The sequence below is a fragment of the Streptomyces sp. NPDC051136 genome, from assembly GCF_044455745.1.
Lineage (GTDB): Bacteria > Actinomycetota > Actinomycetes > Streptomycetales > Streptomycetaceae > Streptomyces.
On sequence record NZ_JBITFE010000003.1, the window covers coordinates 41,308 to 155,565 of the forward strand.

General features: G+C 71.8%; 97 protein-coding genes, 1 tRNA gene and 3 pseudogenes (1 of these 101 only partly in view). 40 read left to right on the plus strand and 61 right to left on the minus strand.

Annotated features, from left to right (window positions below; translation table 11 throughout):
* Positions 1-446 precede the first annotated feature (446 nt).
* From ACIBCJ_RS09380 to ACIBCJ_RS09400, 5 genes are read right to left on the minus strand one after another with little or no spacing between them, the layout of a single operon-like run.
* Positions 447-1,244, minus strand: a complete 798-nt coding sequence (locus tag ACIBCJ_RS09380; RefSeq protein WP_133890834.1) for a type III pantothenate kinase — start codon at positions 1,242-1,244, stop codon at positions 447-449.
* 4 nt (positions 1,245-1,248) lie between these two features.
* Entirely contained in the window at positions 1,249-2,238 is a 990-nt protein-coding gene (nadC, locus tag ACIBCJ_RS09385) for a carboxylating nicotinate-nucleotide diphosphorylase (protein WP_365979633.1), read from the minus strand.
* A gap of 5 nt (positions 2,239-2,243) precedes the next feature.
* Positions 2,244-3,977, minus strand: coding sequence for an L-aspartate oxidase (locus tag ACIBCJ_RS09390; protein ID WP_362103893.1), 1,734 nt, complete (start codon positions 3,975-3,977; stop codon positions 2,244-2,246).
* Positions 3,974-4,984 (minus strand): pantoate--beta-alanine ligase, encoded by a 1,011-nt coding sequence (panC, locus tag ACIBCJ_RS09395; protein WP_365979286.1) that lies wholly within the window; start codon positions 4,982-4,984, stop codon positions 3,974-3,976. The genes ACIBCJ_RS09390 and panC overlap by 4 nt, the downstream gene beginning before the upstream one ends.
* Entirely contained in the window at positions 4,981-6,030 is a 1,050-nt protein-coding gene (locus ACIBCJ_RS09400) for a DUF2520 domain-containing protein (RefSeq protein ID WP_365979287.1), read from the minus strand. Before ACIBCJ_RS09400 ends, panC begins: the two co-directional genes overlap by 4 nt.
* Before the next feature lie 201 nt (positions 6,031-6,231).
* On the opposite strand from ACIBCJ_RS09400, the gene ACIBCJ_RS09405 reads away from it, so the two are divergent.
* Complete coding sequence (locus ACIBCJ_RS09405) at positions 6,232-7,506, plus strand: beta-eliminating lyase-related protein (RefSeq protein WP_365979288.1); 1,275 nt, start codon at positions 6,232-6,234, stop codon at positions 7,504-7,506.
* A 274-nt stretch (positions 7,507-7,780) separates the two neighbouring features.
* On the opposite strand, the gene ACIBCJ_RS09410 is transcribed toward ACIBCJ_RS09405, so the two are convergent.
* Entirely contained in the window at positions 7,781-8,026 is a 246-nt protein-coding gene (locus tag ACIBCJ_RS09410; RefSeq protein ID WP_362509833.1) for a hypothetical protein, read from the minus strand.
* A gap of 182 nt (positions 8,027-8,208) precedes the next feature.
* On the opposite strand from ACIBCJ_RS09410, the gene ACIBCJ_RS09415 reads away from it, so the two are divergent.
* Positions 8,209-9,315 carry a DUF5937 family protein gene (locus ACIBCJ_RS09415; protein WP_365979289.1) on the plus strand — a complete coding sequence of 369 codons (1,107 nt, stop codon included), beginning with the start codon at positions 8,209-8,211 and terminating at the stop codon, positions 9,313-9,315.
* Between the two features lie 154 nt (positions 9,316-9,469).
* On the opposite strand, the gene ACIBCJ_RS09420 is transcribed toward ACIBCJ_RS09415, so the two are convergent.
* Together ACIBCJ_RS09420 and ACIBCJ_RS09425 are read right to left on the minus strand one after the other, a co-directional pair.
* A complete protein-coding gene (locus ACIBCJ_RS09420; RefSeq protein WP_133890841.1) occupies positions 9,470-10,144 on the minus strand; it encodes a response regulator transcription factor in 675 nt (224 codons plus the stop codon).
* 61 nt (positions 10,145-10,205) lie between these two features.
* Positions 10,206-11,411, minus strand: coding sequence for a sensor histidine kinase (locus ACIBCJ_RS09425; RefSeq protein ID WP_362103906.1), 1,206 nt, complete (start codon positions 11,409-11,411; stop codon positions 10,206-10,208).
* 128 nt (positions 11,412-11,539) lie between these two features.
* Between ACIBCJ_RS09425 and ACIBCJ_RS09430 the strand changes: the two genes are divergently transcribed.
* The gene (locus ACIBCJ_RS09430; RefSeq protein WP_365979290.1) at positions 11,540-12,646 is read left to right on the plus strand and encodes an SAM-dependent methyltransferase; all 1,107 of its coding nucleotides are present in this window, start codon (positions 11,540-11,542) and stop codon (positions 12,644-12,646) included.
* Here the strand turns inward: ACIBCJ_RS09430 and ACIBCJ_RS09435 are convergent.
* Positions 12,611-13,762, minus strand: a complete 1,152-nt coding sequence (locus tag ACIBCJ_RS09435) for an NADH-quinone oxidoreductase subunit D (RefSeq protein ID WP_365979291.1) — start codon at positions 13,760-13,762, stop codon at positions 12,611-12,613. The two genes, ACIBCJ_RS09430 and ACIBCJ_RS09435, sit on opposite strands and share 36 nt — an antisense overlap.
* Before the next feature lie 31 nt (positions 13,763-13,793).
* Here ACIBCJ_RS09435 and ACIBCJ_RS09440 point away from each other — a divergent pair, with 31 nt between their 5' ends.
* Complete coding sequence (locus ACIBCJ_RS09440; RefSeq protein WP_365979292.1) at positions 13,794-14,396, plus strand: PH domain-containing protein; 603 nt, start codon at positions 13,794-13,796, stop codon at positions 14,394-14,396.
* A 530-nt stretch (positions 14,397-14,926) separates the two neighbouring features.
* Positions 14,927-16,213, plus strand: coding sequence for a PH domain-containing protein (locus tag ACIBCJ_RS09445; RefSeq protein ID WP_365979634.1), 1,287 nt, complete (start codon positions 14,927-14,929; stop codon positions 16,211-16,213).
* A gap of 45 nt (positions 16,214-16,258) precedes the next feature.
* Here ACIBCJ_RS09445 and ACIBCJ_RS09450 read toward each other — a convergent pair whose 3' ends face one another.
* A complete protein-coding gene (locus tag ACIBCJ_RS09450) occupies positions 16,259-17,509 on the minus strand; it encodes a hypothetical protein (RefSeq protein ID WP_362509842.1) in 1,251 nt (416 codons plus the stop codon).
* 132 nt (positions 17,510-17,641) lie between these two features.
* On the minus strand, positions 17,642-18,772 hold the full coding sequence (locus ACIBCJ_RS09455; protein ID WP_365979293.1) for an alpha/beta hydrolase-fold protein: 1,131 nt from the start codon (positions 18,770-18,772) through the stop codon (positions 17,642-17,644).
* Between the two features lie 184 nt (positions 18,773-18,956).
* Here ACIBCJ_RS09455 and ACIBCJ_RS09460 point away from each other — a divergent pair, with 184 nt between their 5' ends.
* The 6 genes from ACIBCJ_RS09460 to ACIBCJ_RS09485 all read left to right on the plus strand — a co-directional run bounded on the left by ACIBCJ_RS09460 (position 18,957) and on the right by ACIBCJ_RS09485 (position 24,590).
* On the plus strand, positions 18,957-20,753 hold the full coding sequence (locus ACIBCJ_RS09460) for a phosphatidylglycerol lysyltransferase domain-containing protein (protein WP_365979294.1): 1,797 nt from the start codon (positions 18,957-18,959) through the stop codon (positions 20,751-20,753).
* 638 nt (positions 20,754-21,391) lie between these two features.
* Positions 21,392-22,255, plus strand: coding sequence for a dihydropteroate synthase (gene folP, locus ACIBCJ_RS09465; RefSeq protein WP_365979295.1), 864 nt, complete (start codon positions 21,392-21,394; stop codon positions 22,253-22,255).
* The gene (locus ACIBCJ_RS09470) at positions 22,252-22,755 is read left to right on the plus strand and encodes a nuclear transport factor 2 family protein (protein ID WP_362103921.1); all 504 of its coding nucleotides are present in this window, start codon (positions 22,252-22,254) and stop codon (positions 22,753-22,755) included. The genes folP and ACIBCJ_RS09470 overlap by 4 nt, the downstream gene beginning before the upstream one ends.
* 308 nt (positions 22,756-23,063) lie before the next feature.
* A complete protein-coding gene (gene folB, locus ACIBCJ_RS09475; RefSeq protein WP_362509851.1) occupies positions 23,064-23,423 on the plus strand; it encodes a dihydroneopterin aldolase in 360 nt (119 codons plus the stop codon).
* Entirely contained in the window at positions 23,420-24,031 is a 612-nt protein-coding gene (gene folK / locus ACIBCJ_RS09480) for a 2-amino-4-hydroxy-6-hydroxymethyldihydropteridine diphosphokinase (protein ID WP_365979296.1), read from the plus strand. The genes folB and folK overlap by 4 nt, the downstream gene beginning before the upstream one ends.
* A gap of 70 nt (positions 24,032-24,101) precedes the next feature.
* Positions 24,102-24,590 carry a DUF3180 domain-containing protein gene (locus ACIBCJ_RS09485; protein ID WP_365979297.1) on the plus strand — a complete coding sequence of 163 codons (489 nt, stop codon included), beginning with the start codon at positions 24,102-24,104 and terminating at the stop codon, positions 24,588-24,590.
* 127 nt (positions 24,591-24,717) lie between these two features.
* Here the strand turns inward: ACIBCJ_RS09485 and folE are convergent, their stop codons facing one another.
* The 6 genes from folE to dacB form a co-directional block, all read right to left on the minus strand.
* Entirely contained in the window at positions 24,718-25,323 is a 606-nt protein-coding gene (gene folE, locus ACIBCJ_RS09490; protein WP_362103929.1) for a GTP cyclohydrolase I FolE, read from the minus strand.
* 139 nt (positions 25,324-25,462) lie between these two features.
* Positions 25,463-27,502 carry an ATP-dependent zinc metalloprotease FtsH gene (ftsH, locus tag ACIBCJ_RS09495; RefSeq protein WP_362103931.1) on the minus strand — a complete coding sequence of 680 codons (2,040 nt, stop codon included), beginning with the start codon at positions 27,500-27,502 and terminating at the stop codon, positions 25,463-25,465.
* 194 nt (positions 27,503-27,696) lie between these two features.
* Positions 27,697-28,236, minus strand: a complete 540-nt coding sequence (hpt, locus tag ACIBCJ_RS09500; RefSeq protein ID WP_243860136.1) for a hypoxanthine phosphoribosyltransferase — start codon at positions 28,234-28,236, stop codon at positions 27,697-27,699.
* A 93-nt stretch (positions 28,237-28,329) separates the two neighbouring features.
* Complete coding sequence (tilS, locus tag ACIBCJ_RS09505) at positions 28,330-29,388, minus strand: tRNA lysidine(34) synthetase TilS (protein ID WP_362103933.1); 1,059 nt, start codon at positions 29,386-29,388, stop codon at positions 28,330-28,332.
* A 191-nt stretch (positions 29,389-29,579) separates the two neighbouring features.
* On the minus strand, positions 29,580-30,707 hold the full coding sequence (locus tag ACIBCJ_RS09510; RefSeq protein WP_365979298.1) for a zinc-dependent metalloprotease: 1,128 nt from the start codon (positions 30,705-30,707) through the stop codon (positions 29,580-29,582).
* A 175-nt stretch (positions 30,708-30,882) separates the two neighbouring features.
* The gene (gene dacB, locus ACIBCJ_RS09515; RefSeq protein ID WP_365979299.1) at positions 30,883-32,439 is read right to left on the minus strand and encodes a D-alanyl-D-alanine carboxypeptidase/D-alanyl-D-alanine-endopeptidase; all 1,557 of its coding nucleotides are present in this window, start codon (positions 32,437-32,439) and stop codon (positions 30,883-30,885) included.
* A gap of 124 nt (positions 32,440-32,563) precedes the next feature.
* On the opposite strand from dacB, the gene ACIBCJ_RS09520 reads away from it, so the two are divergent.
* Positions 32,564-33,055, plus strand: coding sequence for an inorganic diphosphatase (locus ACIBCJ_RS09520; protein ID WP_003975424.1), 492 nt, complete (start codon positions 32,564-32,566; stop codon positions 33,053-33,055).
* 113 nt (positions 33,056-33,168) lie between these two features.
* Complete coding sequence (locus ACIBCJ_RS09525) at positions 33,169-34,878, plus strand: threonine/serine exporter family protein (protein ID WP_362103940.1); 1,710 nt, start codon at positions 33,169-33,171, stop codon at positions 34,876-34,878.
* On the opposite strand, the gene ACIBCJ_RS09530 is transcribed toward ACIBCJ_RS09525, so the two are convergent.
* Positions 34,875-35,792 (minus strand): VTT domain-containing protein, encoded by a 918-nt coding sequence (locus ACIBCJ_RS09530; RefSeq protein ID WP_365979300.1) that lies wholly within the window; start codon positions 35,790-35,792, stop codon positions 34,875-34,877. The genes ACIBCJ_RS09525 and ACIBCJ_RS09530 overlap by 4 nt on opposite strands.
* Positions 35,793-35,926: 134 nt before the next feature.
* On the opposite strand from ACIBCJ_RS09530, the gene ACIBCJ_RS09535 reads away from it, so the two are divergent.
* Positions 35,927-36,292 (plus strand): YbjQ family protein, encoded by a 366-nt coding sequence (locus ACIBCJ_RS09535; protein ID WP_133888580.1) that lies wholly within the window; start codon positions 35,927-35,929, stop codon positions 36,290-36,292.
* A 21-nt stretch (positions 36,293-36,313) separates the two neighbouring features.
* Here the strand turns inward: ACIBCJ_RS09535 and ACIBCJ_RS09540 are convergent, their stop codons facing one another.
* Positions 36,314-37,075, minus strand: coding sequence for a MerR family transcriptional regulator (locus ACIBCJ_RS09540; protein WP_365979301.1), 762 nt, complete (start codon positions 37,073-37,075; stop codon positions 36,314-36,316).
* Between the two features lie 134 nt (positions 37,076-37,209).
* Between ACIBCJ_RS09540 and ACIBCJ_RS09545 the strand changes: the two genes are divergently transcribed.
* Positions 37,210-38,637, plus strand: a complete 1,428-nt coding sequence (locus ACIBCJ_RS09545) for a glutamate decarboxylase (RefSeq protein WP_362511802.1) — start codon at positions 37,210-37,212, stop codon at positions 38,635-38,637.
* 149 nt (positions 38,638-38,786) lie between these two features.
* Here the strand turns inward: ACIBCJ_RS09545 and ACIBCJ_RS09550 are convergent, their stop codons facing one another.
* The 5 genes from ACIBCJ_RS09550 to ACIBCJ_RS09570 form a co-directional block, all read right to left on the minus strand.
* Complete coding sequence (locus ACIBCJ_RS09550; protein ID WP_365979635.1) at positions 38,787-39,566, minus strand: ABC transporter permease; 780 nt, start codon at positions 39,564-39,566, stop codon at positions 38,787-38,789.
* Positions 39,567-39,577: 11 nt separating this feature from the next.
* Positions 39,578-40,519, minus strand: a complete 942-nt coding sequence (locus tag ACIBCJ_RS09555; RefSeq protein ID WP_365979636.1) for an ATP-binding cassette domain-containing protein — start codon at positions 40,517-40,519, stop codon at positions 39,578-39,580.
* 81 nt (positions 40,520-40,600) lie between these two features.
* Positions 40,601-41,242: a PadR family transcriptional regulator gene (locus tag ACIBCJ_RS09560; RefSeq protein WP_362103949.1), complete on the minus strand. Its 642-nt coding sequence runs from the start codon at positions 41,240-41,242 to the stop codon at positions 40,601-40,603.
* Positions 41,243-41,273: 31 nt separating this feature from the next.
* Positions 41,274-42,734, minus strand: a complete 1,461-nt coding sequence (locus tag ACIBCJ_RS09565; protein WP_365979302.1) for an aldehyde dehydrogenase family protein — start codon at positions 42,732-42,734, stop codon at positions 41,274-41,276.
* Positions 42,735-42,809: 75 nt separating this feature from the next.
* Complete coding sequence (locus ACIBCJ_RS09570; RefSeq protein ID WP_362104021.1) at positions 42,810-43,634, minus strand: helix-turn-helix transcriptional regulator; 825 nt, start codon at positions 43,632-43,634, stop codon at positions 42,810-42,812.
* A gap of 358 nt (positions 43,635-43,992) precedes the next feature.
* On the opposite strand from ACIBCJ_RS09570, the gene ACIBCJ_RS09575 reads away from it, so the two are divergent.
* Positions 43,993-44,475 carry an ATP-binding protein gene (locus tag ACIBCJ_RS09575; RefSeq protein ID WP_393525878.1) on the plus strand — a complete coding sequence of 161 codons (483 nt, stop codon included), beginning with the start codon at positions 43,993-43,995 and terminating at the stop codon, positions 44,473-44,475.
* 166 nt (positions 44,476-44,641) lie between these two features.
* Here ACIBCJ_RS09575 and ACIBCJ_RS09580 read toward each other — a convergent pair whose 3' ends face one another.
* Complete coding sequence (locus tag ACIBCJ_RS09580; protein ID WP_059301673.1) at positions 44,642-44,893, minus strand: DUF397 domain-containing protein; 252 nt, start codon at positions 44,891-44,893, stop codon at positions 44,642-44,644.
* Positions 44,894-45,403: 510 nt separating this feature from the next.
* Here ACIBCJ_RS09580 and ACIBCJ_RS09585 point away from each other — a divergent pair.
* Positions 45,404-46,027 carry a hypothetical protein gene (locus tag ACIBCJ_RS09585; protein WP_365979303.1) on the plus strand — a complete coding sequence of 208 codons (624 nt, stop codon included), beginning with the start codon at positions 45,404-45,406 and terminating at the stop codon, positions 46,025-46,027.
* A gap of 28 nt (positions 46,028-46,055) precedes the next feature.
* On the opposite strand, the pseudogene ACIBCJ_RS09590 reads toward ACIBCJ_RS09585, so the two are convergent.
* Positions 46,056-47,195: pseudogene (locus ACIBCJ_RS09590) on the minus strand (DUF2786 domain-containing protein).
* Between the two features lie 85 nt (positions 47,196-47,280).
* Here ACIBCJ_RS09590 and ACIBCJ_RS09595 point away from each other — a divergent pair.
* The 5 genes from ACIBCJ_RS09595 (at position 47,281) to ACIBCJ_RS09615 (ending at position 53,195) form a co-directional block, all read left to right on the plus strand.
* Positions 47,281-47,913, plus strand: a complete 633-nt coding sequence (locus ACIBCJ_RS09595; protein WP_362511814.1) for a LysE family translocator — start codon at positions 47,281-47,283, stop codon at positions 47,911-47,913.
* A gap of 68 nt (positions 47,914-47,981) precedes the next feature.
* Positions 47,982-48,770 (plus strand): Clp protease N-terminal domain-containing protein, encoded by a 789-nt coding sequence (locus ACIBCJ_RS09600; protein WP_362511816.1) that lies wholly within the window; start codon positions 47,982-47,984, stop codon positions 48,768-48,770.
* Positions 48,771-48,818: 48 nt separating this feature from the next.
* The gene (locus ACIBCJ_RS09605) at positions 48,819-50,510 is read left to right on the plus strand and encodes a bifunctional 3'-5' exonuclease/DNA polymerase (protein ID WP_365979304.1); all 1,692 of its coding nucleotides are present in this window, start codon (positions 48,819-48,821) and stop codon (positions 50,508-50,510) included.
* A 159-nt stretch (positions 50,511-50,669) separates the two neighbouring features.
* Complete coding sequence (locus ACIBCJ_RS09610; protein WP_365979305.1) at positions 50,670-51,557, plus strand: LysR family transcriptional regulator; 888 nt, start codon at positions 50,670-50,672, stop codon at positions 51,555-51,557.
* A gap of 93 nt (positions 51,558-51,650) precedes the next feature.
* The gene (locus ACIBCJ_RS09615) at positions 51,651-53,195 is read left to right on the plus strand and encodes an AMP-binding protein (protein WP_365979306.1); all 1,545 of its coding nucleotides are present in this window, start codon (positions 51,651-51,653) and stop codon (positions 53,193-53,195) included.
* Between the two features lie 136 nt (positions 53,196-53,331).
* Here ACIBCJ_RS09615 and ACIBCJ_RS09620 read toward each other — a convergent pair whose 3' ends face one another.
* Genes ACIBCJ_RS09620 through ACIBCJ_RS09630 form a run of 3 tightly spaced genes read right to left on the minus strand, consistent with a single transcriptional unit; the run spans position 53,332 to position 55,560 of the window.
* Positions 53,332-54,276 (minus strand): NAD-dependent epimerase/dehydratase family protein, encoded by a 945-nt coding sequence (locus tag ACIBCJ_RS09620; RefSeq protein ID WP_365979307.1) that lies wholly within the window; start codon positions 54,274-54,276, stop codon positions 53,332-53,334.
* Position 54,277: 1 nt separating this feature from the next.
* Complete coding sequence (locus tag ACIBCJ_RS09625) at positions 54,278-54,910, minus strand: ScbR family autoregulator-binding transcription factor (protein WP_362103972.1); 633 nt, start codon at positions 54,908-54,910, stop codon at positions 54,278-54,280.
* Between the two features lie 59 nt (positions 54,911-54,969).
* Positions 54,970-55,560: a TetR/AcrR family transcriptional regulator gene (locus ACIBCJ_RS09630; RefSeq protein ID WP_365979308.1), complete on the minus strand. Its 591-nt coding sequence runs from the start codon at positions 55,558-55,560 to the stop codon at positions 54,970-54,972.
* A gap of 500 nt (positions 55,561-56,060) precedes the next feature.
* Between ACIBCJ_RS09630 and ACIBCJ_RS09635 the strand changes: the two genes are divergently transcribed.
* Both ACIBCJ_RS09635 and ACIBCJ_RS09640 read left to right on the plus strand, forming a co-directional pair.
* Entirely contained in the window at positions 56,061-57,011 is a 951-nt protein-coding gene (locus tag ACIBCJ_RS09635) for a ScbA/BarX family gamma-butyrolactone biosynthesis protein (RefSeq protein WP_365979309.1), read from the plus strand.
* 179 nt (positions 57,012-57,190) lie between these two features.
* Positions 57,191-57,922, plus strand: coding sequence for a LuxR C-terminal-related transcriptional regulator (locus ACIBCJ_RS09640; RefSeq protein WP_365979310.1), 732 nt, complete (start codon positions 57,191-57,193; stop codon positions 57,920-57,922).
* Between the two features lie 78 nt (positions 57,923-58,000).
* On the opposite strand, the gene ACIBCJ_RS09645 is transcribed toward ACIBCJ_RS09640, so the two are convergent.
* The 4 genes from ACIBCJ_RS09645 to ACIBCJ_RS09660 form a co-directional block, all read right to left on the minus strand.
* Positions 58,001-59,347 (minus strand): cytochrome P450, encoded by a 1,347-nt coding sequence (locus ACIBCJ_RS09645; protein WP_365979311.1) that lies wholly within the window; start codon positions 59,345-59,347, stop codon positions 58,001-58,003.
* On the minus strand, positions 59,344-60,252 hold the full coding sequence (locus ACIBCJ_RS09650) for a menaquinone biosynthesis protein (RefSeq protein WP_362511839.1): 909 nt from the start codon (positions 60,250-60,252) through the stop codon (positions 59,344-59,346). Before ACIBCJ_RS09650 ends, ACIBCJ_RS09645 begins: the two co-directional genes overlap by 4 nt.
* Positions 60,253-60,292: 40 nt before the next feature.
* Entirely contained in the window at positions 60,293-61,066 is a 774-nt protein-coding gene (locus tag ACIBCJ_RS09655; protein WP_362511842.1) for a methyltransferase domain-containing protein, read from the minus strand.
* Between the two features lie 135 nt (positions 61,067-61,201).
* Complete coding sequence (locus ACIBCJ_RS09660; RefSeq protein WP_362511845.1) at positions 61,202-62,179, minus strand: aldo/keto reductase; 978 nt, start codon at positions 62,177-62,179, stop codon at positions 61,202-61,204.
* Positions 62,180-62,330: 151 nt separating this feature from the next.
* On the opposite strand from ACIBCJ_RS09660, the gene ACIBCJ_RS09665 reads away from it, so the two are divergent.
* The 10 genes from ACIBCJ_RS09665 to ACIBCJ_RS09710 all read left to right on the plus strand — a co-directional run bounded on the left by ACIBCJ_RS09665 (position 62,331) and on the right by ACIBCJ_RS09710 (position 70,498).
* The gene (locus ACIBCJ_RS09665; RefSeq protein ID WP_365979312.1) at positions 62,331-62,888 is read left to right on the plus strand and encodes a hotdog fold thioesterase; all 558 of its coding nucleotides are present in this window, start codon (positions 62,331-62,333) and stop codon (positions 62,886-62,888) included.
* On the plus strand, positions 62,885-63,889 hold the full coding sequence (locus ACIBCJ_RS09670) for an AvrD family protein (RefSeq protein WP_365979313.1): 1,005 nt from the start codon (positions 62,885-62,887) through the stop codon (positions 63,887-63,889). The genes ACIBCJ_RS09665 and ACIBCJ_RS09670 overlap by 4 nt, the downstream gene beginning before the upstream one ends.
* On the plus strand, positions 63,886-64,887 hold the full coding sequence (locus ACIBCJ_RS09675; RefSeq protein WP_365979314.1) for a beta-ketoacyl-ACP synthase III: 1,002 nt from the start codon (positions 63,886-63,888) through the stop codon (positions 64,885-64,887). Before ACIBCJ_RS09670 ends, ACIBCJ_RS09675 begins: the two co-directional genes overlap by 4 nt.
* A 74-nt stretch (positions 64,888-64,961) precedes the next feature.
* Positions 64,962-65,216: a phosphopantetheine-binding protein gene (locus tag ACIBCJ_RS09680; RefSeq protein WP_362103993.1), complete on the plus strand. Its 255-nt coding sequence runs from the start codon at positions 64,962-64,964 to the stop codon at positions 65,214-65,216.
* Between the two features lie 13 nt (positions 65,217-65,229).
* Positions 65,230-65,994, plus strand: a complete 765-nt coding sequence (locus tag ACIBCJ_RS09685) for a histidine phosphatase family protein (protein ID WP_365979315.1) — start codon at positions 65,230-65,232, stop codon at positions 65,992-65,994.
* Positions 65,991-66,284 carry a putative quinol monooxygenase gene (locus ACIBCJ_RS09690; RefSeq protein WP_365979316.1) on the plus strand — a complete coding sequence of 98 codons (294 nt, stop codon included), beginning with the start codon at positions 65,991-65,993 and terminating at the stop codon, positions 66,282-66,284. Before ACIBCJ_RS09685 ends, ACIBCJ_RS09690 begins: the two co-directional genes overlap by 4 nt.
* A gap of 3 nt (positions 66,285-66,287) precedes the next feature.
* Complete coding sequence (locus ACIBCJ_RS09695; RefSeq protein WP_365979317.1) at positions 66,288-67,868, plus strand: FAD-dependent monooxygenase; 1,581 nt, start codon at positions 66,288-66,290, stop codon at positions 67,866-67,868.
* Between the two features lie 79 nt (positions 67,869-67,947).
* Positions 67,948-68,523, plus strand: coding sequence for a carboxymuconolactone decarboxylase family protein (locus tag ACIBCJ_RS09700; protein WP_362104002.1), 576 nt, complete (start codon positions 67,948-67,950; stop codon positions 68,521-68,523).
* A 10-nt stretch (positions 68,524-68,533) separates the two neighbouring features.
* Positions 68,534-69,514 carry an aldo/keto reductase gene (locus ACIBCJ_RS09705; protein WP_365979318.1) on the plus strand — a complete coding sequence of 327 codons (981 nt, stop codon included), beginning with the start codon at positions 68,534-68,536 and terminating at the stop codon, positions 69,512-69,514.
* Between the two features lie 33 nt (positions 69,515-69,547).
* Positions 69,548-70,498, plus strand: coding sequence for a ketoacyl-ACP synthase III family protein (locus ACIBCJ_RS09710; protein WP_365979319.1), 951 nt, complete (start codon positions 69,548-69,550; stop codon positions 70,496-70,498).
* A 334-nt stretch (positions 70,499-70,832) separates the two neighbouring features.
* Here ACIBCJ_RS09710 and ACIBCJ_RS09715 read toward each other — a convergent pair whose 3' ends face one another.
* From ACIBCJ_RS09715 to ACIBCJ_RS09725, 3 genes and pseudogenes are all read right to left on the minus strand, one after another.
* On the minus strand, positions 70,833-71,663 hold the full coding sequence (locus ACIBCJ_RS09715; RefSeq protein WP_365979320.1) for a helix-turn-helix transcriptional regulator: 831 nt from the start codon (positions 71,661-71,663) through the stop codon (positions 70,833-70,835).
* Between the two features lie 128 nt (positions 71,664-71,791).
* Positions 71,792-73,237: an MFS transporter gene (locus ACIBCJ_RS09720; protein ID WP_365979321.1), complete on the minus strand. Its 1,446-nt coding sequence runs from the start codon at positions 73,235-73,237 to the stop codon at positions 71,792-71,794.
* Positions 73,238-73,338: 101 nt separating this feature from the next.
* Positions 73,339-73,428 (minus strand): annotated as a pseudogene (locus tag ACIBCJ_RS09725) (site-specific DNA-methyltransferase); the annotation flags it as partial.
* A gap of 871 nt (positions 73,429-74,299) precedes the next feature.
* Between ACIBCJ_RS09725 and ACIBCJ_RS09730 the strand changes: the two are divergent.
* On the plus strand, positions 74,300-75,397 hold the full coding sequence (locus ACIBCJ_RS09730; protein WP_365979322.1) for a helix-turn-helix transcriptional regulator: 1,098 nt from the start codon (positions 74,300-74,302) through the stop codon (positions 75,395-75,397).
* 383 nt (positions 75,398-75,780) lie between these two features.
* Here ACIBCJ_RS09730 and ACIBCJ_RS09735 read toward each other — a convergent pair whose 3' ends face one another.
* Positions 75,781-76,503 (minus strand): type ISP restriction/modification enzyme, encoded by a 723-nt coding sequence (locus ACIBCJ_RS09735; protein WP_365979323.1) that lies wholly within the window; start codon positions 76,501-76,503, stop codon positions 75,781-75,783.
* On the opposite strand from ACIBCJ_RS09735, the gene ACIBCJ_RS09740 reads away from it, so the two are divergent.
* Both ACIBCJ_RS09740 and ACIBCJ_RS09745 read left to right on the plus strand, forming a co-directional pair.
* Positions 76,497-77,942: a carph-isopro domain-containing protein gene (locus ACIBCJ_RS09740; RefSeq protein WP_365979324.1), complete on the plus strand. Its 1,446-nt coding sequence runs from the start codon at positions 76,497-76,499 to the stop codon at positions 77,940-77,942. The genes ACIBCJ_RS09735 and ACIBCJ_RS09740 overlap by 7 nt on opposite strands.
* Before the next feature lie 10 nt (positions 77,943-77,952).
* A complete protein-coding gene (locus ACIBCJ_RS09745) occupies positions 77,953-78,906 on the plus strand; it encodes an FAD-dependent oxidoreductase (protein WP_365979325.1) in 954 nt (317 codons plus the stop codon).
* A gap of 1,056 nt (positions 78,907-79,962) precedes the next feature.
* On the opposite strand, the gene ACIBCJ_RS09750 is transcribed toward ACIBCJ_RS09745, so the two are convergent.
* The 6 genes from ACIBCJ_RS09750 to ACIBCJ_RS09775 all read right to left on the minus strand — a co-directional run bounded on the left by ACIBCJ_RS09750 (position 79,963) and on the right by ACIBCJ_RS09775 (position 86,733).
* Entirely contained in the window at positions 79,963-80,424 is a 462-nt protein-coding gene (locus tag ACIBCJ_RS09750; protein WP_365979326.1) for a lactococcin 972 family bacteriocin, read from the minus strand.
* 654 nt (positions 80,425-81,078) lie between these two features.
* Entirely contained in the window at positions 81,079-82,791 is a 1,713-nt protein-coding gene (locus ACIBCJ_RS09755) for a relaxase/mobilization nuclease domain-containing protein (RefSeq protein WP_365979327.1), read from the minus strand.
* Positions 82,788-83,138, minus strand: coding sequence for a MobC family plasmid mobilization relaxosome protein (locus ACIBCJ_RS09760; protein ID WP_365979328.1), 351 nt, complete (start codon positions 83,136-83,138; stop codon positions 82,788-82,790). Before ACIBCJ_RS09760 ends, ACIBCJ_RS09755 begins: the two co-directional genes overlap by 4 nt.
* Positions 83,139-83,671: 533 nt before the next feature.
* Positions 83,672-84,523, minus strand: a complete 852-nt coding sequence (locus ACIBCJ_RS09765) for a DUF2637 domain-containing protein (protein WP_365979329.1) — start codon at positions 84,521-84,523, stop codon at positions 83,672-83,674.
* A gap of 444 nt (positions 84,524-84,967) precedes the next feature.
* Positions 84,968-86,269, minus strand: coding sequence for a DUF3631 domain-containing protein (locus ACIBCJ_RS09770; protein WP_365979330.1), 1,302 nt, complete (start codon positions 86,267-86,269; stop codon positions 84,968-84,970).
* Positions 86,270-86,502: 233 nt separating this feature from the next.
* Positions 86,503-86,733: a hypothetical protein gene (locus tag ACIBCJ_RS09775; RefSeq protein ID WP_215207164.1), complete on the minus strand. Its 231-nt coding sequence runs from the start codon at positions 86,731-86,733 to the stop codon at positions 86,503-86,505.
* Between the two features lie 94 nt (positions 86,734-86,827).
* On the opposite strand from ACIBCJ_RS09775, the gene ACIBCJ_RS09780 reads away from it, so the two are divergent.
* Both ACIBCJ_RS09780 and ACIBCJ_RS09785 read left to right on the plus strand, forming a co-directional pair.
* A complete protein-coding gene (locus ACIBCJ_RS09780) occupies positions 86,828-87,529 on the plus strand; it encodes a helix-turn-helix transcriptional regulator (RefSeq protein WP_365979331.1) in 702 nt (233 codons plus the stop codon).
* On the plus strand, positions 87,526-89,199 hold the full coding sequence (locus ACIBCJ_RS09785; protein ID WP_365979332.1) for a tyrosine-type recombinase/integrase: 1,674 nt from the start codon (positions 87,526-87,528) through the stop codon (positions 89,197-89,199). The genes ACIBCJ_RS09780 and ACIBCJ_RS09785 overlap by 4 nt, the downstream gene beginning before the upstream one ends.
* Before the next feature lie 125 nt (positions 89,200-89,324).
* On the opposite strand, the gene ACIBCJ_RS09790 is transcribed toward ACIBCJ_RS09785, so the two are convergent.
* From ACIBCJ_RS09790 to bldG, 11 genes are all read right to left on the minus strand, one after another.
* Positions 89,325-89,401: transfer RNA gene (locus ACIBCJ_RS09790), tRNA-Thr, on the minus strand.
* Positions 89,402-89,518: 117 nt separating this feature from the next.
* Entirely contained in the window at positions 89,519-91,138 is a 1,620-nt protein-coding gene (locus ACIBCJ_RS09795; RefSeq protein WP_362507880.1) for an alpha/beta hydrolase, read from the minus strand.
* A gap of 136 nt (positions 91,139-91,274) precedes the next feature.
* Positions 91,275-92,480: a DNA polymerase III subunit delta' gene (locus tag ACIBCJ_RS09800; protein ID WP_362507878.1), complete on the minus strand. Its 1,206-nt coding sequence runs from the start codon at positions 92,478-92,480 to the stop codon at positions 91,275-91,277.
* A gap of 215 nt (positions 92,481-92,695) precedes the next feature.
* Positions 92,696-96,007 carry a dTMP kinase gene (tmk, locus tag ACIBCJ_RS09805; protein ID WP_365979333.1) on the minus strand — a complete coding sequence of 1,104 codons (3,312 nt, stop codon included), beginning with the start codon at positions 96,005-96,007 and terminating at the stop codon, positions 92,696-92,698.
* Between the two features lie 158 nt (positions 96,008-96,165).
* The gene (gene topA, locus ACIBCJ_RS09810) at positions 96,166-99,012 is read right to left on the minus strand and encodes a type I DNA topoisomerase (protein WP_365979335.1); all 2,847 of its coding nucleotides are present in this window, start codon (positions 99,010-99,012) and stop codon (positions 96,166-96,168) included.
* Positions 99,013-99,281: 269 nt separating this feature from the next.
* The gene (locus ACIBCJ_RS09815; RefSeq protein ID WP_362105739.1) at positions 99,282-99,479 is read right to left on the minus strand and encodes a hypothetical protein; all 198 of its coding nucleotides are present in this window, start codon (positions 99,477-99,479) and stop codon (positions 99,282-99,284) included.
* A gap of 270 nt (positions 99,480-99,749) precedes the next feature.
* Positions 99,750-101,267, minus strand: a complete 1,518-nt coding sequence (locus ACIBCJ_RS09820; protein ID WP_365979336.1) for a methyltransferase — start codon at positions 101,265-101,267, stop codon at positions 99,750-99,752.
* Positions 101,268-101,351: 84 nt separating this feature from the next.
* Positions 101,352-101,942: a small secreted protein gene (locus ACIBCJ_RS09825; RefSeq protein ID WP_362105733.1), complete on the minus strand. Its 591-nt coding sequence runs from the start codon at positions 101,940-101,942 to the stop codon at positions 101,352-101,354.
* A 228-nt stretch (positions 101,943-102,170) separates the two neighbouring features.
* Positions 102,171-104,591 (minus strand): sodium-translocating pyrophosphatase, encoded by a 2,421-nt coding sequence (locus ACIBCJ_RS09830; protein ID WP_362507869.1) that lies wholly within the window; start codon positions 104,589-104,591, stop codon positions 102,171-102,173.
* Positions 104,592-104,960: 369 nt separating this feature from the next.
* The gene (locus ACIBCJ_RS09835) at positions 104,961-105,392 is read right to left on the minus strand and encodes an ATP-binding protein (protein WP_133888604.1); all 432 of its coding nucleotides are present in this window, start codon (positions 105,390-105,392) and stop codon (positions 104,961-104,963) included.
* A 109-nt stretch (positions 105,393-105,501) separates the two neighbouring features.
* Positions 105,502-105,843: an anti-sigma factor antagonist BldG gene (gene bldG, locus ACIBCJ_RS09840; protein WP_003975386.1), complete on the minus strand. Its 342-nt coding sequence runs from the start codon at positions 105,841-105,843 to the stop codon at positions 105,502-105,504.
* 82 nt (positions 105,844-105,925) lie between these two features.
* Between bldG and ACIBCJ_RS09845 the strand changes: the two genes are divergently transcribed.
* Positions 105,926-108,382 carry a DEAD/DEAH box helicase gene (locus ACIBCJ_RS09845; RefSeq protein WP_365979337.1) on the plus strand — a complete coding sequence of 819 codons (2,457 nt, stop codon included), beginning with the start codon at positions 105,926-105,928 and terminating at the stop codon, positions 108,380-108,382.
* 81 nt (positions 108,383-108,463) lie between these two features.
* Here the strand turns inward: ACIBCJ_RS09845 and ACIBCJ_RS09850 are convergent, their stop codons facing one another.
* The 7 genes and pseudogenes from ACIBCJ_RS09850 to ACIBCJ_RS09880 form a co-directional block, all read right to left on the minus strand.
* Positions 108,464-109,006, minus strand: coding sequence for an Rv3654c family TadE-like protein (locus tag ACIBCJ_RS09850; protein WP_399282172.1), 543 nt, complete (start codon positions 109,004-109,006; stop codon positions 108,464-108,466).
* On the minus strand, positions 109,003-109,359 hold the full coding sequence (locus ACIBCJ_RS09855; RefSeq protein ID WP_399282174.1) for a TadE family type IV pilus minor pilin: 357 nt from the start codon (positions 109,357-109,359) through the stop codon (positions 109,003-109,005). The genes ACIBCJ_RS09850 and ACIBCJ_RS09855 overlap by 4 nt, the downstream gene beginning before the upstream one ends.
* Before the next feature lie 88 nt (positions 109,360-109,447).
* A complete protein-coding gene (locus tag ACIBCJ_RS09860; RefSeq protein WP_362105720.1) occupies positions 109,448-109,687 on the minus strand; it encodes a DUF4244 domain-containing protein in 240 nt (79 codons plus the stop codon).
* Between the two features lie 201 nt (positions 109,688-109,888).
* Positions 109,889-110,683, minus strand: a complete 795-nt coding sequence (locus ACIBCJ_RS09865) for a type II secretion system F family protein (protein ID WP_362105717.1) — start codon at positions 110,681-110,683, stop codon at positions 109,889-109,891.
* On the minus strand, positions 110,680-111,645 hold the full coding sequence (locus tag ACIBCJ_RS09870; protein ID WP_365979637.1) for a type II secretion system F family protein: 966 nt from the start codon (positions 111,643-111,645) through the stop codon (positions 110,680-110,682). The genes ACIBCJ_RS09865 and ACIBCJ_RS09870 overlap by 4 nt, the downstream gene beginning before the upstream one ends.
* 32 nt (positions 111,646-111,677) lie before the next feature.
* Positions 111,678-112,013: pseudogene (locus tag ACIBCJ_RS09875) on the minus strand (secretion protein); the annotation flags it as partial.
* 59 nt (positions 112,014-112,072) lie between these two features.
* Positions 112,073-114,258, minus strand: the 3' portion of a protein-coding gene (locus ACIBCJ_RS09880; protein ID WP_365979339.1) for a site-specific integrase. Its footprint extends 268 nt past the window's final position; the window shows 2,186 of its 2,454 coding nt (coding positions 269-2,454); its start codon lies beyond the right edge, outside the window — the gene reads right to left on this strand; its stop codon occupies positions 112,073-112,075.

Sequence of the window (114,258 nt, forward strand, 5' to 3'; positions counted from 1 at the left end):
TGAGGCGGGGGGGGCGTGGGGGGGGTGGGGTGGGGGGGGGGCCGGGGGGGCGTGGGGGGGTGGGGGGGGGGGGGGTTTCGGGTTTGGGGTGGGGGGGGGGGGGGGGGGCGGGGGGGGGGGGTGTCCGTCCTCGGAACGGCGCGGAATTGGTCGGCCACAGAAGTGAACTCCGTTGACGCGCCAACCGCTGCGGGCGAACACCCCCCACCCCGTCCCCTCCCCGCCGTACGCGAGTGCGGGCAGTCGGCCCCCGCCGCGCCCAGCTGCGGGCAGTCGTGCCGCTGGGGCGGCACGGGTGGGCGCAGCGGCACCCCGGCAGCGCCGGGCCACACGTCTCCTCGCACCCGCACCCGCCCCGGGCCACCGGCCCACGCCGGGACGCGGATCGCCCCGCCCCACCCCGGGCCACCGGGAAACGCCGGGGCACGTGGCCCACCGCGGGGCACCTACAGGCGGGACACGTTTCGTTCGTACACCAGCCGCAGTCCCATCAGCGTCAGCCACGGCTCGTGCTCGTCGATGACCGACGCCTCGCCCAGCACCATCGGCGCCAGCCCGCCCGTCGCGATGACGGTGACGTCGTCCGGGTCGTCGGCAAGCTCCCGCGCCATGCGGTTGACCACCCCGTCGACCTGACCGGCGAAGCCGTACACGATGCCCGACTGCATCGCCTCGACCGTGTTCTTGCCGATCACGCTCCGCGGCCGGGCCACCTCGATCTTGCGGAGCTGGGCGCCCTTGACGCCGAGCGCCTCGACCGAGATCTCGATGCCGGGCGCGATGACCCCGCCGATGTACTCCCCGCGCGCGCTGACCGCGTCGAACGTCGTCGCCGTGCCGAAGTCCACGACGATCGCCGGGCCGCCGTACAGCTCGACCGCGGCGACCGCGTTGATGATGCGGTCGGCGCCGACCTCCTTGGGGTGGTCGGTGAGGATCGGGACGCCGGTCTTGACGCCCGGTTCGACGAGGACCGCGGGGACGTCGCCGTAGTAGCGGCGGGTGACCTCGCGCAGTTCGTGGAGTACCGAGGGGACGGTCGCGCAGATGGCGATGCCGTCGATGCCGTCGCCCAGTTCGTCGCCGAGGAGGGGGTGCATGCCCATCAGGCCCTGGAGGAGGACCGCCAGTTCGTCGGCCGTACGGCGCGAGTCCGTGGAGATGCGCCAGTGCTCGACGATGTCCTCGCCGTCGAACAGGCCGAGGACGGTGTGCGTGTTGCCTACGTCGATCGTCAGCAGCATGGCCCTACTCCGCCGCTCGCAGGTCCAGGCCGATGTCCAGGATCGGGGAGCTGTGGGTGAGGGCGCCCACGGCGAGGTAGTCGACGCCCGTGTCGGCGTACGCCTTGGCATTGCCGAGGGTGAGGCGGCCCGAGGCCTCCAGTGCCGCGCGGCCGGCCACCAGGGCCACCGCCTCCTCGCACTCGTCGGGCGTGAAGTTGTCCAGCAGGATCAGGTCGGCGCCGGCGTCGACGACCTCGCGCAGCTGGTGCAGGGTGTCGACCTCGACCTCGATGGGCAGGTCGGGGAAGCGCTCGCGCACGGCCGTGAAGGCCTCCGCGACGCCGCCCGCGGCGACCACGTGGTTGTCCTTGACGAGGGCCGCGTCCGAGAGGGACATGCGGTGGTTGACGCCGCCGCCGCAGCGGACCGCGAACTTCTCCAGGGCGCGCAGGCCGGGCGTGGTCTTGCGGGTGTCGCGGACCTTGGCCTTCGTGCCGTCCAGGGCGTCCGCCCACGCGCGCGTGGCCGACGCGATGCCCGACATGCGGCACAGCAGGTTCAGGGCGCTGCGCTCGGCGGTGAGGATGTCGCGGGTGCGGGTGGTGACGGACAGGAGCTTCTGGCCCGCCTCCACGCGGTCGCCGTCCTCGACGTGGCGCTCCACCTCGAACTCGTCCGTGCAGACGAGGGAGAGCACCGCCTCGGCGACCCTGAGGCCGGCCACGACGCCCGCCTCGCGCGCGGTGAAGTCGGCCGTGGCCACGGCGTCCTCGGGGATGGTGGCGACGGTCGTCACGTCCACGCCGCCCGCCAGGTCCTCCTGGACGGCGACGTTCGCGATGTCCTCGACCTCCACGGGGTCGAGGCCGGAGTCCAGCAGGAGTGCCGCGAGCGCGGGGTCGAGGCCGCACTCCAGGTAGGAGTCTTCCTCGGTGTCCGCGCCGCAGGCGCAGCCGTCGCCGCAGCCTCCGCCGGAGGCGAGGGGGAGTTCGGTGGGGTCGGAGGGGTTCACTGCTGTCACTGCTCCTGGGGACGGTGCGTCGGCTGGGCGCCGTGGACGGTCGGGGGGAATTCTGGCGTGTCCGTGGTGTGCACGGCGAGGGTGCGGTCCGGGTTCAGCCGTACGACGACGTGGCGGCGCCACGCCGTGTCGTCGCGGTCGGCTCGGTCCTCGCGCCAGTGGCAGCCGCGGGTCTCCTCGCGCCGTGCCGCCGCGGCGACCAGGACGCGGGCCACGCACAGGAGGTTGGTCGCCTCCCAGGTGTCGACGCCCGGCTCGGAGGTCTTGCCGTTCTCTTGCAGCGCCTCGCGCGCCTCGGTGTGCAGGCCGTGCAGCAGGTCGGCCGCGCGCGTGAGGGAGTCGGCCGAGCGCAGGATGCCGGCGCCCTCCGTCATGATCCGCTGGACGGTGAGGCGGGCCTCGGGCGGGAGGAGCGGGTGCTCCGGGTGGTACGGGTGCGGGAGGGGGGCGGGTACGCGCGCGTGCAGGGTGCCGGCGGAGTGGCCGGCCGCCACGTCGGCGGCGATGCGCTCGGCGTAGACGAGGCCTTCCAGCAGGGAGTTGGAGGCCAGGCGGTTGGCGCCGTGCACGCCGGTGCAGGCGACCTCGCCGCACGCGTACAGGCCGGGGACCGTCGTGCGGCCGTGGTCGTCGGTGCGGACGCCGCCCGAGGCGTGGTGGGCGGCCGGGGCGACGGGGATCGGCTCGGTGACCGGGTCGATGCCGTGGGCGCGGCAGGCGGCGAGGATCGTCGGGAAGCGGTGCTCCCACATGTCGGCGCCGAAGTGGCGCGCGTCCAGGTACACGTGTTCGGTGCCCTGCTCCTGCATGCGGCGCGTGATGCCCTTGGCGACGACGTCGCGGGGGGCGAGTTCGGCGAGCTCGTGCTGCCCCAGCATGAAGCGCTCGCCGTCCGCGTCCACCAGGTGGGCGCCCTCGCCGCGTACCGCCTCGGAGACCAGGGGCTGCTGGCCCTCGGCGTCCGCGCCCAGGAACAGGACCGTCGGGTGGAACTGCACGAATTCGAGGTCGCTCACCTCGGCGCCCGCGCGCAGCGCGAGGGCCACGCCGTCGCCCGTGGAGACGGACGGGTTCGTGGTCGCCGAGAAGACCTGGCCCATGCCGCCGGTGGCCAGGACGACCGCGGGGGCGTGGACCGCGCCGACGCCGTCGTGCTGGCCCTCGCCCATGACGTGCAGGGTGACGCCCGCGGTGCGGCCCTCGGCGTCCGTGAGGAGGTCGAGGACCAGGGCGTTCTCGACGGTGCGCAGTCCACGCGCGCGTACCGCCTCGACCAGGGCGCGGGAGATCTCGGCGCCCGTGGCGTCACCGCCCGCGTGGGCGATGCGGCGGCGGTGGTGGCCGCCCTCGCGGGTGAGGGCCAGGCCGCCCTCGGCCGACTCGTCGAAGTGCGCGCCGGTCGCGATGAGGCGGCGTACGGCGTCGGGGCCCTCGGTGACCAGGATGCGGACCGCTTCCTCGTCGCACAGGCCGGCGCCGGCGACCAGGGTGTCGTCCAGGTGCTGTTCGGGAGTGTCGCCGTCGCCGAGGGCCGCGGCGACGCCGCCCTGCGCCCAGCGGGTGGAGCCGTCGTCCAGGCGGGCCTTGGTGACGACGACGGTGCTCAGGCCGGCCGCCTCGCAGCGCAGGGCCGCGGTGAGGCCCGCGATGCCGGAGCCGACGACCACCACGTCGGCGGTGACGGCCCAGCCGGGCGCGGGGGCGTGCAGTCGTATGCCTGTGCTGGTCACGAGGCGGCTCCGAGGGTTCCGAAGGTGAGGTGGACGTTGTCGATCAGGCGGGTCGCGCCGACCCGCGCGGCGACGGCCAGGACGGCCTCGCCGGTGTGCTCGTCGCCGATCTCGGTGAAGTCGGAGGGGTCGACCAGGGCGAGGTAGTCCAGCTCCAGCGGCGGGGTGGCCCGGGCGGCGTCGTCCAGCACCAGGCGGGCGGACTCCCGGACGGCGGCCGCGATGCCGGGGGCGGAGGTGGCCACGGCGTGGGCGTCGGCCGCCGCGCGGGACTCGCCCAGGGCGCCCAGCGCCTCGGCGCGTGCCCGGGTGGCGGGCACTTCGCGGGCCCGCGCGCGCAGCGCCTCCTGGGCGGCGTGCCGGTCCTGGCCGGCGAAGAGCGCCTGCGAGAGCGCGAGGGCGGTGCGGCGCTCCGCCGTCGAGAGGTAGCGGTTGCGGCTGGACAGGGCCAGGCCGTCCTCCTCGCGCACGGTGGGGACGCCGACGATCTCCACGCCGAAGTTCAGGTCGCGGACCATCCGGCGGATCAGCGCGAGCTGCTGCGCGTCCTTCTGGCCGTAGAGCGCGAGGTCGGGGCGGGTGAGGTGGAGCAGCTTGGCGACGACGGTGAGCATGCCGTCGAAGTGGCCGGGGCGGGAGGCGCCTTCCAGGCGTTCACCCATGGGGCCCGCGGTGACGCGTACCTGCGGTTCGCCGCCCGGGTAGACCTCGTCGACGGAGGGGGCGAAGACGGCGTCGGCGCCGGCCCGTCCGGCGATCTCCAGGTCGGCGTCCAGGGTGCGCGGGTAGCGGTCGAGGTCCTCGCCGGCGCCGAACTGGAGCGGGTTCACGAAGACCGTGACGACGACTTCGCCGTCCGCGCCGGCGATGTCGCGCGCCGTGCGGATCAGGGTGGCGTGGCCCTCGTGCAGGGCGCCCATGGTCATCACGACGGCCCGGCGGCCGCTGCGCACACGCGCGTGCAGTTCGTCAGCGGTGCGCAGCAGGACGGGCGGGGTGCTGGTCATCGGGCGCCTCCGTCGGTGCCTTCGGGGCCTTCGGGGCCGGGGTCTTCGTCGGTGGCGGGCCGTGCGTCCCTGCCCTTGCCGGTGCCCGTGTCTCCCGAGGCGCCCGTGGCTCCCGAGGCGCCGGTGGCTCCGGAGGCGCCGGTGGCTCCGTCGGCGAGCACCCCGAGCAGGTCCTCGGCGAGTTCGGCCTTCAGCAGTCCGTGGTCCAGGGCGCGGTCGGCGGTGGCGCGGGCCATCGCGAGGTAGCCCGAGACGGCCTGCGGGGCGTGGGCGCGCAGCTCCACGATGTGCGCGGCGACGGTGCCGGCGTCCCCGCGCGCGACGGGACCGGTGAGGGCCGCGTCGCCGGAGCGCAGGGCGTTGTCGAGGGACGCACCGAGCAGCGGGCCGAGCATCCGGTCGGGGGCCGCGACGCCGGCGGTGCGCAGCAGCTCCATGGACTGGGCGACCAGGGTGATCAGGTGATTGGAGCCCAGGGCGAGCGCCGCGTGGTACAGCGGGCGCCGGTCCTCGGCGATCCACTCCGGCTCGCCGCCCATCTCGATGACCAGGGCCTCGGCGGCCAGCCGCAGTTCCTCGGGCGCGGTGACGCCGAAGGAGCAGCCGGCCAGCCGCTGGACGTCCACGGGGGTGCCGGTGAAGGTCATCGCGGGATGCAGGGCCAGCGGCAGGGCCCCGGCGCGCAGCGCGGGGTCCAGGACCCGGGCGCCGTACCGCCCGGAGGTGTGCACCAGCAGCTGACCCGGACGCACCGCCCCGGTCTCGGCGAGCCCGGCCACCAGGCCGGGCAGGGCGTCGTCCGGAACGGTCAGCAGGACCAGCTCGGCGCGCCCGAGGACCTCGGCCGGCGTCATGAGCGGCACGTCGGGCAGGAGGGCGGCGGCGCGCCTGCGGGAGGCGTCGGAGACCCCGGAGACGGCCACCGGGCGGTGCCCGGCGAGCTGCAGGGAGGCGGCCAGCGCGGGACCCACCCGCCCGGCGCCGACAACGCCTACGGTGAGCCGCGCGGGGCGGTCCTTGGGGTCTGGCTGTGGGGCTGTGTTCACGCGACGGCGGCCTTCCCGTTCCAGTCCGCTCGGGGTACCGGACGATTTCTCGTCATGTTAACGCGATCGGTCCGGGCGGCGTCCGGTTGTCCACAGGCTGTGGGTTTCCGTGCGGCGGCGGAGCATCCGCCCCGCGCGCGTGTCGGAACGTGTGCGCAGGCCCGGGTGCCCGGCGCGCGGTCCGCGCGACATGATCCCTGCATGAACGACACGGCAGACCAGGAAGAGACGGCAGGACGGGCCGGAACGGCGTACCAGGCCGAAACGGCAGAACGGGCCGGAACGGCAGAACGGGCCGGAACGGCAGAACGGGCCGGAACGGCAGAACGGGCCGGAACGGAGGAGGAGCGGAACGCGCGCCGCCGGGAGCGGCGCACGGCCGCCCTGCGCGGCGCGCGGCGCGTGCTCGCCCGCCCGGGTTTCACCACGACCCTGCGGGAGCGGATCGCCCTGCTCGACGGGGCCGAGGAGCTGTACGACCTCGACGAGCCCGCCGACCTGTACGGCAACGGCATCGTGGCGGACCTGGAGGACAGGACCGCCGCGCTGCTCGGCCAGGAGGCGGCCGCCTTCTTCCCGACCGGCACCATGGCCCAGCAGGTGGCCCTGCGCTGCTGGGCGGGGCGCACCGGCAACCCGGTCGTCGCCCTGCACGGGCTCGGCCACCCCGAGGTGCACGAGCGGAACGCCTTCAGCCGGGTCAGCGGCCTGCGTCCGGTGCGGCTGACCGACGCGCCCCGGCAGCCGACCGCCGACGAAGTGCGCGGCTTCGAGGAGCCGTTCGGGACGCTGATGCTGGAACTGCCGCTCAGGGAGGCCGGATACCTGCTGCCCACCTGGGAGGAGCTCACCGAGGTCGTCGAGGCCGCTCGCGAGCGCGACGCGGTGGTGCACTTCGACGGGGCCCGCCTGTGGGAGAGCACCGTCCACTTCGGCCGCTCGCCGGCCGAGATCGCGGGCCTGGCGGACAGCGTGTACGTCTCGTTCTACAAGTCCCTCAAGGGCTACGGCGGCGCCGCCCTCGCCGGGCCCCGGACCCTGATCGAGGAGGCGAAGGCCTGGCGGCACCGGTACGGCGGCCAGGTCTTCCAGCAGTTCCCCACGGTGCTGTCCGCCCTGGCCGGACTGGAGCGCGAGCTGCCCCGGCTGCCGCAGTACGTGGCTCACGCGCGCGTGGTGGCCGACGCGCTGCGCGAGGGCCTCGCGGCGGCCGGCCTGCCGTGGGCGCGGGTGCACCCCGAGGTGCCGCACACCCACGAGTTCCAGGTCTGGCTGCCCTGCGACGCCGACACCGCGAGCGAGGCGGCGCTCCGGCAGGCCGAGGAGACCGGGACGATGCTGTTCTCCCGCCCCTGGGGCGGGGCCGGCCCCGGGATCGCCAGGACCGAGGTCGGAGTGGACGAGTCGGGACTGGACTGGACGGCCGACGAGGTGCGGGCGGCGGTCGTCGACTTCGCGGCCCGGCTGAAGGGCTGACGGCGGGCATCGGACCGCCCGGGGCACCTTTCGCGGGCCGCTGAGGGCCTGACGTGCCGGTCCCGCGCCGCCCGGACCAGCCTTGGCGGCACGGCCGAGGCCCGACCTGCCGGTCCCGCACCACCCGGTTCCGCACACCATCCGGTCCCGTACCACCCGGTCTTGCTCCGCGCGGTCCCGCTCCGCACGCTCGGCATTCGCCCGGTCGGCGTTCGCCCGGCCCGGTGAGGCCCGGCCGGTGAAACCTGACCGGTGAACCTGAGCCGGTGAGGTCTCACCGGCCGGTCCCGGCCCCCGCCCGGTCAGCTCGGGACGTGCGGCCCCACAGGGTCCGCCGGAGGCGCAGGGCCCGCCGTACGGGGCCGTGCGCGGGGCGGCCGGCGAGCACGGCCCGGAACCGGCGGCGGTCGTGCCACGCGCGCACGAGCCGCAGGTCGTGTGCGCCCGGTGCGGGCGGCAGGGGCTCGCCGAGCTGCCGGGCTCGGTAGGCGTCGAGGAGGTACTGCTGCGTGATGCTCACGACGGATCACCTTCGTCGGGGGAAGAAGCGCGCACGTCGGGACGTGACGTGGGAGGAGGAAGGGGCTCCGCGGCTGCCCCGGTGACCCCAGCCTGCGTCGGCCCCCGCCCTTCGGTCGCGCCGATTGACCGGCGCCGTCAATCGGCGGCGGCGTTGTCGGTGGCGCCGTGCACCATGGGGTCATGAGCGTGCGCATCGACATCACGGGGCTGCGGCCGGAGAGAATCGCCGTCGTGCCCTCTCCCCTGGCCGAGCTGGGCATGGCGCTGCACGCGCTGTCCGAGCCGGGACACCACCCGGGCCTTCAGGGCTGGGCGACGGGCGTCACCGCCCGGCTCGACTCGCATCTGGCCGACCGGATGTGCGAGGCCGACTTCCTGTGGCGGACGACCTTCTCGGACCTGTTCATGCCGTTCGCCGGGGTGCCGGGCCGCAGCACCATGCCCGGCGCCACCCTCGCCGACGACCTCGACCTGCTCGACAAGCTGTCCGACGAGCAGTTCGTCGACGCGGCCCTGGAGTTCACCTGCGCGCTGCCGTACAGCACCGGTGGGGTTTCGGCGCTCGACGATCCCGAGGTGCGCCGGCGCGCGCTGGACCTGGCCGCCGCGCGGGGACCGCAGCAGCTGCGGTTCAGCGAGCGGCTGCTGGCCGACCCGCCGCGGATCCGGGACTGGCTGCGGCAGTTCGCGCGGGACTGCGACGAGGCCTTCTTCGCCGAGGCCTGGTCCCGGTTGCAGCACCAGCTCGCGGCGGACGCCCGGCGCAAGACGGACCTGCTGCGCCACAAGGGCCTCGCCGAGGCGCTGGCCGCCGTGTCCCCCGCGGTGACCCTGGACGAGGACGCCGCCCGGATCACCGTCGACAAGCTGGGTGACGGCCGTTCGGCGACGGCGGACGGCGGTCTGCTGCTGGTTCCGACCAGTCTCGGCTGGCCGCACCTGATGGTCCTGCACCGGCACGGCTGGCAGCCGGTGCTGCACTACCCGGTCGGCTCTCCCGAGCTGGCCTCACCGCCTTCGGTCGAGCAGCTCACGATGCGGATGTCCGCGCTGTCCCATCCCGTGCGGATGAGGATCTGCCGGTATCTGGCCCGCAGCGCGTACACCACGGGCGAGCTGGCGCAGGTGCACGGCATGACGGCGCCCGAGATATCGCGCCACCTGGGCGTGCTGAAGAAGGCCGGGTTGATCACCACCCGGCGCCGCGGCCGCTACGTCCTGCACCAGCTGGACGTCACGGTGGTGGCCCGCCTGGGCAGCGACTTCCTGGAGGGCATCCTGCGCTAGGCGATGAGCGGGACGGACGCCCGCTCGTACGTGCCGGACGCCGGCCCCGTCCGCCCGCCTCAGCCGTTGCACGGCTCGCGTTTCCCGGGGGACGCCGGGCCGGTGCCCGTGCCCGGCGTACCCGGCTCGGGCCCTCCCGCGGCCGCGCCCGGCGTCAGCCCTGACCGCCGCCCGCCCGTACCAGCCCGGTCTCGTAGGCCAGGACCACCACCTGCACGCGGTCGCGCAGGTTCAGCTTGGTCAGGATGCGGCCCACGTGGGTCTTCACGGTCGCCTCCGACAGCACGAGCCGCGCCGCGATCTCGCCGTTGGACATGCCCTGCGCCACCAGCACCATCACCTCGCGCTCCCGCTCGGTGAGCCGCTGCAGTTCCTTCTGCCGGGGCTCCTGGCCGGTGGCCGGCAGCATCGGCGCGAAGCGGTCCAGGAGGCGCCGGGTGGTGGACGGGGCGACCACCGCGTCGCCGCTGTGCACGGAGCGGATCGCGGCGAGCAGTTCGCCGGGCGGCACGTCCTTGAGCATGAAGCCGGAGGCACCCGCCTTCAGCGCCGAGAACGCGTACTCGTCGAGGTCGAAGGTGGTCAGGATCAGCACCTTCGGCGCGTTCGGATCCACGCAGATCCGGGCGGTGGTCTCCACGCCGTCGAGCTTGGGCATGCGGACGTCCATCAGGACGACGTCCACGGCGGTCGAGCGCAGCACCTGGAGCGCCTCGACGCCGTCGCCCGCCTCCGCGACGACCTCCATGTCCGGCTGGGCCGCCAGCACCATCCGGAACCCGGTGCGCAGCAGCACCTGGTCGTCGACGAGCATCACGCGGATCGCCATCGGGCCTCTTCTTCCTCTGCCTTACAGGTGTCAGTGCCGTACGTGCGTACGGGCGCTTCGGTCAGTGCGCGGGCTTCAGCGGCAGCAGCGCACTGATGCGGAATCCTCCGCCCGGACGCGGACCGGCGTCCAGGGTCCCGCCGACCATGCCGATGCGCTCGCGCATGCCGATCAGACCGTGGCCCTGGCCGTCGAAGCCGCCCTCCTCGTACAGCTCGTGGGGAGCGCCCTTGCCGTCGTCCTCGATGAGCAGTCCGAGACCGTCGTCGAAGTAGACCAGGCGCACGCTCGCGCCCGCGTTCTCCCCGCCGTGCTTGCGGGTGTTGGTCAGCGCCTCCTGCACGATGCGGTACGCGGTCAGCTCCACGCCGCTCGGGAGCTGCCGCGGGGTGCCCTCGACCTTGAAGTCGACGGGCAGCCCGGAGGTCCGGCACTGCTCGACGAGGTCCTCGATCTGCTGGACGTCGGGCTGCGGAACGTACTCCCCGGCCTCCTTGTGCTCGCCGGTGCGCAGCACGCCGAGCAGGCGGCGCATCTCCGCGAGCGCCTGGCGACCGGTGGAGGAGATGGTCTCCAGGGCCTTCTTCGCCTGGTCGGGTGCCGCGTCCAGGACGTAGGCGGCGCCGTCGGCCTGCACCACCATGACGGACACGTTGTGGGCGACGACGTCGTGCAGCTCGCGCGCGATACGGGCGCGCTCCGCGGCGACCGCGACCTTGGCCTGCGCCTCGCGCTCCTTCTCCAGCCGGGTGGCGCGCTCCTCCAGCTGCGCGAAGTAGGCGCGGCGGGTGCGGACGGAGTCGCCGAGCACCCAGGCCAGGGCGAAGGGCACCGCCTGGAAGACCGTGACGGCGATGGTGGCCCCCATGCTCAGCTCGCTGTCGGACCAGCGCAGCTGGGCGAGGGGCGCCGCACACAGACCGGTGACCAGCGCGGTGCGGGAGGCCCAGCGGGCACCGGTCGCCGCCACGGTGTAGACGATCACCAGGAAGGCGAAGTCGGCCGGCATCGTCGAGACGTCGAGCACCAGCTGCCCCACGCCGAGGGCGATGACGAGCAGCAGCATCCGCTCCGGCGTCCGCTGCCGCAGGGCGATCACGACACTGAGCAGCACCACGAACGGAAGGATCAGCGCCAGGTTGTCCGTCCCGTCCACCCGCGTCCCCGGGGTGGCCGCGGACACGACGGAGATCCCGAGCACGACGAGGGCCCAGAAGGTGTCGACCCCGGTCGGGTGTCTGCGGAGGAAGTCATAGAGGCGCTGCACGTAACCCAGCGTAGGGAAGCGGAATAGGTGCAGGGGTCAACCGGAGGACCGATCCGCATCGCCCGCGCGTACTCCGCAAGGTGGAGGCTCCGATCTTCTGTGCACTTCCGCGCCCCTAGCCTGGTGCTGTGACACCAGGGACGGCAGGGACCACAGGGTCCGAAGGGACTCCGGAGACGCACGGGGAATGGCGGGGCTGGCGCGAGGCCACGCGGCACGCCCTCTACGGACCGGAGGGTTTCTACCGCGTGGGGGCGGAGGGCCCCGCCGGGCACTTCCGCACGTCCGTGCACGCGTCGCCGCTGTTCGCGGGGGCCGTGGCGCGGCTGCTGTGCCGGGTCGACGAGGCGCTGGGGCGGCCCGCCGCGCTGGACTTCGTGGACATGGCGGCCGGACGGGGCGAGCTGGTCACCGGGGTGCTGGCGGCCCTGCCCGCCGGCGTGGCGGCGCGCACGCGGGCGTACGCCGTCGAGGTCGCCGCCCGCCCCGCGGGCCTCGACCGGCGGGTCCGGTGGCTCGCGGAGCCGCCGCCCGGCGTCACCGGGCTGCTGTTCGCCAACGAATGGCTGGACAACGTGCCGGTGGAGGTGGCCGAGGTGGACGCCGGGGGTGTGGCGCGCCGCGTGCTCGTCCGCGGCGACGGGGCCGAGCGGCTCGGGGAGCCGGTGACCGGGGCGGAGGCCGAGTGGCTGGCCCGCTGGTGGCCGCTGACCGGCGAGGAAGGGCTGCGGGCGGAGATCGGCCTCCCCCGTGACGAGGCCTGGGCGTCCGCCGTGGCGGCGCTCGACGGCGGGGACGGCGGACTCGCGGTGGCCGTCGACTACGCGCACACCGCGGCCGGCCGCCCGCCGTTCGGGACGCTCACGGGCTTCCGGGAGGGGCGGGAGACGAAGCCGGTGCCCGACGGGTCGTGCGACATCACCGCACACGTCGCACTGGACGCGTGCGCGGCGGCCCACACCGCGAGGTGCGCTCCGGGACGGGCGCCCCGGGATGCGCTCGTGCGCCCCCAGCGCGAGGTCCTGCGGGCGCTCGGTGTCACCGGCGCACGCCCCCCGCTCGCGCTGGCCTCCACGGACCCGGCGGCGTACGTCCGGGGTCTCGCGAGCGCCTCCCAGGCCGCCGAGCTGACCGCGCCGGGCGGACTGGGCGACTTCGCCTGGCTGCTCCAGCCGGTGGGCGCGGTGGACGCCGCCGCGCTACTTGTCGATGTCGCCGACCACGAAGAACAGTGACCCCAGGATCGCGACCATGTCCGCGACCAGCGTCCCGGGCAGCAGATCGGCCAGCGCCTGGATGTTGTTGTACGACGCCGAGCGCAGCTTCAGCCGGTACGGGGTCTTCTCGCCCTTGCTGACCAGGTAGTAGCCGTTGATGCCGAGCGGGTTCTCGGTCCAGGCGTAGGTGTGGCCCTCGGGCGCCTTCAGCACCTTGGGGAGACGCTGGTTGACCGGTCCGGGCGCCAGTTCGGCCAGGCGGTCCAGGCAGGCGTCCGCGAGGTCGAGGGCGTTGTGCGTCTGGGCCAGGAGGCACTCGAAGCGGGCCAGGCAGTCGCCGTCGGTGCGGGTGACGACGTCGAGGGTGTCCTGGAGTTCGCCGTAGGCGAGGTACGGCTCGTCGCGGCGCAGGTCGAAGTCGACGCCGGAGGCGCGCGCGATGGGACCGCTGACGCCGTAGGCGTGCACGGCCTCGGCGGAGAGGGCGCCCACGCCCCGCGTGCGCCCGCGGAAGATCTCGTTGCCGAGCACCAGGTCGTCGAAGACGTCCATGCGCGAGCGCACGGCGGCGACGGCGGCACGCGCGCGCGTGCTCCAGCCCGCCGGGAGATCCTCCTTGAGGCCGCCGACCCGGTTGAACATGTAGTGCATGCGCCCGCCGGAGACCTCCTCCATCACGTTCTGGAGGACCTCCCGTTCCCGGAACGCGTAGAACACCGGGGTGATACCGCCCAGCTCCAGCGGGTACGACCCCAGGAACATCAGGTGGTTGAGCACCCGGTTCAGCTCGGCCAGCAGCGTCCGCGTCCACACCGCGCGCGGGGGGACCTCCATGCCGAGCATCCGCTCGACGGCGAGGACGACGCCCAGCTCGTTGGAGAACGCCGACAGCCAGTCGTGGCGGTTGGCGAGCATGATGATCTGACGGTAGTCACGGGCCTCGAACAGCTTCTCCGCGCCGCGGTGCATGTAGCCGATCACCGGCTCCGCGCTGGTGATGCGCTCGCCGTCCAGCACCAGCTTGAGCCGCAGCACGCCGTGGGTGGACGGGTGCTGGGGCCCGATGTTGAGCACCATGTCGGTGCTCTCCGCGGCGCCGCCGATTCCGACCATGGTCTCCGTCGTAGGAGTCATGGACCCAGTCTCCCCTACGTACGCTGGCCCCATGGAGACGGGGAGCCCGGACGACACGGGCACGGCGGGGGCGACCGGGTCGACGGGCCCGGAGCGGTCGGAGGGACCGGTGGGTCCGGCGGGTCCGGCGGAATCGGCAGGTCCGGCGCGTCCGGCGGACCCGGCGCGGGAGGTCCCGGTGTGGACGGGCCTGCCACCGGGGCTGCTGCACATGCGGCGGTTGCTGCTCGTCGTGTGGCTGGGACTGCTGACGCTCGCCGCCGGCGTGCTGCCCGCGCTCTTCCTCGCCCCCTCCTGGGCCGCCCTGGCGCTCCTGCCGCTTGCCCTGCTGGCCTGGGGCTGGGTGATGCTGGCGCGCAACTGGCGCTCCTGGCGGTACGCCGAGCGCGCCGACGACCTGCTGATCAGCCGCGGCGTGCTGTGGCGGGAGGAGACCGTGGTCCCGTACGGGCGCATGCAACTGGTCGAGGTGACCTCCGGGCCGGTCGAACGGCACTTCGGCCTGGCCAGCGTCCAGCTGCACACGGCCGCCGCCGCGACCGACGCGACCATCCCCGGCCTCGACCCGGCCGAGGCGGAACGCCTCCGCGACCGCCTCACCGAGCTGGGCGAGGCCCGATCGGCGGGCCTGTGAACGGGCCGGGCGCCGAGGGAAGCGCACCCGAGGACGTGGCGACGGGGCACGAGACCACGGGCGCGAACGGCCCCGCGCACGGTACGGGGAAGCCCGGACCGGCAGCCGGGACGGGCACGGCGGGCGAGCCCGCTCCGGCCGACCGCAGCGAACCGACCGGCACACCCCGCCGGGCAGCTCGCACCGGCCCGGCCGGGGACCCGGACGCCGCACCGCGGGAACCGGGACGCGGCCCCGCCCGGGCCCGGGTCGGCACCGCGGGCCCCACCGCCCGTACCGCGCCCTCCCCGCCCGAGGCCGCGGGGACTGACCGCGCCGACACCGACACCGACACCGCCACGGGCTCACACTCGGGCAGCGAAGACACGGCGGCGGAGAACGACGCTGCCGGACCCCCGGCCGGCTCCCCCGGCACCGGACCCGCCCCCGACCTGTCGAAAGCCGCCGAGGATGCCACCCGCACCGGCACCGGCACCGGCACCGGCACCGGAGCAACCGGACCATCCGCCGGCACCACCGCCCCCGGCGTCGTGGAGAGCCGCCTGCACCCCGTCACGCCCCTGCGGCGGGCGTGGGCGCCGGTTGCCGTGCTCGTCGGGTGGGCCGTGCACGATCCCGATCAGGCGCAGCGCCAACTGACCCGGCTGACCACGACCCACCTCCTGATCGGCCTCGCCGTACTGATCCCGGCCGCCGCCCTGTACGGCTTCCTCACCTGGTGGTTCACCCACTACGCGGTGACCGACACCGAGCTGCGGATCCGTACCGGACTGCTGTTCCGCCGCACCGCGCACATCCGCCTGGAACGCATCCAGGCGATCGACGTGACCCAGCCCCTGCTGGCCCGGGTCGCGGGAGTCGCCAAGCTCAAGCTCGACGTCATAGGCACCGGCAAGAAGGACGAGCTGGCCTTTCTCGGCGCCGACGAGGCGCGGGGGCTGCGGGCCGAGCTGCTCGCACGCGCGGCGGGGTTCGCACCGGAGACGGCGCACGAGGTCGGCGAGGCTCCCGCACGGCAGCTGCTGCGGGTGCCGCCCGGCGTCCTCGCCGTCTCCCTCCTGCTGACCGGCGCGACCTGGGGCACCCTGCTCGCCGCCGCCGTCGTACCGACGCTGCTGTGGCTGGCCACCCACAACCTGTGGACGGTGCTGGCGACCGCCCTGCCGCTGGTGGGCGCCGCGGGCGCGAGCAGCGCGGGCCGGTTCGTCGGGGAGTACGACTGGACGGTGGCCGAGTCCCCCGACGGTCTCCGCCTCGACCACGGCCTGCTGGACCGCGCCCACGAGACGGTGCCGCCCGGCCGGGTGCAGACCGTGCGCATCGTGGAGCCGCTGCTGTGGCGGCACCGCCACTGGGTGCGGGTCGAACTCGACGTGGCCGGGTCGTCGAACTCCGTCCTGCTGCCGGTCGCCCCGCGCGAGATCGCCGAGTCGGTCGTCGCACGGGTGCTGCCCGGGGTGACCGTGCCGGCGGATCCGGAGCTGTCCCGCCCGCCGCGGCGTGCGGCCCGGTGCCGGCCGCTGTGGTGGCGCGGCCACGGCCTCGCCGTCACCGACGCGGTCTTCGCCGCCCGCTACGGCCTGCTGCGTCGCAGCCTGGCGCTGGTGCCCCACGCCAAGGTGCAGAGCGTGCGCCTGACGCAGGGGCCGTGGCGGCGCGCCCTGCGGCTGGCCGACGTCCACGTGGACACGGGGGCGAACAAGACCGTGGCGGCGCGGCTGCGCGACGCCGACGAGGCGGCACGGCTGCTGCACAGCCAGGCCGAGCGCTCCCGGACCGGCCGCCGGGACGCGCTGCCCGACCGCTGGATGGCCTGAGCCGGCCCCGACGGACCGGCCTGCGGGCGGGTGGGGCGCGGCGGGTCAGGAGACCGCGCTGCGCAGCCCCTGTACGTCGATCTGCTCGGTCTCGTCGTGGGCCGTCAGGTCGATCACCTGGCCCACGCCCCGGGACTCCTCACCGGCCTGCTTGAAGGAGACCTCGGCCTCGGCCTTGTGCAGGGCGAGCGCCTCCTGGCCGACCACGTCGGCGAGGTCCTCGTTCTGGACGGTCTCCAGGGCGGCGTCGGACACTCCGGCCCCGTCCGCCGTCCGCGCCGCGTCCTCGGGGTGCTTGGTGCCGAAGAAGTCGAAGTCGCCCTCGACCACCGGACGCCGCGCCGGGGCCGCCGGTACGACGGCCACCGCGGTCGGCACGGTGAAGTGCCCCTCGGTCCGCCGGGTGGACTGCGTGGGCTTCGGGGACTGGGTGGACTGCGCGGGCCGCTCGTCGGAGGAAGGGGCCGGGGAGGCGGCGGCGCTGCGCTCGTGGCCGTCGGCCGCCTCGGACTGCCCCTTTGCCCCGTCCTCCTCCTGCCCCGCCTCCGCCGCCGCGGCCCTCTCGCCACCGCCATCACCACCGCCGTCACCGTCGGAGCCGTCGGCGGCTTCGGCCCGGTCGCCACCGTCCGGACCGGAGGACGCGCCGTCGTCGAGACGGGACAGTGCGGCGTTCGCGCGCAGGAACAGCCGGGAGCCTTCGGGCGAGAAGACCGCGGGAACGGCGGCCTCTTCGACACCCCCGCTCTCCTCGGCCGACGTTTCGGTACCGGCCGCCTCCGCGACCGGTTCCTCCTGGGCCGGCGCGGTGCGGGCCGCCGGCAGCGCGGGCGTCTGCGGTGCGGCCTCTATCTCGAGCAGGCGGCGGCCCTCCAGCGCGCTGGCCCGCTCGGTCTCCGCCGTGGCGTAGCGCCGCAGCAGCGAGGCGTGCTCGTTGCGCAGCCCCGCCAGCTCGGTGCGCTTGGCCCGCAGCCGGTGCTCCAGCTTCTGCCGCAGCTCGCGCGACTCCTCCAGGTCGGACTCCAGTTCGGCGACCCGCTCCTCGAACCGCCACTCGTCACTGGCCCGCGCGCGCGTCAGGTCGGCGACCTGCCGGCCGGCCTGCGTGTCCCAGTGGCGCATGACGACCGCGCCGACCACGGCCGTCACCGCGGCGGCAGCGGCCAGTACGCGCAGGATCAGAGCGTCGCTGAACAACCAGGGCGCGAGGGCGCAGACGACCGAGACACCTGCGATCGCCGAGGGAGGAAGCAGCCTGTGCAGAGGCGGGGAATGGCGGTGACGTCCACGTGGCATGGCCAGAAACTTACCGCGCGTAGGCGAATCTTGGCGCCCCGCCCCGTAAAAACACGACCATCTCCGACGTGTTCACAGGGTGCAGGGAATCCACATCCCCGGCAGCGGCCGAATTACACCGGCATTTCAAGATCATTTATGCGTTCGGCCGCCGCTCAACCGCTCGTCCAGCCAGCGCAGCGTCGCGGGAATCTCCCGCCGCCAGGTATTGAAGTTGTGCCCGCCGCTTTCCAGGATGATCGACGAGATCCGCGTCGGCCTCTTCTCCTTCACCAGCCCGATGAACTTCAGCGTGTCCTTGTAGTTCGTCTCGCCGGTCCTGCTGCTGGTGACGAGCAGTGAAGTGTCCGGCGCGGGCTTGTTCTTGAGGTACCACCACAGGCTGGCCCGGTTCCGGCGGTCCTTGTCGCCCTGGAAGAGGTCGCCCGTGGTGGGGTCGTTCGGCGCGTCGTAGTACGGAGAGAGCCCGGCCCCGGCGGCGTACACCTCGGGGTGGTGCGCCGCGAGCTTGAGGGCGCAGTAACCGCCGGTCGAGTTGCCTACGACACCCCAGCCGCGCGGCCCCTTGTCCACCCGGTAGTGAGTGCTCACCGCTTCGGGAAGGTCCTTCACGAAGAACGACTCCGTCTGCGGGCCGCCCGGTACGTCCACGCACTCCGTGTCGCGCGGCGGTGCCACGGTGGGCCGCAGCATCACCAGGATGGTCGGCCGCATCCGGCCGGCCTTCGCCAGCTCAAGTGCCGTGCGCGGGTAATGGAGTTTGTCCACCAGCGCCTCGGCGGTGCCCGGATAACCGGTCAGGACGACGGCCGCGGGAAAGGTCCGGTGCCGGTCCTGGAAGTACTCCGGCGGCAGATACACGAACGCGGGCGACGCGATACGCGTCGTGCGCCCGACGACGCGTATCTCCTCGACCCGCCCCGAGACCTGGGGCAGCACCCCGCCCCCGTGCGTCACTCCTCGCTCGCCGACGACACGCAACGGCGCGTCGCTCGCGCCTGCGGAGTGGTCCACGACCACGCCCTGCCCGTCCTCCCGTCCGAAGAGGTCGGCCCAACTGCCGTAGAACCCGAAGGACTGATTGGCGACCAGGCCCACCGCCGCGAACAGCGCCACCTGCGTGGCCAGCAGCAGGCCCACCCTCCCCAGGACGGCCCGCACACTCCGCCCGGCCAGCCGCGGCCACAGCCACACCGTCCCGGCGAACAGCAGCACGCCCGCCACCACCGCCAGCGCCAACACCTTGTCGCTCGTCAGACCCATGCCTCGCCACCCGCCCGAACTTCCCGTGCGCCCGTCCGTACGGGCTTTCCGATCAAGGGAGTGAACCTCTCCCTCCGAGACACCGTCCTAGAGGGCGCAATGTTGCCGGATGCCCGAAACGGGCCCGGATCCACGGTCTCTCGCAGAACTAACAGGTGCGATGTCTGTCAGGACAGATGAGGAAATGTCGGGCGCGGTTCCGGCGAGGTCCACCCGCGTGCGTCACATACCGCGGGGCCCCCGCCCGGAGAACGTCCCCCTCTTCGTCGGCCGCGCCTGCGCGCTCGTCGGGCTGCTGGACATCGCCGCCGGTGTCTTCCCCCGTTTCCGGCACAGCCGTATGCACGCCCTCGCCGAAGTCCTGCCGGGCGCCTTCGGCCCCTTCGCCGCGGCCCTCTCCCTCAGTGCCGGCGTGCTGCTCCTCCTGCTCGCCCACGGTCTCAAGCGCCGCAAGCGCCGGGCCTGGCGGGCGGCCGTGGCCCTGCTCCCGCTCGGCGCGGTGGCCCAGTTCACCTACCGCCATTCCGTCCTCGGCGCGGTGATCTCGCTGGCCCTGCTGGTCCCCCTCCTGCGCCACCGCGCCGAGTTCGCCGCCCTCCCCGACCCGCGCAGCCGCTGGCGGGCCCTGGCCAACTTCGTCCTGATGGCCGCCGGTTCCCTCACCCTGGGCCTGTTCGTGGTCAACGCCCACCCGCACCGCATGCTCGGCGACCCGAGCCTGGCCGACCGCATCACCCACGTCCTGTACGGCCTGTTCGGCGTCGAGGGCCCGGTCGCCTACCGGGGCAACACCACCTGGACGGTCGCCTTCTCCCTCGGCGCCCTCGGCCTGCTGACCGCCGTCACCACCATCTACCTCGCGTTCCGCCCCGAACACCCCGCGGCTTCCCTCACCGAGGACGACGAGGTACGTCTGCGCGCCCTCCTCGCCCGGCACGGCGGCCGCGACTCCCTCGGCCACTTCGCGCTGCGCCGCGACAAGGCCGTGGTCTTCTCCCCCAGCGGCAAGGCCGCCGTCACCTACCGCGTCGTCTCCGGCGTGATGCTGGCCAGCGGCGATCCGATCGGCGACGTCGAGGCGTGGCCGGGTGCCATCGAACGCTTCATGGACGAGGCCCGCGCCCACTCCTGGACGCCCGCCGTGATGGGCTGCTCCGAGACCGGCGGCGAGGTCTGGACCCGCGAGACCGGCCTCGACGCCCTCGAACTGGGCGACGAGGCGGTGGTGGACGTGGCGGATTTCTCCCTCGCCGGCCGCGCGATGCGCAACGTGCGCCAGATGGTCAAGCGCATCGAGCGCGCCGGTTACGAGACGCGGGTGCGGCGCGTGGCTGACCTCTCCGACGCCGAGCTCGACCGCGTACGCCGCGCCGCCGACGCATGGCGCGGCACGGACACCGAGCGCGGCTTCTCCATGGCCCTGGGCCGCGTCGGCGACCCGTCCGACGGCGACTGCCTGATCGCGACGGCGCACAAGCAGGACGCCGAGCCGGGCGAGTACGGCGACCTGAAGGCGGTCCTGCACTTCGTGCCGTGGGGCACGGACGGGGCGTCCCTGGACCTCATGCGCCGCGACCGCGCGGCCGACCCCGGCATGAACGAACTCCTGATCGTGGCCGCGCTCCAGGCCGCCCCCAAGCTGGGCGTCGCGCGGGTGTCGCTGAACTTCGCGATGTTCCGCGCGGCGCTCGCGCGGGGCGAGAAGATCGGCGCGGGCCCGGTCCTGCGCGCCTGGCGCGGGCTGCTGGTCTTCCTCTCCCGCTGGTTCCAGATCGAGTCGCTGTACAAGTTCAACGCGAAGTTCCGGCCCCGGTGGGAGCCGCGCTTCGTGGTCTACCGCCGCTCCGCCGACCTGCCCCGCATCGGCTTCGCCGCGATGCAGGCGGAGGGGTTCGTGACGGTACCGCTGCCGCGTTTCCTCCGGCACCGGAGGCCGGCGCGGCGCCCCTGCGCCCACCAGGTCCCGGCGCGGGCGGCGTGAGCCGGCCGGTGTCCTGACGCTGCCCCTTGCGGCGGGGCCGGGGCCCCGGGGTGGGTCGCGTGCCCCGGCGTTTCCCGGTGGCCCGGCGCGGGGCGGGGCGATCCGCGTCCCGGCGTTGCGCGGTGGCCCGGGGTGGGTGCGGGTGCGAGGAGACGCGTGGCCCGGCGCTGCCGGGGTGCCGCTGCGCCCACCCGTGCCGCCCCAGCGGCACGACTGCCCGCAGCTAGGGCGGGAGCGCCGCGTACGGCGGGAAAGGGTCACCGGGGGGTGGCGACCCGCAGCCGCGTACGGCGGAGAGGGGACGGGGTGGGGGGTGTTCGCCCGCAGCGGTTGGCGCGTCAACGCCCCGAGCCTCTTCAAGTGACCGATTCCGCGCCGTTCCGAGGACGGACACCCCCCCCCCCCCCCCCCCCCCCCCCCCCCCCCCCCCCCCCCCCCCCCGGCCCCGCACCACCCACCGAACCCAAGGCGCAACACGCACCCCCACCGAACCCGCACAGGCGCCGCAGGCATCACAGGAACCGAACCCCGCACAGCCGCCGCAGGCACCACACCCACCCACCCCCACATGCCGCCGCAGGCGCCGCCACCCGCCCCACCGCCGGAGGCACCCGCGATGCACCACCTACGCTGAACACATGAGCAAGCAGACCGGCCGCCGCCGCCATCTCGCGGGACTGACCGCATGGGACCGCTGCGCGGTCATGGGAGTCGTCAACGTGACCCCCGACTCCTTCTCGGACGGCGGCCGCTTCTTCGACACCACCGCCGCCATCAAGCACGGCCTCGACCTGGTCGCCGAGGGCGCCGACCTGGTGGACGTCGGCGGCGAGTCCACCCGTCCCGGCGCGACCCGCGTCGACGAGGACGAGGAACTCAGGCGAGTGGTCCCCGTCGCACGCGGCCTCGCCTCCGAGGGCGTCACGGTCTCCGTCGACACCATGCGCGCCTCCGTCGCCGAGCAGGCCCTCGCCGCCGGCGCAGCCCTGGTCAACGACGTCAGCGGCGGTCTCGCCGACCCCCGCATGATCCCCGTCGTCGCCGACACCGGCGCCCCCTTCGTCGTCATGCACTGGCGCGGCCTCCTGGAGGGCGGCAACGTCAGGGGCACGTACACCGACGTCGTCACCGAGGTCGTCGACGAGCTGCACGCACGCGTGGAGGCCGTCCTAGAGGGCGGCATCGCCCCCGACCGCATCGTCGTCGACCCGGGCCTCGGCTTCTCCAAGAACGCCGAGCACGACCTCGTCCTCCTCGCCCACCTCGACCGCCTCCTCGCCCTCGGCCACCCCCTCCTCGTCGCCGCCTCCCGCAAGCGCTTCCTCGGCCGCGTCCTGGCCGGCCCGGAGGCCACCCCGCCCCCCGCGCGCGAGCGCGACGCGGCCACCGCCGCGGTCTCGGCGCTCGCGGCGCACGCCGGCGCCTGGGCCGTACGCGTCCACGAGGTCCGCGCCACCGCCGACGCCGTACGGGTCGCCCGCGCCGTCGAGGGCGCCCGGTGAACGCGCCGCACGTCGATGTCGAGCAGGTCGAGGCCGCCAACACCGCCTTCTACGAGGCACTGGAGGCAGGCGACTTCGAGAAGGTCTCCGAGTTCTGGCTCACCCCCTCCGACCTGGGAATCGACGAGTCGTACCACGACCCCGCCGACGCCGGCGTGGTCTCCTGCGTGCACCCGGGCTGGCCGGTGCTCACCGGCCGCGGCGAGGTGCTCCGCTCCTACGCCCTGATCATGGCGAACACGGACTACATCCAGTTCTTCCTCACCGACGTGCACGTCTCCGTCACCGGCGACACCGCCCTGGTCACCTGCACCGAGAACATCCTCAGCGGCGGCCCCGCCCCCGACGGCGGTGAGGAGCTCGGCCCGCTCGTCGGACAGCTGGTGGTCGCCACCAACACCTTCCGCCGCACTCCGGCCGGCTGGAAGCTCTGGTCGCACCACGCCTCCCCCGTACTGACGGAGACCGAGGACGAGGACGGCGAGGACACCCCTCCCTGACCGGACCGGAATCAGACCGGACCTGGCCGGACCCGACCTGGCCCGACCTGGCCCGACCTGGCCCGACCCGACCCGGCCTGCCCGAGAGAAGTGGTGGGAATCACGACCCCGCGCACAGACCCGGCCACCGCCCCGTGATCCGCCGGGACCGCCCGGGAAAACGCACGGTGAAGACCCGCCGACGCCCCACCCCGCCCCGCCCCCGTGTCCCGGCACTGTCGGTGCACGCGGGTAGATTCGACTGGGGCCGCCGCACCGCCCGCACGTGGTGCGACCGGCCGAGACCGACGACTGCAGGAGTGATTCGCGTGGATCGTGTCGCGCTGCGCGGCCTGAGGGCCCGCGGGCACCACGGTGTGTTCCCCAAGGAACGCGAGGACGGCCAGACCTTCCTCGTGGACATCGTCCTTGGCCTGGACACCCGCCCGGCCGCGGCCGACGACGACCTGGCGAAGACCGTGCACTACGGCATCGTGGCCGAGGAGGTCGTGGCCGTCGTCGAGGGCGAGCCGGTCAACCTCGTCGAGACGCTCGCCGAGCGCATCGCCCAGGCCTGTCTGAAGCACGAGGGGGTCGAGGAGGTCGAGGTCTGCGTCCACAAGCCGGACGCGCCGATCACCGTGCCCTTCGACGACGTGACCGTCACCATCATCCGGAGCCGTGCATGAGCGCCCCCTTCGCCAAGGGTCCGAGCGACCCGACCGTCCAGCCCGTGCCCGCCTCCGTCATCGAGCAGGTCGACGCCGCGGACACCACCCTGTCCAACCCGAAGCGCGCGGTGATCGCCCTGGGCGCCAACCTGGGCAACCGCCTGGAGACCCTCCAGGGCGCCATCGACGCCCTGGAGGACACCCCCGGTGTGCGCGTGAAGGGGGTCTCCCCCGTCTACGAGACGGAGCCGTGGGGCGTCGCGCCCGACAGCCAGCCCTCGTACTTCAACGCGGTCGTGATCGTGAAGACGACGCTGCCCCCGTCCTCGCTCCTGGAGCGGGCGCACGCCGTCGAGGAGGCGTTCCACCGGGTCCGCGACGAGCGCTGGGGCCCGCGCACCCTGGACGTCGACATCGTCGCGTACGCCGAGGTCGTCTCGGACGACCCGCAGCTCACCCTCCCCCACCCGCGCGCCCACGAACGCGCCTTCGTGCTGGCCCCCTGGCTGGACGTCGATCCCGAGGCGGCGCTGCCCGGGCAGGGCAGGGTCGCCGACCTCCTGGCCGCCGTCACCCGTGACGGCGTAGCGCCCCGCGCCGACCTGGAACTCCGGCTGCCCGAGTAATCGTTAAGGTCGACGAGGACGACGAGGTCACGACGACCCGCGCCGGGGAGCGAAGGGACACCGGAACACCGTGAAAGAGTTGCGCATCAGGGTGCTGGCCGCCGTGTTCGTCGTCGCGGGGGTGCTGTCCTGGGCCGGCGCCCGCCTGTGGAACTCGGTGGGGACCCTCCCGAGCGTCCCCCTGGCCGCCCCCGTCGTCCTCGCCCTGATCGCGGTGATCCTCCTGGCCACGGCCCTGTCGATCCGCGCCCGGCTCAAGGCCCAGCGGGAGCGGGTCCCCGGCGCCAAGGGCGTCGACCCGATGATGGCGGCCCGCGCCGTCGTCTTCGGCCAGGCCAGTGCCCTGGTGGCCGCCCTCGTCGCCGGCATGTACGGCGGCACGGGCGCGTTCCTGCTGGAGTACCTCGACATCCCGGCCCGCCGCGACCAGGCCATCTACGCGGGCGCCTCGGTCGTGGCAGGCATCGGCGTGATAGCGGCCGCCCTCTTCATGGAGCGAGTCTGCCGACTCCCCGAGGACGAGGACGACGACCACCCCGGCGCGGCATCGGCGGCGTGACCGGCGCCCCACAACGCACCCGCACTCAACCGGCCCCAGCCACACTCAACCGGTCTCAGCCGCACCTGGCCCCGCACACAGCCCCACTCAGCGCCATTCAGCGCCAGTCAGCCCCACTGAGCCCCACTCAGCGGGCCATGATCAAGCTCATCGCCTCGTTCCGCGTGGCGACATCCCGCAGCTGTCCGCGCACGGCGGAGGTGAGGGTCTTGGCGCCGGGCTTGCGGATGCCCCGCATGGACATGCACATGTGCTCGCACTCGACGACGACGATCACCCCGCGCGGCTCCAGGATCTCCATCAGGGAGTCCGCGATCTGCGTCGTGAGACGTTCCTGCACCTGCGGGCGGCGCGCGTAGACGTCCACGAGCCGGGCCAGCTTGGACAGTCCGGTGATCTTCCCGTTGACGGACGGGATGTAGCCGACGTGCGCCACCCCGCGGAACGGCACCAGATGATGTTCACAGGTCGAGAAGACCTCGATGTCCTTCACGAGGACCATTTCGTCGTGGCCCAGGTCGAACGTCGTCGTCAGCACGTCCTCAGGCTGCTGCCACAGACCGGCGAATATCTCCCGGTACGCCCGCGCCACGCGCGCCGGAGTCTCCTTGAGGCCCTCGCGGTCCGGGTCCTCGCCGACCGCGATGAGCAGCTCCCGCACGGCGTTCTCGGCCCGCTTCTCGTCGAACTCGCCGATCTGGCCCTCGCCGTCCAGCGTCACGGGGTCGGTCATCTGATGCCTCGTTCCTGATCCGTCCTGCGGTCGGCATAACGGAAATGCCGCACCCCCCAAGGCTAGAACCTGGGGGGTGCGGCATACATTCCGGGCCTGGTGGGGGCGCCGGCGGCGTCCCCACGAGCCGGACCGGGGATCAGCTCTCCGGGCGGTCCTCCGGTGCACGTTCCGGTGCCGGGGCGGGCTCCGCCGTGGTGGTCTTGGCGGTGGAGATCGCCGCCGTGGCGCCGTTGGCCCCGTTCGTCAGGGCGAGCTCCTTGGGGGAGAGCACCGGCGGACGGGTCGACGGCGTACGACGGGAGGAGCCGGTCCAGGCGGGCCGGGACGGGCGCTTGACGATCTGGGCGAAGACCTCGGCGATCTCCTCCTTGCCCAGCGTCTCCTTCTCCAGCAGCGCGAGGACGAGGTTGTCGAGGACGTCGCGGTTCTCGACCAGGATCTCCCAGGCCTCGTTGTGCGCCGTCTCGATGAGCTTCTTGACCTCCTCGTCGACCAGCGCGGCGACCTCTTCCGAGTAGTCGCGCTGGTGCGCCATCTCACGCCCGAGGAACGGCTCGCTGTTGTCCCCGCCGAACTTGATCGCACCGAGACGCTCGGTCATGCCGTACTGCGTGACCATGGCGCGAGCCAGACCGGTGGCCTTCTCGATGTCGTTGGCCGCGCCCGTCGTCGGGTCGTGGAAGACGAGCTCCTCGGCCGCGCGGCCGCCCAGCATGTAGGCGAGCTGGTCGAGCATCTCGTTGCGCGTGGTCGAGTACTTGTCCTCGTCCGGGAGCACCATCGTGTAGCCGAGGGCACGGCCGCGGGAGAGGATCGTGATCTTGTGGACCGGGTCGGAGTTCGGTGAGGCCGCCGCGACCAGGGCGTGACCGCCCTCGTGGTACGCGGTGATCTTCTTCTCCTTGTCCGACATGATCCGGGTCCGCTTCTGCGGGCCCGCGACCACACGGTCGATCGCCTCGTCCAGCATGTGGTTGTCGATCAGCTTCTGGTCGCTGCGGGCCGTCAGCAGCGCGGCCTCGTTCAGCACGTTGGCCAGATCGGCACCGGTCATGCCGGGGGTGCGGCGGGCGACGGCCGACAGGTCGACGTCGGGCGCGACCGGCTTGCCCTTCTGGTGGACCTTGAGGATCTCCAGTCGGCCCTGCATGTCCGGGCGGTCGACGGCGATCTGCCGGTCGAAGCGGCCGGGGCGCAGCAGCGCCGGGTCGAGGATGTCGGGCCGGTTCGTCGCGGCGATGAGGATCACGCCGCCCTTGACGTCGAAGCCGTCCATCTCGACGAGCAGCTGGTTCAGCGTCTGCTCGCGCTCGTCGTGACCGCCGCCGAGGCCGGCGCCGCGGTGGCGGCCGACCGCGTCGATCTCGTCGACGAAGACGATGGCCGGGGCGTTCGCCTTGGCCTGCTCGAACAGGTCGCGCACCCGGGAGGCACCGACACCGACGAACATCTCGACGAAGTCGGAACCGGAGATCGAGTAGAACGGCACGCCCGCCTCGCCCGCGACGGCACGCGCGAGCAGGGTCTTGCCGGTGCCGGGCGGGCCGTACAGCAGCACGCCCTTGGGGATCTTGGCGCCGACGGCCTGGAACTTGGCCGGCTCCTGGAGGAACTCCTTGATCTCGTGGAGCTCCTCGACGGCCTCGTCGCTGCCGGCGACGTCGGAGAACGTCGTCTTGGGGGTGTCCTTGGTGATGAGCTTGGCCTTGGACTTGCCGAAGTTCATGACCCGGGAGCCGCCGCCCTGCATCTGATTCATCAGGAACAGGAACACGACGACGATCAGGACGAAGGGGAGCAGGGAGAGCAGGATCCCGACGAACGGGTTCTGCTTCGACGGCGACACCGTGTAGCCGTCGGGGATCTGCTTGTCCTGGTACTTGTTCTGAAGTGTGTTGGCGAGGGTCACGCCCTGGTCGCCGATGTAGCTCGCCTGGATCTTCGAGCTGTCTTCGACCTTCTGGCCGTCCTTGAGCTGGACCTTGATGGTCTGCTCGTCACCGGTGGTCAGCTTGGCCGACTCGACCTTGTTGTCGTTGATCGCCTGGACGACCTGGCCCGTGTCCACCGTCTTGTAGCCACCGGACGAGCCCACGACCTGCATCAACACGACCACGGCAAGGACGGCCAGCACGATCCACATGATTGGCCCACGGAAGTATCGCTTCACGTCCATCCACACGGAGCGGTGTCGCCCCGTCCCTCCTGCCATAGTGAGTTTGATAAGACAGTTCTTCTGACGGTACCCCAGCGTGGCGGCCGTCAGCCGCACGGGCGGGCCGACGTCCCGTCTGCATGCTCCAACGGCGCGGGGGCCTCAGGGGTTCCCGGTGGCCCGCCGCAACGCGGTGGAACGCGCCACGGTTCGTGTCAGCCGCCGTACACGTGGGGCGCGAGCGTACCGACGAACGGGAGGTTGCGGTACTTCTCGGCGTAGTCGAGGCCGTAGCCGACGACGAACTCGTTGGGGATGTCGAAGCCGACCCACTCCACGTCGATGGCGACCTTCGCGGCGTCGGGCTTGCGCAGCAGCGTGCACACCTTGAGGGAGGCGGGCTCGCGCGAGCCGAGGTTGGAGATCAGCCAGGACAGGGTCAGGCCGGAGTCGATGATGTCCTCGACGATCAGGACGTGCTTGCCCTTGATGTCGGTGTCGAGGTCCTTGAGGATCCGCACCACCCCGGAGGACTGGGTGCCGGCGCCGTACGAGGACACCGCCATCCAGTCCATCGTGGCGGGGGTGGACAGCGTGCGCGCCAGGTCGGCCATGACCATCACGGCGCCCTTGAGGACGCCGACGAGGAGCAGGTCCTTGCCCGCGTACTCCGCGTCGATCTTCGCGGCCAGCTCGGCCAGCTTCGCGTCGATCTCTTCCTTGGTGATGAGCACCTTCTCGAGGTCGGCACCCATGTCGTTCGCGTCCACCCGCATCACTTTCGGTCGTCCCACCGGCCACTCCGGACCGTCCCGGTGATCCGTGCGGATCGGTGGGAGGGTCCGGATTCAGCCTTGCCGAATCACCAGTCTGCCACCCTGCCGCCGGGCGACGACTTTGCCCGGGAGGTTGATGGCCCCCTGACCGCGCCAGCCGGTGATCAGCCGGTCGACTTCCTCGATGTGGCGGGCGAACAGGGCACCGCCCGGCGCACCCGCGTCGAGGGCGGCGCGGCGCAGGATCCGGCGGCGCACGGCGGGCGGCAGCGCGTACAGCTTGGCGCACTCCAGGACACCGGTGGCGTCGCGGACGCCGGCCTCGGCCTGGCGGGCCCAGGTGTCCAGGGCGTCGGCGTCGTCCCGGGAGAGTTGCGCCGTACGGGCGAGGGCTTCGACGACGCCCTTGCCGAGGGCCTTCTCCAGGGCGGGCAGGCCCTCGTGCCGCAGCCGGGAGCGGGTGTAGGCGGGGTCGGCGTTGTGCGGGTCGTCCCAGACGGGCAGGGACTGGGCCATGCAGGCCTTGCGGGCGGTCTGGCGGTCGACCTGGAGGAAGGGGCGCCGGTAACGGCCGCCGGCCCCCGAGACCGCGGCCATGCCCGACAGGGAGCGGATGCCGGAGCCGCGGGCGAGGCCCAGCAGGACGGTCTCGGCCTGGTCGTCGCGGGTGTGACCGAGCAGGACCGCGGCGGCGCCGTGCCGGGCGGCGGCGGCGTCCAGCGCGGCGTAGCGTGCGTCGCGGGCGGCGGCTTCCGGGCCTCCCTCGCGGCCGACGGTCACGGCGGTGGCCTCCACGGGGTCGAGGCCCAGTTCGCGCAGGCGCAGGACGACCTCCTCGGCGCGCAGGTCGGAACCGTGCTGCAGGCCGTGGTCGACGGTGATGCCGCCGGCGCGGATGCCGAGCCGGGGGGCCTCGAAGGCGAGAGCGGAGGCGAGCGCCATGGAGTCGGCGCCGCCGGAGCACGCCACGAGGACGAGCGGGGAGTCGGGGAGTCCGGACGCGCCCTCGGGCGTGCGTCCGGCGGCCGTCGTGGCGGGGACGCCGGCCGGAGTGTTCAGTTCGGTGAGGATGTCGTGGAGGACGCGGCGGACCGCCAGGCGTATCGCCGCGACCGCAGGATGGGGACCCATGTCCGGTGCCCTTCATGAAGTTGTCGGGGGTGAGCCCGAGGTTCGGTCACGCAGAGTGTGTAGATGGTGACAGAAACGGGCCGCTCCCCGAGCATCGCACGCCTGCCGGGGGCTCACGGTCCCTCGGACGGGTGATTGAAGGGTCGTTCGTCTGCCGTCGGCCGGAATCGTTCACGCCCCTCCCGTGCGGCTCACGCCTCCGGCTTGCGGTGCACCCGCGCGATCCAGTCCGCCGGTTTGGCGATCTCCGACTTGGTGGGGAGCGTGTTGGGCGAGGTCCAGACGCGGTTGAAGCCGTCCATGCCGCACTCGTCGACGACGGCCCGCACGAAGCGTTCGCCGTCGCGGTACTGGCGGAGCTTGGCGTCGAGGCCGAGCAGCCTGCGCAGGGCCAGGTCGAGGCGGGAGGCGCCCTTGGCGCGACGCTGCTGGAACTTCTCGCGGATCTCGCCGACGGTCGGCACGACCGCCGGTCCGACGCCGTCCATCACGAAGTCGGCGTGCCCCTCCAGGAGGGACATGACGGCGGTGAGGCGGCTGAGGACCTCCCGCTGGGCGGGGGTCTGCACCAGCTCCACGAGCGAGCGGCCGCCGTCGTCCTCCTCCCCCTCCGGACGGCCCCCGGCCAGCGTCTGGGCCGCCTCGCGGATCCGTTCGAGGACGGTCATGGGGTCCACGTCGGTCTCGGCCAGGAACGACTGGATTTCGCCCTGCAGGTGGTCGCGCAGCCAGGGCACGGCGGTGAACTGCGTGCGGTGCGTCTCCTCGTGCAGGGTCACCCACAGGCGGAAGTCATGGGGTTCGACGTCGAGTTCGCGCTCCACGTGCACGATGTTCGGGGCGACGAGGAGCAGCCGGCCGCCGCCGTTCGCGCCTGCGGGCAGCTCGCGGGTGGCGGGGGCGAAGGTCTCGTACTGGCCGAGGACGCGGGAGGACAGGAACGACAGCAGCATGCCCAGCTCCACGCCGGTGACCTTGCCGCCGACGGCGCCGAGGACCGCGTTGCCCGTGCCGCCGCCGCGCCGCTCCTGCATCTTCTCCAGCAGGGGCTTGAGCAGCTCACGGAACCCGGCGACGTTCGCCCGGACCCAGCCGGGCCGGTCGACCACCAGGAGGGGGGTGTCGTGCGTCTCCTCGGTGCCCATCCGGGTGAAGCCGCGGACGTGCTCCTCCGAGGACTTGGCATGGCGGCGGAGCTCCCCGACGACCGCCCTGGCCTCGTCGCGGCTCACCTCGGGGCCCGGTCGTACGAGCCGGGTCGCGGTCGCCACCGCGAGGTTCCAGTCGACCATGCCGGAATTTGCGCCGATGCTCGTCATGCGTCAACGGTACGGGAGCGCTGCCGCTGGGGGGCAGTTGTGCGGGGGTACCAGGTCGGCAGGGGCGGGGTCCGTTGCCCGGCACCCGGCGTTGCGGCGCCGCTATCGCCCGTCCGCGCCGCCCGGGGGTACCGCCCGGGCCGTTCCGGCACCGGGGAGGCACGACCGCCCGCGGCTACGGGGTCCCGGAGGCCAGCGCCGTCGCCGCCCGGTCCAGGGTCGACTGCGCCGCCCACGGGTCCGTCGTGGCGTTGGCCAGGAAGGCGAAGGCCAGGAGGCGGCCGTCGGGGGTGGCCACCGTGCCGGCGAGGGTGTTCACGCCGGTCAGGGTGCCGGTCTTGGCCCGGACGAGCCCCGCTGCGCCGTCCGAGTAGCGGCCGGCCAGGGTGCCGGTGAAGTGGGCGACGGGCAGACCGGTGAGCACCGGGCGGAGCTGGGGGCGGCCCGGGTCGGCCGCCTCGGTCAGCAGGCCGGTGAGCAGGTCGGCGGTGAGCAGGTCGGTGCGGTCCAGGCCGCTGCCGTCGTGGAACCGCGCACCGCGCACCGGCAGGCCGAGCTGCTTCAGGCGGGCCGTGACGGCGGCGCCCGCACCCTCGAAGTCGGCGCTCTTGCCGGTCGCCACGGCGGTGTGGCGGGCCAGGGCCTCGGCGAGGTCGTTGTCGCTGTTGGTCAGCATCCGCTCGACCAGGGCCGACAGCGGGGGCGAGGAGACGGTGGCGAGGGTGTCGGCGCGGCCGGTGGCCTTGGAGGGGCCGGGGGGCGAGGCGGTGACGCCGTGCTCCTTCAGGAAACCGGCGAAGGCGCGGGCGGCGTCGGCGGCCGGGTCGGGCACCCGGGGGGCGGGGCCGCTGGTGGAGTCGTCGGTGCGGCCCTCGTCGGCCATCAGCGCGGTGACGCGGGCGAGGTTCTCGTTGACCCCGATCGGGTGCGTCTCCGTCCCGGCGTACAGCGTCGTGTCGTACGACAGCGTCACCTTGCGCAGGTCGCGCTTCTTGAGGGCGGCGGCGGTCTTCTCGGCGAGGGTGCGCAGGCTCGCCGGGCCCCTGGGGCCCTTGCGTGCGGTGAGGGTGGGATCGCCGCCGCCCACCAGGACGACCTCGCCGGTGTCGGCCTCCAGGGCCGTGCGGGTGGTGAGGCGGTGGTCGGGGCCCATGGCGGTGAGGGCGGCGACCGCCGTGGCGATCTTGGTGGTGGAGGCGGGGGTGAGGGGGAGGCCGGTGTCCAGGCCGTACAGGCGCCTGCCGGTGGTGAGGTCGACGACGGTGGCCGCGCGGCGCTCGCCGAGCGCGAGGTCGTCCTTCAGCAGCGGGCCGAGGATCTCCGCGACGTCCTCCTGGCCCGGGCCCGCCTTGACGCCGCCGGGGGCGGTGGTGCCGCCCAGCCCGATCAGGACGGCGCCGGCGCTGGGCGCCGGCCGGGGCGAGCCGGACGCCGTACCGGAGGCCCCGGATCCGCGGCCGTGATCTGTGCCACCCGTGTGCTCCAGGGCGACTGCGCGGTCCCGCTCGGCCGTACGCTGACCCGTGGAGTCCCAGGGGCCGGCGGCGGTCACCACACCGGCGGCGAGTGCCAGTCCGGCGGTGGCGGCACCGGCGGTGTACTGCCAGGTCTTCGGCCTCGTGATCCGGGTGGGTCGCGGCGCCGCGGCCCGCACGGACCGCGCGACCCGCGGTGCGGCGGCCCGGGCGAAGCGGGCCAGACGGGGACGTACGGCACCCGCGGCGCGCGCCACGCGCGGTCGCACGGTCCGCCAAGGCCTCAGCTCCGGCACTGTCACCAGCCCCTTTCGCGATCACACACCTGCGTGAGGGACACTTAACCACCAGAACTATGTGCTGATCATGGAGGAGCGTCCGGTGGAGTTCGACGTCACGATCGAGATCCCGAAGGGTTCGCGGAACAAGTACGAGGTGGACCACGAGACCGGTCGTATCCGCCTGGACCGCCGCCTGTTCACCTCGACCGCCTACCCGACCGACTACGGCTTCGTCGAGAACACCCTCGGCGAGGACGGCGACCCGCTGGACGCGCTGGTCATCCTGGACGAGCCGACCTTCCCGGGCTGCCTCATCCGCTGCCGCGCGATCGGCATGTTCCGGATGACGGACGAGGCCGGCGGCGACGACAAGCTGCTGTGCGTGCCGTCGACCGACCCGCGTGTGGAGCACCTGCGTGACATCCACCACGTGTCGGAGTTCGACCGCCTGGAGATCCAGCACTTCTTCGAGGTCTACAAGGACCTGGAGCCCGGCAAGTCCGTCGAGGGCGCCGACTGGGTGGGCCGCACCGAGGCCGAGGCCGAGATCGAGCGGTCGTACAAGCGTTTCAAGGACCAGGGCGGCCACTGACCAGGCACCCTTCCCGCAACGGGCCGCACGCACCCGCGTGCGGCCCGTTCGCGTTTGAGTGGCCATACTGAGGTCAGCAGGAGGGTGTGGTCGTACCAGGGAGCGTTGCGCAGGTGACGGAGGCGGAGGACCCCAAGCCGCAGTCGGACGAGGCCCGCAGTGCCTTCCGGCAGCCCGGCGGGACCGTGGCGTCCATCGACGGCGAGTCGTCGACGACGTCCGAGTTCGAGATCCCGCAAGGGCTCGCCGTCCCGCGACACGCCGGTGGCGAGTCCGAGACGACCTCGGAGTTCGCGCTCCCCGACGGTCTGGAGGCGCCGCAGGCCACGCCCGCGGACGCCGAGGGTTCGGCGTTCAGCATGCCGAGCACGCACAGCGCGTGGACCGCTCCGGCCGCCTTCACCCCGGCGAGCGGCTTCCCCGCGGTGAGCCTCACCGACGTGCCGTGGCAGGACCGGATGCGCGCCATGCTGCGCATGCCGGTGGCGGAGCGGCCCGCGCCCGAGCCGTCGCAGCGGCACGACGACGAGACCGGCCCCGCCGTGCCGCGCGTGCTGGACCTGACGCTGCGTATCGGGGAGCTGCTGCTGGCGGGCGGTGAGGGCGCCGAGGACGTGGAGGCGGCCATGTTCGCCGTCTGCCGGTCCTACGGCCTGGACCGCTGCGAGCCGAACGTCACCTTCACCCTGCTGTCGATCTCCCACCAGCCGTCCCTGGTCGAGGACCCGGTGACGGCGTCGCGGACGGTACGCCGCCGCGGCACCGACTACACCCGGCTCGCGGCCGTCTTCCACCTGGTGGACGACCTCAGCGACCCGGACACGAGCATCTCCCTGGAGGAGGCCTACCGGCGCCTCGCGGAGATCCGCCGAAACAGGCACCCGTACCCCACCTGGGTGCTCACCATGGCGAGCGGTCTGCTCGCGGGCGGGGCCTCGCTGCTCGTCGGTGGTGGGCTCACCGTCTTCTTCGCGGCGATGTTCGGCTCGATGCTCGGCGACCGGCTGGCGTGGCTGTGCGCCGGGCGCGGGCTGCCGGAGTTCTACCAGTTCGCGGTCGCGGCGATGCCGCCCGCCGCGATGGGCGTCGTGCTGACCGTGACCCACGTCGACGTGAAGGCGTCCGCGGTCATCACCGGTGGGCTGTTCGCGCTGCTGCCCGGGCGGGCGCTGGTCGCGGGGGTGCAGGACGGCCTGACCGGCTTCTACATCACCGCCGCCGCACGTCTGCTGGAGGTCATGTACTTCTTCGTCAGCATCGTCGCCGGGGTGCTGGTGGTGCTGTACTTCGGGGTCCAGCTGGGCGCCGAGCTCAACCCGGACGCCAAGCTGGGCACCGGTGACGACCCGTTCGTGCAGATCTTCGCCTCGATGCTGCTGTCGCTGGCCTTCGCCATCCTGCTCCAGCAGGAGCGGGCCACCGTGCTGGCGGTCACCCTGAACGGTGGCGTCGCCTGGTGCGTGTACGGCGCCATGCACTACGCCGGCGACATCTCACCGGTGGCCTCCACGGCCGCCGCGGCGGGGCTGGTGGGCCTGTTCGGGCAGCTGATGTCCCGGTACCGGTTCGCGTCGGCGCTGCCGTACACCACTGCTGCGATCGGGCCGCTGCTGCCCGGTTCGGCGACGTACTTCGGTCTGCTGGGCATTGCGCAGGGCAAGGTCGACGCGGGGCTGCTGTCGCTGTCCAACGCGGTGGCGCTGGCGATGGCCATCGCGATCGGGGTGAACCTGGGCGGGGAGATCTCCCGGCTGTTCCTGAAGGTGCCCGGCGCCGCGAGTGCGGCGGGACGCCGGGCGGCCAAGCGGACCCGGGGCTTCTAGCGCCCCTGGTTGTACGGGTACTGGTCGCCGTACTGCTGGTGCTGGTCGCCGTACTGCTGGTGCTGGTCGCCGTATCCCTGCGGGTACTGCGGGGCGTACGGCTGCTGCGGGGGCTGCTGGGCGTACGGCTGCTGCGGGGGCTGCCGGTACTGCTGCGGCTGCTGGTACTGCTGGGGCTGCTGCGGCTGGTCGTAGGGGTCCACCCGGCGCAGCTGCGTCGTGGCGTCGTCCATGACCGGGTACGCGGGCTGGTGCTGCTGCGGTGCCTGAGGGGCCGGCCCGGCCGCCGCGGCGCGCTGCTTCTTCTTGCGCTCGCGCAGGTACTCGACGGCGATCGGGACGACCGAGACGAGGACGATCAGGACGAGGATCGCCTCGACGTTGGTCCGGATGACCTCGATCTGGCCGAGCCAGTAGCCCGCGAGGGTGACACCGGTGCCCCAGGCGACGCCGCCGATGAGGTTGTACGTGAGGAAGGTGCGGTACTTCATGCGCCCGGCGCCCGCCACGATGGGGGCGAAGGTGCGCACGATGGGCACGAAGCGGGCCAGGACGATCGCCTTGGGGCCGTACTTCTCCATGAACTCGTGCGCTTTCTCCAGGTTCTCCTGTTTGAAGAGCTTGGAGTTGGGGCGGCTGAAGAGTTTCGGGCCGAAGAACTTGCCGATCATGTAACCGACTTGGTCGCCGAGGACGGCGGCGGCCACGATCAGGGCGCACACCAGCCACAGCGGCTGGCTGATGTACTGGCCCTGGGCGACGAACAGGCCCGCGGTGAACAGCAGCGAGTCACCGGGCAGGAACGCGAAGAGTCCCGACTCGGCGAAGACGATGAGCAGGATGCCGGGCAGGCTGAACGTCTCGATCAGATAGTCCGGACTGATCCACTCGGGACCGAGCGCAAGGGTGGTCACGGGTTGTGGCTCCTGCTGCTGGGGGGAGGCGGGCTGGACCTGGCTGCCCAAACGTACAACGCGGCCGCGGTGCCCCGGGTTCCACGGGGCGTCCTGGGGTGCGCCGACACGTTCCCGGGGGAAACCTGAGAACCATGGGTATTGAAGAATACGGCGGCGGCCAGGACCCGCAGCCCGACGTGCTCGTGGTGACCACGAACGACCTGCCGGGCCACCGGGTGCAGGAGGTGCTCGGTGAGGTCTTCGGGCTGACCGTGCGTTCCCGGCACCTGGGGAGCCAGATCGGCGCCGGGCTGAAGTCGCTGGTCGGCGGTGAGCTGCGCGGCCTCACCAAGACGCTGGTCGAGACCCGCAACCAGGCGATGGAGCGGCTCGTCGAGCAGGCCCGCGCGCGGGGCGCCAACGCGGTGCTGTCCTTCCGCTTCGACGTGACGGAGGCGGCGGACGTGGGCACGGAGGTGTGCGCGTACGGGACGGCGGTGGTCGTGGCCCGGGAGTGAGACCCGTGCCACGACCACCGTTCAGGAGGTGTGCCGGACGGCGTTGGCGAGGATCGCGTCGCGCATGTAGGCGGCGAGGCCCGGCTTGGCGGCGTCGATGTTTCGCGTGAAACGTTCGTCCGAGACGTACATCTCCCCCAGGCAGGTGTGCATCTCGTACCCGCAGTCGTAGTGGTTGCGGGCGATGCCCCGCCGGTGGTCCTCGGCGGCGTCCATGGCCCCCTCGGAGTCCGCGGGCTCACCGGCGTCCATCAGGGCGACGAAGCGCCGGGTGAGCGCGTCGGCCTCGTCCTGGACGCGCTGCCAGTCCTCCTTGGTGTACGAGGCGGTCTTCTCCTTCGACTGGCGGTAGGCGTCGGTGTTCCCCCAGCGTTCCCGGACCTCCTCCTCGTACTGGTCGGGGTCGAAGTCGCCGAAGACCTCGAACTTCTCCTCGGGCGTGAGGTTGATGCCCATGCTGTGTGCCTCCATGGCGTGCTCCACGGCCGCCGCCATCCTCTCCAGCTTCTCGATCCGGGCGGTCAGCAGGTCGTGCTGGCGGCGCAGGTGCGCGCGCGGGTCCGCGGCCGGGTCGTCGAGCAGGGCGGCGACCTCGTCGAGCGGGAAGCCCAGCTCCCGGTAGAACAGGATCTGCTGCAGCCGGTCGAGGTCGGCGTCGCTGTAGCGCCGGTGGCCCGCGTGGCTGCGCTCGCCGGGTACGAGCAGGCCGATGTCGTCGTAGTGGTGCAGCGTGCGCACCGTCACTCCGGCGAAGCCGGCCACCTGTCCCACGGAGTAGCTCACTCCCGCTCCTTTCCCTGACGCCCTTCACGGTGCCGCCTCACGTGACGTCAGGTGCAAGCCCCTTCCGCCCACGCCGCGGCTGTCCGGTTCGTCCCCGGGTGCGGGCTGTGGGGCGCCCGCCTACCGTCGGTCGTATGCCACTGCATCACGGGCCCCACCCGCCGCAGGACGACGACCGGGACCGGCGCCGGCTCGCCGTGAACCCGTTCCACGCCGCTGCGGACCCCCTCGGCGGCATGACCGAGGCCCCGCCCACGCACCGCATCCCCGACACTCCCCTGCCGCCCGAGACGGCGTACCGCCTCGTCCACGACGAGCTGATGCTGGACGGCAACGCGCGGCTGAACCTGGCCACCTTCGTCACCACCTGGATGGAGCCGCAGGCCGGGGTGCTGATGAGCGAGTGCCGGGACAAGAACATGATCGACAAGGACGAGTACCCGCGCACCGCCGAGCTGGAGCGGCGCTGCGTGGCGATGCTCGCCGGCCTGTGGCACGCGCCCGACCCGGAGGCGGTCGTGGGCTGCTCGACGACCGGGTCGAGCGAGGCGTGCATGCTGGCCGGGATGGCGCTGAAGCGGCGCTGGGCGACGCGCAACGGCGACCGGTACCCGGCGAAGGACGTGCGGCCCAATCTCGTGATGGGCGTGAACGTCCAGGTCTGCTGGGAGAAGTTCTGCACCTTCTGGGAGGTGGAGGCCCGGCAGGTCCCGATGGAGGGCGACCGCTTCCACCTGGACCCGCAGGCCGCCGCCGAGCTGTGCGACGAGAACACCATCGGGGTCGTCGGCATCCTGGGTTCCACCTTCGACGGTTCCTACGAGCCGGTCGCCGACCTGTGCGCGGCGCTGGACGCCCTCCAGGAGCGGACCGGCCTCGACATCCCGGTGCACGTCGACGGGGCCTCCGGCGCCATGGTCGCGCCGTTCCTCGACGAGGACCTCGTCTGGGACTTCCGGCTGCCGAGGGTCGCCTCGATCAACACCTCGGGGCACAAGTACGGGCTGGTCTACCCCGGGGTCGGCTGGGCGCTGTGGCGGGACGCGCAGGCCCTTCCCGAGGAGCTGGTGTTCCGGGTCAACTACCTGGGCGGCGACATGCCCACGTTCGCGCTGAACTTCTCCCGGCCCGGGGCGCAGGTGGTCGCGCAGTACTACACGTTCCTGCGGCTGGGTCGCGAGGGCTACCGGGCCGTGCAGCAGAACGCGCGGGACATCGCGGGCTCCCTCGCGCGGCGGGTGGCGGCGCTGGACGACTTCCGGCTGCTGACGCACGGCGAGGAGCTGCCGGTGTTCGCCTTCACGACGGCCGACGACGTGACGGCGTACGACGTCTTCGACGTGTCCCGGCGGCTGCGGGAGGAGGGCTGGCTGGTGCCGGCGTACACCTTCCCGCCGCACCGCGAGGACCTGTCGGTGCTGCGGGTGGTGTGCCGCAACGGCTTCTCGGCGGACATGGCGGACCTGCTCGTCGAGGACCTGGAGCGACTGCTGCCCGAGCTGCGGCGGCAGCCGCACCCGCTGACCCGGGACAAGGGCGCGGCCACCGGGTTCCATCACTAGGCACCGGCAGGCGTCGTACGGCACCGGCAGGCGTCGTACGGCTCCTGCCGCCGGTCCCGGTGTCCGGCCGGCAACCGGGTACGTCGCCCGGAGCCGGCCCGGTCCGGTCCCGGCGGCATCCCCCTGACTCCGCGCCCCGGCCCGGCGCGTCAGCGGCTGAGCCGGCCGAACCTCGCCACCGCCAGCGGGAAGAACACCGCGAGCAGCGCCAGCGGCCAGGCGAGGGCCGCCCAGACGTGGCCGGACTCGCCGCCGGGGCTGCCGAAGAGGTCGCGGACGGCCGTGGCGGTCTGGGACATCGGGTTCCACTGGACGACCGTGCCGAGCCAGCCCGGCATGGAGCCGGGGGTGGCGAAGGCGTTGGAGAGGAAGCCGACCGGCCAGACCAGGATCTGCACCGCCTGCACCAGCTCGGGCTTCCCCGCCACCAGGGCCAGGAAGATGCCGATCCAGAGCATCGCGAAACGGAACAGGAGGAGCAGGCCGATCGCGCCCAGGAAGGCGCCGGGGCCGCCGTGGGCCCGCCAGCCGAGGGCGTACCCGACGCCGGTGAGCACGATGAGACCGAGCGCCGACTGGAGCATGTCGGCGGCGGAGCGGCCCACCAGAACCGCGCCGTTCGTCATCGGCAGCGAGCGGAAGCGGTCGACGACGCCCTTGTTGAGGTCCTGGGTGACGGCGATCATGGTGCCCTCCAGTCCGAAGGCCATGGTGAGCGCCAGCATGCCGGGGACCAGGTAGTCGACGTAGTCCCCGCTCACGCCCCGGCCGCCGCCGACCAGGTAGCCGAACATCAGCAGCAGCATCACCGGGAAGGCCAGGCTGACGACGACCGTCACGGGCTGCCGTCCCCAGCGGGCCAGCTCGCGGCGGGTCATGGTCCAGGAGTCGGACAGGGCGTGGGCCACGGGGGTGGCGCCGGGGATCATGGTGCCGGTACTCACACGGCCTCCTTCGTGCGGTCGGTGAGGTGCAGGAACACCTCGTCCAGGGTGGGGCGGCGCAGTGCCACGTCCTCGGCCTCGATGCCGGCCTCCTCCAGCGCGCGCAGGACGCCGGAGAGGGCCGCCATCCGGTCGGTGACCGGGGCGCTGAGCAGCCGGCGGTCGGTGTCGACGCGGACGCCGGTCAGCGGCAGCAGGGCGACCGCGGCGCCCAGCTGACCGGCGTCGCGCAGGACGACGTCGACGCGGTCGCCGCCCGTGGCCGTCTTGAGCTCGTCCGCCGTCCCGTCGGCGACGACCCGGCCCGCGTCGACGACCGAGATGCGGTCGGCGAGCTGGTCGGCCTCCTCCAGGTACTGGGTGGTGAGCAGGACCGTCGTACCGGCGCCGGCCAGCGAGCGGACGGAGTCCCACACCTCGGCCCGGCCGCGCGGGTCGAGGCCGGTGGTGGGTTCGTCCAGGAAGAGGACCTCCGGTTCGGTGATGAGCGAGGCGGCCAGGTCCAGGCGGCGCCGCATGCCTCCGCTGTAGGCGCCGACCGGCTTGCGTCCGGTGTCGGCGAGGTCGAAGCGGGCGAGCAGTTCGTCGGCACGCGCGCGTGCCCGCCGGGCGCCCAGATGGTGGAGGCGGCCGAACATCTCCAGGTTCTGCCGCCCGCCCAGTTCCTCGTCGAGCGCCGCGTGCTGGCCGAGCAGGCCGATGCGCAGCCGTACCGCGTACGCCTCGGCGACGACGTCGTGCCCCGCCACCTCGACGCGGCCCGCGTCGGGCCGCAGCAGGGTCGAGAGGATCCGGACCAGGGTGGTCTTGCCCGCTCCGTTCGGGCCCAGCACGCCGTGCACCGTGCCCCGTGCGACGGTCAGGTCCAGTCCGTCCAGCGCGTTCTTGCTGCCGTATCTCTTGCGTGCACCTTCGACGGTGATCGCCGCGTCGGCCACTGCCACTCCCCCTCGCTCCTGCTAGCCAAATTTGACTACTCGCACGAAGGTAATGCCCCGTTCGCGATTGGTCAAACTTGATTAGTAGGCGTCTCCGTCATGCGGGCGTCCCGCCGCGAAGGGGTTCTCCTCGCCCTCGGCGAGCACGCCGACGAACGGCTCGCCCTCACCGGCGAAGGTGTACGCGCCGCCCCGGACGCGCTCGATGAGGCCGCGGGTCCACTCGGCGCCCGAGTCGGCCGAGTGGACCCAGTAGTTCATGACCTCGCCGATGTGTCCGTACTGGCCGGGCCCCTCGGCCGGCATGTAGTACTCGGTGACGGCGGCCCGCCATTCCTCGATCTTCCGCACCCGCTCCTCCAGGAGCGCCAGGGCCTCCTCGCGCGGCAGGTCGACCATGAAGCCGAGCGCCGCGGTGAGCACGTCGGGCCGCTGGTCGTAGGCGGTGAGGTAGGAGCGGAGCAGGGTGAGGTACTCCTCGGTGCCCTGCTCGGTGATCTCGTACTCCACGCGCGGCGGCCCGCCCGCCGTGGACGGCGCGATCTCGTGCGCGAGGAGCAGGCCCTGCTTCGCCATCTGCTTCAGCGCGTGGTAGATCGACCCGGGCTTGGCGTTGGACCACTCGTGCGCGCCCCAGTACTCCAGGTCGTTGCGCACCTGGTAACCGTGGGCCCGCCCGTGCTGGCGGACCGCGCCGAGCACGAGAAGACGGATCGCTGACATGGGTCCAGACTAGGCCGGGCCCGGCCCGGGACTAGAACGGGAACCCGCTGCGCCCGTGCTGCACCGAGATCCACTTCTGGGTGGTGAAGGCGTCCAGCATGGTGTCGCCGTTGAGGCGGCCGAGGCCGGAGTGCTTCTCCCCGCCGAAGGGCACGATGGGCTCGTCGTGCACGGTGCCGTCGTTCACGTGGAACATGCCGGTGTCGATCTGCTTGGCGAAGTTGACGCCCCGCTCGACGTCCCCCGTGTGCACGGCGCCGCTCAGACCGTACGGAGTGTCGTTGACCAGGCGCACGGCCTCCTCCTCGCCGTCGAAGGGGACGAGGAAGGCGACCGGGCCGAAGACCTCCTGCTGGAGCAGCGCGGAGCCGGCGGGCAGGCCGGTGAGGACCGACGGCTCGACCAGGTTGTCCGTGACCGAGCCGCGCACCAGGGCGGTCGCGCCCTCGGCGAGGGCCTGCTCGACGACGCCGGAGAGCGCGTCCGCCTGCGAGGAGTTGATCACCGGGCCGATGACGGTCGACGGGTCGCGCGGGTCACCGGCCTTGAGGGTCTTCACCTTGGCGACGAACTTCTCGGTGAACTCGTCGGCCACCGAGCGGTCGACCAGCACCCGGTTGGCGGCCATGCAGACCTGGCCCTGGTGGACGAAGCGGCTGAAGACGGCGGCGTCGACCGCGTAGTCGACGTCGGCGTCGTCGAGGACGACGAGGGCGCTGTTGCCGCCCAGTTCGAGGACCGCGCGCTTGAAGTGGGCGGCGCACACCGTGGCCACGTGGCGGCCGACCTTGTCGGAGCCGGTGAAGGAGATCACCTTCGGCACCGGGTGCTCGATGAAGGCGTCGCCGATCTCCGCGATGTCGGTCACCACGACGTTGAGCAGACCGCCCGGCAGTCCCGCGTCCTCCAGGATCTTCGCGACCAGGGTGCCGCCGACGATCGGCGTGTTCTGGTGCGGCTTGAGGACGACGCCGTTGCCCAGCGCGAGGGCCGGGGCGACCGACTTCAGGGAGAGCAGGAAGGGGAAGTTGAAGGGGCTGATGACGCCCACGACGCCGACCGGCACCCGGTAGACGCGGTTCTCCTTGCCGTCGGCCGGGGACGGGATGATCCGGCCCTCGGGGGCCAGCGCCAGGTGGACCGCCTCGCGCAGGAACTCCTTGGCGAGGTGCAGCTCGAAGGCGGCCTTCAGCCGGGTGCCGCCCAGCTCGGCGACGATCGCCTCGCCGATCTCCTCCTCGCGCTCCTCCACCAGGCGCAGCGCCTTCTCGAACACCGCGCGGCGCGCGTACGGGTTCGTCGCGGCCCACTGCTTCTGCGCACGCTCGGCGGCCCGGTAGGCGGCGTCGACCTCGTCGGCCGTGGCGATCGTGATCGAGGCGAGCTTCTCGCTGTCGTACGGGTTGAAGTCGATGATGTCCCAGGACCCGGTGCCCGGACGCCACTCGCCGCCTATGTACTGCTGGGCGAGGTCGGTGAAGTACGACGACATGAGATCCCTCAATCCCCTCAACTGCCGCAGCCGCCGCGAGCGAGCCGCCTGATTGGGCGTCATCGTACTTACGTTTCAGGAGAGTTGAAGGAGACCTCGGAGAAGGTCCCGGCTCTCGTCCGGCCCCGGGCTGTCCTGCTGGAGCTCCTTCAGCGCCGTCTCGTACTGGGTGACGTCCTCCCGCTTGTCCAGGTACAGCGCGCTGGTGAGCTGCTCCAGGTAGACGACGTCCGAGAGGTCGGACTCGGGGAAGCTGAGGAGCGTGAACGCGCCACTCTCGCCGGAGTGCCCGCCGAAGCCGAACGGCATGATCTGGAGCCGCACATTGGGGCGTTCGGACATGTCGATCAGGTGCTGGAGCTGCCCGCGCATCACCCCGCGGTCGCCGTACGGCCGGCGCAGCGCGGCCTCGTCGAGCACGATGTGGAACTCGGGGGCGTTCTCCGCGACCAGGTACTTCTGCCGCTCCAGACGCAGCGCCACCCGGCGCTCGACGTCCGCCTCGCCGGCGCCCTTCATGCCGCGCCGGACGACCGCGCGGGCGTACTCCTCGGTCTGGAGCAGGCCGTGCACGAACTGCACCTCGTAGACCCGGATCAGCGAGGCCGCGCCCTCCAGGCCCACGTAGGTGGGGAACCAGCTGGGCAGTACGTCCGAGTAACTGTGCCACCAGCCCGCGACGTTGGCCTCCTTGGCGAGGGAGAGCAACGAGTTGCGCTCCTGCTCGTCCGTGATGCCGTACAGCGTCAGCAGGTCCTCGACGTCCCTCGTCTTGAAGCTCACCCGGCCCAGCTCCATCCGGCTGATCTTCGATTCCGAGGCGCGGATCGAGTAGCCCGCCGCCTCTCGCGTGATCCCCCGCGTCTCACGCAGTCGCCTGAGTTGTGATCCGAGCAGCATGCGCCGCACCACCGATCCGGGCTCTCCCGCGCTCACGTTCGCCAGCCTCCCCAACCGTGTTTCAGGGGCCGAAGTCTGCCACTAAAACACTCCGAGCAGTACTCGTCCGGTTACGGAAACGGAATCGAGCCAAAGGAACCGTGCAGGATCATGCACGCGGTGGACCGGAACCGGCCGTCGAAGGAGATGAAGAGGAGGCGAAGATGACGGAAAAATTGACCAACAAGCGGTACGGGCAGGTCCATTTCGGTCACGTGCACGTGCATCTGCCCTTGCATCTGCGGTACGCATCCGAAACCATGGTCCCCGCACCACCGCGCCGCATCGCTATGACCGCGAATTCCCGGGAGTGCCTCGCATGGGGACGAATGGATCGACCATGCTCGAGCCGTTACGGCAGGGCCTTCCGCCACTCGACCCCGCGGCCGTGTCGAACGCCGCCTCCTGCGCCCTCCCGCCCCGGTACGAAGCGGTGCGCGAGGCCCGCGGATTCACCCGCAGGACGCTCGACGGCTGGGACGCGGGGGACCGCTTCGACGACGTCTGCCTGGTGGTCTCGGAGCTGGTCACCAACGCCCTGCGGCACGCGCTGCCCGCGGACATCCCGCGCCACGAGGAGCACGGTCCCGTACGGCTGCACCTGATGCGCTGGACCGAGCGGCTGGTGTGCGCGGTACGCGACCCCAGTCACGACAGCCCGGTGGCCCGCGAGACGGACGACTTCTCGGCGGAGTCGGGGCGCGGCCTCTTCCTCGTCGACTCCTTCAGCGACAGCTGGGGCTGGCACCCGCTCGCCGGGACGCTCAACGGCAAGGTGGTCTGGGCGCTGTTCCGCATCTAGCCCGGCCCGGGCCGCCGCACGGCCCGCGCAGCGCCGGTCCGCAGCACGGCCGGTCCGTCGGCACGCCTGGCACCCGGGCCCCGGTTCCCGACGCGCGTCGGCGCCCGTCGTCGGACCGCGAACGCCGGACCGCGGGCGGCGGACCGCGAACGCCGGAGCGCGAACGTCAGCTCGCGATCAGGTGGTCGAACTCGCCGTCCTTGATGCCCAGCAGCATGGCCTCGATCTCCGCGCGCGTGTAGACGAGCGCGGGACCGTCGGGGAAGCGGGAGTTGCGGACCGCCACCGCACCGTCGGGCAGCCGCGCGAACTCCACGCACGACCCCTGCGAGTTGCTGCGCCGGCTCTTCTGCCAGGCCGCGTCGTGCAACTGCGTGGCGGCCATGCCGTTGTACACGTCGTACACGTCGTGGTCCACAGGTCGCTCCCCGGTGGCTGGTGCACTGGCTGATGTGGCCATTGATGCAGTGGTCAACTGATCCGGATCATAACCCTGTTCACGTGCGGATGCATGAGCAAATGCACGTGCACGCGCGGTGTTCCCGCGATTACAGCTTTGACGACCGCTTTACCGAGTCCTGCTCTCTACGACGCGAGCCCTCGGGAAGACGTTCCCGCATGTGCCCCCGAATTCGAAGAATATGCAACAACATGCGACAACACCGGAGCGGCCCGTTACAGGCGGACCCCGGTGTTGTCCCCGGTGCGCGAGGTGCGCCCGGGCTGGTCAGCGGGCGCCGTACGGCCACCGCGCCATCTGGTGCGCGTATCTGATCGCCCCCGTCGGCCGAGGTGCCGCAGGGGTCTGCCGACTGGACCCGCGTGAGCAAACGCACGCCGGGCATCCGCCCGGGGCCCGCACGTCCTGCTGGTAGCTTGCCGCTGTTCGTGGCCGAACCGGCCGTCCGGCTACAGCTTGGAGCTTCCGGTGACGCGGGTGACTGCGCAGAGCGTGGCGAGCACGGAGAACACGCGGGGTACCGCGCTGCCCACGGGCACGGACGTCCCGCCCGGCGGGATCGCGCGCCGTCGGGCACGGCGTTCCGCGCGGGGCGCGGCGCTGGCGCTCGCACTGGCGGGGGCGCTGGCCCTGACCGCGTGCACCGACGGCGGGTCCGACGGCGGCCCGGGCGACGACGGCTCGGACGGCGGCGACTCGTCCTCGGCGGCTCCCGGCGCGTCCGCGAGCGCGGATCCGGGCGGCGACGCGGGCGGATCGCCGTCCGCGGGCGGCGCCGGCGACCTGGAGGGCAGCTGGCTGGCGACCACCGACGGGCAGGCCGTCGCGCTGATGGTCACCGGCGACAAGGCGGCCCTGTTCACCACCGGCGGCGCCGTGTGCAGCGGTACGGCGGCAAAGAGCGCCGGCACCCGGACGATCCGCCTCGAGTGCACCGACGGCAGCGACGACCGCGCGACCGGCAAGGTCGGCCGGGTCGACGCCACCTCGCTCACGGTGACCTGGGAGGGCGGGCTCGGCGAGGAGACGTACGCCAGGTCCGAGGGCGGGTCGATGCCGCCCGGCCTGCCGACGGCCGGCCTCGGTTCCTGAGCCGCGCCCGCCCCGGCCCCGACCGGCCCTACGGCAGCGGTCTGCGGTGCCCGACCCGGGCGGCGTCGGCCGCGCGGGTGCCCTCGGTCCAGCCCGCCGCGTCGCCGGCCCCGCGCAGCCGGGTCGTGGTCGTCTGCGGGAACATGCGCTCCGTGCGGTCGGTGACCGCGGCCTCGCGGGAGGCGAGCACCGGCAGGAGGTCCACGTCCGCCGCCGCGCCGGTGGCGGCGGACTCGGCGGTGGCCGCCTGCGCCGCCGCCCGCAGCCGGGTGCCCGCGCGGTGGGCGTAGGCGGCGAGGAACGACTGGCGGAAGGTCTTGGTGCGTTATCGCCCCCCGGCCCGCTGGCCTGCCTCCGCCTTCGTCATCGCGGCCTCGGCCTGCACCAGCAGCGAGGTGTAGAGGAGTTCGACCGCCTCGAGGTCGGCCTCGAAGCCGACGACGGTGGAGAAGCCGAAGGCCTCGTTCCACACGGCCCGGCAGTGGTTGGCGTCGGCCACCGCGTCCAGCAGCACCGCCTTGGCCTGCTCGTAGGGCGGCTCCACCCCGATCCGGCAGGCGCCCGGGGCGTCGGGCGCGGGGGCGTCGGCCGCCAGCAGCGCCTCGTCGACACTGTGCCGGGCCATCAGCTCCTGCGCCTTGGCGCTCAGCGCCTCCGCCTCCTCGGGGTACCCGGTCGCCTCCGCCTTGGCGAGCAGCGCCCGGATGCGGGCCAGGGCACGTGACTCGGGCCGGGCCTCCCGGCGCGGTGCGCCCGGCGGCTCCAGGGGCTCCAGCGCGGGCAGCCGCAACAGCAGCCGGTACAGCTCCAGTACGGCGCCGGCCTGCGAGAAGCGGTCGGTGCGCGGCGGCGCCTGGTCCGGTACGGCGCCCAGCTGGGCCGCCCAGCGGGGCCCGCGCGGGCGGTCCTGCGGAGCCTGGGCGCGGATCAGCGCCGCCACCAGGCGTACGTGCACGTCGTCCAGCTCGCGCCGCACGATCCGTACGAGGTCGGCGGGCTGCCAGCCGCGCCGCCAGGCGGTGGCGACGAACTCCTCGCCGCGCCGGGCCAGTTCCGCGTCCGCCCCCGGGTCGGCCGCGAGCAGGGAGGCGGCGGTGTCGAGGGCGTCGTCGGCGGTGTCGTACAGGGCGGTCTCGAAGGCACGGTCGACGGTGCTGGGCGTACTCACCCGGCGATGGTGCCACGGCCCCGCGCTCCGTCTCACTGCGCGGAATGCGGTGGTACCGCGCACGCGGAGGTCCATCATGGCAGGCATGGTGGACACAACTCTGTACGCAGCGTTCCTGGTTGCCGCCCTGGCCCTGTGCGTCACCCCCGGCCCCGATCTGATGTTCATCGTGGCGATGGGCGGGCGGGGCGGGCCCACGGCGGGAGTGATGGCCGCGCTCGGCGTGGCCTGCGCCATGACGGTGCACGCGGTCGCCGCGGCGCTCGGTCTGTCGGCCCTCTTCACGACCCTCCCCACCCTGTATCACGTGCTGCGCTGGGCGGGCGCGGCGTATCTGCTCTACCTGGCGGTGAAGGCCTTCCGGGACCGTTCGGAGCCGGGTGAGGACGGGGCGGCGCCTCGAGGCCCGGGCATGCGACGGGCGTTCTGGCAGGGCGCGATCACCAACCTGCTCAATCCCAAGGTGATCCTCTTCAACGTGGCGTTCCTGCCGCAGTTCGTCGACCCGTCGCTGGGGCACGTGTCCGGGCAGCTCCTGCTGCTCGGCGGCACCCTCGTGGTGATGGGCCTCCTGTGGGACGGCTTCGTCGGACTGCTCTCCGGGCGGCTGGCGAGTCTGCTCAGGCGCAGCGCCCGGGTGAACCGCTGGCTCAACATCGTCTCCGGGACGGTGTTCACGGGGCTGGCTGCGCGGTTGGTGGTGGCGTCGCCGAAGTAGACCGAGGAGAGCGAAAGGGTGTCAACTCAAGGTTGACACCCTGAAGGGGCGCAACCTACGGTTGACGCATGACGACGAATCCGAGCATCACGTCATCCGTACGCCTCGACGAGCTCATCACCGCGATCAAGAAGGTGCACGCGGAGCCGCTGGAGCAGCTCCAGGACGCCGTCATCGCCGGTGAGCACCTCGGCGAGGTGGCCGACCATCTCATCGGACACTTCGTGGACCAGGCACGGCGGTCGGGCGCGTCCTGGACGGACATCGGCAGGAGCATGGGCGTCACCCGGCAGGCGGCGCAGAAGCGCTTCGTGCCCAAGGAGTCGGCCGACCTGGACGCGAGCCAGGGCTTCAGCCGCTACACGACCCGTGCCCGCGAGGCCGTGATGGCCGCCCACCACGCGGCCAAGACCGCCGGCGGCACCGAGGGCCTGCCCGAACACCTCGTCCTCGGCCTGCTCACGCAGCACGAGAGCCTCTCCGCCAAGGCGATCGCCGCGCAGGGCGTGACCCTGGACGCGGTCCGCGAGGCGGCGACCGCGGCGCTCCCGCCGGCCTCCGCGCAGGTCCCTGAGCTGGTCCCCTACGGGCCGGCCGCCAAGAAGGTCCTCGAACTCACCTTCCGCGAGGCCCTGCGCCTCGGTCACAACTACATCGGCACCGAGCACATCCTGCTCGCCCTCCTGGAGCACGAGCACGGCGAGGGCGTCCTCAGCGGACTCGGCCTCACCAAGGAGGCCACCGAGAGCTACGTCACCGAGGCACTGGCGCAGTTCATCGAGGTGACCCGGAAGAGCGGGGAGGCCGGGAAGGGCGAAAGCGGCGAGGAGGGCGGACCGAAGACCGAGGAGGCCTGAGGGCCCGGCCGCCGGGCCGTTGTCAGACCCGCCTGCGACACTCGCGGCATGGCCGAAAGGTGGGCGTTCGCGGAGACCGAGGACGGTGGCGTGGAGGTCGCGCCCCTCGGCCCCGACGGGCTGCCCGCCGGACCGGTGCGGCGCGAGCCCGACGTCGCGGAGGCCGTGCGCACCAGGCCTGACGTCGCGCGATGGGTGTGGCGGTCCACCGCCGAGACGGCCCCGCGGCTGCTCGCCGCCGGGGTGCGGGTCGAGCGGTGCTACGACGTGGAGGCCGCCGAGACCCTCCTGCTCGGTCACGAGGGGCGGTACGGGGAGCCGCATTCGGCCGCGGCCGCCCTGGCCCGGCTGCGCGGCGGCCCGGTTCCGCCCGACCCGCCGCAGCGCGCCGCCGAGCCGGGCGCGCAGTCCCCGCTGTTCGAGCCGCGCGCCGTCCACCTCCCGCTCACCGACCTGCTCGCCGTCTACGCCGAGCAGCAGCGCCGCCACGACCGCTCGGCGCACCCCGACCGACTGCGGCTGCTGACGGCCGCCGAGTCGGCGGGGATGCTGGTGGCCGCCGAGATGAACCACGCGGGGCTGCCCTGGCGGGCCGACGTGCACCGCGAGGTCCTGCACGGCCTGCTGGGCGAGCGGTACGCGGGCGGGGGCGAGCCGCGCCGCCTGGCCGAGCTGGCGGAGGAGGTGTCCGCCGCCTTCGGCCGCCGGGTGCGGCCCGACCTGCCCGCGGACGTGGTCAAGGCGTTCGGGCAGGCGGGCGTGAAGGTCGGCTCGACCCGCCGGTGGGAGCTGGAGTCACTGGACCATCCGGCCGTGAAGCCGCTGATCGAGTACAAGAAGCTGTACCGCATCTGGGTCGCCCACGGCTGGTCCTGGCTGCAGGACTGGGTGCGCGACGGACGGTTCCGTCCCGAGTTCCTGGCCGGCGGCACCGTCACCGGACGCTGGGTGACCAACGGCGGGGGCGGGCTGCAGATCCCCAAGGTGATCCGACGGGCCGTCGTCGCCGACCCCGGCTGGCGGCTGGTCGTCGCCGACGCCGACCAGATGGAGCCGCGCGTGCTGGCCGCGATCTCCCGCGACCCCGGCCTGATGGAGGTGGCCGGCCGGGAGACCGACCTCTACCAGTCCGTCTCCGACCGTGCCTTCTCCGGCGACCGCGCCCAGGCCAAGCTCGCCGTGCTCGGCGCGGTCTACGGCCAGACCTCCGGGGACGGCCTGAAGAACCTGGCCGCGCTCAGACGCCGCTTCCCCCGCGCCGTGGCGTACGTCGACGACGCGGCCCGCGCGGGCGAGGAGGGCCGGCTGGTGCGCACCTGGCTGGGCCGCACCTGCCCGCCGGCGGCCGGCGCGGCCGACGGCGCCGAGGAGGCGGGGCTGCCGCAGGACGATCCCACCGGCGCCGGGGACCGCCCCCAGGAGTGGGTACCGGGCTACGCCTCCACCGACGCCCGCGCGCGGGGCCGCTTCGCCCGCAACTTCGTCGTCCAGGGCAGCGCCGCCGACTGGGCCCTGCTGCTGCTCGCCGCGCTGCGCCAGACCTGCGCGGACATGGCGGCCGAGCTGGTCTTCTTCCAGCACGACGAGGTGATCGTGCACTGTCCCGAGGAGGAGGCCGGCACAGTCGTCGCGGCGATCCGGGACGCGGCGGAGCTGGCGGGGCGGCTGACGTTCGGGGTGACGCCGGTGCGGTTCCCGTTCACGACGGCGGTGGTGGAGTGCTACGCGGACGCGAAGTGACGGGATCCGGGCCGCCGGGCCGCCGGCATCGACCGCCCCGGCCGCGGCGACGACGCCCGCTGTGGCCCGGGCGGACCCACGGGGGGCCGCTGGGGCCCGCTCGGACCCGGTCGGTCCGCCTCGGTCCCGCTCGGACCCGCGGCGGACGAGACTACCGGCATGGATCTGCTGTCACTTCGCTACTTCCGGTCCGTCGCACGTCACCAGCACATCAGCCGGGCCGCGGAGGAACTCCGGGTGGCTCAGCCGTCGGTGAGCCGGACCATCATCCGGCTGGAATCGGAACTCGGGGCCCCGCTCTTCGACCGCACGGGCCGCCGGATACGTCTCAACGAGCACGGCGCCGCCTTCCTGGTCCGGGTCGAACGGGCGCTGGCCGAGCTGGAGGACGGTCGGCGGGAGGTCGCCGACGCCGGTCGCGGCGGCCCCGGACGGGTCGCCGTCGCCGCCGAGACGCTGCTGCAACTGGCCGGGGTCCTGTCCGCGTTCCGGGAGCTGCGCCCCGGGGTGCGGGTGCACCTCTTCCAGGTCCCGCTGGGTTCCATGCGCCGCCATCTGCGCTCGGGCGAGGTGGACTTCGCCCTCGCCTCCCAGCCGCTGGCCGGCCCCGAGGTGTGCTCGACGGAACTGGCCCGCGAGGAGGTGCTGCTGGCCGTGCCGCCCTGGCACCCGCTGGCCGGCCGCGAGCAGGTCACGGTGGCCGAGCTGGCCGACGAGGACTTCGTCAGCACACGCGCCGGTCACTGGCAACGGGCGCTGCTGGAGCGGCTCTTCGCCCGGGAAGGGCTGACCCCGCGGGTGGTCTGCGAGGGCGACGAGGCGGCCGCCACTCCCGAACTCGTCGGTGCCGGGGTGGGCATCGGCCTGATGCCGGCCGTCGCCCGCCGGGCCCTCGGTGACGGCGGCCCGGTCCGCTGGCTGCGACTGGACGCCCCGGACTGCCACCGGGCCCTGTCGCTGGTGTGGCGCCGGGACGCCTATCTCTCCCCCGCCGCCCGGGACTTCCGCCGACTGGCCGGGGAACGGCTCATGCCCGGGGCGTCATGAGTACATGCCGGAACCGGTCGTGGACGTCATGAAAGGCCCGCCCCTAGCGTCGAGGTCATCCACGGACACGGACTCGACCGACGGAGACAGCCGATGAGCCGGCAGCACGACACCACGGGGACGGACTTCACCACCTACGCGGAGGCCGTCCTCGACGTCCTGGCAGCCGCACCGTCCAGGGCGGTCCTGACGACCGCGGAGGGAGCCGTGATCAGCGCGGGGAGCCTGCGCGACCAGGTCTGCCGGCTCGGCGCGGAACTGGAGCGGCGCGGGGTGGGCCGGGGTACCACGGTCGGCCTGCTCACCGGCAACAGCGCCGAGGGCCTCGCCGCCCGCTACGCCGCCAACCTGACCGGCGCACGGGTCGTCGTCCTCTACGAGGGCATGAGCGCTCCGGTCATGGCCGGCATCCTGGCGAGCGTGGACGGCGTCCTGCTGCTGGTGGACGGCGGGCGGCACGCCCTGGCACGGGAGCTGCTGCCGCTGCCCGGTGTCCCTCCGGTGGTGTCCCTGGGCCCGAGCGACTTCGCCGAGGACGTCCTGGCCGCGGCCGCCGGGCACCCGACGCGTGTCCTGCACCCTCCGGTGGGGCCGGACGACGACTGGCGCATCGGCTACACGGGCGGGACCACCGGGATCCCCAAGGGCATCCGCATGAGCCACGGCTCCTACCGGCGCAGCCTGGAACGCCGGCTCACCGGCGCGGGCGACCCGCCGCGCTTCCTGGCCTGCACCTCGCTCGCCCACCTTGCCGGGATCTTCGCCGACACGGCCCTCCTGGAGGGCGGTTCGGTGGTCCTGCGGCACGACTTCGACCCCGGGGACGTGCTGGCCACCGTCGAGCGCGAGCGCATCACCCACACCTGGCTGCTGCCGCCGCTGCTGTACCGGCTGCTGGACCACCCGGACGTGTCCGGCACCGACCTGTCCAGCCTGACCCGCGTCAGCTACGGCGGCACCGCCGCGGCACCGACCAGGCTGCGGCAGGCGGCCGAGCTGCTGGGACCGGTGCTGTACGGCTTGTACGGCCAGGCCGAGGCGCAGCTCATCACGGAGACCGGCCCCGACGAGCAGGAGCTGACCGGCCGCGAGGGGCACCCGACGGTCGGCCGGGCCGTGCCCGGCGTCGAGATCGTCGTCCAGGACAGCGACGGCACCGTCCTGGCCCCCGGGACACCGGGCGAAGTGCTGGTGCGCTCGCCCTACGCGATGCACGGTTACTGGAAGCAGCGCGAACTGACCCGGGAGGTGCTGCGCGACGGCTGGGTGCACACGGGCGACGTCGGCTACCTCGACGAGGACGGCTACCTCTACATCGTGGACCGGATCAAGGAGATGATCGTGGTCGTCGGAGGCCACGTCTATCCGGCGGAGCTGGAGGCCCTGCTCCTGCACCACCCCTCGGTCGCCCAGTGCACCGTCTTCGGCAGCCGGGACGCGGAGTCGCTGGAGCACGTCCACGCCGCCGTGGTGCCCGCCCCCGGACACGAGCCGTCCCTGGAGGAGATCCGCGCCTTCGTCACCGCCCGCAAGGGCCGCCTCTACGCCCCCGAGACCGTGCACCTGCTCCCCGCCATCCCCCTGACCACGGTCGGCAAGCCGGACAGGCGCAGGCTGCGGTCCCTGCTGACGGTCTGACCCGCCCTCGCCGCGACGCACAAGGAGGACCAGGCCGGATCACACCCGGCCCGGTCCTCGCCCGAGCCGCCTTCTCGTCGCCGCCCGACGGGTCCGGACGAACCTTCGGCCGAGGAGGTACGGGAGGCAGCGCCGCTCACCCGCTCGCACGGGCCAGTCCGAGGTGGGGGGCCGCGCCGGGGGACAGTCCCGTACGCTCCCAGATGTCGTCGCTCGCATAGGTGTGTTCGAGGGCGAGCAGGGAGAACTGCCGCTCGGACACGGCTCCGTGCGACGCGTGGAACTCCTCCAGGCAGTCCTGCCAGGGCAGTCGCCGCGTCAGGCGAGGCAGCACCCCGAGACCCGCGAGGCTGTCGAGGATCTCCTCGGTGGTGGAGGGCTCGGGGTGGTGCGCGTGGTAGACGCCGCCCGGGATCGCCTTCTCACCCAGGGCAACGCCGACGGCCAGCCGCGCGAGGGCGTCCACCGTGACGAGCGAGTGCCGGTGGCCACCGCCGTCCCACAGGGCCGGGACGCGCCGGGCGAGTTCGACCAGCGCGGGTACCACCCAGCGATCGCCGGGCCCGAGGACCAGCCCGGGCCTGAGCACGGCCGCCCCGGCGTCCAGGGCGTGGCGTTCGGCGGTCCACCGGCTCGCGCTCGCGACGGACACCGGGGCAGGGGCCACCTCGTCGACGTACCGCAGGCGATGGGGGCCGCGCCCGTAGACCGCTGCGGTCGACAGGTGGACGATCCGGCCGGTGCCGGCCCGGGCCGCCTCGCGCATCAGCGCGGCCGTGCCCTCGACGTTCACCGTCCGGCAGACGTCGGCGTCCGCGCTCAGGATCCCGCCGAAGTGCAGCAGCGCGGACGCGTCGGCGCAGATGCCGGCGAGGGAGGCGGGCCGGGCGAGGTCCGCGGGCACCCAGGTGTCCCGGGCGGGATCGAGCCCGGCGGGCCGACGACGGCCGACGGCGAGCACGCTGATGTCCCGTCGCCCGGCCCGCCCCCCGCCGTCCTCCCGCAGGCGCAGGAGGGCGCGCAGCACGGCGGAGCCGATGAATCCGGTGCCCCCGGTCAGGACGACCTTCGCGGTCCGCACGTCAGACGGCGAGGTCGGCCCGGACGAGCGCCGGGGGAGTCACGCGCAGGCGCGTGATGATCTCCTCGCGGGCGACCGCGGGCAGCAGATAGCGCCACAGGACGGCGACCTGCTGCATGAGGTCGCGGCGGCCGGTGGAGACGTGGGAGTAGAGCTGCACCCCCGAGTACGACGCCATCAGGAAGGTCGCGAACTCGCGCTCGTCGACGCCGAAGCGCAGTTCGTTGCGCGCGCGGGCGGCCATCAGCTGGCGGTGGAACTGCTCCGCCCACTCGTCGTAGGCGGTGGCGTCCCGGCCGCCGAACTCCTGCTGCTCGACGGCGAGACGGACGCTCGCCCGGAAAAGGACGTTCTCCTGGAGTTCGTGCGCGAGGTGGTAGCTGGTGTCGATGAGGCGCTGGAGCCCGTCCGGCCCGCTCGGCAGCTCGACGAAGCTCTGCTGGGCCGCGACGACGGCCTCGGCGATGTCCCGCTTCGACTTGAAGTGGAAGTACATGCCTCCCTGCGTGACCTGGGCCCGCTCCATGATCAGCCGGATGCTGGCGGCATGGTAGCCGTGCTCGTCGAAGATCTCGGCCGCCGCCCGCAGGACGGTTTCCCGTGTGCGCAGGGCACGCTCTTGTCTTTTGGGCATCGGAAGACCGTCCCTTCGAAAAAAACGATCACTCTCTATTTTAGGGCCGTACGCGGTGATCACGGCGCCCCCGGTCCATCGGGGCCCTGGATGCCCTCCCACACCGTGGTCCACAGTCCGGAGCACTCGGCCCACGGGACCGCCCGGTCGCGGCTCCGGTGACCGGCCCCGAACACGAAGAGCGTCACGAGCATCTCGATCTGCTCGGGGCGCAGGTGCCCGGGGAGGCCGCCACTCCCCTGCGCCTGGGCGGCCAGCTCCCGGACCGCCTCGAACCATCGCCCGGACCACGTCGCCTGTGCGTCGGGCCGGTCGAGTTCGAGCCGTACGGAGCCCCGCACCTCGGCGTGCTCGTGCACGCAGCGCAGCAGTTCGGTCACCAGGGCCCCGAGCCTGACCAGGGGGCTTCGTTCCGGATCAGGGCGCAGGGCCCGCTCCGGAGCGCCGTCGCTGAGTCGGCACGCCTGGTCGACGACGGCATTGGCGAGGTCGTCCTTGCTGGCGAAGTGGAAGGTGAGCGCGCCCGTCGAGAGCCCCGCGGACTTCGCGATCCTGTTCATGGAGGTGGTCGCGTAGCCGTAGCGGTCGAACTCGACGGCGGCGGCCCGGATGAGGGCCGCGCGTGTCCGTGCGGCCCGATCCTGTGTCATGGTCCCGCCCTTGTCTGCTTGCCGGTGCCCCGTCCCCGCGCAGGTGGTCGTCACGACCCGCACCATCAAAAGTAAAGAACAATCAAAAACTAGCAGCCGCCGGGCAGGTGTTCATCCGGCGCTCAGCTCCCTGTGGCCCACAACTTACAGAACGACCGCACTGTTTAGCCCCTAGGCGTCTGACGCGAGCAAGTGTGACACCCCTCACGCGGACGGCGTGCCGTTGCTCCGGTCAGGGCCTGTCACCGCCTCCGCACCGACACGCAAAAGTCCATTCTAACCAGGGACTTCAGGTCTCCACTACGGCCCCGCGGAGTGCGCCCGAAGGGCCGGTGGTTCGGCGTCCCTGTCATACGACGCACACCTCGAGCCGGTTGGGAAGTGTCTCGACAAAAAAAACAATCGTCCTTTATCTTTCATCCTGAACCTCCCCACGGACAACGACGTTCGTACCTCTCTTCACATTGCAGGCGTTGGCTCGTGACCTTCGGAGTGCTGCCATGTCCTCGTTCCACACCCTTCCGGACACCGGACCGATCGCGGTGTCGCGCCACCTGGTCCACAAATCGGCCGCGAGCGAAGTCCTGCTCACCGGCTACGAGAGACGCGGGGCCGACTCCTTCTCCGTCACCGCGCAGTGGCCCCGGGCCCACTGCTTCTACGACGTCGTCGCCGGGCGGCACGATCCGCTGCTCGTGACCGAGACGGCGCGCCAGTGCATACCGCTGCTCAGTCACCTGGGCTACGACGCGCCCGCCGACCACAGTCAGATCTGGGAGAACCTGACCTGGTCCGTGGAGCAGGAGGCCCTGCTGGCCACCTCGGCCCCGGCGGAGATCCGCCTCGATGTCCGGTGCCAGGACGTCGTGCGCCGGGGCGACCGCCTCGCCGCGATGTCGATGTCCGCCATCCTCTGGCGCGACGGGACGTTCCTGGGCAGCGCGACGACGCGCTTCACCAATCATTCCCCTTCGGTCATCGCCCGCCTGCGGGGTTCCTACCGCTCGGCGCTCAGCTCGGCCCTGTCCGCGGCCGGGCTGCCCGCACCCCTCGCCGCCGAGCGCGTGGGCCGGGACCGCCCCCGGGACGTCGTGCTCTCCCCCGGGAGCGCCCCGCGCACGTTCGTGCTGCGGGTCGACGGCCGCCATCCCGTCCTCTTCGACCACGCGACCGACCACGTGCCCGGGATGCTCCTCGTGGAGGCGGCGCGCCAGGCCACGCAGGCCGTCGCCTTCCCGGACACGGCGCTGATCACGGGAATGGCCATCGAGTTCCACCGGTACGTCGAATTCGACCGGCCGTGCCTGATCGAGGCGGAGGTGCTGCTCGCCCAGGTGCCCACGCACGTGTCGACCCGCGTCACCGCGGTGCAGGACGGAGAGGCCGCGTTCACCGCGCTCGTCACCGCGCAGCGCGGCCCGGCCGCCGGCCCTCCCGCCCACAGCTACTGACCGGCCTCTCGTGCGCGGTCGAGCGCGGTCCCGTGCTCCCGTGCCGGACGGCAACCGCTGCCACACATTCATCCAGGGGGAAACCGATGCAGAGTACGGAACAGGCGAAACGGAAAACAGCAGGCGGCCGACACGGGTCCGACGGCGCCGCGAGAGCGGGCTCCGGCACCCTTGCCGCGGTGCCGCTGACGGTGCGCCTGGTGAGCTGGTCCGACAGCCTCGCTCTCGTCGGTGACCTCGTACGGCGCGGGCGGGTCGGCGAGCTGAGTCTGACATTGCCCCCCGAGTTCCTGCTGTCCCGCGTGCGCGGGCAGATCGAGGACCTGAGCCGTACCGCCGTGGCCTGCGGCACCCACGTGCGCGTGCTCTGCCGGCAGGAGGGCGGGAGCGACGACATGCTCGCCCGCAGCGTCCGGGAGTTCGAGAACGCCGGCGCCCGGGTGCGGACCGTGTCACAGCCGGGCGGGGCGATGCTCGTGGTCGACGACGAACTCGCGGTCCTGCCCGCTCAGTCGGCCCTCGGAGCGCGGTGCGCGGTCCTGCGGGGCCGGACGTTGGCCGCCGCGTACAAGGCCGTCTTCGACGAGACCTGGCAGCTGAACGGCCGCTCCGCCGGTCTCCCGGCGCCCGCGCGAGCAGGAGCAGGAGCACGGGCGGGAGCAGGATCCGGGGCGGGAGCGGGAGCGGGAGCACGAGCAGGAGCAGGAGCGCTGGAGGCGCTCGTGCTGACACCGCGCGAGCGCGAGGCGCTGCGGCTGCTGGCGGAGGGGCTGACCGACGAGGGCATCTCCCGGCGCACCGGCCTGTCCGTGCGCACACTCAGGCGTGTCATCGCGGGCGTGATGCTGCGGATGGGCGCGCAGAGCCGATTCCAGGCCGGCGCGGAGGCTGTCCGCCGAGACTGGATCTGACCCGGGACGCGCGGACGGCGGCAGGGGGCCGACCCACGGGCCCCCCACCGTCCGCGCCGGCTCACCGTCCGCACCGGCTCACCTGCCCCAGGGAAGGTCGCGGCCCAGGACGCGGGCCGCGTGCACGGGTACCGTCTCCGGGCCGCGCAGGACGACGTGCGGCCTGAACGGGGGCTCCTCCACGGCCAGTCGCGGTTCCACCACCCGCTGGGCGAACCGTACGAAGGCGAGTTCCGCCTCCAGCCGTCCCAGCGGCGCCCCGAGGCAGTAGTGCGCCCCGAGCCCGAACGACAGGTGGCGGCCGGCCTCAGCGCGCTCCGTCCGCAGGTGGTGCGGGCAGGAGAACACCTCGGCGTCGCGATTGGCGCCGCCGAGGAGCAGCACCATCGTGGTGCCCCGGCGGATCCGCGTCCCCAGCACCTCCATGTCCTCCCGGGCGTGCCGGTGCACGATCTGCAACGGAGCCTCGAAGCGGAGCAGTTCCTCGACGAGCTGCCCGGCCGTCGACGGCGCCTCGCGCAGCGCGGCCAGGGTCTCGGGGCGGAGCAGCAGCACGTGCAGGCCGCCCGCGATGAGGTTGACCGTCGTCTCGTGGCCTGCGTTCAGCAGGAGCCGGCAGGTCGTCACCACCTCCGTGTCGGACAGCGGGCGACCGTCGGGCCGGGCGGCCAGCAGCCGCGACATCACGTCGTCCTTGGGCTCGGCCCGCCGGGCGTGTGCCAGTTCGGTGAAGAACGCCGTGAGTTCCGCCTCCGCCCGTTCCCGCTCGGCCGCGCCGGGCGCCGGGGCCCCCACGAAGGCCGGGTACGGGTCGACGGCTCGCCCGAGCAGGGAGGAGCGCGTGCGGTACCAGCCGCGCTCCCCGGTGTCGATGCCGAGCACGTGGCAGATCACCGTGACGGGTAGCGGGGAGGCGAGGGCGCCGACGGCGTCCAGGGCGGCTCCACGCGCGAACTGCTCCGCCATGTCGTCGATCAGGTCGTCGACCAGGTCCTTGATCATGCCGGTCAGCCGGTGCGCCGCGTCCCGCGTGAAGTCCGGGGCGACGAGCCGCCGCAGGACGGTGTGCCGGGGCGGGTCGGCGAACAGGAACGAGGGCAGTTCGGCCCGTGGCGTCGCGGCGTCCACCGCACCGCCCGCGCTCTCGTCGCCCCCGGCCTCCGCGCCGGCCCCGGATCCCTGACTCCCGTACATCAGGGCGTGGCGGCGGTCGTTGCTGGCGCGGGGGTCGCGCAGGACGCTCGCGCAGGCCGCGTGGGAGGCGAAGACGACGACGGGGTGTGCGCCGTCCATCCAGACCGGCTCCGCCGCCCGCACCTGGTCGTAGAGCGCGTAGGGGTGGGGTCTGGACCCGGGGTCGAGGATGCGCCGGACCGTGTCGGCCGGACGGCTCGCGTCCGGCGCCTGCGTGCCGGGGCCGCTCACAGCCCCGCCCCGCCGTCGAACACCTCGATGTCCACGTGCCCGGGGACCTCGCCCCGGGCCGCGGCCAGTGCGGCGAACCGCTCGATGCCCGACCGTCCACGGGAGTCGAGGTGGTAGCGCAGCGTGCGGTAGTAGACGGCGAGCTGGGCGGCGCTGAATCCCGTTCCCCGCGCGGCCTCGGCGGCCACGGCGCCGAGCGAGCCGAGGCCGAGGTCACGGGCGCGCAGGAGGGAGCGGTGCGCGGCGGCGACCGCCTCGGGACGGCGCCGCGCGTACTCCCGCCGCACCGCCCACACCGCGAAGACCATGGGCAGTCCGGTCCACTCCGTCCACAGCTTCGCCGTGTCGTGGACCCGGAGCCGGTCGTCGCCCGGCCGCTCGGCGTGCGGCCAGGCGTCGGCGCGGCCGTCGAAGAAGGTCCGCAGCGCCGGGTCCCCGATCACCACGGCGGCGTCCGCCGTGCGCAACAGCTCCGCCGGGTCCGGCGGTCCGGTGAAGTAGTCGGGCGACAGGCCGAGGACGTCCTCCAGCAGGATCCTGGCCAGCAGGACCGTGGTGCGGCTGGTCGCGGTCAGGCCCACGCGGGGCGAGCGGAGTTCCCCGAGGGCGCCTTGGCTGACGATGTTGCAGGACATGACGGCGCCCTCGGCGGCGATGGCCAGGCCGGGCAGCAGAAGCAGCTCGTCGGTGTGGCGCAGGTAGTCGGCGAGGGAGATCGGTCCCAGGTCCAGTTCGCCCGCGACCAGCCGCTCTCCGGCGGCTTCCGCGCTCAGCTGCCGTACGTCCGGCAGCGCACCGGTCCGGGACAGCCCCCACAGCAGGGGGCGGCAGTTCAGAAAGGAGATCAGGCCGACGCGTGGCGCGTCGAGGGCGTCCGGTCGTACGGCGATGACGGTGTGTGACACGTGGACTCCTGGCGTCGTGGGGCAGGCTGCGGGGCGCGGACTACTTCCGCCCCCACGCCTGGACCAGCGCGGGCGCCAGGTCCCAGAAACCGGGGTCCTTCAACAGCGCGTAGAAGTCGCCGAGTTCGTCCGCGGTGAGGTGCCCGCCCGCAATGAGCCGGTCGTACGACATGTCGACGGTCAGGCGCCAGAAGTCCGCGAGCGGGGTGCCGCCGCGCAGGTTCTGGGTGACGGTGCGCGCGCCGACGTCGCGGTAGCCGTAGCCGGTGAAGGAGGCCGGCTGGGTGCGCGACCACCAGCTGTCCGTGCCCAGGGTGCCGCAGATCAGGTCGCTCCACGCCTGCATGACCTTGCGGTACAGGGGATGCGGCGAACTGTCGACCGGGAACCAGCAGAAGGACTCGATCAGGACGAACCCGCCGGGCCGCAGCCAGCCCAGGATGCGGCGCATCACCTCGTCGCGCTGCGGCAGGTGGCTGAGCACCAGGCGTGCGTGCGCCAGGTCGAACGAGTTCTCGGGGAAGGGGTCGCGGGTCACGTCGTGGCGCAGCGGCCGCAGCCGGGGGTGCACGATGCGCTCCAGCAGGGCGGGGTCGATGTCGGTGGCGACGACCTCGCCCTCGTCGGCCCGCTCGCACAGCCATGAGGCGACCGAACCCGAGCCCGCGCCGATCTCCAGACAGCGGGCACCGGAGGCGATCCCGAGGCCGGCCAGCGTCTCCTGGCACAGCGGGTCGAACACGTCCGCCAGGAGCGCGAGCCGGTTCTCCTCGGCCGGGTCGAGAGCGAACAGCGTTTCACCGTACTTTTCCATGGCACATCCTTCGGAAGAGGAATGTTCTCAGGAACAAGATAGGAGTGGAACGCTGCCGCCCGGGCGACGGGAAGACCTTTTGGCAATTAGCTGCCGAACACGCGAGGAGAGATATCGGAAACGGATGAGAGGTATTCAGATTCCGGTACGCGACAAGTCGTCGGCAGAATAGCGCTCCCCGGCGGGGGCGGAGATCGAGTCGAGCCGGAGCACCTGTTCGTCGGAGAGTTCGAGCGACGCGGCAGCGGCGTTCTCCGCAACCCTTTCGGCGCGCTTGGTTCCGGGGATGGGAACGATGTCGTCCCCCTTCGAGAGAATCCACGCGAGGGCGACCTGGGCGGGCGTGGCGCCGATTTCGGAGGCCACCGCCGACACGGCGTCGGCGAACTTCAGGTTCTTTTCGAGGTTGCCGTCCCGGAAACGCGGGGTGGACAGCCTGAAGTCGTCCGCGTCCAGGCCCTCGCGGGTCCGGATCGTGCCGGTCAGGAACCCGCGGCCCAGCGGCGAGTAGGCGACGGTGCCGATGCCGAGCTCGCGCAGGGCGGGCAGCAGGTCCTCGGCGGGACGGCGGCTCCAGATCGAGTACTCGATCTGGAGCGCGGAGACGGGGTGGACCGCGTGGGCGCGCCGCACCGTCTCCAGGCCGGCCTCGGACAGGCCGATGGCGCGCACCTTGCCCTCGGCCACCAGTTCCGCCATGGCGCCCACCGTGTCCTCGATCGGGGTCGCGGGGTCGACCCGGTGCTGGAACAGCAGGTCGATGTGGTCGGTGCCGAGACGGCGCAGCGAACCCTCCACCGCCGCACGGACGTTGCCGGGAGAACTGTCGATGACGTCGGGGCCCGCGCCGGCGTGTGAGACGAGGCCGAACTTGGTGGCGACGACCGCCTCGTCGCGACGCCCCCGCACCGCTTCCCCGACCAGCTCCTCGTTGACGAACGGGCCGTAGATCTCGGCGGTGTCGATGAAGGTCACGCCCAGGTCCAGGGCCCGGCGCAGGGCCCTGACGGATTCCCGGTCGTCGCCGCGGGCCCCGGTGTAGTAGTCGGACATGGACATGGCGCCCAGACCGATCCGGGACGTCTCCAGGCTGCCGAGCGAAACCTTTTGCACGTCGATCCCTTCCTCTCGCGTGGGTCGTCGGGGCGACCGTTCCCGCAGGCAACCTACTGCCCGCCCGTGACCACCACGGCCCGCGCGGCCGTGCCTGGCAGGTATCTGCCAGAGGAATTCCGGGGCTGTAAGGCGAGGTCACGGCGATGGCGTGTCAACAAGCGGCCAGAAGCTTCCCGGCCCGGATCCGCGCTGTTCTAATTCTCCTGGCACGCAGATCCAGTCCGAGAATCTGGAGCAGTCGATGCCGAGAGAAACACTCGGCCCCATGCCCGTGAATGGGGATTACGCACAAGAACAGTTGACGCGGCGCCTGGGGATAGAGATCGTCACGTGTGAACCGGGCCTCGTCATCGGCACCATGCCGGTGACGGGAAACCGTCAGCCGATCGGGATTCTCCACGGCGGGGCGAATGCGGCCTTCGCGGAGACACTCGGTTCCGTCGCCGCTTTTCTGCACGCAGGACCCGGCGGGAACGCGGTGGGGATCGACCTCTCCTGCGTGCACCACCGGTGGGTCTCCTCCGGGACCCTCCACGGCACTGCCGTCCCGCTCGCCGAGCGCATGTCGATGGCGACCTACGAGATCAGCATCCGCGACGAACTGGACCAGCGCGTCTGCACGGCCCGGCTGACGTGCGCGATCCGCCGGCCCAGACCCCGCGGCCCGGCCCCACGCGGTCCCCGCCGAGAAAGGGAGCACCCATGACCACAAGTTCAGCGCCACCGCTGGTGGCCTCCATCGAGCAGCTGCTGGGGCCCGCCGAGGGCCGGTTCTTCGGCCACGGCTTCCGCCGCGTCGCCTACGACATCGCGGACGTGCACGTCGGACCGGGCCCGCAGGGCCGGGCGACGGCGAGCACGGCGGTCGGCGTCCGCTACCCGGCCGACTGGTCGAAGAAGAAGGCCGGTTCGGACCTGCGCCCCCACTTCAGCACGGTCGACGGCATCGTGGTCGCGGCCCAGCTGGCCGAGGTCTGCCTGCGCGGCACCAGCGGCGACCTGCGGGACGCCTGGCTGCGCAGCGTCCGGCTGTCCGCGGGCTCCACGCCCCAGGAGGACCTGGCGGAACTGCGGGCCGAGGCCGTCGTGCGGGGGGCGGAGCCGGTGGCACCCGGCCGCGCGGTGTCCCGTGTGGACAGCGCCATCGGCACCATGCGCGTACGGATGGAGGTCGAGCACGCGACGGCCGACGGGCCCGCGGCCGAGCAGGACGGGACCGCCCTGGAGTCCCTCCTCGGCCCGGCGCGGGAACGCTACTTCGGCACCGGCTTCACCCGGCGCGCCCAGCACATCGAACAGGTCGATGTCGACTCCCGCCTGCTGCGGGCCCGTTCGGTACTGACCCTGTCCCAGGACGACGGCGCGCAGGCGCCCCGCGGCGGTCTGGAAGGCGCCCACCAGCCGTCCGTCTCGGTGATCGACGCGTTCGTGACGGCGCTCCAGCTGGCCCAAGTCATGCTGTACGACCTCGACGGCATGCGCCGCCAGGACAGCAATACGCTCTGGATGCGGCAGACGACCCTCACCGCCACCCGGCCCGACCGCGGTCACGCGGGGCTGCCCGTCCAGGTCGCCCTGGAGGACGCCCAGCTGCACACGATGCGCGGCCAGACCTGGCGGACCCTCGACATCACCGGTGAACTGCCCGGCCTGCGCGTGCGCTCCGCGGTCGCCCACCAGCTTCCGGAAGGCCACCGCGTCCCATGACACGAGCAGCAGTGATCGCCGGCGTGGGCGGCCACGTGCCCGCGCGCGTGGTGACCAACGACGAACTCGCCCAGCGGCTCGACACCTCGGACGACTGGATCCGCAGCCGGACCGGCATCGCCCGGCGGCACGTGGTCGAACCCGGTGTCACCACCAGCGACCTGGCCGCCGAGGCGGGCCGGCGCGCGCTGAAGAACGCCGGCCTGTCCTCCGCCGACCTGGTGATCGTCGCCACCACCAGCCCCGACCGTCCCTGCCCCGCCACCGCGCCCACCGTCGCCGCCAAGCTCGGCCTCGGCGAGGTCCCCGCGTACGACGTCGCCGCGGTCTGCTCCGGCTTCCTGTACGCGCTCCAGGCCGGTGCCGCCGCGGTGCTGGCCGGGCACTGCGAGCACGTCCTCGTCATCGGCGCCGAGGCGTTCAGCACCCTGCTCAGCCCGACCGACCGCACGACCGCGGTCATCTTCGGCGACGGCGCGGGGGCCGTCCTGCTCCGGGCCGGACGGGCGGACGAGCCCGGCGCCGTGCACGACGTCCATCTGGCCAGCGACGGCACGATGGCCGACCTGATCACCATTCGGGGCGGCGGCGCCGAGGAGCGCTCCAGCGGCCTGCCGCCCCGCGAGGAGGACCGCTACTTCCGCATGGAGGGCAAGTCGGTCTTCTTCGCCGCCGTACGCCGCATGACGCAGTCCGCGCGCACGGCACTGTCCCGCACCGGCTGGGACGTGACGCAGGTCGACCGGCTCGTGGGCCACCAGGCCAACACCCGGATCCTGTACGCCGTCGCCGACCAGCTGGGCCTCCCTCCGGAGCGGGCCGTGATCAACATCGACCAGGTGGGCAACACCTCCGCGGCCTCCATCCCCCTCGCGCTGGTGCACGGCATGAACGAGGGCGAGCTGCGCACGGGCGACCGCGTGCTGCTGACGGCCTTCGGGGGCGGCGCGACCTGGGGCGCCGCGACGGTGACCTGGCCCGACCTGCCCCTCCCGTGACCCGGACCCGCACACCCCCATGCCCTTCCGCTCCCTCGCCCCCCTTCGGCCCTTCCACTGAAACGAGGCACCCCATGACCGGCTCCGTCACCACGATGATCATCGAGATCCTCACCGGCAAGTTCGACGTCCCCAGCGAGGAGGTCACGCCCAGCACCGTCCTCGAGGACGTCGAGGTGGACTCGCTCGCTCTGCTGGAACTCTCGCTCCTCCTGGAGAAGCGCCTGGGCATATCCATCAACGAGGGCACCCTGAGCTCCGCGCAGACCGTCGAGGAGGCCGCGGACGTCATCGCGCGACTCGACGACACCGCGCCGGCCGCGGCCTGAAGACGGGGCCGACGTGCGCATCGTCCTGCTGCGGCACGCGGAGACCGACCGCAACGCCGCCGACGAGTTCCAGGGCCAGGCCGACCTCCCGCTGAACGAGGCGGGCATCCGGCAGGCCCGGGACATCGCCCCCGGCCTGCGCGCCGGCGCCTGGGCGGCGGTCTACTCCTCGCCGCTCACCCGGGCGGTGCAGACGGCCTCGTACGCCACGAGCCGTCTGGGCCTCCCGTGCCACCGCGTCGACGGGTTGCGCGAGCGCCATCTGGGAGAGCTCGACGGCCTGCACCGCGCCACCTTCGCGCGGCGTCACCCCGACGCCCTGCGCCGGCTGCTCGTCGACCCCGACTACGCCCCACCCGGTGGGGAGACGGGCCGCGCGGTGCTGACGCGCGCGGCCCGTGCACTGGCCGGCATCGCCCGCGCGGAGCGGGAGTCCGAGGGGGCGGTGCTGGTCGTGACGCACGGGGGCGTGCTGAACCTGCTGACGTCCGCGCTGCGCGGCCCGGCGCGGGAACCGCGCACGCTCGTCGGCACCTGCGCGGCGGCCTGCCTCGACGTGCGGTGGCCCGGCGGCGGAGGGCCGCACGCCCGCCTCCTCGCCCTCGACGTCGCCGTACGTGACTGCGAGACCGGTCACGACGCGGACGCCACGTCAGGACCGGCCGTCGACCTGGACGTCCTCGCCTCCGCCCCGCACCACGCGCCTCCCTCCATCGACACCCCCACCCGCACCCACACCCACACCCACACCCACACCGAGAAGGCATTGCACCCATGAGCATCGAGATCACCGTCGTCTTCGACGTGGAGCCCGACCGTTTCCCCGCCACCGAGGCGGCCTTCCAGAAGCTGTGCGAGGCCACCCGTACCGAGGAGGGCGCACTCCGGTTCGACGCCCTGCGCTCCGCGGACCACCCGCACACCCTCGTGCTGGTCGAGGAGTGGGCCGACCAGGACGCCATCGACCTGCACATGAAGCAGCCGTACGTGGCGGAGTTCCTGACCAAGGTCGACGGTGCCTACACCCGCGCCCCCGCCGTGCACCGCCTGAGCCCCCTCGGTGCCTGACCCATGGCCGACGGCACCCGAGAACAGCCGCGCGTCCTGATCGTCGGCGCCGGCCCGGTGGGCATGGTGCTCGCCTGCGAACTGCTGGCACACGGCGTGCCGGTGGACATCGTCTCCAAGCTGCGCCGGGAGAGCCCGCACTCACGCGCCACCATCCTGTGGCCGCGTGTGCTGGAACTCCTGGACCGCATCGGAGCCGGCCGCAAACTGGTCGACAGCGGCCACTACTTCGACCAGATGAACTACTACTCGCAGAAGAAGATGGTCGGCCTCATCCGGTTCGACCGGCTGCGCGGCGTCACGTACCCCTTCGCCATCACCATCCCCCAGTGGCGCACCGAGCAGGTCCTGGAAGGCCACCTCGCCGAGCTGGGCGGTGTCATCGACTACGACACCACCTTCGTCGACGGCAGCCAGGACCCGGACGGGGTGGACTGCACCCTGGAACTCCCCGACGGGCGCCGGGAGAAACGCCGCTACGCGTACGTCGTCGGCGCGGACGGCTACAAGAGCGCCGTGCGCGAGACCTTCGGCTTCGCGTTCGCCGGACGCACCTTGCGGACCCGCCTGGCCATCACGGACGCGGAGATCCTGGGCGAGACCACCAGCAGCGAAGCCGCGTACTACCTGACGCGCGGCGGCAACATGGTCCTCGCACCGCTCGGCGACGGGATCTTCCGGGTCGGCGCCAGCGTCCCCGACGACTGGGCGGGCGACACCCCCGACCGGGCCTTCTTCGAAACGCTGCTCGCCGCCCGGGTGCCGGGCCGCAGGAAGCTCGGCGAGATGAAGTTCAGCGGTGTCTTCACCGCGCACGTCCGCTCGGCCGGCACGTACGCCCGCGGAAGGGTCTTCCTCGCCGGAGACTCCGCGCACGCCATGAGCCCGTCGGGGGCTCAGGGCGTGAACACCGGGATACAGGACGCGGTGAACCTCGGCTGGAAGCTCGCGGGCGTCGTCCGCGGCGACTACCCCACGAGCCTGCTGCGCACGTACGACACGGAGCGGCGCCCGGCCGTCGACGCGGTGGCCGGCCTGTCGACCCGTCTGGCCCGTATCGGGCTGTACTCCACACGCCGCCAGACGCTCGCCCGGGACCTCGCCTACCGCGTCGGAAGCGGCACCCGGACCCTGGAGAAGGTCCTCGCCCCGCGCCTCGCGCAACTGGACACGCACTACGGCCCGCGCCCCCGGCGCAACACGCTCGTCCCCGGCGAGCGCATGCCCCTGGGCTGGCTGGACGCGGGCGGCGCCCCCGTCCTCGCGGTGGACCACTACACCGTCCTGCTCTGGCCGGGGCTCCAGTACCGGTACGACGCGTGGGCCGCGCTGGTCGTCCCGCTGCGCCGCGCGCTGGCGGGCACGGCCGTCCACGACCTCGGCGGACGCCCGGCCGGCCCGCTGCTGTCCCGGCTGCCGCGCACGGCCCACGCGATCGTCGTACGCCCCGACGGACATCTCGACACGACGGTGCCCCTCGACCCCGGCCGGCCCGAGCACACCGTGCGGGCCGTCGCTCACCTGCTGGACCGGCGCCGCACGGTCCGCCCGAGCGCGTCGGCCGCACTGCAGCCGGCCGGCTGAACGCCCGGCCCGCCACCGAAGCACCTACCGAAACCTCCTACCGGAACCACCTACCGGAACCCCCCCCCGAGGAGACACCATGACCGCCCCGACCACTCCCCGCGTCGTCCTGACCGAGGTGGACGACATGACGCCCGAACAGCGCGCCGTGTACGAGAAGTTCCAGTCCAACCTCACCCGGGCGCTGCTGCTCACCAAGGACTCCGCCGCCGCGCACCTCGCCCTCGGCGGCACCTTCACCGTCGGCCTGCTGAGCCTGCTCGACCGCGAGGTCGTCGTGCTGCGCGTGGCCCACCTGCGCGACAGCGACTTCGAGCGCTTCCTGCACTACCCGCTGGCCCGCAAGGCCGGCCTGGACGACGACGCCATCAAGGCGATCGAGACGGCCGACCACGCCCGGTTGCCGGCCTCCCGCAGCGCGCTGGTCCGGTACGTCACCGAGTGCATGGAGGACCACAAGGCGAGCGCCGAGGCGTTCTTCGCGCTGCGCGAGTTCTACTCCCAGAACGAGATCGCGGAGATCACGCACCTCGCCGGGCACAGCGCCATGACCGCGATGTACCTGGCCAGCCTCGACATCCCGATCGACGAGGGCATCGCGTCCTGGGGCCGGCTGACCGAGGTCCGCGACGCCGTCTCCGGCACGTCGGACTGAGGGAGACGACGTGCGGTACATCCGGCTGGGACAGTCGGGCCTGAAGGTGTCCCGACTGGCCCTGGGGTGCATGAGCTACGGCGAGCCCGGGCTCGGCACCCACCCCTGGTCCCTGCCCGAGAGCGAGAGCCTGCCGTTCATCGCGCAGGCCCTCGACCTCGGCATCAACTTCTTCGACACCGCGAACATCTACTCGCTGGGCACGAGCGAGGAGTTCCTGGGCCGCGCGCTGCGCAGGCTGACGCGGCGCGAGGACGTCGTCGTCGCCACCAAGGTGTACGAGAAGATGACCGACAACCCGCTGTCCGGGGGCCTGTCGCGGTCCGCGATCCTCCGCGAACTGGACGCGAGCCTGACCCGCCTGGGCACGGACTACATCGATCTCTACATCGTCCACCGCTGGGACTACGAGACCCCCGTCGAGGAGACGATGGAGGCCCTGCACGACGTGGTCCGGGCGGGGAAGGTCCGCTACATCGGCGCCTCCTCCATGCACGCCTGGCAGTTCGCCAAGGCGCAGCACACCGCGGATCTGCACGGCTGGACGCGGTTCGTGAGCATGCAGAACCACTACAACCTCCTCAACCGCGAGGAGGAACGGGAGATGCTGCCGTTCTGCCGCGAGGAGGGCGTCGGTGTGACCCCGTGGAGCCCGCTGGCCCGCGGCCTCCTCGCCCGTCCCTGGGACACGGAGTCCGCCCGTACCGCGGGCGACCCCATCCAGGAGCGCTTCTACGGACCCACCGAGCGGGCGGACCGGGCCGTTGCCGCCGCCGTCGCCGGGATCGCGGCCGATCGGGGCGTCCCGATGGCGCGGGTGGCCCTGGCCTGGCTTCTCGGCCGGCCGGGCGTCACCGCGCCCGTGGTGGGGGCGACCCGGCCCGCGCACCTCCAGGACGCCGTGGCGGCGCTCGACCTCGACCTCGACCCCTCCGAGGTGGCCCGGCTCGAAGCCCCGTACGAGCCGCACGCGGTCGTCGAGTACGTCTGACCCCGATACCGATGCTGAACAGGTGGATGTGACATGGGAATAGCCGACTACGCCCTGGCCCGCCCGGCCGGGCGCCGGACCGTCGACGAGGTGAGCCGCGCCTCGGAGTACACGACCGAGAAGCTGGCGCAGATCCTGCCGTCCGGCACCTTCTCGGTGCTCGCCGACGGCGAGACGTCATGGGGCCTGGGCCTGACCGCCGCACGCGCCGTGCTGCGGCGCACCCCCGTGCCCCTCGACGAGATCGGCCTGGTGATCTACGCGGGCTCCAGCGAGTGGGGCACACCGTTCTGGTCGCCCGCCGCGAAGATCGCCGGCGAACTCGGCGTGCGGGACGCGCACTGCTTCGAGGTCTCCAACTTCTGCAACGCGGGCATGGTCGCCGTGAAGCTCGCCGACGACCAGGTGCGGGCCGGCGCCCACCGGCACGCCCTGGTGATCGTCACCGACCGGCTGAGCCGGCTCGTCGACTACTCCACGGGGTACTTCGAGCTGTTCAACTTCGCCGACGGCGCTGCCGCCGTCCTGGTGTCCGCGGAGCGGTCACGGTACGAGGTACTGGGCGCCGCCCACCACACGGACCCCCAGTGGGTGGACTCGTACTACGGCGTGCTGAGGGACGGGGCGGTGAAGGTGGAACGCGGCGACAAGCTCGACGGGCTCGGCGAGGCGTTCCTGGAGAACTTCACGCGCCTCACGCACGAGGTGCTGTCCGGGATCGGCGCGGGCGTCGACGACGTCGCGCACTTCCTGGTGACCCACGGCAACCAGGACACCCAGCGCAAGTACCTCGCGGAACTGGGCGTGCCGGCCGAGCGCAGCGTGTTCCAGTACCACCTGGACGGCCACCTGGGCGGCGCCGACCCCTTCCAGGCGCTGCGCGAGCTGGAGGACGAGGACCGTGTGCACAGCGGTGACCTGATCGTCGTGGCGACGGCGGGCTCCGGCTTCACCTGGGGCGTGACGGCACTGCGCCACGTGTGACGACGGCGTACGAGGGGGCCCGGCGCGCGGTGGATGCCGTCGGTTCGTTCGGAGCCTTGACCACTTCGCCCCGCCGGCCTTCTGGCCGGCGGGGCGAAGCGCTGCGAAGCAGGCGAAGTGCTGTGAAGCGGCGGATGCGGGCACGGGGTGTGCCGGTGAGGTGGGCATCGGCATCCACCCCGTATGACGGACGTACGACGGACGTATGACGGACGTCGGCTCCCAGGACCACGACCGCGTCCTGGGAGCCGACGTCACGCACGAACCCGGAGGAACCACCACCACGCACGGCGCGTCGGGCCCGCTCCCGCACCGTCGGGAACCGGCCTCAGGACTACCAGTCCACGCGCAGCAGACGCAGCGACGCCTCGTGCGGGGAGTCCGGTTCGGCGTGGTAGAACTTCAGGATGTTTCCGTCGGGGAGCTGGGCGGACTGGTACATCAGGTCGAGCTCACCCACGACGGGGTGGTGGAAGAGCTTCGTGCCCTCCACGCAGTTCGCCACGTCCTGCCGGGGCCACAGCGAACCGAACTCGCTGCTCTGGATGATGAGTTCACCGATCAGCTCGGCGAGCCGCCGATCGTGGCGGTGGGCGCCGGAGATGAAGCGCAGATAGGCGACGTTGGCCTCGGACTCCGTACGCCAGTCCGCGTAGAGCGAGCGCACGTTCTCGTCGAGGAAGTTCAGCTTGATGATGTTCGGCCGCAGCTCGGGGTCGTCGGTGAGGGCGAAGTCCAGGTGCGGGGCGAACAGCGAGTGGAAGAGCAGGTTCCAGCCGACGATGTCGCAGCGGTAGTTGAGTACCGCGGCGGCCACACCGTCCAGGGACGCCAGGAGCATGCGCGCCGACGGGCCGAGCTGTCCGTCCTGAGCCGGCCTGGGCTGCCCCGGCTGCTCCGGGGAACCGATCTTCAACAGGTAGTCCTGCTCGTCGTTGCTCAGCTCCAGCGCCCGCGCGATCGACAGCAGCACCTGAGGTGAGGCGTGGGCCGTGTGGGACTGTTCCAGCCGGGTGTAGTAGGTCTGGCTGACCCCCGCGAGGGCCGCCACCTCCTCGCGGCGCAGCCCCGGAACCCGACGCGCGCCCCCCGCGGGAAGCCCTTTCTGCTCGGGCTGGGCCCGCTCGCGCATCTGCCGAAGGTAGCTGCCGAGGTTCGCGTTCATGACATGGTCCACCTCTCTGATTATGGGCGGGGCCGGTGCGTGCGCAATCGGCTCCGTGGGTGTTGGCAGGAAGCGGCCGGTGAGCGCGGTGCGCTCACCGGCCGCGGACGGCGCCCCGCGGGGGAATGTCAGACGGACGCCGCCGGCTTGGGGGAGCGGGCGCGCAGCACGAGCCACAGGATCAGGCCGACGACGACCTGGGCCGTGCCGGTGACGGCGATCGCGGTGTGGATGCCGGAGAGTTCCTGGGCGACCGTGGGGGTGCCCGAGCCGATCACGGCCGCGAAGACCGCGCTGATCAGCGGAATGCCGATCGCGATGCCGACCTGCTGGCTCTGGGTGGCCATGCCGGTGGCCATGCCCTGGGAGTCGGCGTCGGCGGACGACGTGGCGATCACCATGAAGCACAGCGCGGCGAGCATGGAGAAGAAGGCGTTGACGAACTGCGTGACGATGAGCGGCACCAGCCACGCGGAGTCGGCCGACGCCCACGCCCCGAACAGCATGAACGCGCCCTGGAAGAACAACGACACGCCCAGCAGCGACCGCGGCGACACCTTCTGCAGGATGCGGGGGCCCACCACACCGGCGATGATCTGCCCCACGCCGATGCCGAGCAGCACCAGCCCCGCGAGCAGGGACGACAGGCCCAGCACGTTCTGCACGTACAGCCCGGTGAAGAAGATCAGCGCGGTCTCGCCGCCGAAGATGAACAGCGCGGCCAGGTTCCCGAAGGCGATGTCCGGCTTCTTCAGGATCCGCACCGGGACCAGGGCGTCGGCCGTACGGCTCTCGACCACCCAGAACACGCCGAGCAGGACGGCGGCGGCGACGAGGCAGGCACCGGCTACGGCGTCCAGGCCGTCCTCGCCGACCCGGGTGACGCCGTAGATCCCGGCGAACATGCCCAGGGTGATCAGCACGGCACCGGACAGGTCGATCCGGCTGCGCCGCTCCGCCCGGCTCTCGTCCACGACCAGGGGCACGACGATGATGGCCGCGATCGCCACGGGGATGTTGATGAAGAACGCCCAGCGCCAGGACAGGACGTCGGTCAGGACACCGCCGAGGATGGCGCCGACGCTGAACCCGGCGCTCATCATGACGCTGTTGAGCCCCAGCGCGCGGGCGCGCAGACCGGGCTCGGTGAACGCGGTGGTCAGCAGGGCGAGGGCGGCCGGCGTCACGGCCGCGGTGGCCAGACCCTGGAGCGTGCGGGCCAGCAGGAGCATCGCCGGCGTTCCGGCGACACCGCCGAGGAGTGAGGAGACGGCGAGGACGACCATGCCGATGGTGAAGATGCGCCGCCGTCCGACGAAGTCACCGACCCGGCCGAAGACGAGGGTGCAGCCCGCCGCGCACAGCGCGAACATCGTGGTGATCCACTGCAAGCTGCCGGTCGAGAAGCCGAGCGAGACACCGACCTCGGGAAGGGCGACGTTCAGCACGGAGAAGTCGGCGGCCATCATGAACTGGGACGCCAGGAGGACAACGAGCGCCGCCACCTGACGGCCGCTCATCTGCACGGTTGGGGATACCGAGGCCGTCGGCCGCGCGGTTTCGATGCTGGTCATGGCTTCAGCCTGGTGGACCCGCGAGGGGCCAGCCAGCCCTCACTCGACACCATCACAGTCGAGGGTGGCACTGGCAGTGCCACCCTCGACGACCGCGTCCCGACACCCACGAAGCACCGTCCCTCGCCCAGGGCCGCGACCCCCGTGGGGCCGCTACCGGTGAACGCGCCGAGGACGTCGCCGCCCTGGGGACTCGGAGAACCCGGCCCAGGATCGGCCGCGCGCTGGTGGGCCTGAGCGACCGATTGGACGCGTGAACGGGGCCGGACCGTCGCGCGGGCCGGCCCCGGGGCAAGCCACGCGCCAACCTGGCCTGCCGGAAATCCCCGTACCGCTGATGGTGGAGCCAGGAGCGTCAGGGAGGAGCCCATGCTCTGGAACATCGGCAGCCATGAGCGTGTCAGGCAGGGTCCGTTGTGACAAACGGGAGCGGACCGAAGTGACTTTTCCGATGACCCCTAAACGATCATGGAGTGGCCGGGGCCGGTGGCCACGACCTGGAATTCCTGGTCAGTGGGTTGACGCAGATCGCGCCAGAGCGAAAAGCGGGGACCTGGTGGCATACGTAGCGGTCGCCACCCGGCTGGGTCGGATTTGAGGACCGGCTCAGACATGCGCCAACGCACCCGATCGCCCCCTGAGGTGGTGCCGCTCCTGGCAGGATTTCGGGAGCCGTTCAGGAGCGCCTACTCCTCGCGGCGGAATCACATCGGAGCCAGGAGCGTGGTCGTGCGGCCACTGCCGACATCTGTCTTTTTCAATGGCCAGGAGGACCCCTTGCCCAAGCATTCTCCCATCAACTGGTCACGCCGAGTGCCGCGTTTCTCCAGGCCGGCGGGCGTGCGATCGACGGCCACCGGCGCGGTAGTCGTCGTCGTGATCGTTCTTGTGCTGTCAGGCCCCATCTTGAACAGCACCATTGCTGTCGCAGCGCAGGCCGCGACGGCCATCTCCGCCCTGGCAGCGCTCTTCGGCGACGACCGGGTACGGCGCTCAGGCCGAGGGCGCGCCGCGGCGTCGTGCCGGTGACGGGCAACGAACGTGGGGAGGCCAGAACGAGCCGTGCCCTGGCCGGGCACAGCCAGAGCCGAACTCGCCCTGTTCTTACGCAAGGGGCGTTCCCGTAAGGGGCTGAGCTACGCCGAACTGGCCCAGCGCGCCTCGGCGTACAGCGCGGCGACACTGCAGCGGGCGGCCGGCGGCCGGAGCGTGCCAGGACGTCAGGTGGCCCGCGCGTATGCCGCGGTCTGCGGCCTGGACGTCGACGAAACCGATCGGTTGTGGCTGGCGGCTCGCCGTGAGGAGCACGCGGAGGAGCACGCTGGGGAGCGCAGATCCGTCCCCAAGCCGCGCATGATGCGAGACCTGGCGGACCTCGGCGCCGGGCTGGCCGACATCCACGAGCGAGGAGGGGCGCCCTCGCGCCGCGAGATGGAGCGCCGAGCCCGGGCCGCCAGAGCCACGCTCTCCAGCAGCGCGGCCCAGCGCATTGTCAGCCGCCGGCAAGTACCCAGCTCACCCGAACAGTTGGTCGCCTTCCTGCGCGCCTGCGAAGTACCCGAGAGGGACCACGCAGAATGGCTCCAGGCATGGGCACGCGTGCGGCAGCACCACGCAGCGGACCTGAAGACCTCCAGAACTCTGCTCGACCTCCAGGAGGCCGAGGCGGCGGAGGACCCGTCCGGGAGGGTGACAGCCGAGCAGGCCGCCCGGCTCCTGTCCTCCGCCGGCTACTCCCCTGCCGAGCGCTACCGGGGCTACAACGCGCCTTGGACGGTGCGCTGCCGGCTGTGCACCGCGGTGAAACGGATTCGGCTCTCGGACGAGGCCGGCGGCCGCATGAAGCAGTGCGCACAGTGCCACGACGCTGCGGAGCGCACCGTCCAGGAGGTATGGGCCGCCCTCTTCGAACAGCAACGATGGAAGGAGAAGGGCATGCCGCCCACAGAGGCGGAGCTGTTGCGCAGATGCCGGGTCGCCGGCGTCGAGCTCCGCCAGTCCCAGCTGCACATCACCATTGCGGCCCCCTCCGAAGTCTTCGTCACTGCCGGACTTGCCGACACCTCCGCCTGGGAGTCCCTCATAGCCGACGCCGTACGGGAAAAGTTGACCACCGTCTCCGAGGTCATCTACGTCACCTACACCGACCGGCTGAACTGAAGGCACCCTGCCTCCGCGGAAGATCCGGCGAGATACCCCGGGTATCGCGGTCACACCCGCTCACGCATGACATCGCGCAGCCCTCGACCGCGCACGGCAATCAGCCACCGGAACATAAAAAGACCAGGTCACGAGTCATGTGACCTGGTCTGTTCAGAGCCGCCTTCGGGATTCGAACCCGAGACCTACGCATTACGAGGGCCCGCAAGATCATGACGACTGGTGATCCGTTATCACGCTCAGTCCAGTTTTAGCTGGTCAGAGACTTGTCGGCCTCGACGGAGTGACGCTCAATTCAACGGGTGCTGTCTCGTCCGCTCACGCATCGCTCACGCAGAGACGTGGTCTGGGCAGGCCATAAAGCTCCTGCCCAGAAGAACGCCCTACTCGAGGATGTCCAGCGTCGGCAGGCTATCCACGATCTTCATCGTCTCCAGACTGACCGTCACGATCCGCTTGAGGAGGTCGATGATGTAGCGCGGGTCATCAGACCAGTCGTTGGGGTCGTTGGTGATCTCCGATGCCTTGTCGACCTTGACCTGGTACCGGTCGATGATCCACTCAATCGCGGAGCGGGCGCCGAGTTGGTAACGATATGCCTCGTCCGGGATGTTGGTGAGGGTCACGCGATGGTTGTAGACGATCGTCGAACGGTCCGACTGCCCCTTCGCCTTGGGAATCTTCATCTTGGCGACCCGGTATAGCTCACGCGGCGGAGTGCCTGATGAGTCACCGGTGACGTTCTCCACGATGCCGCCGTACGGATCGGCCTGCTCGTAGTTGATGTGCAGGTCGGAAAGCTTGCGGCCGGCCTTGGCGAAGCCTTGGAAGTCGCGCACCTTGGGGACACGAGGGAGGGACTTCTTCAGGTCGGCGGCGAAGCGTTCGCGGTACTCCGGAGAGTGAAGCAGGCCATACGTGTAGTGGAAGATGTCGTCCTTTGTTAGGGCGGGATCGTCGTACCGCTTCTGGAAGTCGCGGAGCGCAGCATCGGTGATGTTGTCGACGCGTTCGTACGCTTCGTCTCCACCTCCGAAGTCGAATCCCCCCTCGATCGCCAGCTCGCGGTAGGTACCACTGGGGCAAGAGGTGGTCGCACGTGGCACCGCAGGCAGGGGAACCCAACGCCGTACTGGCGGGGTGCCTCGACGAACTCGGGTGGAGCCCGAAGGCTCTCGCTCGCAAGCTCAACAGGGTGTTCGGAGCTGGGACGGTTGCTGAGTCGGCGCCTTACCACTGGCGGGACGCCGGCTCGTTGCCGCGCTCGCCGTTACCGATGATGACGGCCTACGTGCTCTCCCAGGAGCTGGGTAGACCTATGTCGGTGGCCGAACTCTGGCAGGGCCGCGTGGGCGACTCTTCGGCGCTCGTTCCGGCCGACACGGATCTCGCACGGCCCTGGACCGTGCAGGGCATGGAGGCGACCGTGGAGGATTGGGTGATGGGAGGGCTCGTCGACCGACGCCGGTTCCTCGCGATCTCAGGTGCGGGGCTCCTCGCGATCGTCGCCCAGTACCTCGACGGCACCGCGGGGCGCGGCCAGTACACGCATCGGATCACACCGTCCATGGGTGCCGATCCGCTCGTGGACCAAGTCGAACAGCACCTGCCTATGCTCTCCGCGCTCGATGACGAGCACGGTGGGGCACGGCATCTCCCTTACGTAGGTGCCCAGTTCCGTGCGGTCGGCCTCCTGATCCGCGAGGGCGGTCACGCTCCCGCCGTCGCGAGCCGTCTCATTCGCGCGCTCGCGGAGATCGGCCAGCTGGCCGGCTGGATGGCGTTCGACGCTGCCGATCACGGTCTGGCGCAGCGCTACTTCGCCACGGCGCTACGCGCGGCGCATCAGGTCAACGACCTGCCCCTGTGCGCCCACGTTCTCGGCGACCTCTCGTTCCAGGCCGCGAGCCGGGGCCACCCGGCCGACGCCATCGCACTCGGCGAAGCCGCCCGCCGCGCCAGCGACGCCGCACCGCCGGCCGTACGGGCATCCGTCCTGTCCCGGCTCGCGTACGCGTACGCCACCGCCGACCGTGACAACGACTTCGCCCACACCCGTGGGGCCGCACGCGAACTGATCACCAGCCGGGACGGCGCCCAGGAGGAACCCCGCTGGATGTACTTCCTCACCGACAACCACCTCGACTGCCAGGCCGGCTACGGCCTTGTCCAGATGGGCCGCGCCCAGCTGAAGACGGACGGTGGTACGCGGGGCCGACGCTTCCTCGCCCAGGGTGCGGAGATGCTCCGGTCCGGGGCGTACGACGTCCCGCGCGGTGACCCCAGCCAGCGCAGGGCCATGTTCGAAGGGGCCTGGCTGGCCCTGGGCTACAGCGCCCATGGTGATCTCAAGGCCGCCTGCGAGGTCGGCCAGATCGTCACCGACCGCCTCGACGTCGTGCGCTCGCCACGCAGCGCGGCCCTGCTCCACCAGCTCGCCGCAGACCTGCGCCGCCGACAGCGCAACGCCCACGTTCGCAGCTTCCTGTCGACCCTGGAGCACGCCCTCACTCAACATGCCCCGTCGACACCACCCGGCCGTTAGGGTCAGGATCATGGGCGCAGGGGAGCGTGTTGTCGTTGTCGGGGCTGGGGTGGCAGGGCTCACCACCGCCGTCGTTCTCGCCGAGGCCGGCCTCTTGGTGCATGTCATCGCCGAGGAGGTGCCGGGCGTCACCTCGCTGGCGGCCGGGGCGATGTGGGGTCCGTACTTGGTCGAACCGAAGGACAAGGTCGACCAGTGGGGACAACGGTCGCTGGAGATCTTCCGTAGGCTGGCCGAGGATCCGGCCACGGGCGTCCGGCTCACCAGCGGCATCGAGGCATCCCGCACGGCCGAGGCGCCACCGGACTGGGCGACCGCCCTGCCCGGCTTCCGGCCGTGTGGGCCGGCTGAACTACCGGCCGGTTTCTCGGCCGGCTACCGGTTCACCGTGCCGCTGATCGACATGCCCACCTACCTCGACTACCTCCTGCGTCGACTCGATGCCGCTGGGGGAATAGTCGAGCGGCGACGCCTGGGCTCACTCTGGGACGCCGCCCCGGCCACCGTGATCGTCAACTGCGCGGGACTGGGTGCCAAATATCTACTCCCTGACCCTGGTCTCCGGCCCATCCGCGGCCAACACGTCGTCGTCACCAACCCAGGGCTGACCGATTTCTTCTCCGAGGACACCGGCCTCTCACCAGACCTACTGTGCTTCTACCCCCATGGCGACACCGTGGTCCTCGGCGGCACGGCCATCGACGGGGAGGGTGGCCTAGCCCTCGACGACAAGGCGGCAGCCGGCATCCTCGCCCGCTGTGCCGAGGTCGAACCCCGTCTTGCCGCAGCCCGCGTACTTGAGCATCGGATCGGCGCCCGGCCCACCCGGGCCTCGGTCCGGGTGCACGCCGACCGGCGGGAGGACGGCGCTCTGGTCGTGCACAACTACGGGCACGGCGGTGCTGGCGTCACGCTCTCGTGGGGGTGTGCCGAGGAAGCTCGTGGACTACTCACGGGGAAGTGAGCCATGACGGACCAGAACCCATGACTGGATCGCTGTCCCGGCCGCCCGCAACTGCGGCCGGAGTTTGTCTTGGGCGCGTGGGACTCCTGCAAGTGCGCCCCGAATCTCACGGGCCTGGACAAGCTCCGCTACGTCGCCGAACAGACCTTCGCTCTACTCCACCAATTCGAGCGACTGACCGTGCGGTGGAAGCACCGCCTCGAATTCAACAACGCCTTCGTTTCGTTGGGCTGCAGCCCCCATCTGCTGTCGACGACTCAAGAAGGCCACGCCATGATCGTGCTATGAGCTCGTAGAGGCCGCATGACGACGACGCCTAACACTCCACCAAGTCCACACTGTGTGCCCGATGAGGGCTACGGCGACAACACACGACAGAAAACGAATCGTGATCCACGTTGTCTCGACACTGACAGACTGCGCGCTTGCTTCCGTACTCAGGCGTTGCGACGTCTCGTAAAAGGCGATTAGGGGAACGAGCAATCGGAACGGCAGTCCACCGACTCCGGGTATACGAGCAATATTCCCCAGGAACCCCACGGGACCCCCGCAAATAAAGGCCGCTACAATCCAAAATAGGATTCTGGAGACAAGCTCATCTCCGGAACCCACAGAGACAACCTGTCCAGTCGTCGCAGCAGGACTCAAAAACTTGAAAATGTAGTACACCATGACCCCGACGGTCAGAGCCGAGGACGCCAGGAGCGTCGACTCTATTCTAGACCTACGGAAATAGCCGACAAGAAAAGCAAAGCATGCCCACGACCATCCCCCAGAAAAGGCAGCGGCCACTGCTTGACAGATCGAGTTATCGAACTTGGCTGCGAACGGGCCGAGCGCGCCAAGCGCGATGCCCGACACGAGAGCTACCGCGATAGGCACGACACGATCACGCGAAAAGTACACGTTTTGCCTAACTCTGCAGTCGGTCACCGATCATAAACCGCGTCGACCCGAGGCATCCATACGGGATTCCGTGCAGATACCTCGGGCCGGAGTGAAGTCACCCGAACCGACCCTCAGGCGCCATCAGGAGGAGAGCCGGAAGACGCGGGCTCAGTACTTGGCGTAGAAGGTCTTGCACGTGTACGCCGCACCTCTCGTCAGGTGAGCCATGGAGGTGTTGCCTGCGGCCTCAACGCTCTTGTTCGAGTCTCCAGCGATCTGCACGGTCGAACCGTGCATCACACTGTAGTGGTAGTAGTTCGAGTAGCAGTACTTGCCGTTCGATACGGAGTACCAGCCGTAGGCCCACTGGCCGCCACCAACCTCGATGGTGGTCATCGGCGTGACACTCCCTGCCGAATCATCGATGGTCAGTTCCACCACACCCCATTCTTTGGGGTCCCCCAGCACAGCCGGAGGCTTCACGCCGTCTCCTCGGCTGTGGACGGTGACGTTGGCGACGACGCCGGCGCCAGCCTGAGAGCTGTCCGCTGCGGCCGGCGCGGCGAGAACGCCAGTGGCCAGCGCTGCGCTTGCCGCCGCGAGCGCTATGGATCTACCGGAACCCTTCATAATGCACCCCTCCCCTTGACCTCCCCAGCGGAGGTCACGAGAGGATCTTGCTCAGGTCTACACCTCTCAGTAAAGGAGAACGAAGGCGATTGACCGGAAAGCAGTCGCCGTCCACTTTGTACATTTAATCCAATTGCTCAATATTCATCCCAAGGGGTTTGATACGGTTTGCCCAAATAGTCCCACCTGGACGCGCACCTCCCGCTACTCCCATTGATGTCATGCAAGGTATGGCCGCTGGCTGATTACCAATCTCGACTTCACCCTTGTCACCCTTCCACCCCTCCCCCTTGGTTACAATGGCAATTCGATCAAGTGCCTTTCGATCGAAAATCACAAGACGTTTTATCGGTGGATGGCCGCCCGGGCGGCAACTGGTGGTGTGACTAGTTGAGCGGTCGAGATACTGCGGTTTGGGTCGTTGCATATCCCATTCTAGTGACAATGAGGATCGTCACGCATTGCAGGTGCAGCAATGGACTGTCCGACCGCCCAGCATTTGGCGTTACCGTCAGCTATATATCGCCAGACTCACTCCCCGCTCTCCTCGCTCTGCTTCTGACGGCAGCGATCGATTCAGAATTGCAGCAAAATCCCATGCCAGACCGTCAGGGGAAAATGCGAGTACCTGCCTTGGTGACTGACCCGACTTCCTTACAGCCGTGGACGCTTGGTGGAGCGAGCAGTCTCGGGAAGCGAAGCGGGCTGTGTCGCATCCGATCCCAGATCAGTCGCGGATACCCGCATGGTGGTGCGTCGGCGGGCGGCTTCCGCTCGGGGGTTGGGTGCGGGGTTGCGGCTGGTGTGTTGGATGCGGGTGATCAGGACGCGAGCGGGTTGGCGGGCTGTGGTCAGTTCGCGTTGGACGGCGGCTTCCTTGAGGAGCTGGTGGGGTTTGTGGCCGCCGGCTTCGGCGTCGGCGAGGACGGTGGCGAGGGCGGGCCAGGCTGGGTCGGTGAGAATGCGGTCGGCGTGGTCGGGGATGGCGGCGCGGAGGTCGTGGACAAGGGTCCGGTGGGCCTGCTCCCTGGGTTGACGGGTAGCGAGGCTGTCGAGGACGGGCGTGAGGGCATGGTCGGCTGCCGCCTGAAGGTGGTGGAGGGTCTGGCGGGCAGCTTCGGTCTGGTGGGCGTGGCTTCTTGCGTCGTGCCAGTGGGCGGCGAGGACCGTAGCCCAAACGAGGGCGGCGAGCAGGGTGGCCAGGGCACTTGCATCGGGACCGGTGGCGCTGTGGGCGATGTCGCGGGCGGCGGTGCGCAGGGTGTGGGCGGCCTGGTTCTCGGCGCGGATCTGGGAGCGCTGGGCGCGAGCGAAAGCTCGAGATGCGGCTCGGAGTTCAGCTTGGAGGTGAGTGGGGACTTTCTGGGCGGCCGCCTCGATGAGTTCGCCAAGCGCGGTGATGCGGGCCTGGGCATGAGTGTCGTCGGCCATGTCGGTGCGGAGACCGTCAAGGGCGTCGGTTGCCTGGTGCCAGGGGGTAGCAGGTTGGTCGCGGCGGGCGGTGGGGTGCTCCTCCGGCGCGGTGGTTTCGAGGCGGGCCTTCAGTTTGGGGAGCGTGAGGTCGGGGGCGACCTTTCCGCCGGGGTGGAAGATCTGTTCGCCGTCGCTATTGAGGTCGCCGGGGCGGCCGACGGCGTAGCCGAGGAGGTCTCCGGACGGTCCGCGGCGGGGTTTGACCGCGATGCCGTCTGCTTCGAGGTAGGCGAGGAGTTCCTCGGCGCTGCCGGCGTGGGGAATGGCGGCGCGGATGTGGTCCTGGAGCCAGTCGCGGCTGGTCTGCTCCCAGCCAAGCCGTTCGGCCTTGTGCATCTCGGGTTGGCTGGGCCGGCGTCCGGCGGTGCGGTCGCCCTTCTTCAGCTGCCGTAGGCCATAGTCCTTCTCGATCTGGCGGCAGGCGTCACCGACGCGGACGCCGCTGTCGTGGAGCCTGGGGCGGCGGCCGTCTTCGCGGACGGTGGTGGCAAGGATGTGGATGTGGTCGTCGGCGTGGCGTACGGCGGTCCAACGGCAGCCGAGGTCGTCTCCGGCAGGGGCGATTCCGGCGGCTTCGACGATCCGCTGGGCGATCTCGGCCCACTCGGCGTCGGAGAGGCGGCGGTCTTCTGGGGCTGCGCGGACGGGGCAGTGCCAGACATGGTCGGTGACCTTCTTGCCGAACTCGCTGTTCCGAAGCTGGACAGGCTCGTCGAGGTGGCGAGCGAGCTGGGTGAGGGTGGCGTCATGGTCACGACCGGGGTCTGGCATGCCGAGCATGGCGAAGCCGGCGACGATGTGCGGGTCGGTGTGCTCGTCGTGGCGACCGGGGCCGTAGAGGTAGGCGAGTAGGCCACGGGTGTTGGACCCGGCCGGTTTGATGGCGGCGATCACGCTACCTGGTCCTTCCTGGTACCAGCGGGTTCACGCATGGCCTCGGCGATCAGCTCCAGCAGGCGGTCCAGCTCGCCGAGACGGTGACGGATATCGGGCGGAGTCAGGTCGCTGTTGAGGGCACGGGCGATCTGGTTGACGTTGACGCCGATGCGGTTGAGCTCGCGCAGCACCTGGGCACGGAACATGTGGGTGCGGCGGCGGTCCTCGGACAGCGGTAGATTCGCCGTGAACCGGCCGCTGATGAAGGCGAGGACGACGTCGGCGGCGAAGCCGGACTCCCCTTTGTAGCCGTGCTCGGCGGCGGCCTCCTGGAGCCTGACGTGCTCGACGCTGGTAAACCGCATCGGACCGACACGGATGGTTCGCTTCGTGCCGCTGAAACGACGGATCGCCGGCTGAACGCTCTGCACGTCTCCCTGAACGGCCGCCGGGGTGGCTGCGGACTCGGAGCGGAGAATCTGCTGCTGGACAGCGTGCAGAGTGTCCGGATCGGGGCTGCCCTCGGCCCCGACCTCCTGGTCCGGCGCCCCCTGGCGTCGGGCCGTCTCCGCAACTCCCGGGGCGGAGACCCCCGAAGACCGGCCTTGAGTCGGACTCGGGGTACTACTGGCTCCGCCAGGGTCCGTCCGTCCGAACGCCCGTCGCAGATGTCCCAGCAGCGTTGGGGAGTGCGACGACACAGGTGTCTCAGCGTCGGTGTCTTCAGGCGGGTGCTCGTCGTGCGTCAAGGAAGCTGCTCCAGGTACGGCCGGCAGGCGGAGCGGAGATGCCTGCCCGGCAGGGTCGTCGTGCTGTCCACAGGGTGTGGAGATTGGCTGGGCGGTTGGCCGTCTGCTCGGGTGACCGGAAGGGTTCCGGTCACCCGAGCAGACGGCGGTCAGCGCTTGGAGACATCGATCCCGGCGGCTTCTAGTTCCGGCCGAAGCAGTTCCATCACCTCGGTCTGCCGCTCACTGCCGATCGTCAGGTCCCGGTCCTTCACTGCCGCTCGGAGCAGGCCGCGCGTGAGTTTGCCGTGCTGGTGACCGGCGGCCCGGCCGATATCCGCCAGCTCCGCGATGGTCGCCTTCGCCGGACGGCCACCGCTCGGTTTGCCCTCCGGAACCTGTGCCGCGGGTTCCGTCCGCTCACCGCCGGCGGCTCGTGAACCGGCAGGAGCGGCGTCTGGCAGGTGGCTGTGACTGAAGTCGCCGACCGCTTGCTCCGGCGTCTGTACGGAACCGGTGTTCGGAGAGTCGTCGGACGGTGCGACGAGCTGGTGGATCTGTCGCATGAGGACGCCGAAGGCGACCATCGCGGCGGCCGGAGGGACGGCGGCGACCACGTAGTCGAGGAACGGGACGGTGCGTGCGTTGCCCGTGCCGCTGACCCCGGCGACGTTCAGGGCTATGGAGCCGACCGATCCGACGGCGGTCACGGCGATCGCCCACGGGTCCATGACGCGGCGCAGTGCCGCGCGCAGCATGAGCAGTTCGCCCGCGACGATGAACGCGTCCAGGGTGGCGGGCCAGGCCCAGCGGCGAATGGGCGACGCTCCGAGCCCGTGCTGGCCGGCGACGTCAGCCAGGTGCGCGTAGGAGAGCCAGAACGCTCCGGCGGTCAGGGCGACGATGACGATGCCGGCCGCGCCGAGCGCGAACTGCTCGGCGTCAGCCTTCCTTTTCGGTCGCCCTTCGCTGGGGACGTCATCGTGCGGCTGTGGGGCTTGCGTGAGGGGCGGAGTGGTCAAGCGGAAGGCTCCTGGGGTAGCGGTGTGCGGCGTCTTTGCCGTCTCGGCCGTTGCACGTGCAGGTCAGGGCGGGACGGCAGCTCTCCTGATGTGCCGTCCCGGCGGGTGCTGGCGTCTTGTCCCGAGTCGGGACAGGTGTGCGGCGTTCTTGTCCCGACTCGGGACAAGAACGGCGCCGTCGGGGCGGGCTTGCTTGGGTCGGTGTGTCCCGTGAAGGGACGGCTGCGCAGCACCGTCCGTCCCAGTAGGCAGGGCTGTGAGCTGCGGCGATACGGCATGGACGCCTGGGACGTGGCAAGACGGATCTCGGCAGCGTCTCCGGCGGGCAGCACTCCTGGAAACGCCTGCGTTGCCGTCTTGCCCCTGGCTGACGTCTTGCCGGCGTGCTGTCTGACCTGCGAGATCACGGCAGGGACGGCAAGTACGGCAACCAGGAGCCGCGGATCAGCAATCGCCGCCGCGGGCCTCGACTGGGTGGACGGCCGGACAGTACCGCCGCCACGCGTCGAGGAACTTGTGGCGCATGTAGCCCTTGCGCTGAGTCCGGTCGGCCATGCGTACATTGCCGGGCCGGATGTCGTAGTCGCGCAGCATCGCGCCAAGTTCGCGGGCGGTCAGGCCGTAGCGGCCTCGCTCTCCCCACGGGGCTTCGGCGTCCGCGTTCAGGTAGTGCAGAAGATCCTCGGTGGAGAGGCTGTCCGCCTCCCTCTGGGCGAAGAAGACCCGACGGATGTCGGCCAGGATGCGCGCCCCGCTGGGGTGGTCCTCTTCTGCCGCCACTTCGGCGGCGACCATCCGCGCGCAGGCGATCCGCGCCAGCCGGGGCCAGCGGCCGCCCGCCAGGTCGGCGACGATCACCAAGGGTTCCCACGTGTCGGCGGCGCGGTCTTCGACCGGCATGTCCGGCTCCAGGTTCGCGGCGTCTTCCAGCAGCGGCCTGGCCAGTGCGTGGATGCGGTCGCGCAGCTCGTGCAGGGCGGGGATGTCCCGGCGGGAGCGGAAGGGCTTGACCTTCTCGCCCTCGGCCCGGCGCCGCATGCGGATGACCACCGACCGGTCCATGACCGTGTCGGGCAGGTCCCCGATTCCCGCGATGGCCGCCATCGCGAAGGTGGCGAACTTGTGCGGGGTGTGGTCGTTGCCAACGACCCGGGTGACGTACCGTCCGCGCTGATGGCCGGCGTTGAGCAGGCCGCGCGTCTCCTCGTTCTTCTCCGCGACCTTGGGGCCGAAGATGGTGTCGGCCTCGTCCACCAGCAACGTCGGCGGCTCGTCCTCGTGGATCGAGCGGAAGATGGCCGCCGGTGTGGTGTTGATGGTGAGCATGGGCTCGTGGACCGTCTCCGTCAGCACGTCCAGCAACCGCGACTTGCCGCAGCGCTTCGCCGGCCCCACCACTGCCAACCGAGGGGCGTGCTGCCACGCCGGCTGGAGATGTGTCGCTGCCACCCACAGAGTGATCGCGTCCAGTGCCTCAGAGGAGGGCGGGATCACGAACCGGGCTATCTGCGAGCGCAGCTCGTCCAGAGCCTTCGAGCCGACCGTCGGCTCCGCGTCGGGCATGGCCTCCAGGCCGATCGCCGGGTCCGTCTCGTTGGCGCTGTCATCGGCCGTACCGTCGCTCGGGTCCACCCTGCCGTCGGCCTGCGCGGGACTCAGGTGGGCTCCGGGCCGGCCGGGGATGGCTGTGGTGGGCCAAGCCGCTCGTACGGGGGCGGAATAGGACTCGGGGTTCTCGGGTTGCACTGAGCGGCTCCTCGTCTGGCGGTTTTGGGTTTGCACACCCCTGCCGCCGGGTCGGTTCGCACGGGATTGCTGGGGAGTCTCGGGGCCTCCGGCGTTGCACCGCCGGAGGCTCCCTCTCTTCTCGCGGGTCTCTCGGCACCGCGAGCGACCACGGACAGTACGTCCAAGCTGTGCCACAGTCCAGCGTTTCTGTGTCAGCTCAGCGCAGAACCATCTGCTAGGCGTCAGGCGCTTCACGCTGCCAGCCCCAGCAGGGCCAACAAGTCTGCGGTCACCACTCGGTAGGCGTTTCCGAGACGGAGCACCTTGCACGGGTACTGGCCGCGCTTGGCCAGTTCGTATCCCTTGCTCCGGCCCAGTCCCAGCGCCCGGTTTCCCGTCTCCAGGTCAACGGCTGCGGGGAGCTCAAGGAGCTCCTCGCGGCTCATCCCCTTCGCTCGGCCGGCCTCTTCCTTCTCGCGCATGCGTGCTCCATCCATGACTGAGCCCACGGCGAACGCGCCCATCGCGCCCGTCTCCAGGTCTTGGAATTAACGCTAAGCGAGCTACTGTGTCTAAATGACACAACGCCGTAGCGATCCTGGATCCAAGAAGGTCGACGACGAGGACGACGTCCCGGAGTGGGTGGATCAGGTCATGGCCACCGTGGCCGCCGAAGTCCGCAGACGACGGAAGGAACTGGGTTGGAGTGCGCAGGACTTGGCCGACAAGTGCGAGGAGATCGGCCACCCGATCCCCCGCAACGTCATCGCCAACATGGAGTCCGGACGCCGCTCCAACCTGCCCTTGGTCGACGTCATCGTCCTGGCCGAAGCGCTGAATACCCCGCCCATCTGCCTCGTCTACCCGGTCGGATACGTCGACGACGTGCAGCGACTCCCTCTTCAGCACCCCACCACTTCGCTGGACGCGCTGCGCCGGTTCACTGGAGAGGAGACCGACCTCGGCACGGACGACGACATGCTCCGCTACTTCCGCGCCCATCACGCTGCCGAGGAGCGGCTACGGAAGGCGCGCCGTGACGAGGACCACGCGCGCTACCAGGCCGAGACCGCCCCGAACGCCGACCGTAAAGCCGAGGCCCTCCGCTCTCAGGCCCGTGCCGCCGAGACGGCCGACGACGCCGCCAGCAGCTTGCGCAGAATCCGCGCGTTCATCCGGCAAGAGGGCGTCACTCCCCCGTCCCTGTGGCCAGATGTGGCCACCGCGATCGACTCATCCGGGAGCGATCCCGATACCACCGAGGAGAATGATCTTTGAAGGGTTCCACCTACCGCCGCTGCTCCTGCCGCGCCCCGAAGACCGGCAAGGAACTCGGCACCTCCTGCCCCAAGCGCAACAGCAGGAACCACTGCACCTACTCCGTACGCCAGGAGCTCTCGCCCCGTGAGGACGGCAGTCGGCGCTCCTTCGCCCGTGGCGGGTACGGCAGCCTGAAGGCGGCCCAGGCCGACCTCGACCACGTGCGCGCCCTCCTCGGGCTGGCCGAGTCGGACGATCCCGAGGGCACCGAGCTCATCGCCGAGATGCTGGCCGAGGTCAGCCGCGAGCGGTCGCCTCTGCCCGAGGTCGAGGAGACGAGGCGGCGTCTCAACTCCGGCCAGGACCTCATCGGCAGCCTGACCGTGGCCGAGTGGCTCGACCGGTGGCTGGCCGGCAAGCGCATACGCAAGTCCGGTATTAACCGCTACGAGACCGACATCCGCGTGCACCTGAAGCCTCGCATCGGGAACCGGCGCCTGGACCGGCTCCGCGTGAGCCACCTCAGCGAGATGTTCACGGACATCCGAGACGCGAACGCCCAGATCCTGGAGGACAACGCCCAACGGCGAGCCGCGATCGACGAGCTGGCGACCGTGCCGTGGAAGGGCGCGGAGAACCGAGCCCGGCGCAAGGCGATGAAGGCAGCGATCGATGAGATGCCGCCCTTCCGCCGTATCACCGGCCCCGCCACGCGCCAGCACGTCAAGGCCACCCTCCGCGCGGCCCTGAACGACGCGATCGGGCAGCAGATCATCACCTTCAACCCCGCCGCCCACGTCGAGATCGATCCCGTGCGCAAGCCGAAGGCGCTCGTGTGGACGGACGAGCGGGTCTCCAAGTGGGAGCAGACGGGCGAGAAGCCGTCGCCGGTGATGGTCTGGACGCCGCAGCAGACAGGAGCGTTCCTCGACTTCGTCGCCGAAGACCGGCTGTACGCGATGTGGCACCTGATCGCCTTCCGTGGCCTTCGCCGTGGCGAGGCGTGCGGGCAGCCGTGGTCGGAGACGAACCTCGACACGCACGCCCTGACCGTCTCCTCCCAACTCGTGCAGGACGGCTGGGGGGTCGAGGCGTCCGATCCCAAGACGGACAGCGGGTATCGCGTGGTCGCGCTCGACGACGACACCGTCGACGTCCTGAAGCGGCACCGTGAGCGGCAGGACGCGGACCGCAAGGAGTGGGGCGCCGCCTGGGTCGAGACGGGGCACGTCTTCACCCAGGAGGACGGCTCCTGGCTCCACCCGGGCAAGGTGACCGATCTCTTCGAGCGTCTCGTCGCCGCATCCGGACTCCCGCCGATCCGTCTGCACGACCTCCGCCACGGCGCCGCCACCCTGATGCTCGCCGCTGACATCGACATCAAGATCGTGTCGGACACCCTCGGTCACAGTGATACCCGGATCACCCGGGACATCTATCAGAGCGTCCTGCCCCAGGTCGGCAGGAGCGCCGCCGAGGCGACCGCGAAGCTGGTCCCCCTTCAGCGCAAGGCCGAGGCCGAGAAGGCGGCACGCAAGGCCGCGAAGAAGGAGAAGGCCAAGAAGGCTGCGGCCAAGAAGGCTGCGGCCAAGAACGCCGGCAAGGCGAAGGCCGGCAAGCCGAAGACCAAGGCGAACGCCCCGGGCAAGGGCACCAAGAAGCCCAAGCGCGGCAAGTCCCAGAAGTAGGTTCCCGGGCGGCTCCGCTCACGCATCGCTCACGCAGGCAAAGTCACGGCAACCCGGCCGTGAGACCCGTCATGCCCCGAGCAATAGAAATCCCCAGGTCACGGGCTATGTGACTTGGGGTTTAATGGAGCCGCCTTCGGGATTCGAACCCGAGACCTACGCATTACGAGTGCGTTGCTCTGGCCATCTGAGCTAAGGCGGCGCGCTGGTGCACCCATGGTGCGATCAGCAACGTCGGTAAGTCTACACAGTTTCCCGGGGTGCTCCGTACCGGCCCCGGACGCCCGGGGGCCGGGGCCGGTACGAGGGCTCCGTGTCGTCAGGAGCAGCGCTTGCCGGCCGCGGGCGCGGTGCCGCTCAGCAGGTACGTGTTGATCGCCGAGTCGATGCAGGAGCTGCCGCGGCCGTACGCGGTGTGACCGTCGCCCTCGTAGGTGAGCAGGCGGCCGGAGGAGAGCTGGTCGGCCAGGGCCTCGGCCCAGCGGTACGGGGTGGCGGGGTCGCGGGTGGTGCCGACCACGACGATCGGGGTGGCGCCGGCCGCCTCGATGCGGTGCGGCTCGCCCGTGGGCCGCACCGGCCAGTAGGTGCAGTTCAGGGAGGACCAGGCGAGGCCCTCGCCGAAGACCGGGGAGGCCTTCTCGAACTCGGGGAGGGCGTCGCGTACCTCGTCCGGGGAGGAGAAGGCGGCGGGGAGGTCGAGGCAGTTCACGGCGGCGTTGGCGAACATCAGGTTGCTGTAGCCGCCGTCGGCCTCGCGCTCGTAGTAGCTGTCGGACAGGATCAGCAGGCCCGCGCCGTCCTTCTCCTTCATCGCCGAGGTCAGCGACTCGCGCAGCTGCTGCCAGGCGCCCTCGTCGTACATCGCCGCGATCACGCCGGTGGTGGCGAGGGACTCGGTGAGCTTGCGGCCGTCGGCGTCCCCGGCGGGGATCGGCTCGGCGTCCAGGTCGTCGAAGAAGGCCTTCAGGTGCTTGCCGACCTGGTCGGGGGTGGTGTCCTTGTCGCCGAGGGGGCAGTCGGACTGCTGCACGCAGTCCTTCGCGAAGGACTGGAACGCCGTCTCGAAGCCCGCCGTCTGCTCCAGGTTCAGGCGGCGCGCGGGCAGGGACGGGTCCATCGCGCCGTCCAGGACCAGGCGGCCCGTCCGGTCCGGGAACAGGCCGGCGTAGGTCGCGCCCAGGAAGGTGCCGTACGACGCTCCGACGTAGGTCAGCTTCTCGTCGCCGAGCACCGCGCGCAGGACGTCCATGTCCCGCGCCGCCTCGACCGTCGAGACGTGGCGCAGCAGCTTCGGCGCGTCCGCTCCGCAGCCCTCGGCGAACTTCTTGTAGGCGCCGACCAGCTCGTCCGTCTCCTCGGCGTCGTCCGGGGTGACGTCGGTCTGCGTATAGGCGTCCATCTCGCGCCCGTCCAGGCACTCGACGGGCTCGCTGCGGGCCACGCCCCGGGGGTCGACCGCGACCATGTCGTACGCGGCGCGGACCTTCGCCGGGTAGCCGATGCCCGCGTACTGCTGGAGGTAACCGATCGCCGAGCCGCCCGGTCCGCCCGGGTTGACCAGCAGCGAGCCGAGCCGCTTGCCCGGTCCCGTGGCCTTCTTGCGGGCCACCGCGAGGCGGACGTCGCCCTCGGTGGGCTTGGCGTAGTCGAGCGGGGCCTTCATGGTGGCGCACTGGAAGCCGGGCACGCCGCAGTCGCGCCAGCTGAGCTTCTGCCCGTAGTACGGAGCCAGCTCGGAGGGCGTGGCCCGAGGCAGGGCGGTCAGCGTCGCCGTCGCCGCCTCCGTGGAGCCCGCCGCCTCCGCCGCGGGCGAACCGGCGGACGTCGACGCGCCCCCGGCCGAGCAGGCGGTGGCGAGCAGCGCGGCGGCGAGCAGCGCGGCCCGGTGACGGGTGCTGCCGGTGCGGGTCCTGCGATGGGTACGCCTTGTGTGCATCCGTCGAGCGTAACGCTCAGAGACCGCGCCATAGCGGTGCGTGGTGACGTGTGCCTCGTACGGGTTACGGCGTCAACCGGGCGCTGCCCGGGGGCGCGGTCCCGGGGAGCGCGCGGGAGCCTCCTGGGGGCCGTCCTCAGCCGGCTCTGAGTGCCATCGTCATCGCCTCCACCGCCAGCAGCGGGGGCACGTTGCGGTCGAGGGCCTCGCCGCAGGCCGCGATCGCCTCGATGCGGCGCAGCGTCGACTCGGGTGTGCTGCCGCGGGCGAGCCGCTCCAGGGCGTCCTGCGCGTCGCTGTTGGCGATGGCCACGCGGGTGCCGAGCTGGAGCGCGAGGACGTCGCGGTAGAAGCCGGTGAGCTCGGACAGGGCGAGGTCCAGGCTGTTGCGCTGCGTACGGGCCTTGCGGCGCTTCTGGTCGGCCTCCAGGTCCTTGATCACGCCTGCCGTGCCGCGCGGGAGCCGGCCGCCCTGGGCCGCGCCCAGCGCCGCCTTCAGCTCCTCGGTCTCCTTGGTGTCCATCTCCTCGGCCAGCTGCTTGGCGTCCTCCGCCGCCGCGTCGACCAGCTCCTGGGCCGCCTTGAGGGCGCCGCCGATGTCCTCGACCCGCAGCGGCAGCTTCAGCACCGCCTGCCGGCGCGCCCGGGCCGCCTGGTCCGTGGCCAGGCGGCGGGCGCGGTCGATGTGGCCCTGGGTGGCGCGGGCCGCCGCCGCGGCGACGTCCGGTTCGATGCCCTCGCGCCGTACGAGCATGTCGGCGACGGCCTGGACCGACGGCGTGCGCAGGTTCAGGTGGCGGCAGCGGGAGCGGATGGTGGGCAGGACGTCCTCGACCGAGGGGGCGCACAGCAGCCAGACGGTGCGCGGGGCCGGTTCCTCCACGGCTTTCAGGACGGCGTTGGCCGACTTCTCGTTCAGCCGCTCGGCCTCTTCGACGAGGATGATCTGCCAGCGGCCGTTCGCCGGTGAGGTGAACGACTTGCGGACCGTGTCCCGCATGTCCCTGGCGCGGATCTCGGCGCCCATGGCGACCACCGTGCTGACGTCGGCGTGGGTGCCGACCAGCGCGGTGTGGCATCCGTCGCAGAAGCCGCAGCCGGGGACGCCGCCGAGAGCGCGGTCGGGGCTGACGCACTGCAGGGCGGCGGCGAAGGCCCGCGCCGTCTGTGCCACGCCGGAGCCGGGCGGGCCCGTGAACAGCCAGGCGTGCGTCATGCTCGTCGACTGCGGCAGCGGGCCGTCGGCCGCGGCCGCGGTGACGAAGGCGTCGGCATCCCGGGCCGCGGCGGCGAGCGGCTCGCACACCTTCTCCTGACCGACGAGGTCGTCCCACACGGTCATGGGTCACGCCGTCCTTCCGTCACACCGAGCCGGCCGCATCGAGGCGGCCACACCGAACCGGTCACACCTAACCGGTCACACCGAACCGGCCCCGCAGGGGCCGCCACACCGGCCGCGACACCCATTCGCGTCGCGGCCTCCATTGTGCGGGGCGGCACCGACAACGCGGCGGGGCGGCCGGGGCACGGGCCCCGGCCGCCCCGGTACGCGGATGCTCAGCGCCGTCCCCGGCCCCTGCCCCGGCGGCCGCCGTCGTCGCCGTCCCGGCGGTCCGCTGCCTCGTCGTGCGGTCCGAGCAGCTCGTCCGCCAGCGTCGGCAGGTCGTCTAGCGGTGTCTCCTCGGCCCAGTCGGAACGGCGCCTGCGGGACGGCGGTGCCTGGTCGGGGTCGATGCGGGGCAGCTCGCGCGTGCGGTCCTGGGCGTCCTCGGCGGGGCCGTCCTCCCGGAAGTAGCCCGGCGGGACCCGGTCGGCGGGGTCGTCGCCGCGCACGGGGGGCAGGACGGCCGTCTCGTCGGCGGCTCCCGGCGTCACGGGCGGCAGGACCGCCGTCTCCTCGGCGTCCCGCGGCTCCACCGCCGGCAGCACGGCCGTCTCGTCCGCCGCCGTGGGCGGCGCCGGCGGCTTGGGCAGCTCGGTCGTCACCTCCGGCTTGGGCAGCTCGGCCGTCACCTCGGACGCGGACTCGCCGGACTCGCCGGATGCCCGGCCGTCGCCCTCGGCGTCGTCGGCCCGGTCGTCGCCGGGCGTGTCCCGCACCGGCCGCAGGACCGCCGTGTCCTCCACCGGCCCGCCGGAGGCGTTGGTCGGGGTCACCACCGGGGTCGGCACGGTCGTCGCGTCCGTGGGGACGGAGGTGTCCGGCTTGGCACGGGGTGCGTCCGCGGCCGCCGGGGCGGCCGGCTTCGGACCGGCGGCGGCCGCTGCCGCCGCCTGCTCCGCCGCCCGGCGTGCCGCTTCCGCCCGCAGCAGGGCCTCCTCGGCCTTGCGCTGCTTCTCCAGGCGCCGGGCCTCGGCCTCGGCCCGCAACCGCTCCTCCTCCTCGGCCTGCTTGCGGCGCCGCTCCTGCTCGGCCCGCAGTCGCGCTTCCTCCTCGGCGCGCGCCTTCTCCTCCGCGAGGAGCCGGGCACGCTCCTCCTCGGCCTTGCGGCGGGCTTCCTCGGCCCGCTGCCTGGCCTCCTCGGCCTGCCGCTCGGCCTCGCGCCGCTGCGCCTCCTCCAGCTCGCGCCGCTTGCGCTCCTCCTCCTCGGCGCGCACCCGCGCCTCCTCCGCGAGGCGCTCGCGCTCCAGGCGCTCTTCCTCGGCCTTGCGCGCGGCCTCTTCCTCGGCCTTGCGGCGGGCCTCCTCCTCGGCCTTGCGGCGCGCCTCCTCCCGGGCCTCGATCTCGGCCTCGGACAGCGGCAGCACCTGGTCGAGCCGGTGGCGTACGGCGGTGGTGACGGCCTCGGGCTCCTGGCCGGCGTCCACCACCAGGTAGCGCCCGGGGTCGGCGGCGGCCAGGGTGAGGAACCCGGAGCGCACGCGCGCGTGAAACTCGGCGGGCTCGGACTCCAGCCGGTCCGGGGCCTCGGTGAACCGCTCGCGGGCGGCTTCCGGCGCCACGTCCAGCAGGACGGTCAGGTGCGGGACGAGCCCGTTGGTGGCCCACCGGTTGATGCGGGCGATCTCGGTCGGCGACAGGTCGCGGCCGGCGCCCTGGTAAGCGACCGAGGAGTCGATGTACCGGTCGGAGATGACCACGGCACCGCGCTCCAGGGCGGGCCGCACCACGGTGTCGACGTGCTCCGCGCGGTCGGCGGCGTACAGCAGGGCCTCCGCGCGGTGCGACAGTCCGGCGCTGGAGACGTCCAGCAGGATGGAGCGCAGGCGCTTGCCGACCGGGGTCGCACCGGGCTCGCGGGTGAGCACGACCTCGTGCCCCTTGCCGCGGATCCACTCGGCGAGGGCCTCGGCCTGGGTGGACTTCCCGGCGCCGTCACCGCCTTCCAGGGCGATGAAGAACCCGGTCGCGGCGGCCGTCGGCACCGGGTCGTCGCCGCCGAGCAGCGCGTCCCGCAGGTCGTGCCGCAGCGGCACGCCGGAGCGGTCGTCGACCTTGGCCAGCACCAGCACGGCCAGCGGCAGCAGCAGCGCGCCGAGCAGCATCAGGACGAAGGCGGCGCCGCCGTGGGCGAAGACGAACTTGCCGTTCTCCAGCCGGTGCGGTCCGATCGCCGCGGCCAGCACGGGTCCGACGACCGCGCCGAGCGCCACGCAGACCCGGACGACCGCGTGCAGGTGCTCGGTGGTCCGTGCCCGGCGGTGGTCCTCGGTCTCCTGGTCGAGCAGCGCGTGCCCGGTGTTGGCGGCCACGCCCGCGCCGATCCCGGCCAGCGCCAGGAGGAGCAGCACGGTCGTGTCGTCCGGGACGAGTCCGGCGGCCAGCAGGGCGACGCCGGCGAAGGCGATCGCCAGGGCGAGCAGCCGCCGCCGGGACAGGGAGGGCAGCAGGGCGGGGGCCGTGCGGATGCCGGCCACGACACCGCCGGTCAGCGCGGCCACCGTCAGGCCGTACAGCACGGGGCCGCCGCCCAGGTCCTTGGCGTGCAGCACCGCGACGGCGACCGTGGCGGCCACCACGGCGGCGAGCGCGGCGCAGGCGAACACCAGTAGCGGCAGCACTCCGGTGCGGCCCTTGTCGACGGCGGTGCCGCTCTTGGGACGGCGCAGGCCCTCCAGCGGCGACCGCGCGCGCGGGGTGCGCATCGCGGGCAGCTCCAGGAAGGTCACCACGGACAGGGACGCGGCGAAGAGTCCGGCCGCCACGTAGGAACCGAGCGCCGCCTGGTGCTCGGCGAACCAGTCGACGCCTGCGCCCAGCAGGTTGTTCAGGAGCCCCGCGACGACCAGCACGGCGGCCGCGAGGGGGATGGCCACGAAGCTCGTGCGCAGCGACAGACGGCGCAGCGCGTCCATGTGGTCGGGCAGCGGACGTACCGTCGCGCCCTCCAGGGGCGGGGCGGGCAGCAGCGCGGGAGCGGCGCTCTCGCGGCACACCGTCCAGAAGCGCTCGGCGACGCCGGTGACGAAGGCGGTCACCAGCAGGACGGCGAGCGCGTCGTCGGGCGTCCAGTCGATCCACAGCGGCGCCACGATCAGCAGCGCGGCCCGCAGCCCGTCGGCGCCGACCATGGTCCAGCGCCGGTCGAGCGGACCGTCCTGCGAGGTGAGCGAGGTCAGGGGTCCGAGCAGGACGGCGCCGAAGAGCAGCGTCGCGAGGATGCGTACGCCGAAAACGGTCGCCACTGCGAACGCCACGCCCCGGTAACCCCCGCCGAACGAGCCCGCGCCGATCGCGGCCTGCACGGCGAGGAGCACCAGCACCAGCAGGGCGAGAATGTCGCCGACACCCCCCACGAGCTGTGCGCTCCACAAACGCCTCAGCTGCGGGCGGCGCAGCAGGGCGCGGACGGCGCGCTCGCGGGAGTCCGCGACCAGGGCGTCGTCCGGGGCGGAGTGAGGGGCCGTTGGCTGCTCGGCTCGCGTCATGCGTTCAGCCTATCGGTCGCCGCCGACAGTCCGGGATGCCCGGCCGAACGTACGCACGCCCCGACACCGAATTGATGCCGGGACGTTCGTTTCGCGAAGAACGCGTGAAGCGGTGGAGGGGGCGCGGTGCTCGGCCGCGCCCCGTTTCTGAGCGGGGCTCAGTCCTCCGACGTCTTCGAAGCGGTCGCCTTCTTGGCCGCCGTCTTCTTCGCCGTGCTCTTGGCGGCGGTCTTCTTGGCCGTGGTGGTCTTGGCGGCGGCCGTCTTCTTGGTCGCCGTCGCCTTCTTGGCCGGGGCCTTCTTGGCGGCCGTCTTCTTCACGGCCTTCTTCGCCGTCTTCTTGGCGGGCCCCTTGGCGCGCTTCTCCGCGAGCAGCTCGTAGCCCCGCTCGGGCGTGATCTCCTCGACGCTGTCGCCGGAGCGCAGGGTCGCGTTGGTCTCGCCGTCGGTGACGTACGGGCCGAAGCGGCCGTCCTTGACCACGACCGGCTTCTCGCTGACCGGGTCGGTGCCCAGCTCCTTCAGCGGCGGCTTGGCCGCGGCCCGGCCACGCTGCTTGGGCTGGGCGTAGATCGCCAGCGCCTCCTCCAGCGTGATGTCGAAGAGCTGCTCCTCGGTCTGGAGGGACCGCGAGTCCGTGCCCTTCTTCAGGTACGGGCCGTAGCGGCCGTTCTGCGCGGTGATCTCGACGCCCTCCGCGTCGGTGCCGACGACGCGCGGCAGCGACATCAGCCGCAGGGCGTCGTCGAGCGTCACCGTGTCCAGGGACATCGACTTGAACAGCGACGCGGTGCGCGGCTTCACGGCGTTCTTGCCGGTCTTCGGGGTGCCCTCGGGGAGCACCTCGGTGACGTACGGGCCGTAGCGGCCGTCCTTGGCGACGATGGCGTGGCCGGTGGCCGGGTCGGTGCCCAGCTCGAAGTCGCCGCTGGGCTTGGCCAGCAGCTCCTCGGCCAGCTCCACGGACAGCTCGTCCGGGGCCAGGTCCTCGGGGACGTCGGCGCGCTGGTGGTTCTCGGCGTCCTTCTCGCCGCGCTCGACGTAGGGGCCGTAGCGTCCGACGCGCAGCACGATGTCGTTGCCGACGGGGAAGGACGACACCTCGCGCGCGTCGATCGCGCCGAGGTCGGTGACCAGTTCCTTGAGGCCGCCGAGGTGGTCGCCGTCGCCGTTGCCCGCGTCGGCCGCGCCGCCGCCTCCCGCGCCGTCGCCCTCGCCGAAGTAGAAGCGCCGCAGCCACGGCACCGACTGGGCCTCGCCACGGGCGATGGCGTCGAGGTCGTCCTCCATCTTGGCGGTGAAGTCGTAGTCGACGAGTCGCCCGAAGTGCTTCTCCAGGAGGTTGACCACGGCGAAGGAGAGGAAGGACGGGACGAGGGCGGTGCCCTTCTTGAAGACGTAGCCGCGGTCCAGGATGGTGCCGATGATCGACGCGTACGTCGACGGGCGGCCGATCTCGCGCTCTTCCAGCTCCTTGACCAGCGACGCCTCGGTGTAGCGGGCCGGGGGCTTGGTGGCGTGGCCGTCGACCGTGATCTCCTCGGCCGTCAGCGCGTCGCCCTCGGCGACCTGCGGCAGCCGGCGCTCGCGGTCGTCCAGCTCGGCGTTCGGGTCGTCGGCGCCCTCGACGTAGGCCTTGAGGAAGCCGTGGAAGGTGATGGTCTTGCCGGAGGCGCTGAACTCGACGTCCCGGCCGTCGGAGGCGGCGCCGCCGATCTTCACGGTGACGCTGTTGCCGGTCGCGTCCTTCATCTGGGAGGCGACGGTCCGCTTCCAGATCAGCTCGTACAGCTTGAACTGGTCGCCGGTCAGCCCCGTCTCGGCGGGCGTGCGGAAACGGTCACCCGAGGGACGGATCGCCTCGTGCGCCTCCTGGGCGTTCTTGACCTTGCCGGCGTACGTCCGCGGCTGGGGCGGCAGGTAGTCGGCGCCGTACAGCTGCGTGACCTGGGCGCGGGCGGCACGGACCGCCGTGTCGCTCAGGGTCGTCGAGTCCGTACGCATGTAGGTGATGTAGCCGTTCTCGTACAGCTTCTGGGCGATCTGCATCGTCGCCTTGGCGCCGAAGCCGAGCTTGCGGCTCGCCTCCTGCTGCATGGTCGTCGTACGGAACGGGGCGTACGGCGAGCGGCGGTACGGCTTGGACTCGACGGAGCGGACGGCGAAGCGGGTGTTCTCCAGCGCGGCGGCGAGCGCGCGGGCGTTCGCCTCGTCGAGGTGGAGGGTGTTCGCGCTCTTGAGCTGCCCCAGGGAGTCGAAGTCGCGGCCCTGTGCGACACGCCGTCCGTCGACCGTCTGGAGGCGGGCGACCAGCGACGACGGGTCCGAGGCGTCCCCCGCGCGGCCGGTCGCGAAGGTGCCGGTGAGGTCCCAGTACTCGGCGGAGCGGAACGCGATGCGCTCGCGTTCCCGCTCGACGACGAGGCGGGTGGCGACGGACTGGACGCGGCCGGCCGACAGGCGCGGCATGACCTTCTTCCACAGGACCGGCGAGACCTCGTAGCCGTAGAGGCGGTCGAGGATGCGGCGGGTCTCCTGGGCGTCGACGAGCTTCTGGTTCAGCTCGCGCGGGTTGGCGACGGCGGCGCGGATCGCGTCCTTGGTGATCTCGTGGAACACCATGCGCTTGACCGGGATCTTCGGCTTGAGGACTTCCTGGAGGTGCCAGGCGATGGCCTCGCCCTCGCGGTCCTCATCGGTGGCGAGGAAGAGCTCGTCGGACTCCTTCAGCAGGTCCTTGAGCTTCTTGACCTGCGACTTCTTGTCCGCGTTGACCACATAGATGGGCTGGAAGTCGTGGTCGACGTCCACACCGAGGCGGCGGACCTCGCCGGTGTACTTCTCCGGCACCTCCGCCGCGCCGCTCGGAAGGTCACGGATGTGCCCGACGCTCGCCTCGACGACGTAGCCAGGGCCGAGATAGCCCTTGATCGTCTTCGCCTTGGCAGGCGACTCGACGATGACGAGTCGGCGGCCGCCGTTCGCGGTCTCGCTGGTCGGGGACAACTTCGCTCTTCTCTCCGGTCGACGCTGGGGCCTTCCCAGGGCGTGGTCCCGGGTCGGGTCGTGCGGTGTTTCGATCGTGACGCTGCGGAGTGTGACGGTACCTCCCGCCCCCGTGTCAAACGGGAAAAGCCCGCAACGGCCACTCGAACGGTAACCCGACGAACCGTGTTCCTGCCGCCCGGAGTGCCCACCTGCCCCGGCCGGTGTATCCGGAGCGCGATCTCCCGGTTACCCGGGCGGCACCGCGGCGGGGGCCGGGATCCGGCCTCTCACACCTGTGCCAGGCACCAGGCCCCGAGGGCCAGCGCGACCACGGCGGCGACGCTCGCGACGGTCGCCGATGCGACGGGGCTCACACCGAGCGCGACGGGCCGGCCGTGCCGCACCCGTGCCGTGATCCACACCAGCAGTCCGGCCCCGAACAGGGCGAACACCAGTCCCGCGAAGATCGCCGGTCCGCTCTCCATGGCCCCGTTCCCCTTTTCTCCCGCCCGCCCGCATCCAGCCTCGGGGAGGCTGTCACGCGCGGGCGGCGGACAGGCGAACCCGAGGTGAACGGGGAGCCGACGGCCCGCCGGGCGTCGTCGGCCGTGGCCGGTTCGCCGTCCGTCGGCGGGGCGTGCGGTGCGGGCGGACGGCGTGGGCGGCCTGGGTGGCCGACCTGGCCGGCGTGGGCGGCGTGGCGGCCGGGGAAAAAGAAATGGGTGGGCGCACCCACGCCGGAGACGCGTCCTCCGCTACGCCGGTTCGAGGAAGCCCTGCTCCACCAGCAGGCGGATCTGCGCGGGCGTGCGGTCGCGCAGGGCCACCGGATCCTCGCCGACCAGCTGGGCGATGGCGTCCAGGATGCGGCCGGCGCTCATGGTGCCGTCGCAGACGCCCGCGAAGCCGGCGCCCACGGTGTCGACCCTGGTGGCCCGGCGCATGCCGCGGTTCTGGCGCAGGACGACGTGCTCCGGGTCCTCGGCGCCGGGCAGCCCGACCTGTTCCTGGACGACCTCGCCGGCGAGCGCGAAGTGTGCCTCCAGCAGGGCGGCGTCGTCGTGGGAGCGCAGGTAGTCGACGCGGTCGAAGTGGGCGCGCACGGTCTCGCCGAGCGGCTGCTCGATCGGGTGCGGCCACTCCTCGGCGACGACCGAGGGCTCGGCGGCCCCGGTCCCGCGCAGCGTGATCCAGCCGAAGCCGACGGCCTTGACCTTGCGGGCCTCGAACTCGTCCAGCCACGCGTCGTAGCGCGCCTGGTAGTCGGCCGGGTCCCCGCGGTGGTCGCCCGCGTCCCGCAGCCACAGCTCGGCGTACTGGGTGACGTCCTGCACCTCACGCTGCACGATCCAGGCGTCGCAGCCGCGCGGCACCCAGGAACGCAGCCGGTCCGTCCACTCCTCCCCCTCCACGTGCTGCCAGTTGGCGAGGAAGTGCGCGAACCCGCCCGCGTTCAGACGCTCCCCCGTCTGCTGAACGAGCGAGCGGCACAGATCGTCCCCGCCCATCCCGCCGTCGCGGTAGGTGAGACGGGCGCCCGGTGAGATCACGAACGGCGGGTTGGAGACGATCAGGTCGTACGTCTCGTCGTCGGCGACGGGCTCGTAGAGGGAGCCCTCGCGCAGGTCGGCGGCCGGGGCTCCGGACAGGGCCAGGGTGAGCGCGGTGATGTGCAGCGCGCGCGGATTGACGTCGGTGGCCGTCACGCGCGTGGCGTGCGCGGCGGCGTGCAGCGCCTGGATGCCGGAGCCGGTGCCGAGGTCGAGGGCGGCGGAGACGGGCGTACGCACGGTGAGGCCCGCCAGGGTGGTGGAGGCGCCACCGACTCCCAGGACGACGCCCTCGGCGTGCTTGCCGATGCCGCCGGCGCCGCCGACCGCGCAGCCGAGGTCGGAGACGATGAACCAGTCCTCGCCGCCGGGCCCGCCGTAGGGCCGTACGTCCACGGTCGCCGCCACCTCGTCGTCGCCCGCGCGGTCGAGCCATCCGCTCTCTAGGCAGGCGTCGACGGGCAGCACGTCCGCCACGCGCGCGTAGGAGGCGGGTTGCTGGAGCAGGAACAGCCGCACGAGCAGTTCGAGCGGCGTGTCGCCGCGGGTCGCCCGGAGCGCGGGCACGGTCTCGCTGCGCGACAGCGCCGCGTAGGCGGGCGCGCCGAGCAGCTCCAGCAGTCCGTCGGCGGTGAAGGACGCCCCCAGCAGGGCGTCCCGCAACCGGGCGGTGACGTCGGGGCGGTCGGCGGAGGGCAGGGGGGACAGGCTGGCGTTACTCACACCCCCATTGTGGCCCGGCGGTCCGCGCCCCGCCCCGTGTCCGCGTAGGGCGTCGGTCGTCGGGCCTGTCGGCCCCGGCCTCCGTCAGCCCTCGGTGGCCGAGGGCGTCACCGAGGCCGACTTGCAGCTGGCCTGCTTGGCCATCGCCTTGCCGACGTCGCCCTCCTCCAGGGTCTTCAGCGCGTCGCTGCCGCTCTTGCTGAGCTTGTTCAGCTCGGTGGCGATGTCCTTGAGGCCGTCGGCGAACTCGGCCTGGTCCTTGGTGTTGAGGTCCTCCACCTGCTTGCGCAGGGAGGCATAGGAGGAGGAGAGGCCGTTCAGCTCGGTGACGGCGTCCTTCTGCTTCTTCTCACCGTCGTCGACGTCCGGGGGACCGGCCTTCTGGACGGTGGCACCCATCGCCTTGTAGGCGTCGGACATGTCCTGGAACGCCTTCGCGTCGGTCTTCTGGACCTCGGCCGGAGTGCTGTTGTCCGAGGTCTCCTTCTGGATCGCCGCGTTGGCCGCCTCGATCTTCTTGGCCTGCGGCTGGACACCCTCGCAGACCTCCTTGGCCCAGGAGTCCAGCTTCTCGTTGTCGTCGCTGCCGCCGCATCCCGTCAGCGCCAGTACCAGTACCGCACCGCCGGACAGTGCGACCCCGAGCTTCTTGTTCACCGGATCGGTCCCTTCCATGGCTCTCGGCCCCGGAACATACACGCCGGATGGGTTACATCCACCCGACGAACATCCGTTAAGACCGTATTGAAGCCATTTGCACCAAGGCTGAGCAAGGGAGAGAAGGCTCACGGTGGGCAGGGTGCGTACACGCGGGACGGGCGGGCAGCGCGCCAACACGCGCCGCCCGCCCGCACCTTGCGCCGCCTCCCGAGCCGGGCCCGGCGGTGGGTGCCCGGACCGGGTCTACGAAACCACCGCCGGATCAGCCGACTTGGGCTCCTGGTCGGCGTCACCGTCGTCGCCCATCGCGATGCCGCGCCGTTTGGACACGTAGACCGCCGCCGCGATGACCAGGAACGCGACGACGGCGATCAGCACCCGTACGCCGATGCTCTTGTCGGCTCCGTAGGAGAACTTGATGACCGCGGGAGCGATGAGCAGCGCCACCAGGTTCATGACCTTCAGCAGCGGGTTGATGGCCGGTCCCGCGGTGTCCTTGAAGGGGTCGCCGACCGTGTCGCCGATGACGGTGGCGGCGTGGGCCTCGCTGCCCTTGCCGCCGTGGTGCCCGTCCTCGACGAGCTTCTTGGCGTTGTCCCAGGAGCCGCCGGAGTTCGCGAGGAAGACCGCCATCAGCGTGCCCGCGCCGATCGCGCCCGCCAGGAACGCGCCGAGCGCTCCGACGCCGAGCGTGAACCCGATGAAGATGGGCGCCATCACGGCGAGCAGCCCGGGCGTGGCGAGTTCCCGCAGGGCGTCCCTGGTGCAGATGTCGACGACCTTGCCGTACTCGGGTTTCTCGCTGTAGTCCATGATTCCGGGCCGCTCCCGGAACTGCCGGCGCACCTCGAAGACCACCGCGCCCGCCGACCGGGACACCGCGTTGATCGCCAGCCCCGAGAAGAGGAAGACGACCGCCGCCCCGGCGATGAGCCCGACGAGGTTGTTGGGCTGCGAGATGTCCATCATCAGGTTCATCGGCGCGCCCTCGCCGCTGAGTTTCTCGCCCACGTCCGCCGCGCCGGTGGTGATGGCGTCGCGGTACGACCCGAACAGGGCCGCCGCCGCGAGGACCGCGGTGGCGATGGCGATGCCCTTGGTGATGGCCTTGGTGGTGTTGCCGACCGCGTCCAGGTCCGTGAGCACCTGCGCGCCGGCGCCCTCGACGTCGCCGGACATCTCGGCGATGCCCTGCGCGTTGTCGGAGACCGGCCCGAAGGTGTCCATGGCGACGATCACGCCGACCGTGGTGAGTAGGCCGGTGCCGGCCAGCGCCACCGCGAACAGCGCCAGCATGATCGACGTTCCGCCGAGCAGGAAGGCCCCGTAGACGCCGAGGCCGATCAACAGGGCGGTGTAGACGGCCGATTCGAGACCGAGCGAGATACCGGCGAGGACGACGGTGGCGGGGCCGGTGAGCGAGGTCTTGCCGATGTCCCTGACGGGACGCCTGGTGGTCTCGGTGAAGTAGCCGGTGAGCTGCTGGATCAGGGCGGCGAGCACGATGCCGATCGCCACCGCGACCAGCGCCAGGATCCGCGGGTCGCCGCTCTTGCCCGCGATGGCGGCGTCCGTGACACCGTCCAGGTCGGCGTACGAGCCGGGCAGGTAGACGAAGACGGCGACCGCCACCAGCACCAGCGAGATCACCGCGGAGATGAAGAAGCCCCGGTTGATCGCGCTCATGCCGCTGCGGTCGGAGCGCCGGGGCGCCACCGCGAAGATGCCGATCATGGCGGTGAGCACGCCGATCGCCGGGACCAGCAGCGGGAACGCCAGCCCGGAGTCGCCGAAGGCCACCTTGCCGAGGATCAGCGCGGCCACCAGGGTGACGGCGTAGGACTCGAAGAGGTCGGCCGCCATGCCCGCGCAGTCGCCGACGTTGTCGCCCACGTTGTCCGCGATGGTCGCGGCATTGCGCGGATCGTCCTCCGGGATGCCCTGCTCGACCTTGCCGACCAGGTCGGCGCCGACGTCGGCGGCCTTGGTGAAGATGCCGCCGCCGACCCGCATGAACATCGCGATCAGCGCGGCACCGAGGCCGAATCCCTCCAGGACCTTCGGCGCGTCGGCCGCGTACACCAGCACCACGCAGCAGGCGCCCAGCAGGCCGAGCCCCACCGTGAACATGCCGACGACGCCGCCCGTACGGAACGCGATCTTCGTCGCTTTGTGCGAGACGAGAGTGAGATCCTTTTCCGGTTCTCCGGGCGCCGGTGTCGCTTCCCGGGCCGCTGCGGCGACGCGCACGTTGCTGCGTACGGCGAGCCACATGCCGATATATCCGGTGGCCGCCGAGAACGCCGCGCCGATCAGGAAGAAGATCGAACGTCCGGCCCGTTGATTCCAGTCGTCCGCGGGCAGCAGCATGAGCAGGAAGAACACCACGACGGCGAATACACCGAGCGTGCGCAGTTGTCGTGCCAGGTAGGCGTTCGCACCTTCCTGCACGGCCGCCGCGATCTTCTTCATGCTGTCGGTTCCCTCGCCCGCCGCGAGCACCTGGCGCACCAGGACGCCCGCGAGGACCAGTGCGGCCAGTGCGACGACCGCGATGACCGCCACCAGGGCGCGGTTTCCGTCGGTCAGCACGGCGGCCGCGAGGTGGGAGGGATCACCCAGTTGATGGTGGCCCAACTGATGAGAGGTGGAAAGCTCCGCCATTCGTCCTCCTTGACGCTTGGGCTGAGCTCAAGATGTGGACGGGATTGTAGGTACCGGAAGCTGATCAAAACAGTGCACGACAAAAGGAATTGACCTGTCAACCACACGGACGCCGGAAGTAGTAATGCCCCTCCGCCATTAATGTGATCCGATACGTGATCCGTTTCCGTGATCCGTTTCCGTGATCCCGTTAATGATCCGATCCGTGATCTGCTCGGCTATGGGATGTCACGTGATTGATCGTGAATGAATTCACTTAACATCCGCACGACGCCAATGTATGTCCGCGCATGGCGAAGGGCCCCACCAGGTGGGGCCCTTCGGGTGATGCGGGTGGGACGGGGGTGGTGCAGCCGGGGGCAGCGGGGGTCAGACCGGCGGCAGTACCGCCGGCGCGGTCGGCCAGGTCATGCGGATCAGCCCGCCGTCCTCGTCCGCCGAGACCTCCACGTCGTCGACGAGTCCGCTGATGACCGCGAGGCCCATCTCGTCCTCCTCGGCCTCCAGCTCGTCGGCGGCATCCCCCGAGGTCTTGACCCCGGGGACGGCGTGCGGCGCCTCGTCACCGACCTCGATGGAGAACTGCTTCTCCTCCTCGATCAGCGACACCTTGACCGGCGCCGTGATGCCGACGTGCTGATGCAGGCCCACGGCCCGGGTGCAGGCCTCGCCCACGGCGAGCCTGACCTCGTCGAGGACGGCCTCGTCCACTCCGGCCCTGCGCGCCACCGCTGCCGCCACCAGACGGGCGGTCCGGACGTGCTCGGGCAGCGCGCTGAAGCGGAGCTCGACGGTGGCCATGCATCCCCCTCGGAACTACGGGCGTGCTTTCGAGGGTCCGGGCCGCCGACAGCCCGGACCCCCCTCGTTGTACTTGCCGCTCCGGGCCCCACAGGCCCGGAGCCGGTCGTCAGTCGGTGGCCGCCACCGCTTCCTCGACCGAGGTGTGAATGGGGAACACCTTGGTGAGGCCGGTGATACGGAAGATCTTGAGAATGCGCTCCTGGTTGCAGACCAGCCGCAGCGAGCCCTCATGGGCACGCACACGCTTCAGTCCACCCACCAGCACGCCGAGCCCTGTGGAGTCGAGGAAGTCCACGCCCTCCATGTCGACGACGAGGTGGAAACTCCCGTCGTTCACGAGCTCGACCAGCTGCTCACGCAGCTTGGGCGCGGTGTATACGTCAATTTCGCCACCGACCTCGACGACCGTACGATCGCCGACGGTACGGGTCGACAGGGACAGGTCCACGGATCCTCCAGCACCTTGCTATCGAGCGGTCGTCCCTCGGGACACCTCGGCTTGAAGCCCCCAGGACGGTTCGCCAGCCGCGATGGCATTCAATCACTTACCGGCAGGCGTGCACGACGCCTTGGTCCCATTGTCCGTCACGCCAGTGACAGACTCGGTGCCGATGGCCAAGAATCACCGACCCGATCGATCCCCGGCGGAGCCCGGCTCCCGGCCGGAACCGGGCATGCTCCTGAACCGGCTCGCCGCGGGACCGAGCCGGGCTGCGCGCATCACTCATACGGAGCACTTGCCCCCACGTCCGGGCCGTCATGCCCGCTGGCCGGACCGGATTCGACCGGAGGTCCTGGCGGCGGTGCGGGCCGCGGGCATCGAGCACCCCTGGGCCCACCAGGCACGCGTGGCCGAGCACGCCCTGGACGGCGACTCGGTGGTCGTCGCCACGGGTACCGCCTCCGGCAAGTCCCTGGCCTATCTGGTGCCGGTCCTGTCGACCCTCGTGGACGGCTCCGAGGCTCCGAACGGGCGCGGCGCCACCGCCCTCTACCTGGCTCCCACCAAGGCGCTGGCCGCCGACCAGTGCCGGGCGGTGAAGGAATTTTCACACCCCCTTGGCACATCTGTCCGGGCCGCGGTCTACGACGGCGACACGCCGTTCGAGGAACGCGAGTGGATCCGCCAGTACGGGACGTACGTCCTGACCAACCCGGACATGCTGCACCGCGGCATCCTGCCCTCCCACCCCCGCTGGTCGTCGTTCCTCAAGGCACTGAAGTACGTCGTCATCGACGAGTGCCACACCTACCGCGGCGTCTTCGGCTCCCACGTCGCCCAGGTGCTGCGCAGACTGCGCAGACTGTGTGCCCGCTACGGCGCGTCGCCCGTGTTCCTGCTCGCCTCCGCCACCGCCGCCGAGCCGTCGGTGGCGGCCCGCCGGCTCACCGGGCTCCCGGTGGTCGAGGTCGCCGACGACGCGTCACCGCGCGGCGAACTGGTGTTCGCCCTGTGGGAGCCGCCGCTGACCGAGCTGGAGGGCGAGAAGGGCGCACCGGTCCGCCGCACGGCCACCGCCGAGGCCGCCGACCTGCTCACCGACCTCACCGTGCAGGGCATGCGTTCGATCACCTTCGTACGCTCCCGGCGCGGCGCCGAACTGATCTCGGTGATCGCCAAGGAACGACTGGCCGAGGTCGACCGCTCCCTGGCCGGACGCGTGGCCGCCTATCACGGCGGCTACCTCCCCGAGGAGCGCCGCGCCCTGGAACGCGCCCTGCACTCCGGCGACCTCCTCGGTCTCGCGGCGACGAACGCCCTGGAGCTCGGCCTCGACATCTCCGGCCTGGACGCCGTGGTGATCGCGGGTTATCCGGGCACACGGGCGTCCCTGTGGCAGCAGGCGGGCCGGGCGGGCCGGGCCGGTCAGGGGGCGCTGGCCGTGCTGGTCGCCCGGGACGACCCCCTGGACACCTTCCTCGTCCACCACCCGGAGGCCCTGTTCGACCGGCCGGTGGAATCCACGGTCCTCGACCCCGACAACCCTTACGTCCTCGCCCCCCACCTGTGCGCGGCGGCTGCCGAACTGCCCCTGACGGAGGAAGACCTGAAGCTCTTCGGTCCCGCCTGCGAGGAGCTGCTGCCCCAGCTGGAGGCGGCGAAGCTGCTGCGCCGGCGGACCCGGGCCTGGCACTGGACCCGCCGTGAGCGGGCCGCCGACCTGACGGACATCCGCGGGGAGGGCGGGCGTCCGGTCCAGGTCGTCGAGTCCGGTACGGGCCGGCTGCTGGGCACGGTGGACGCCGGTGCCGCCCACACGACCGTCCACGAGGGCGCCGTCCACCTCCACCAGGGGCGCACCTATCTCGTGCGCACCCTCGACCTGGAGGACTCCGTCGCGCTGGTCGAGCAGGCCACCCCCGCCTACTCGACGGTCGCCCGCGACACGACGGCGATCTCCGTCCTGGAGACGGACCTGGAGGTCCCCTGGGGCGACGGGCGGCTCTGCTACGGCTCGGTCGAGGTCACCAACCAAGTGGTCTCCTTCCTGCGCCGGCGCCTGATCACCGGCGAGGTCCTGGGGGAGACGAAGCTCGACCTCCCTCCCCGGACGCTGCGCACACGGGCGGTGTGGTGGACGGTCACCGAGGACCAACTGGACGCGGCCCGGATCAACCCGGAGATCCTCGGCGGTGCCCTGCACGCCGCCGAACACGCCTCGATCGGCATGCTGCCGCTGTTCGCCACCTGCGACCGCTGGGACATCGGCGGCGTGTCGGTCCCCCTGCACCCGGACACCCTGCTGCCGACGGTCTTCGTGTACGACGGCCACCCCGGCGGCGCGGGTTTCGCCGAGCGCGCCTTCCACACGGCCCGCGACTGGCTGACGGCCACCCGGGAGGCGATCGCGTCCTGCGAGTGCGAGGCCGGCTGCCCGTCGTGCATCCAGTCCCCCAAGTGCGGCAACGGCAACGATCCGCTGCACAAGCGGGGAGCGCTACGGCTCCTCACGGTGCTGCTGCACGGCGCCGCGGAGGCGGGGTAGGCCGCACGGCCCACGGAGGCGGGGTGGGCCGCACGGCCCGCGGAGGCGGGGTGGGCGCCGCGAGGGGCGCCTCGGGTGCCATCAGCGGGGCCGGGCAGGTGCCGTGAGCGAGACCGGCCCGGGTGCCGTGAGCGAGACCGATGCGGGTGCCGTGAGCGGGGCCGGCGCGGGTGCCGTGAGCGGCTCCATCCCGGAGACCTCGGACGATCCCGGCGCGGAGGCTCGGGGCGAACCCGGCGCGGGGGACACGGGCGAGCCCGGCCCCGCTCTCGCCCGGATCTCCGCCGTGAAAGGTCCCCTGCCCGACGCCGCCGTCACGTCCGAGACCTGCCCGGTGAGCGCGCATCGCACCAGCCGCGTCCGCTGGGCCCGCGCGACACGGTCCGCCCTCTCGCACGCGGCCGTACCGCCCTCCGCCCAGTGGTCCGCCGCCGCGAGCGCCGCCAGATCGGCGCCACCGGCCGCGCGGTGACGAGCCACGACCGCCTGTCCCAGGGCAAGCACGATGCCGAACACCAGACACAGAACGGCGATGGCGCCCACGCTCCAGACGGTCGCCGAACCCTGGTCGGGAGCGGTGCGCACGCCCTTGCGCCTCACGGCTCCGCTCCCCCTGCGCGTCACGGCTCGGCTCCCACCGGTTCCGCTCCCGCCGGCTGCGCCACTGACTGCTCCACCGAGGCCACGGCTTCCTCCCGTACCTCGAAGGGCAGCCCGTGCAGGGCCGGCGGGTCGGCCGTCACGACCACACGGACCTGGCCCCCCTCCCGGTCGACGGTGACCCGCGCCCCGCTCGGGGCCGCTTCGCGGGCGACCTGCACGACCGCGTCGGAAGGGTCGTCCCGCGCCGCCGCGCGGGCGCCCGTCCGGGCCGCGTCCACGCACTGGATCTGGGCGGCCACCACGAGCAACCCCCACACCAACGCCATCGCGAACACCACCAGCACGGGAAGCACCACGGCCGTCTCCGCCGTCACGAAGCCACCGTCCGACCCCCGCCTCTCCTCGTCGCAGCCTCGCGCCCTCGCCCCCGTCCCCGTCCCCCTCCCCGTCCTCGGTGCCTGCTCACATCCGCGCATCGAGGGCCCCCTTCACGACCCCCTGCAACTCCGCGCTGACCGCGCCGCTCGTCACGACCTTGTAGAGGACCACCGCGAAGGCCACCGCCGCGACGATCCCCATCGCGTACTCGGACGTGACCATGCCCGCGTCCCGCCGTAGGGCTCCCCGCACCGCCCGCCGCCGCAGCGTCGTGCCGACTCCGCAGACCAGGGCACGCACCCGCGCCCGCACCATCCGGCTCATCGCAACCCCCATGTGCTCGATGCGTAGTTCACTCGCTCGTTCATTGCTCGCCCATTCGTCGTTGCTTGTTCTGCTCGCTCGTCGACCACTGCTCGTTCTGCTCGCTCTGCTCGCTCGTCCGTCACTGCTCGTTCGTGCTTGGTCGTCGTCCGTCCGCCGGGCCTCGGCCCGTCGGCTCCGTCACAGGTACGTGTCGGCCCGTCAGCCACCTCCCCCGTGGCCCAGCACCCCGCCGGCCAGTCCGATGACCACCGGCAGCACGCCCACCGCGATGAAGGCGGGCAGGAAGCACAGCCCCACCGGCGCGGTGACCATGACGGCCGCTCGCCGGGCCCGGGCGGTCGTGGTGCGGGCCCAGTCGGCGCGGGCCTGGGCGGCCAACCGGGCGGCGGGACCCGCCGCGGGCAGACCCGACACCTCGGACCGCTCCAGCAACCGCGCGAGAGGGACAGCCCCCGGGACGGCGGCCAACCCACGCCAGGCACCGTCCGGTTCACCGCCGAGACGCACCTCCGCGGCGCCGCGCCCCAGGGCGTCTCCGACCGGTCCGCCCAGGGCTTCGCCGACCGCCCTCGCGGCCGTGACCGGGCCCGCGCCCGCCGTGATGCAGGCAGCCAGCAGATCGGCCGCCAAGGGGAGTTGACGGGCTGCCGCCACGGCGGCGGCCTCCGACGCCGACGCCCCGGCGACCGTGCGTCGGGCACTCCAGCGCCGCAGCGCGACGGCCCCCACCAGCCCCACCAGAACCCCGGCCACCCCACCGATCAGGGCCCAGCCGGCGCCCACCGTGCTGACCAGTGGCAACCATGGACGGACCGTGCTCAGCACCTCGGCACGGCGCGGGGCCGGGCGGGCGGGTTGCGGGCCCAGCAGGCCGGTGAGCCGCCTGCGCAGCGTCCGCTTCCGCCGCACGGCTCCCAGCGCGTGCGCCGGCCAGCTGACGGCCAGCGCCGCCCCCACCACTGCCCCCAGCCTGTGGACGAGGTCGCCGTTCACGACGCCGCCTCCGCTCCGCGCACGATCCGCGTCACCCACCACACGCCCACGCTCTCCAGCACCCCGCCCGCCAGCAGGCAGCCCAGCCCGGCCCCGGTGTGCAGCAGCACGCGCAGGGGGTCGGACCCGATGGCGACGCCGAGCAGGAGGCCGAGGACCGGCAGACCGGCGAGCATCACGGCCGTGGCTCTCGCGCCCGCCAGTTGGGCGCGCAGGTCGGAGCGCTGGTCCCGCTCGGCGCGCAGCGCACCCTCCAGCCGGTCGAGTCCGGCCGCGAGCCCCGCGCCCTGATCGACTGCGACCCGCCAGCACGCCGCCAGGCCCCGCAGTCCCTCGGCGCCCGGTTGCCCGGCCGCCACCGTGAGCGCCGCGGGGACGTCTCCGCCGAACCGGGCGGCCGCCAGCACCGTCGACCGGGCGTCACCGAGTCCGCCGGAGTCGTGCGCGGACCCGTCGTGCGCGGACCCGTCGTGCGCGGCGCACAGCAGCGCCTCGCCGGGCTGACGCCCCGCCCGCACCTCACCGGCGAGCGTTCCGCACAGTGCGATCACCGCGTCCTGCCGGTGCTCCCTGGCCCGTCGCTGTCGGCCGGCCAACCGCGCCCGCCGCAGCATCGGTACTCCGGCAGCCCCCGCGACGGTCGGCAGCACCGAGTCACCCAGGAGCGCCAGCACCAGCCCGGCGGCCAGTGACCACCACTCGGGCCTCAGCCCGGCCAGGACACCCCGCAGGCCGTCCGTCACTCGCCGCGCCGGGGGCGGCCCCGAGCCACCGGTCAGGCCCGTTCCGTCCGATTCCTCGGCCACGCCTGTCCGACCCGTCCCACCCGCCGGACCGGTCCGGCCTCCGGCAAGCACCAGCCGCGCCCGCCGTACGCCGGAGTGCCACCCACCGGCCAGCCAGGCGGCCGCTCCCAGGCACACCAGGGCCATGCCCGTCGACGCCTCGCCCGCTCCCGGCATGCCCGCGCCCAGGCTCACGCCCGTCATGGCCGTCATCGCCGCGCCTCCCGTCCGACGGCCCGCTCCTCGGACCCGGCACCGCGCAGCAGCTCCCGCAGCCGCTGCCAGCCGCGCTCGGCGACGAAGGCATCCGCTCCCCATCGCAGCGCCGGTACCGTCCGCACCAGCCCCGAGGGATCCCGTTCCAGTACGTGCACCTCGGCGATCCGGCGTCGCCCGGCGCGGTCACGGACCAAGTGGACAACCACCGAGAGAGCCGCCGCGAGTTGACTGTGCAGGGCCGCGCGGTCCAGGCCCGCGGCCGTGCCGAGTGCCTCCAGCCGGGCCGGGACATCAGCGGCGGCGTTGGCGTGCACGGTTCCTTCTCCGAACTAACGAACATGCGACCGCCCCCGGGCCCTGAGACACGGGGGCGGATCGGGGACACTCAGGCTTCGTTGGTTGCAGAGCTGGTGCGAACGGCAATCTGGTTGAAGCTCGGAATCCCCATGAACACTGGCGATTCCTTCTTCTTCTGTCTTGCGTCAAGCTGAGCGATCTTCTCTTCCGCGGCGTCCCGGCTCACTGAGAGACCCTCGACTTCCCCGAGCCAGCCTTCTCGTTCGGCTTCGGCGATCCTGTCGTTTAGGTTGTCGCGAATTTCGACAAGTCGCCCTCGTTCGTTGGGATCCACGATGAGGACTGGGCAGCGAACGCAAGCGTGCTCGTGGATGCAGTCGGTTCCGAAAGCTCGTCCGCATGATCCCAATGCCAGCTTGCGCCGCTCGAAGTGGTTCAGGAACTCCTTCCATTCCTCGGATGTGACAGCTCGGTATTCGTCGTTGGGCCGAAGGTTGCGACGGCGGGCGATGAACGACCTGTGGGCCTCGATGGCCTGGGCGGGATAGACGGCGTTGTAACCCATGGTCGTGTTGATATTGCTGTGACCTGCGATTACTTGAGCGATGTGCGGGGGTAGCCCGTTGAGGATCGCGTCGGTGATGAAGATCCTTCTGAAGTCGTGGGGTTGGAACTTCAATGGTTTTCCGGTGGCGTCGGTCAGCCCGGTTGCCAGGAGCACGTCGTTAAGGGCATCGCGGACGGTGTTGGACGAGATGGGCCGTCTGTCGCCAGCGACGTTCCACTGGTAGAGAAGCGGCATTGGTTCGTTCCAGACCTTCTCGTGAATGTCGTAGCTATGGACGGATGGAATTGCCCCGTTGGCGCCGCGGACTCGGGTGACCACCGCGCTTAGGACGTCGGCCAGTTCGGGCGTGACCAGTAGTAGACGTTCTTGGTCGGTTTTCGACGGTGCGATTTGAAGAAGTGGAACGACCTCCCCGGTGGTGGGGAGCTTGTAACGGATGATGCTGTGGTGTCCGAGCTCCAGTAGCTCCTCGATGCGGATGCCGGTGTGCCGCAGGATTTCGATGGTGGCCCAGCCCCAGAAGGCCCGCTTTTCTTCGGCCTCGAGGTCGCGTCGACGGCCTGAGGAGTCGTATGCCTGGCCCGTGAGACCGGCCCGGGAAGTGCTCTTCGGTGTGGTGAAGTCCTCGCCGAGGACGGTGAACTGAGTGCCGAGCGGGGCGGTGTGGAGTGCGTCCAGGCGAGCGCGGGCTTCCCTGAGCTGGCGGTCGGCGACGCGGATGAGCGCGGGCAGGACGGGGAGTCGCTCACGCGTCCGCTGGTCCGAGGTGGTCTTCTGCTGTTGTTTGACCTTCTTGTCCGAGCAGTCAGCTTCGGTGATGGGGCAAGGTGCTGCCCAAGGACCCCATCGGGCCGGCTCGTCCAGGGCCCACTGGGCGATGTCGAGGTAGAAGGACCGGACGAGAGTCTTGATCGCGGGTGCGCTGCTGCGCGGTTCAGTGACCTCGATGACCTGGCCGCCCGGCATGCGACGGCGGCGGGTGACCGTGTTGACCCTGGCCTTCCAAGCGGCCGCGACGTCAGGGGCCAGGTGGAGGGAATCGATGCCCTCGTGGTGACGCTCTAGGTCGCTCCAGAAGTTACTGACCAGGGACGCCGAGAGGGTGATCAGAGAGTTGTGGTCGAGCGAGGGCTGGCGTTCGGTGAGGTAGTCGACAAGGAGGTCGCGGACGGGACGACAGCGCAGTTCGTAGCGGTCCACGAGCTCCGCCGGGGTCACCTGCCCGGTGCGGGTGTGAAGCCGCAGCAGCGTTGCCGGGGCGTCTGGCGGAAACTGGCCAAGGTCACGCAAGGCGGAGTATGCGATGCGAGTGCCGCGGGCGCCGTCGTGGCTGGTCACCTGGAGGAGGGCGAGAAGGTCGCCGACGACGATGTCTTCGACGCGGCCCCCGAAGGCCGCCAGGATGCGAGCGACCGCCTTGAGAGCTCCGGAGGCATGCCGGGTGGACCGGATGTCCGCGGGGAACGCGGCCTCCAGGCGAGCGAATCCTTCGGGATCGCGGGCTGCGGCCATGGCTGGGCGCAGGGCATTCGAGGAGCTGGCCGCCAGCCATGCCGGGGACGGGCGGATGACGTCCGCGCAGATCAAGGCCAGTGCGCCGGAGGCCAAGCAGGACGAGGTGGGACGTCGGCCGACTGTGGGGATGGCCCAGTCGAGGACCGTGCTGTGCCAGCCGCCGGGTGAGAGGGCGGCTGGGCTCGCGTCCC

Excerpts from the sequence above, each read along its gene's own strand:
- ACIBCJ_RS09380 (WP_133890834.1), bottom strand. The coding sequence starts at position 1,244 with ATGCTGCTGACGATCGACGTAGGCAACACGCACACCGTCCTCGGCCTG.
- panC (WP_365979286.1), bottom strand. The coding sequence starts at position 4,984 with ATGACCAGCACCCCGCCCGTCCTGCTGCGCACCGCTGACGAACTGCAC.
- ACIBCJ_RS09405 (WP_365979288.1), top strand. The coding sequence starts at position 6,232 with ATGAACGACACGGCAGACCAGGAAGAGACGGCAGGACGGGCCGGAACG.
- ACIBCJ_RS09415 (WP_365979289.1), top strand. The coding sequence starts at position 8,209 with ATGAGCGTGCGCATCGACATCACGGGGCTGCGGCCGGAGAGAATCGCC.
- ACIBCJ_RS09420 (WP_133890841.1), bottom strand. The coding sequence starts at position 10,144 with ATGGCGATCCGCGTGATGCTCGTCGACGACCAGGTGCTGCTGCGCACC.
- ACIBCJ_RS09435 (WP_365979291.1), bottom strand. The coding sequence starts at position 13,762 with ATGACTCCTACGACGGAGACCATGGTCGGAATCGGCGGCGCCGCGGAG.
- ACIBCJ_RS09440 (WP_365979292.1), top strand. The coding sequence starts at position 13,794 with ATGGAGACGGGGAGCCCGGACGACACGGGCACGGCGGGGGCGACCGGG.
- ACIBCJ_RS09450 (WP_362509842.1), bottom strand. The coding sequence starts at position 17,509 with ATGCCACGTGGACGTCACCGCCATTCCCCGCCTCTGCACAGGCTGCTT.
- ACIBCJ_RS09455 (WP_365979293.1), bottom strand. The coding sequence starts at position 18,772 with ATGGGTCTGACGAGCGACAAGGTGTTGGCGCTGGCGGTGGTGGCGGGC.
- ACIBCJ_RS09460 (WP_365979294.1), top strand. The coding sequence starts at position 18,957 with ATGTCGGGCGCGGTTCCGGCGAGGTCCACCCGCGTGCGTCACATACCG.
- folP (WP_365979295.1), top strand. The coding sequence starts at position 21,392 with ATGAGCAAGCAGACCGGCCGCCGCCGCCATCTCGCGGGACTGACCGCA.
- folK (WP_365979296.1), top strand. The coding sequence starts at position 23,420 with ATGAGCGCCCCCTTCGCCAAGGGTCCGAGCGACCCGACCGTCCAGCCC.
- folE (WP_362103929.1), bottom strand. The coding sequence starts at position 25,323 with ATGACCGACCCCGTGACGCTGGACGGCGAGGGCCAGATCGGCGAGTTC.
- ftsH (WP_362103931.1), bottom strand. The coding sequence starts at position 27,502 with ATGGACGTGAAGCGATACTTCCGTGGGCCAATCATGTGGATCGTGCTG.
- hpt (WP_243860136.1), bottom strand. The coding sequence starts at position 28,236 with ATGGGTGCCGACCTCGAGAAGGTGCTCATCACCAAGGAAGAGATCGAC.
- tilS (WP_362103933.1), bottom strand. The coding sequence starts at position 29,388 with ATGGGTCCCCATCCTGCGGTCGCGGCGATACGCCTGGCGGTCCGCCGC.
- ACIBCJ_RS09510 (WP_365979298.1), bottom strand. The coding sequence starts at position 30,707 with ATGACGAGCATCGGCGCAAATTCCGGCATGGTCGACTGGAACCTCGCG.
- ACIBCJ_RS09535 (WP_133888580.1), top strand. The coding sequence starts at position 35,927 with ATGGGTATTGAAGAATACGGCGGCGGCCAGGACCCGCAGCCCGACGTG.
- ACIBCJ_RS09545 (WP_362511802.1), top strand. The coding sequence starts at position 37,210 with ATGCCACTGCATCACGGGCCCCACCCGCCGCAGGACGACGACCGGGAC.
- ACIBCJ_RS09550 (WP_365979635.1), bottom strand. The coding sequence starts at position 39,566 with ATGATCCCCGGCGCCACCCCCGTGGCCCACGCCCTGTCCGACTCCTGG.
- ACIBCJ_RS09560 (WP_362103949.1), bottom strand. The coding sequence starts at position 41,242 with ATGTCAGCGATCCGTCTTCTCGTGCTCGGCGCGGTCCGCCAGCACGGG.
- ACIBCJ_RS09565 (WP_365979302.1), bottom strand. The coding sequence starts at position 42,734 with ATGTCGTCGTACTTCACCGACCTCGCCCAGCAGTACATAGGCGGCGAG.
- ACIBCJ_RS09570 (WP_362104021.1), bottom strand. The coding sequence starts at position 43,634 with ATGCTGCTCGGATCACAACTCAGGCGACTGCGTGAGACGCGGGGGATC.
- ACIBCJ_RS09575 (WP_393525878.1), top strand. The coding sequence starts at position 43,993 with ATGGGGACGAATGGATCGACCATGCTCGAGCCGTTACGGCAGGGCCTT.
- ACIBCJ_RS09595 (WP_362511814.1), top strand. The coding sequence starts at position 47,281 with ATGGTGGACACAACTCTGTACGCAGCGTTCCTGGTTGCCGCCCTGGCC.
- ACIBCJ_RS09600 (WP_362511816.1), top strand. The coding sequence starts at position 47,982 with ATGACGACGAATCCGAGCATCACGTCATCCGTACGCCTCGACGAGCTC.
- ACIBCJ_RS09605 (WP_365979304.1), top strand. The coding sequence starts at position 48,819 with ATGGCCGAAAGGTGGGCGTTCGCGGAGACCGAGGACGGTGGCGTGGAG.
- ACIBCJ_RS09610 (WP_365979305.1), top strand. The coding sequence starts at position 50,670 with ATGGATCTGCTGTCACTTCGCTACTTCCGGTCCGTCGCACGTCACCAG.
- ACIBCJ_RS09615 (WP_365979306.1), top strand. The coding sequence starts at position 51,651 with ATGAGCCGGCAGCACGACACCACGGGGACGGACTTCACCACCTACGCG.
- ACIBCJ_RS09625 (WP_362103972.1), bottom strand. The coding sequence starts at position 54,910 with ATGCCCAAAAGACAAGAGCGTGCCCTGCGCACACGGGAAACCGTCCTG.
- ACIBCJ_RS09630 (WP_365979308.1), bottom strand. The coding sequence starts at position 55,560 with ATGACACAGGATCGGGCCGCACGGACACGCGCGGCCCTCATCCGGGCC.
- ACIBCJ_RS09635 (WP_365979309.1), top strand. The coding sequence starts at position 56,061 with ATGTCCTCGTTCCACACCCTTCCGGACACCGGACCGATCGCGGTGTCG.
- ACIBCJ_RS09655 (WP_362511842.1), bottom strand. The coding sequence starts at position 61,066 with ATGGAAAAGTACGGTGAAACGCTGTTCGCTCTCGACCCGGCCGAGGAG.
- ACIBCJ_RS09670 (WP_365979313.1), top strand. The coding sequence starts at position 62,885 with ATGACCACAAGTTCAGCGCCACCGCTGGTGGCCTCCATCGAGCAGCTG.
- ACIBCJ_RS09675 (WP_365979314.1), top strand. The coding sequence starts at position 63,886 with ATGACACGAGCAGCAGTGATCGCCGGCGTGGGCGGCCACGTGCCCGCG.
- ACIBCJ_RS09680 (WP_362103993.1), top strand. The coding sequence starts at position 64,962 with ATGACCGGCTCCGTCACCACGATGATCATCGAGATCCTCACCGGCAAG.
- ACIBCJ_RS09690 (WP_365979316.1), top strand. The coding sequence starts at position 65,991 with ATGAGCATCGAGATCACCGTCGTCTTCGACGTGGAGCCCGACCGTTTC.
- ACIBCJ_RS09695 (WP_365979317.1), top strand. The coding sequence starts at position 66,288 with ATGGCCGACGGCACCCGAGAACAGCCGCGCGTCCTGATCGTCGGCGCC.
- ACIBCJ_RS09700 (WP_362104002.1), top strand. The coding sequence starts at position 67,948 with ATGACCGCCCCGACCACTCCCCGCGTCGTCCTGACCGAGGTGGACGAC.
- ACIBCJ_RS09710 (WP_365979319.1), top strand. The coding sequence starts at position 69,548 with ATGGGAATAGCCGACTACGCCCTGGCCCGCCCGGCCGGGCGCCGGACC.
- ACIBCJ_RS09715 (WP_365979320.1), bottom strand. The coding sequence starts at position 71,663 with ATGAACGCGAACCTCGGCAGCTACCTTCGGCAGATGCGCGAGCGGGCC.
- ACIBCJ_RS09720 (WP_365979321.1), bottom strand. The coding sequence starts at position 73,237 with ATGACCAGCATCGAAACCGCGCGGCCGACGGCCTCGGTATCCCCAACC.
- ACIBCJ_RS09745 (WP_365979325.1), top strand. The coding sequence starts at position 77,953 with ATGGGCGCAGGGGAGCGTGTTGTCGTTGTCGGGGCTGGGGTGGCAGGG.
- ACIBCJ_RS09750 (WP_365979326.1), bottom strand. The coding sequence starts at position 80,424 with ATGAAGGGTTCCGGTAGATCCATAGCGCTCGCGGCGGCAAGCGCAGCG.
- ACIBCJ_RS09760 (WP_365979328.1), bottom strand. The coding sequence starts at position 83,138 with ATGCGGTTTACCAGCGTCGAGCACGTCAGGCTCCAGGAGGCCGCCGCC.
- ACIBCJ_RS09775 (WP_215207164.1), bottom strand. The coding sequence starts at position 86,733 with ATGCGCGAGAAGGAAGAGGCCGGCCGAGCGAAGGGGATGAGCCGCGAG.
- ACIBCJ_RS09780 (WP_365979331.1), top strand. The coding sequence starts at position 86,828 with ATGACACAACGCCGTAGCGATCCTGGATCCAAGAAGGTCGACGACGAG.
- ACIBCJ_RS09795 (WP_362507880.1), bottom strand. The coding sequence starts at position 91,138 with ATGCACACAAGGCGTACCCATCGCAGGACCCGCACCGGCAGCACCCGT.
- ACIBCJ_RS09800 (WP_362507878.1), bottom strand. The coding sequence starts at position 92,480 with ATGACCGTGTGGGACGACCTCGTCGGTCAGGAGAAGGTGTGCGAGCCG.
- tmk (WP_365979333.1), bottom strand. The coding sequence starts at position 96,007 with ATGACGCGAGCCGAGCAGCCAACGGCCCCTCACTCCGCCCCGGACGAC.
- ACIBCJ_RS09815 (WP_362105739.1), bottom strand. The coding sequence starts at position 99,479 with ATGGAGAGCGGACCGGCGATCTTCGCGGGACTGGTGTTCGCCCTGTTC.
- ACIBCJ_RS09825 (WP_362105733.1), bottom strand. The coding sequence starts at position 101,942 with ATGGAAGGGACCGATCCGGTGAACAAGAAGCTCGGGGTCGCACTGTCC.
- ACIBCJ_RS09830 (WP_362507869.1), bottom strand. The coding sequence starts at position 104,591 with ATGGCGGAGCTTTCCACCTCTCATCAGTTGGGCCACCATCAACTGGGT.
- ACIBCJ_RS09835 (WP_133888604.1), bottom strand. The coding sequence starts at position 105,392 with ATGGCCACCGTCGAGCTCCGCTTCAGCGCGCTGCCCGAGCACGTCCGG.
- ACIBCJ_RS09845 (WP_365979337.1), top strand. The coding sequence starts at position 105,926 with ATGGCATTCAATCACTTACCGGCAGGCGTGCACGACGCCTTGGTCCCA.
- ACIBCJ_RS09860 (WP_362105720.1), bottom strand. The coding sequence starts at position 109,687 with ATGAGCCGGATGGTGCGGGCGCGGGTGCGTGCCCTGGTCTGCGGAGTC.
- ACIBCJ_RS09870 (WP_365979637.1), bottom strand. The coding sequence starts at position 111,645 with ATGCCGGGAGCGGGCGAGGCGTCGACGGGCATGGCCCTGGTGTGCCTG.